Genomic DNA, 113257 nt, shown 5'->3' on the forward strand with positions numbered 1-113257 from the left:
GGGCTAAGGCAGTTAATCGCCTGCTGGCGAAGGTTCTAGCCGGAGATGCCAACTCGCTCGACGGCGTAACAGACGGAACGACCTACAAGAGAATCACCGGCGTCTCAAGTGGGCTGGTCCAGACTGGGAGCATCGCTAATGCGAGCGTCACTAAGGCGAAGACCGAGGCCCGGAACCGCTGCCGACTGACTAATGGCAGCAATTGGGCGATCCCCAACAGCACGATCGTGACACTCAGCTGGAACACTGAGACCTACGACAATGGGGGGCTGCACGACAACGCCACCAGCAACACCCGCATCACCGTCCCCACGGGCGGCGACGTCGGCGTCTGGATTCTTACAGCACAAATCTCGTGGGACAACAATACGACTGGGTACCGAAACCTCACAATCCGAAAGAACTCAACAACGAACCTTGCTGTTGCCCGTCACGCCCCATTTTCGAGCAGTAGTATCGGACTCGTACATAGCCTAACAGCATACGATGATGCCCCGGCGGTCGGGGATTTCTACGAGATCAACGTGCAGCAAGACTCAGGCGGAGAAAGAACCGTAGCTACCTCCGAGTCGTTCTACGCCGCCGTTCACCTTTGGTAAAAGGAGACACGCCCCATGTTCACCATCGAGCTAAACCTAAGAAACCCGCTGACCGGCGAGTCGAAGCGGTTGTTCTACCAGTTCGATCCCGCCACGATGACGCAGACGAAGTGGAACAATGCGTACCCCGCGGTCAAGACAGAGATCGACGCGCTTTCCGCGCTTGCTGTTCAGAACAATCCCCCAACCTGGTAAACGAAGATGCCACAACAAAACAGAATGCATTGCTCAAGCTGCGGCGAGTCGGTCTACAACGTTATGATCGACGGCGTCCGCGTACCGCTCGTCGCCTATATGGTCGTCGGCCAGCCGGAAGATACCGGCCCGGTCATCGACGCGACCGACCCGAACGTGAAGCTGCCCAGCTTTGTCCGGGCGATAATGAACACGCCAGTCGCACGCGTCGAGTGGTGCATGAAATGTCTCGCGGATGTGTTCGGTCTGGCGCTGGTCACACCAGCAGAAGACCCGCTCTACTCCGATGAGCAGGTGGGCGAGGAGCGGAAAATGATCGAGGCGCTACAGGCCGACCTGGACGTGTCGAGCGTGGATAGGGCGAAGCAGGTCTACGCTCGGACGATGACGGCGATCAAGGTGGGACGTGGCGTGCAAGTACCGAGGCCGGTCTTGACGGTAAACCCGTAGAGGAGGTAGCAGATGCCGGAAGCTAAGAGCAGGAAAAAGGTGTTCGAGCAGGACGGGTTCTTCTGCAACGTGAACCGCGTCGAGGACGAGGGCGAGGGCGGTGTCGTGTCACTCGTGATCGATCCTCCACACGCGCCCGACGACAGCTTCTTCGAGGACAAGAAGATGACGGGCGCGACGCTCACGCTGAACCATCGCAAGGACGAGCCGATGCGCGCGTGGCCGGTGACGCTGGCCGAGAAGCAGGGCAAGCGGTACCAGGTGGTCGTGTACGAGTACGACGCTCCGGCGAAATAGCCAAAATCTCCTCTGGCGCCTCCGAAGCCACCCGACATAGACTGAAAAAGCGGGGGGACTCGCCCATCCAAGGGCGGAAGAAACCCCCCTAAAACCGAGACGCTGCGCTACAACCGCGGCCGTTCGCTCCGGAGCAAGGGAGCGGCGGCCGCTTTTTGTTTTCAGGGGAGATCCGAATGTGAAGTACTCGATCCGACGACGACGGGCACGACGGATGGACCCGTGAACGATAAAGCGCCCCTCACTCCGTCCCCTGCACCGCCTGACCCGGCGCAAAGCAACGGGTTCCGGTCGTGGCACGACGTGCCCGGCCCGCTCACGAAGCTCAACTTCTTCATCGCGCAGTACCGGCCATTCGTCTATCTCGCGTTCGGCGCGCTGCTCTGGATGGGGATACAGGTCACGGGACCGGGCTCTCGGATCGGAGCGGCAGAAGTCAGGATCACCGATGTCGAGCGCATGCTGTCGCGACTGGTCAACATCACCGAGGCCAACGCGCGCCTCAACTGCTTCAACCCCCAGTACACGCAGCAGCAGCGCGAGCTCGTCGGTCTCGACTGCGCGGCCGTGTTGCGCGGTGACTACGTGAGGCAAGTAAGGTGACGGGGCTCAAGGGCTGGCTTCAGGATTTCCCCGGCAAACACCTCCTGCGGGTGGCCGCTTTCTTCGACCTTTGCGGCGCCGACGGACGCCTCTCGTTCGCCAAGCTGGTGCTCGTCACGCTCCTCGCCGGCTGGATGGCGGGCCGCCCGCTCGAGGCAGCGCTCGCCTTCGTCTTCGTAGGCGCGTCGTACGGCTGGAAGTGGGTCCGGCTGCGCACCGCCTCCGGCGACTCCGACGGGGAGCACGAATGACGGCGCCGGCAACGAAGACGGTCACCAAGCTGAGCGAGAACTTCTCGCTCGAAGAGTTCGCCGTTTCGGGCTCGCACCCGGAGCTCGTGCAGCCGGTCCCGATCCGCTACCAGGCCAACGTGCGGCGCCTCGTCGAGACCATCCTCCAGCCGTTGCGCTCGCTATGGGGCAAGCGCTTCAGGATCCTCTCGGGCTACCGAGACGCCACGCTGAACGGTGCGGTCGGCGGATCATCGACCAGCCAGCACCGCCGAGCCGAGGCATCCGACGTTACTACCGAGAACGTCCGCGGGCTCGTACGCGCGATGATCGTCCGGCCGAACAAGTTCCCGACAGGTCAGGTGATTTATTACCCGTCCCAGAACTTCGCGCACATCGCGCTGCCGAGCGCCCGGTACGAGGTGCCGACGTTCTTCGTCTGCACCGGCCCGAAGCAGTATGAGCTGGTCCGCAACGCGGCCGATTTCGACCGGGTTGTTGCCCGCGTTACGGGGGTCCGCTGATGCTTCTCCCCCGCGTAGACCGCTGGATCGAGCGCGCCCTCATCGTCGCCGGCGTCGTGCTGATCGCCGGCCTCGCGTTCCACGCGTACTCGACCGTGAGCGCAAATCTCGGCGCCGCCCGGATCGAAGCCCGCCAGGCCAAGGCCGATGCCGACAGCGCCCGGCTCGACGCCGGCGTTGCCAGGCAGGAAGCCGCCGCGGCGAAGACCGAGCTCGCGCGCGTCCGCGTAGCTGCAACCGCTTCCGATCGGCGCGCGGCCGCGGCCGCGTCGCAGTACCGGGAGCTCAGGGACACCGTCTCGATCGAGGACACCGCCGCGGTCCGTGCCGTGCTCGTCGCAGCCGACTCCGCCGTGGACGAGGCGGAGAGGTCGCGCGACCGCTTCCGCTTTGCACTCGCAGCGGCCGACTCCGTGATCACCGCGCAGGAACGTCAGATCGCCGCGCTCGAGCGTGAGAACGCTGCTCTCCGCCGTCAGGTCGCTGCCACGGAGCGTCAGATCCCGTCCCGGTTCGGCCGCACGCTTGGGGCCGCACGCTGGCTTATAACCGGGGCGGCAATCGGTGTTGTGCTCACGCGGTGACGGGCGGGCGCCGGCCTCGCGCGACCTGGTAAGCCCGGCCGGATCCGGCAGCGGCGGCCGGCACGGGCCGGTTCCGTACTACGGCCCGCCGGCGGGCCGGCCGAGCGAGAGCGGAGAGTTCGCGTTCTGCTTCGACCCGAGGTACTGGCGTTGCCGGGACTGCGGGACCTGGACGCGCGATCGCATCGAGGTGGTGACGCCGCGGTGCAGCTGCTGCGGCCGCCGGCGTCCGAAGAACTGGAGCGCGCTGGCGGCGACGTGAACGCCGTGCCCGCAACGACGACTTGGCGCGTGTCGAAGCGGTGCGGAGCGACCGACATTTCCGAGATCTGCGCCCCGCGCGCGAACGCGATGCGCCGCGGCGACTTCAGGTGGGACTGGAAGCTCGGCGCCTGGACTGATCGCGCCCGGCCGCTTCGGCAGATGACGAGCCGGACGAAGTACTTCGTCTATTCGGAGCGCCGCGACGTCGCCCACGTGGACCACTCCGGCGAACCGGTCCAGATCTGGGACTGCCCGTGGTGCGGCCGCGCGCTTCCGTCGCTCGCCGTAGAATCACCGATGTTCGGCCAGGGCGACGGCACCGAGTAAGCCTAGGCTGCCCTTGCCGGAGTAAAGCGGTGGACCATCTCCTCCCGAACCGTGAAGTCCAGCTGGCGACTCAAGTCGATGACCCCCCTCGCGGACGGCGCCGGCAGGTGCGCGTCTTTTGGCAACCGCGTCAAAACGACAAGCGACCATATCGCGATCGAACCGACAGGAGAAGTAAACCAGGCGAGAGTCGCGAAACCCGAAAAAATGCGAACGGCTCGTCGCCCAGCCGGTCCGAGGTCGCTCAGGTGGTCTTGCGGAACGCCAGCGTTCGCAATCTCCAACATCAGCGGGAAAAAATGCGTCCGACCGGTCAGTACATAGCTGACGAGGTCAGTGATGATCTGAGAGTGCAGCACCAAGCTGGGCAACGAGACGAGGATCCAGATCACGAGCAGCGCCCACGGCACCACCCCGAACCCAGCGTTCTCCAGCATCGACCACCCGATAAGGGCGGCAGTCCAAAAGGCCGCGGCGATGATTCCGTGAAGTAGAACGATGCCGCGCAGCCACAGCCTGCGGGGTTGATCGGAGATCATGCGGGACATAGGTGAAGCGGTCATTTCAGGTGCGATGGCGTATCCTCGCTAAATGCTTGGATGAAAGTACGCCCCAGGTAAATGATGCGCTTGCCGAGGTCGAAGATAGCGAACACGCCGGCGCCCGCAACAAGGAAAAGGTCCGAGAGTAAAGATAAGACGCGTATACCCCAGTCCTGCGTAACAGGTTCGGGCATGCGGGAGAGCACCGACAGTAACCCCGCCCTTACGACGATCGCCACCAGAAGGACCAATCCGTCCCAGATGATGGTGAAGATGAACTCGAGCCGAACGTAACCGAGCTCCCAGAATACGCGTCCCGCCTTCCGGAGCTTGCGCGTCCCAGTCACGGCTTGCCGGAGTGATTCCCAACGCTCGCCGAAGCGGAGCCTAGCCGGCCAGTTGGGCTAGTCGCCATTAACACCCGCTTACTCGGCTGCGCCGGTACCCGCGGGCTAACGCGTCGGACTCCTGACGGAAGTACACGCGCTCCTGCGGCACGAGCTTCGTGACCATCACGCATGGTGCGCGGTAGTAAATCTGGCCGTCGACGCTCCCCACCCAGTCGAAGAGAGCTGAATCCCGAGCTGATGCGCTCTGGCCGAGCAAGGCGTCCATCCTGCTCGGTGCCGCGGCCGGTTCACGCGGCGCCGGCGACGTTCCGACCCGACAGACTTTGTTGGCTGCAATGCAGGAGTTGCCGCAGGGTATCCCCTTCGTGCATCGGCGCTGCGCGTCCGCGCTCGAGGCAGCTAGAGCTACGGCCAGGAGCGCTACGATCGTTCCGTTCATTATCCCTCCGGGAGAGGTTGCCAATGTGCGCCCGGGTGCACGGCGTAGTCCACTACTACTGGTAGTAGTTTTTCGCTGGAATGTCATGCCTGGTCGATGAGTCGGGAGATATGCTGATACGCCGCGGCCGCGTTCGCCTGCCGAATCCGGCGCTCGTATTCGGCGAGCAACTCGATGAGCTGGATCTCCTGCTCTTCCGTGAGCCGGTCCTCGCCGGCCATGTAGCGATCGAGCGAACCCGCCTCGAGTCCTAGCGCGGACTCCACGGCGAACCGCGTGGTGAAGCCGGTAGCAAACACGGCGTAGAGCTGCGAGGCGGGGGCGATCATCGCGTCAGTGCACGATGTTGAACTGGAAAGGCATTTGGACCAACTGTCTTACCGGCCGTCCCTGTACCACTGCTGGGGTGAATCGCATCCGTGGAAGATGCGCCCGAACGGCGGCGGTAAAGAGCTCGTTCGACGACCGAAGGACCTTGAAGCTTGATGCCTCGGGCAGGCCAAGTGTGTTTACGACGAACTGAGCCACTACTTCACCGCCGACGCGAGATCTCCGGAGCGCCTCGGGATACGGCACCTGCACTGTCTCAGCAAACGGAACTACTTCCGACTCGACTTGGAATGAGAAATAGGTGACTCCTTCGTCAAGGGAGGGCGTCACGGCCTCGGCGGGAGACATCGAGACCGTCTGCGCAGCGGCGTCACGCATTGAAGTGACAAAAGCCCGGGCGCGCGCGGCGGACAACTCTACCATCACGGAATTCACTCCATACCGATCGCCCAGGTACACATACTCGACCGATGAGGCAGTGGTGACTTCCCTCGACCAATTGAGGCCCTCCAACCAAGGGCCCTCATGCTTTACACGTTCCCGCGGTCCCGCCTTCAGGCCGACGGCCATCGCTGTCTCTGTTGAGTCGGCCCAACCTCGTACCTCCGCCGGCTTGGAGACCCTGGTTACTCGATCAAACCCATCGACCCCACGCAACTGTACCCTGCCTTGGTCGGTGGCGGCAATCTCGATCTGCGCCGTTCCGTCTCGAAATGTTGCGACAACGCGCTCGCGCGTTTGCGACTGGCCGGGAGTGACGATCCCCAACAACAGCAGCGGGCAAGCGCTTATGTGCGCCCACGCTATACAAGAGGTCATGCTGAAGCCGCCGGTTGGGCTGCCGTGGAGCTTGCATCCTGCTCTTCAATCTTGGCGCGCGCCCTTTCCCGGCGTCGGGATGCCTTCCGGATCATCTTCTCCGCGCCGGCTGCCTTATCGCCCTCCAAAACGTCGCGCTTGAAAACTTCCGTGCGGATGAGCTCATCCAATTCTGCCTCGCTGACCTTCAGCCCGGGGAAGAGACGGCGTAACTGGCGCCGCACGGTCCGAACAGAGGCGTCGTCGAGGAGAAGTTGCGCGACCACATACCGGCTGGTCGCCTCCTTATGCTTCCAAAAGAGGTCGATCTCGGAGCAGTTCTCTGCTTCCTTGCTGACGAGATAAAGCTTCTCAACGGTGTCCGCTGGCTTCCCTGCCAACATATCGATTTCGAACACCAGGTCATGGTGGATCGGCTGCTCGAATCGGATCCGGTGCGCTTGCCATGTAACTCCATTCGTGAGCAGAATCCACTCGATGCCCTCCCGGGAGCCGTACTCGATCGCCTGCCGAAGGTGATTGTCCTTGAGATCGGTGCCGATCGATTTTACCTCGATCAGATACAGCAGCCGGCCTCGGCTCTTAATTGCGAGATCGCAGAACGTGCTCCGGACCGAGAGCTCGGTCGTGACATCCTCGTACTTGTCCCAGCCGAGTAGGTCGGTAAGCATGTCGCTGACGATCACGGATGTATCTGACTCGTTGACGTCCCGTTTTCGCGCAGACCCGAGGATCTTCTGGTATCTCCGCAAGGCCGGTCTGGCGCGGTCGATGAAGCGCTTCGGCACTAGTCCCATGCTATAGCCTCCAGTCTTAGGTCGAGTCGCACGCCCGCCGTAACGAGAACAGCGAAAAAAGAATAAGGCAACCAGAAGCCAGAACGCCTTCCATCGCTACCTTGCCTTCACCTTGAAGCCGCGCTCCCTGAGTACGTTGCGAATGGCGAGCGCCAATACTTTGAGGCGGTCGAGAATCTCATCCTCGGAATAATCTGTGGGCTGACCGCGCCCGACGAAGAACTTGAAGTTCTCCGGCGACGTTAGCGCCGCCTTCGCCGATTCGATCTGCTCATCGGGGACGTCCGCCTCAGCGAGCTCGAGCTGGAATGCGCGCAGCCACACACGGACCGCCCTCGGTAGGCCGAGCGCGATCGCTGGCACGCGGTCCTCTGCGGACGCAGCCGTTCGGCTACGCGTGGCATACCCGTCCCCGCTGTAGACCTCACGCAACCGCAGCTGCTGTCCCTCCGTAATCGGAAAGCCCCGTTCCCATCGGCTGACCGTCGCAGTGTCCTTTCCGAGCAGATCGGCAACCTGTTTTTGCGTCAGGCCTGCCCTTTCCCGCAGCGCCTTTAACTCCCGCCCAGCCAACGGTTTATCCGGCGCATCGTTACCGTGATTCCTAGGCATGTCCAGTTTTGCCTCTTGACGCCTAGACATTCCTAGGTAAGGTTCTGCGTTGGCTGGTGCGTCATCTGACTCAACATCGGGGCGGCAATGGAGAAAGTCAAACGGCTGGTGGAGGCAGGTTCGACGGTGAGCGGCGCAATCAAAGAGCTTCTCTCCCAGAGCGGCCTCACCGTCGCCGGCTTTTCTGACAAGTACGATCGGAACCGCAGCAACATGAACCAGGTCGTCATGGGAACCCGCGCCCCCACGGACGCCGATCTAGACGCATTCGTTTCGGAGTTCGGCGGAACGCCTGCCGACTGGCGCGAGCTGCTCCACGAGGCCGGCCGTCCGACGGCAAGGGCGAGCTGATCCATGCCTGCGACACTGGCCCGGACCGCCCCCGCTTCAAACCACCAGTTGCACCCGCTGGTGGAGATCGAGCGCGTCGAGGAGCTGCTCGCTTCGAAGATCGTGAAGATCTCGCGCGCGGCAGCGTGGGGGAGGCGCTCCGCAGAGATCCGGCAGCTCGAGAAGGACGTGCTGCACCGGCGAACGCGCGCCTTTCGCACGACGGCCAGGCTGCTGCTCTCGGCCCAGGACAACGGCGTCGAGCTATCGGAAGCGTTGGAGTTCCCACAGCTCCTGACAGCGGTCCTCCGGAACCGCCAGGAAGAGGCGCCGCACCTCGCGTTCAACGAGTTCCATTTCCTCGAGACGCAGATCGAGTGCGCGATCAACCCCGTCCAGGTCGCGATGATGCAGGGCGACACCTCGCGGCCGCGAAAGCAGCAGCTCCACGGGCTCCTCGTGCGCAACATCGAGATCCTGCAGCAGATGCAGCGGATGCTCGAGCTCGACCTGTACGATCTGCAGGAGGCTCCTCGATGAACGACGTTACGCCGGCGCTCGCGGGCCAGATCCTCGTCACGGTCATCCTCGGCGCAGTCGTGGGCCTACTGATCCTGTTCGGGCTCTACGCGATCTACTGCCAGTACCAGGAGCAGCAGGAGCGTCACGATCGCCGGATGGAGTTGCGCCGGCGCGCCGCCAGGGATGATCCCGCCAGGTGGGGCCCCACTCCAGGCGATTCCGACGACGACGACGACGAGCACGAAGATTTCGAGCACATGCGCGTGGTGCGCGAGTACCGCGAACGGGAGGCGCAGTCATGAAGCGCAACAGCAGAGAGCCGATCGGGAAGCCGATCACGATCCCGATCGAGGGGATCCGTTACCTCAACCACATGCCGGCTGACTACGTGGCCGAAATCTCGGCCGATGGGATCCGGTTCCGGCGGAAGCAGACGCCGACGTGGTTCGCGGTCGTGCCCTGGCCCGTCATCCTGGAGAAGTCGGTCGCGATCCAGAGCCACGCCAACGCGCTCGCCGCGGTATCGAAGCGCCGGCCTCGTTCCCGGACCGCGTGATGTGCAACACCCAGGGCCCGCCGAATCCGGCAGCTGCTGCCGCGGCCTTCGCGCCGGTCGCACCTGCGCCCGAGTACTCCGACATCCGGACCGCCGCGTTCTTCGTCATCCAGAAGTTCGACCGCCTGCAGAATGCGCGCGCCGCCGCGAATGAGCCATTCACCTGCCAACAAGAGTGCGACCGGGCGAAGGCCGCGGTGGACGAGGCGTACACCGACCTCGGGCTCGCAGTCGGGCTTCTCCGCGTCGAGTCCGGCCATCCAACATCGCCACTGAATTTTGAGAAGGGAGCATCCCCACAATGACTACAGCAGCAGCTCGTCCAGTGAATTCCGGCGGGGCGCAGGCCTCGACCGCAGTCCAGCGGCACCAGGCCGCGCCGGCCGGCACCGCCCTCACCGTCGTCGAGCAGAAGCGCGAGGCCATCCTCGCCGCGATCGACGTCTACGCCGGCGAGATGGCCGCGCTCGCGCCGCACGGCGTGACGCCGGCGCAGTACGTGGCCGAGCTCAAGCTCTACCTCATGCAGAACCCCAAGGTGCTGGACTGCACGCCGTTGTCGATCGCTACGGGCATGCTCCGTCTCGCGACCACCGGGCTCGTGCTGGGCGAGAGCTGCGACCTTCTGCCGTTCGGAAGCACGTGCCAGTTCAGCCCGCGCTACAACGGGCTCGTCGATCTCGCGCTCGCCGCCGGCTGCCGGGCCGTGAACGCAGACGTCGTGCGCGAGGGCGACTACTTCGAGTGGGAGAAGGGGACGAACACGTACCTCAAGCACAAGCGCCAGTCCAACGAGAAGGCGGAAATCCTGTACGCGTACGCCGTCGCCGAGATCAAGGCGGGGAGCTTCGTCATCGAGGTCATCCCGCGCGAGCACATCGAAGCAACGCGCGCGCGTTACTCGAAGCAGTGGAAGGAGGGCGCGCTCGAGACGATCCCCTGGTACGGGAAGAAGACGGCGATCCGCCGGCTCTCTCCGCTCCTTCCCAAGAACAGGCGATTCGCGGCCGCGCTCCAGTTCGCCGAGGAGGTCGAGGCCGTAGAGGTTTCAGCGGCAGCGGCGGGCGAGCTGCCGGACCCGGTGCCGGCGCCGGGCGACGTCACGCCGGCGCTCGGTGATGGCAGCGGCCGCCAGTTCGCGCCCACGCGGACGCCCGAGGAAATGGCGAGCCGCACGTCCGAGATCTACGAGGAGCCGGTGGCGGTGCGAGGCAGGATGACGCAGCGCCCTCCCGACACCACGTCCTCCAGCAACTCGCGCGCGGAGCTCGCCACGGAAGAGCAGACGGAACGCCTGCTCGACCTGGTCACGCACGTCTGCATCCCGGAGCACGTGCGGGAGAAAGTGAAGGCCCGCCTCTCCAGGGGTTTGCCGCGGCGGGTCGCGCCGACGTGGATCGAGACGCTCGAGCAGGAGATCCGGAAGCACACGCCGGCGCCGGACGTCGCGGCCGACGGCGACGACGATCTCGGCCTCGGCCGGTAGGCGAATCAGTGGAGACCACATGACCAAGGCAGCGGTGACGACCGCCGACTACGCGTCGGACGAGATCGTGTATATCCCGCTCAAGCAGATCTATCCAGATCCGGAACAACCGCGAGCGCACGCGGACGACGAGCTGCGCGCGTCGATCGAGTCGCAGGGGATCATCCAGGCGATTACTGTCAGGCCGCACCCGGTGCTTGGCGAGTCGTGGATGATCGTGGACGGCGAGAGGCGCTGGAGATCTGCTCCGGCCGGGACGGATATGCCCTGCCGGATCCGGCTCGACCTGGAGGACGCGGACGATCGCCTGATCACGCAGGTGACGGCTAACACCGGCAAGCCGCTCTCGCCGATCGAACAGGCCCGCGCGTTCAAGAAGATTCTGGACGTTAGCGAGGACCTGACGCAGGTCGATCTCGCGAAGCGCCTCGGCGTCCCGCGCTCGACCATCGGCGATCGTATCCGTCTCCTCGAGATATACCCCGCCTGGGTGCAGCTGATCGAGGAGGGTAAGCTCCAGATCTCGCACGCGCCGGCGATGCACCGGATGCGAGAGGTGCCCGAGAAGTACCAGCTGGAAGCCGTCCAGCGGTTGCTGAGCAAGGGATCAGGTTACGGCCTTGGGCTCGACATCGCGAAGGGAGAGCCGATCCGGATCGACCTCTTCGAGTCTCGGCTCCGCGACTGTTTCCGACCGTTCATGCGTGCGGTCTCTGACGTGCCGGGCTACAAAGGTCCGACCGTCGAGTTCAGGGACTGGGACTCGCGGCGGAAGTATGCCGTGGATCCGGACCAGTGGAAGCCGATCCGGAACGCGCAGATGAAGCGCGCGCGGGAGAAGCGCGCGAAGCAGAGCGGAGGCGATAGTTCGCGCGACCAGCACCGCGAGCTGAAGACGACCCAGCAGGTGGACATCGAGCGGCTCGCGAAGGCGGGCGTGCCCGTTAAGGAAACCAAGAAGTATCGGGCCGAGCCGGAGAAGGGCGAGGTCGAGATTTTCTCGCGCAGCGGATGGGCACGTGCCATCGATCCTGCAGCTTTGCTCGAAGCAATCGACCCGTCGAGTCTCGCCATCCGGAAGTCGACTGACAAGTACTCGAGCAGCGGCATCATCGTTGTGACGACCGACAACGCGGCCGTCGAAAAAGCGAGGGAAGCATACCTCGCCGCGCTCAAGGAGTCGGCTCAGGCTGCGTGCGCGAAGGTGCTGGCACGGCTGACGCCCGACGTTCTCGAGCAATACTCCGTCGCTGGTCCGGGCGTCGTACACCTGACGCGCAACCTCTTGCTTCGAGGCGAAGCCTCCAGCATGGGCACGCTGGCGCTGGCGCTGGCGCTCAGGCTCGGGCCGGCCATGGAGGTGGACGACTACGACGTGCAATTCTCCGTCGTCACGCGCGATGACGCGGAAATCCTGCTGTCGGCCACGGCGGCCGTCGCCTCGCTCAAACTCGGCCTGCCAGACACGTACTCGATTACCAACTCGGTCTCCGCCAAGCGGAATAAGATTCGGTTTCTCCTGCCCGAGAAGACGAGCAAGAATCAGCAGAAGCGCGAGGCGCGCGCGCGTGGCGAACGGGTCGGAGATCCTTCGCGCGCGCCGGCGGCGGTGGCCACAGCGTGAGCGCGGGGTCGAGGAAGAAACGTCGCCGGCTCGAGGAGCCGAAGTGCATCCGCTGCGGATGCACTGAGCGCATGGCGTGCCCGGGCGGGTGCGCGTGGGTCAGCAAGAAACCACCGATCTGCTCGTCCTGCGCGACCGCGGCCGAGCTCAACCGGGCGCTGCGCCGTGGCTGAGGCGTCCGTGGCGCCGATCGATCGCGATCAGCGCATTGCGCTGTCGAGACTGCGCCTGGCTGTCGGCGGGAAGCTGTCCCGCGCGATGCGGCTCATACCGCTCATCGATCCGAGCAAGGGAGAGCGCGACGCCGCAGGGGACGAGCTGGAGAACATCCTGCTGAGTATTACGTGCGAGGACTTGGCCTACCTGACGCCGCCCGCTTCTGACGAGCAGGTAAGGACTCTCGCCGACCAGCGCGCCGAGGCGCTCAGGGCCGCGAGGCTCGATGTCGTCGTCGAGCGCATCGCCGTGCGCGCGCAGAGGCTCGGTCACATGATCGCGATCGGTGCCTCGCGTTCGTTCATCGATATGGCTGGTTATGAGACTTCCCTCCGCGTGGTCGTTGACGAGCTGTGCGCGCGAGCCCCCTTCGATGGCACCGAGGAGGCAACGTCGTGATCGAGAAAGAGACGGGGATGTATTTGATCGCCCCGGGCACGCAGCCGTCCGAGTGCAGCTCGTGCCGGCAGCGCATCTACTTCGTCGAGCACACGCCGAAGCCCAAGCGGAAGGGCGACGTCCCGCGCAGCAAGCCGCTCCCGATCTCGGTCAAGCACGTGTTCGCGATCGAGCCGACGCGGACGACCTACGGCCGCGGGATCAGTCACTTCGCGGACTGTCCGAACGCGCCGCGCCATCTGAAAACCGCGCCGATCGCGCGGCAGCCTGCGGACAGCCCCGTGCACGCCAGGCTAGAGCTCACCCAATGACGATGACAGCGTGGAACGAAACGGTCTTGACGACCATCAATGCCGTCACGTGCTGCAGTTGCGGAGTCCTGTTCGGGCTCGAGAACGGGCACCAAGCGCGCCTACGAAAATCTCACGAAGGGTTCTACTGCCCGAACGGCCATATCCAGTACTACCTCGCTCAGACGGAGATCGAGCGGAAGGCCTGGCAGCTCGCGCGCGATCTCGAGAACACCGAGCGCTGCCTGAAGTACGCCAGGGAGGGTGCCGCTAAGGTCCGGCTGCAGCGCGATGCGGCTAATCGCTCAGTAACGGCGCGGAAAGGCGTGATCACCAAGATGAAGCGCAGGGCCAAGGCTGGGCGCTGCCCCTGTTGCTCGGAGGTATTCAAGAACCTCCGTGCCCACATGAAAACCAACCACCCGAAGTACGAGCCGGAGAAGCATGTCGCGGCCCTGGAGAGACAGCGGTAATGGATCTCGCCCAGGTGATCGCCGACGCGCGGGAAGAGGTGTCGGTGCTCCGGCGCACCGGCCACGGCCAGCAAGCCGAATACGTCGAGAAGCTGCTCGATAGCGTGTACGCCGCGGCTGAGGACTACATCACGTGGCTGCCCGAGCCAGCGGCAGTGCTCAAGTCCGGGCTTTCGGTGAAGACGCTGCACCGCCGGTGGCGAGAGCTGCTCGAGACGGATAATGCTCGCTTCAACTCGAAGGGCGAGCGCGAGTACCGGAGCTCTGCGATCCCGAACCGCCCCGACGTCGCCGCGGCGCGTGCAGCTGGCCGCGCGATCGCCGCCGGCGAGTTGAAGAGGGCGTCGTGACAGTCGCGCGTATGTGGAATTGGATTCGCTGTCACTTGTTCGAGGACCACCACTGGACGAGCAAGGCGGCACAGGGTGTGAAGCCGAGCGAGGATGAGCTGCGTGATGGTTTGGCGGGCTTCGAGCGCTACGCGCGGATTTTCTGCGCAAGGTGCGGCAGCCAATGGGGGGGGCCGCGGTGACGCCGAAGAAGCTCTTCCAGTTCGGCCAGCCGCGGCGCGCCGGCTACGTCCGTGCGGTTCGCGAGCGGGTTCGCGGCCGCGACATGATCCGCGTGCTCTGGAAGGACGCGGCCGGCCGGCACGCGCAGTCGTTCGACGACACGCGGAAGGGGTTGGCGGAGGCGAAGGCTTTCGCGCAGGGCGTGCACGAGCAGGTGACAACGCCGGCGAGGACTGAGATCTCGCCGATCTCGCTGCGCGAGCTCTTCGACAAGTACCTCGTCGCCAACATGGATGCGTGGCGGCCGCGGACGCTCGAGCTGCAGAGGCAGCGCTGGGCCAAGTTCGAGCTCTTCGCCGGGAGAGCGACGCCCGCACATCTGATCACCCGGGAGAAGATCGACGAGTTCAAGCGCGCCATGGTGGCCAACGACCACTCGGTCAACCAGGTGAAGATCTCGATCAGCTACGTCACGGCCGTGTTCCGGTGGGGCGTCGATCGCGATCTGATCCCGCCGACCAAGGTAATGTCGTACCGGGCGAAGTTTGGCCGGGACGCAGCGCGCAAGGTCGAGAAGATGGCGGAGTACTCAGCCGACGAGCGCGCCCGCCTCATCGCTCAGTTCTCGCCCCGGGACGCGAACCGGTGGCGCGCGTACGCGCTGACGACGCTGATCGGGCTCTGCGGTCCGCGGCAGCAGGCGGCGCGGAGCCTTGAGTGGCGCGACATCGAGCTCGACGAGCCGGTGTTCGTCGAGGATCCGGAGACGAAGGAGCGCCGGCTTCAGTTCGGCGGCAGGATCCACTGGCGCCCCGAGCTGGACAAGATCGGGAGCGAGCGCTGGCAGCCCATGCCCGAGCCGGTCGCCGAGGCATTCTGGGTCGCATACGGCTGGGCGGTCCGCTGGAAGTACATGGGGCGCTGGATCTTCTTCGCGGTGCAGCAGCGCGTTCGCGATCGCGACGAGCCCTGGACCTACCAGGCGGCGGTGAAGATGCTGCACGACGCCGAGGCCCGGTGCACGCCTCCGATCCCGCACATCAGGTTCCGCGCGTACCACGGCTTCAGGCGCGGGATCTCGGGCGACATCTACGATGCGACCGGGAGCGAGAAGGCCGCCGCGGATTGGATCGGCGACAAGTCGATGCGCGTGGTTCGGGACAGCTATCTGCTGCAGCGCGAAGAGGCGCAGCAAAAGACTGCAGCTATGGTGGGTGCCGGCTTTCCGAAGGCCGCTCCGGCGGCGGCCGAGGGAGGAAAAGGGGACGACGATGGCACGGAATAGTAAGCCGGCTCCGAGGGTCGAACTCGGGACCGCTCGATTACGAATCGAGTGCTCTACCACTGAGCTAAGCCGGCGGGCCATACAGCTACCGAAGACGAAAAACGAAACACCCTCAGATACAATCAATCCCGCAGACACCCTGAAAACGGTACGTCGGGAAGGAGGTTACGAGCGTGTATAGCGACACAACCAGTGAGCGGAGTCCTCGGATTGAACCGACGACCGCTCGATTACGAATCGAGTGCTCTACCACTGAGCTACTGTGGCGGGGAACTGAGCGGTTGGCTGTTGGCTGTTGGCTGTTGGCTCTTGGCTAACTGCCCCACAACCGCCGTTACCGTTCCTGTCCTTCCGCTTGGCCAATAGCCAACAGCTAACAGCCAATAGCGCCCTTCACATGCCCTGACGCGGACTCGAACCGCGACGCCTTTCGGCACCACCCCCTCAAGATGGCGTGTCTACCAATTTCACCACCAGGGCATGAACTGCGGTTACTAGTGACTAGTGACTAGTGACTAGTAACTGCTACTACGGGGCTGACGGGGATCGAACCCGCGACCTCCGGTGTGACAGACCGGCACTCTAACCAGCTGAGCTACAGCCCCCAAAAAAAACAGCTAGCAGCTAGCAGCTAGCAGCTAGCAGCTTACAGCAACGACCGTCGTACACCCATCCAGTAGCCCCAAGGGGAATCGAACCCCTCTCTGCACCGTGAAAGGGTGCCGTCCTAACCGATAGACGATGGGGCCGTACGGTTTTCCCCTCGACAGCATCCTGCAACAACATAGCGGTAACGGGATTCGAACCCGTGTTTGAGCCTTGAGAGGGCTCCGTCCTAGTCCCCTAGACGATACCGCCAGGACTGCGGCTATTGGCTATTGGCTATTGGCTTTTTGCTAACAGCCAAGAGCCAACAGCTAACAGCTGGTTTTCAGTACAGGCCCGGCAGGACTTGAACCTGCAACCCCCGGTTTTGGAGACCGGTGCTCTACCAATTGAGCTACGGACCTAACACGGCCTCCAACTTCGACCGCTTCTTTCGAGGGTGGCTGACGGGAATTGAACCCGCAACCCCCGGTGCCACAGACCGGTGCTCTAACCAATTGAGCTACAGCCACCATGGACTAGTCACTAGTCACTAGTCACCTGTCATTCTAAGCCCGCCCGACGGGCGAATCAACCGACGCTACTTCGCCCGATCGAGGTACTCTCCCGTATTCGGGTTCACGCGAATCTTCTCGCCCGTGCCCACGAACTCGGGCACGTTCACCACGACTCCGTTCTCCAGCTTCGCCGGCTTGGCCGACGCCGTCTTCGTCGCGGTCTTCATGACCGGTGAAGTGTCTACGATCTCGAACACCATCGCGTTGGGCAGCTGAATGCCGATCGGCCGGCCGTTGTAGTACTCGGCCTGGATCCGCATCCCCGGCTGCATCCACTGCGCGTTGTCGCCCAGCGCCTCCTCGTCCAGCTCGATCTGGTCGTAGTTCTCGGTGTTCATGAAGTGGTACGTGTCGCCACCCTGGTACATGAACTCGAGATCGTGCGTCTCCATGGACGCCTTCTCCACCGAATCCGACGCGCGGAAGCGGTGCTCGAAGCTCGAGCCGGAACGCAGGTTCTTGAGCTTCGTCTGAATCATCGCGCGCAGATTCCCCGGCGTGTGATGCCGGAACTCGACCACGCGGCACGGCTCGCCGTTGTGGACGAGGACCATACCCCGGCGGATCTGGGTTGCGGGCATTGCCATAGCTGATCTTCCTTCAAAAACGTTAGCTGCACCGCCCGGAGGCGCGTGCAGCGGCCATAAACCAAGACAGCCTTTGAATTTAGCGGATTTTGGGGCGTCCTGCAACCGGGCAGGAGCCCGGTTCTCGCTAGGGCTGGGCCGCCGCCGCGGGAGGCGTCGTACTGACGTGCTTCGACAGCTTCCAGGAACCGTCCGGCTGCCGCCGAAGCGTCACGACGTAGTGGCCGCGAACAGTCTGCGCCGCGCCGTTCGGCGGAGTGACTGTCTGTCTGAATTCGCCGTAATCGTAAGCGACGTCGCCCGACACGACGACTTCCCTCGAATCGACGGTGTCGATCGTGCTGATCGGGAACGACTCGGCCAGCGCCTGCTGAATCGCCGCCCGGCCGCGGGCGGCCGGCGCTTCGGTCGCCACGAAGATGGCGTCGTCGGTGTACATCGCCGCCACCGCCGCGGCATCATCCCTGGCCGCCGCGGCAAGCCATGCATCACGAACAGCCGCGATGTCGGCGCTCGTGGCCGCTGGAGATCCAGTGGTGTCTGACGTGGCGGGAGCCGGCTGCTCGGCACAAGCGAGAAGGGCGAACAGCGGGATGGCGAGTACGGCGCGCTGTGACATTGGTGTCCTCCGCGTGTTGGCGTTTATGCGATGAGCCCCGTGAGTTGTCGCCAGGGCGCTCCAATATGCATTCGCCGGTTACGGCTCGCCAGCCGGCGCGAGCACCGGGTCGCCGGGCCGTCCGCCGAGACAAATGTCACCGCCAGGAAGGACCCTAGCGATTCGTGTCCAGGACGGACCCGGGGCTGTAGCGGGTGGTGATGAAAACCGCGGCGCACGCGTCACCGACGGCTTCGATCGGGAGCTGCGAGGCGCCGCGGTACACCTCGATCGTCTCAATCTCGCTGGTCTTCAACTCCCCGAGCACATCCAACCCGAGGCGCTGCCCGTCGACAAACACGGCAAACCATGTGTAGGCTGGACCGGAGGTTCGAATTGCGGTCCCGGTGCATCTAGCCACCCTGAGGTATGGCTCCATTCCCCTGGGACTGAGGCGATATCCCAGAGTGATCCCGGCCACCGATGACACCAGCTCGGAGACCTGGCTGCGACCGGATCGCTCGATGTCTTCTCGCGTGAAATACGACCCCGGCTTCTTCGCCCGCCGTTCGTAGAAGTCGTCGAACTTGCCGGTATGTCGGTACCGCGCCGGCTTGCCGTAGGCCATCGTGGCCTGCACGGTCACCGTGTCCAGCTGCGGCACGACTTGCCGGAGCCGCAGCTGGACGGTGCGTGTCGTTCCGCTTTGCAGAAGCAGCAGCGTGTCCAGCGGCGCGTGCCCAAGCGCGCGCACCCGCAGCCGCACCTGGCCCCAGGGAGCGGCCGTGAAGCTGAACCGGCCGTCCGTGTCGGTTCGCGTGCTCAAGTCGCCCGACGCGATGGAGACCGCGACGTCACCCAGCGGATCGCCCGCTTCGCTCAGCACCACGCCGTGCAGCTCCGAGGTCGTCGCCTGGGAGCTGCCCTCGGCAGCACCGACGATCAGGGCCGCGCAGAAAACGGCCGCCGACCAGCGACTAATACCACGCGCGGGAGCGACAGGACCGGGCATATGACCTCCGCTCAGACGATGTGACCACGCCAAACGACCCGCAAGTGCTAATCCCCGCCGGCGCTCTCCGCTCTCTCCACCACCGGCCTGAGCGCCTTCCAGACGTTCGCGGCTACCAGCTCGGCGCCGCGCCGGTTGGGATGAATTCCGTCGGCCTGGTTCAGCTCGGGCAATCCCGCGACGCCGTCCAGGAGAAACGGCGCGAGCGCCACTTCCTCATCCCGCGCGACGGCGGCGTACATCGCGCGAAAGCGGCGCACGTAACCGATGCCGTAGTTGGGCGGCGCCTCCATCTGCACCAGCACGATCTCCGCGCGCGGCTGCGCCGCCCTGATCCGGGCGATGATCCGCTCGAGGTTCGCGCGCGTCGAGTCGGGATCGAGCCCGCGCAGCGCGTCGTTCGCGCCCGTCTCTATCACGATGACGTCCGCGGGAGCGCGGAGGATCCAGTCCATCCGCCGGAGCGCGCCGGCGGACGTCTCGCCGCTCAGCCCCGCGTTCGTCGCTTCGATCGGCACTCCGTCCGACTCGGCCAATCGCGCGACGACCGACGGATACGCCAGCTCCGGCGTCAGCCCGTACCCAGCGGTGAGACTGGTCCCGACGAATAACACCTTCGTCCCACCCGCGCGCGCGACGCCCGCGGCCGAAGCGGTGTCGCGGCTTTCGCGCGCGCTCACCTGCCCCGCATCCGCGCGCGCGGTATTCTTGTCATCTGGCGCGCACGCCGCGCATGCCGCGACCACCGCAACCATCACGATCCCAAGGGTTCTCATGCTCGTCGCTACCAACCTCACGAAGGAATACCAGAGCGGATCATCAAGCTTAACAGCGCTGCGGGACGTCAGCTTCAGCGTCCCGCAGGGCGACCTCGTCGCGATTTCCGGACCGTCCGGCAGCGGCAAGACCACGCTGCTCGGCCTGCTCGCCGGATTGGATACACCGACGCGGGGCACTGTGGTCCTCGACGGCGACGACATCACGGCGATGTCCGAGGACGGACGCGCCAGGCTGCGCGGCGCCAAGGTCGGGTTCGTCTTTCAGAGCTTTCAGCTTATCCCCGCACTGACGGCGCTGGAGAACGTGCAGGTCCCGCTCGAGCTGCGCGGCGAGCGCGACGCCGCCCTTCGCGCGCGGGAGCTGCTCGCCCGCGTGGGGCTGGGCAAGCGCGGCAGCCACTTCCCCGCCCAGCTTTCCGGCGGCGAGCAGCAGCGCGTAGCGATCGCGCGCGCCTTCGCCAATTCCCCGCGCATCCTCTTCGCCGACGAGCCGACGGGCAACCTCGACGGCGTTACCGGCGAGATGATCATGGACACGGTCGTCGAGCTGAATCGCGAATCCGGCACCACGGTGATCGTGGTGACCCACGAGCAGACTGTCGCGTCGCGCGCGTGCCGCCTCATCCGCCTGAGCGACGGCGCGCTGGTCGAAGACCGGTCCATCTGATGCGGCTGTGGCGCTCCATCGCGCGGCTCGCGTGGCGCGAGAGCCGGACCGCGCGCAGGCGGCTGCTGCTGTCGATGTCGTCCATCTCGCTCGGCGTCGGCGCGCTGGTCGCGATCGACTCCTTCGCGGCCAATCTCACTCGCTCGCTACGCGAGCAGTCGCGCGTGCTGCTCGGCGGCGACATCGCATTCAGCTCTCGTCAGCCCTTCCGCCCGGCCGTGGATTCGTTGTTCGATTCGCTCGCGCGAAACGGCGTCGAGATCGCGCGAATCACCAAGTTCCCCTCGATGGCCGTAGCGCGGCGGAGCGGCGATTCGCGCCTCGCGCCCATCCAGGCGGTCACTGGCAACTATCCACTGTACGGCGACATCACGACGGAACCGGCGGGCCGGTGGAGCGCGCTGCGGACCGGGCCGCACGCGCTGATCGACCCCTCGCTGCTGACTGCGCTCGATGTCCGGATCGGCGACACGATCTCGATCGGCTACGCCCGCTTTGCCATCGCCGGGACGGTGACCGACATCCCCGGCACGCCGGAGATCTCGGAGATGATCGGCCCGCGCGTATTCATACCTGCGCGATACCTTGCCGAAACGCAGCTGCTGCAATTCGGCAGCACCGCGAGCTACGAGGTGCTAGGAAAAACGCGGACCCCGGAGATCGCCGAGCGGATCTCGCGCGACGTGCGCCCGCGGCGGCGCGCGCTCGACGTCAGGGTGCAGACCGCCGAGCAGACCGAGGAGGACGTCAGCGACGCGATCGCGCAGCTCGCGCAGTTCATCGGCGTAGTCGGACTGGTGGCGCTGCTGCTGGGAGGGCTCGGCGTCGCGAGCGGAGTGCACGCGTTCGTCGCGCGCAAGATCGACACGGTGGCGATTCTTCGCTGCCTCGGCGCGACGAGCCGGCAGGTGCTGGCTGTGTACGTGCTCCAGGCGGCCGTGATGGGGCTGATCGGAGCCGCGTTCGGTGTCGTGCTCGGACTCGGCATGCAGTTTCTCGTGCCGATCGCGCTCAGCGACGTTCTGCCCGTGGACGTGAGCGTCCGGCCCGAGCCGTCGGCGATGGTCGCCGGGCTGCTCGTGGGCGCGTGGGTCGCGCTGGCGTTCGCGCTGCGTCCGCTGCTCGCGCTGCGGAAGATCTCGCCGCTGCAGACGCTGCGGCGCGACGCGGACTCGAACGTGCTGCGGATGCATTGGCGCGACGCGCCGCGGCTGCTGGTGAACGCCGCGATCGCCGCCAGCATCGTGACCATCGCCGTCATGCGCACCGGCTCGCTCACCGAAGGCGTCGCGATGAGCATCGGTGCAGGGGTCGCCTTGCTGGTGCTCGGCGTGAGTGCCGCACTCCTGTCGTGGCTCGCGCGCAAGGCCGTGCGGCCGCGCTGGCCGTACGTCCTGCGGCAGGGGATCTCCAACCTGCACCGCCCGGCCAACCAGACGCGGCCGGTGATTCTCGCGCTCGGATTCGGGGTGTTTCTCGTGACTACGCTGTACGTGGTGCAATCGAGCCTACTCGACCGCTTCTCGCTGGGAGTGGGCAGCTCCAGCGCGAACGTCGTGTTCTTCGACGTGCAGCAGGACCAGCAGCCGGGCGTGGACTCACTGGTGCGCGCGGGCGCGGAGCGGATGGTTCAGAAAGCCCCGGTCGTGGTCATGCGGGTCGGCTCCATCAACGGAGTACCCGTCACCGACGACCGGATCGAGCGCACACCCGAGGGAAGACGCGCGCGCTGGGCGCTGCGCCGCGAGTACCGCTCGACCTTCCGCGACACGCTGGTGGCGTCGGAGCGGCTCGTCGCCGGCAAATGGGACGCGGAGACGAGCGCGCAGTCCGACACGTCCGCGATCTCCGTCGAGCAGGACCTTGCCCGTGATCTCAGGCTCGAGCTCGCCGACGTGGTCGTCTGGGACGTGCAGGGAGTGCAGGTGCCGACGCGGATCACCAGCCTGCGCGCCGTGGACTGGAACAGGTTCGAGCCGAACTTCTTCATCGTGTTTCGGCCGGAGGCGCTCGCGCGCGCGCCGACGCAGTACATCGTGACGGCGAAGACCCTCGACGCGGCCCAGACCGCGCGGCTGCAGCGCTCGATCGTGTCCCGCTTCCCGAACGTGTCGAGCATCGACCTCTCGCTCATCCAGAACACGATCGGCAAGATCCTGGATCGCGTGACGGTCGCCGTGCGCTTCCTCGCGCTGTTCAGTCTCGCGATGGCCGTGCCGATCCTGATCTCGGCGGTCGCGGGCGCCCGGCGCGAGCGCGTGCGCGAAGGCGTGCTGCTCAAGACGCTCGGCGCTACGCGCGCGCAGGTCGCGCGGGTGATGCTGGCCGAATACACCGCGCTCGGCGTGCTTGGCAGCGCTACGGGGCTGCTGCTGGCCTACGCCGCCGGGTGGGCGATCACGCGCTTCGTGTTCGACACCGCTTTCACACCGGCGATAAAGGCGAGTCTCGGCATTGCGGGGTTGATGATCGGACTAACGGTCACGATCGGGTTGCTAGCGGGGCGGGAAGTGTTCCGGGAAACGCCGATGGCAGCCTTGAGGGGCGACTAGTGACTAGTGACTAGTAACTGCGAACTACCCTGCGTGCTGCGTGCTGCGACCTGCGCCCCAACAGCCGAGGTTTTCCGCCTTGCTCGCAGCTGGCAGCTTCAAGCTGGCAGCGCGCAGCGCAGTGACCCCGTTAGGTCTTATGGCGGAAGGTAATTCGGCCGCGAGTGAGATCGTACGGCGACACTTCGACAGTTACGCGATCGCCCTGAAGCACCCGAATGCGGAACCGCCGCATGTTGCCGGCCAGGGTGGACAGCACCTCGTGCCCGCTGTTCACGGATACGCGAAACGTCGCGTTGGGGAGGACATCGACGACCGTGCCCTCGAGCTGGATGGAATCTTGTTTTGCCACAGAGTGTATAATGCCCTAACGCATGAGCTTGCGTCAACAACGCGGCCGTAGTTACTAGTCACTAGTCACTAATCACTAGTCACCTATATTTCCCCGAGCCATCAGTTGAGGATGTAGAATGGCTATCCCAGTGACGGAAGTCAGTCGAGCGGGTCTCACGACCACCAAGGCGCCCTTCATCGAAGAGGCGGTGAGTCGCGGCGAGCTGTACATCCACCAGCCGTACGAGCTGTACAGCGAGCCCAACCACGAGGCGTGGCGCAAGCTGTACGCCCGGATGCACGACCGCTGGCTGAAGTACGCCAATCACCGGTTTCTGCAGGGGCTCGAGACGCTGTGCCTGACGCCCGACCGGATCCCGCGCCTCGAGGACGTCAACAAGTTCATGGCGCCGCGCACCGGCTTTCAGGCGAAAGCGGTGAGCGGCTACGTGCCGCCGTTCCTGTTCTTCGACTGTCTCCGCCGGCGCGAGTTCCCCACCACGATCACCATCCGGGACGGCACAACGCTCGATTACCTGCCCGAGCCGGACATCTTCCACGACATCGCCGGCCACGTGCCGATGCACACGGACCAGGCGTTCGCCGACACGCTGGTGCGGTTCGGCGAGGCGGCGCACACCGCCGTGCGGCTGGTGCAGGACGTCCGCGACAAGGACGAGCAGGCGCGCCGCGCCACCAGCATCATCAAGGCGATGGCCCGGTTCTTCTGGTTCACGATCGAGTTCGGGCTGATGAAGTCCGAGGACGGCAAGGGGCTCAAGGCGTACGGCAGCGGCTTGCTCTCGTCCTACGGGGAGCTGGCGCACAGCGTCGACTCACCGACCGTGCAGCGGTACCCGATCCAGCTCGAGTGGGTGGTGAACCAGTACTTCGAGATCGACCACTATCAGCCGCTGCTCTTCATCGTCGACGACTTCGAGCACCTGTTCGATCTGGTCGGGACGCTCGAGACCTGGATGAAGGAAGGCAAGCTCGACAACGTCTCGCCCGGTGAGCCGGCGCTGAGCGATGCCGACATTCGCAGCTTCATCGAGGCCACGGTCTAGCGGCTACTCCGGCTCGAGCTTCAGCACCGCCGAGTTGATGCAGTAGCGGATGCCTTCGGGCCCCGGCCCGTCGGGGAAGACGTGGCCCAGGTGCGCGTCGCACGCGGCGCACGTCACCTCGATGCGCCGCATTCCGTGGCTCGTGTCTTCCGCGGTCTTCACGTTCTCGTTCGCGACCGGCTGCGTGAAGCTCGGCCAGCCGCTGCCGGAATCGAACTTCGCGTCCGAGCGGAACAGCTCCGTGCCGCACGCCACGCAGCGGTACACGCCCGGCTGCTTCGTGTCGTGGTACGCGCCGGTGAACGCGCGCTCCGTCCCCTTTTCGCGCGCGATCCGGTATTGCTCGGGCGTGAGCTGCTGCCGCCATTCGTCGTCGGTCTTCCGTCTGGATTCAGGCATTCGCCTCGCTCCTCCACCTGACGTTCCGCTCGCATGGTGCGAGGGATCGACTTTTACGCTGCGACTGCCGAAGGACGGTCCGGCCACCGGTCAGCCCGCCGGCTGAAGGCTCCCCACCCTGAGGGTGCTCGTCGGCACCGGCTCGACCTCGAGCGGCGCTCCGTTCCTCCGCACTACGTAGGCCTCCATCGCGAAATACTCCGGCAGCCCGAGCTGATCCACGAGGTGCGCGGTGTTGCGGTTGCGGCCTTCCACGCGCTGCCAGAACTCGCGCTCGTCCGGTCCGGGGAACGGCGCGCGGTCCTTCTGCGACTGGTGCTGGAAGATCGCCGTGATCTTGGCGCGCAGCTCGTCCTCGGACAGCGGCACCAGCACGTCGGCGTCGCTGACGCTCCACTCCTGCCACGCGCCGCGGTAGTACCACATCTCCGGCGTCTCGCCGTCGTAGGACTCCAGCGCGAGCTCGACCGCCTCGAGGCACATCCGGTGCGTCCCGTGCGGGTCGGAGAGATCGCCCGCCACGAACATCAGCTCGGGGCGGTGCTCCTCCAGGAGAGCCAGCACGATGCGCACGTCCTCGTCGCCGATCGGATCCTTGCGCACCTTCCCGGTCTGATAAAACGGCATGTTGAGGAAGCGCGCCTGCTCGCGGCCCATGCCGAACGTGCGGATGCCCGCCACCGCCTCCGCTTCGCGGATGGTCCGCTTGAGGATGAGGACCTCCTCGCTGTCGACTTCACCCGGAGACTTGCCGTCGAGGAACTTCTCGATCGCCGCGAGCCGCGTGGGCGACGCGGGATCGGTGACGCCCAGCTCCAGCCCCGCGCGGCGGATGAAGTCCACGTAGCGGCGAACCTCGTGATCGAACACCGCGATGTTCCCCGAAGTCATATAGGCGACCAGAATGTTGTTCCCGTTCTGGTGGAGCTTGTGCAGGATGCCGCCCATCGAGATGACGTCGTCGTCCGGGTGCGGCGAGAACACGATGATGCGCTTCCCCGTCGGGAGTTTGCTGCGGCCGCGGATCTTCGCGACCAGCGCGTTGAACACCTCGCCGTTGAGCGGGCCCGCCGAGCCGTGGCGCGCGAGTAGCGCACTGAGATGGTGCTCGCGGTAATCGAGCGAGTCGAGCTTGAGGACGGACTTGCCCGTCACCTCGCTGAGCCAGATGACCGCCTCGATTTCGCGCGCGCGCGTCCACAGCACCTCGCCCACGACCCACGGCGTCTTCACCCGCGTCAGCTCGGCCGCGGCGGCGGGGTCGAGGTAGAACACGGCGTTCGAGTGCTCCTGCAGATAGGTCGCGGCCACGTCGGGATCGGGCTCGCCCTCGACGGCGCGCCGCACGATCTCCGACTTGTGCTCGCCGGTGGCGACGAGCGCGATCTCGCGCGCCTCCATGATGCTGGCGACGCCCATCGTGATCGCTTCGGTCGGGACGTTGTCCTCGCCGAAGAAATCGGCGGCCGCGTCGCGGCGCGTGACGGTGTCGAGCGCGATGCGCCGCGTGCGCGACTCGATCCCCGAGCCCGGCTCGTTGAAGCCGATGTGTCCCGTCTTGCCGATGCCGAGCAGCTGGAGATCGATGCCGCCCGCCTGGCGGATGGCCTCCTCGTACGCGACGCACTCATCGTCCACCTGCTCGCGCGATACGTCGCCCCGCGGGATGTGCACGTTCTCCGGCCGGATGTTGATGTGCGAGAAGAGATTCTCCCACATGTACCGGTGATAGCTGTGGATGCTGTCCGGCTTCATCGGGTAGTACTCGTCCAGATTGAACGTTACCACGTCGGAGAAGTCGAGCCCCTCCTCGCGGTGCATGCGGATCAACTCGCGGTAGATCCCGATCGGCGTGCTGCCGGTGGCGAGCCCGAGCACGGCGTGGGAGCCCTCCGCGCGGCGCTGCTGGATGATTTCGCCGATGCGCCGCGCGAGCCTTTCGGCGATGGCGTCGTATTCGACGATGACGAGTGGGACACGTTCTCTGTTAGACATACTGGTGACTATTTAGCCTGTGACTAGTGACTAGTGACTAGTGACTAGTAACAAACTACTAATGCGGGAAAATGATTGCGCGTTAGCGGAAACGCGGTGGGACCCCGGACGAATTGCCGCATCTTGCCCTTCCTCTCTCGCCGGAGTGCTACCGTGCAGGACTTCAAAAAGCTGAAAGTTTGGATGAAAGCGCACTCTTTCGTACTGGATGTTTATTCCACGACCAAATCATTCCCTACCGACGAGCGTTATGGACTGACCGCACAACTTCGCAAATCCGTCGTGTCGGTTCCTACCAACCTAGCCGAAGGTTGCGGCCGGGACTCCACGGGAGCGTTCGCCTCCTTCGTCCAGATCGCGACGGGCTCGGCGTGCGAGGCGGAGTATCAACTGCTTCTAGCCCGAGACCTCGGCTATCTCAAGAACGACGAACACGCGCGGCTGTCCCAGCAAGTCTCCCATCTGGAACGAATGCTGACCTCACTTGATCGAACTCTGGTGATGAAGACGGCGGTAAGGGGGGAGAGGTTAGGTAGTTACTAGCTGCCCCCACCGGGCTCCGGCATCACGCGCGTGACCTCCCACTCCACCAGCGGCGCATCCATCACCGCCCACTGCGCCGCATCCGCCACGTCCCGCCGCAGCCGAAAAACCCGAGTGCTCTGCCGCGTCGGGTTCACGCGGTTGGTGAGCAGCACCACGTACATGTCCTTCACCGGGTCGATCCAGATCGACGTTCCGGTGAAGCCGGTGTGCCCGAAACCGCGCGGCGAGAAATAGCGGCCGGCGCTCGACCTGCCCGACGGCGTGTCCCACCCCAGCGCGCGGCTGGTGTCGGCCTCCTGCCTCGAGGTCCAGCGCGCGATCGTCGTGGGACGGAGGATGCGCACGGTCCCGTAATGCCCGCCGTTCAGCATCATCTGCGCGAAGATCGCGAGATCGCGCGCCGAGGAGAAGAAGCCGGCGTGTCCCGCGACTCCGCCGAACGCGCGCGCGTTCTCGTCGTGCACGACTCCGTGAATGAGCCGGCCAGTGGACGCCAGCAGCTCGGTCGGCGCTATGCGCACGAGAAGCGACGAGTCCGGATTGAAGAAGCTGTCGGTCATTCCGAGCGGCTCGGTTATCCGCCAGCGCGCGAACACGTCGAGCGGCTCGCCGGTGATGCGCTCGATCACGAGCTGCAGGAGGATCATGTCCCAGTCGCTGTACACGCTGCGCTCTCCCGGGGGATACCGCAGCGGCCGCGCGTTGATCGCTTCCAGGTATGCCTCGCGGCCGCGCAGCGTGGTGAACAGCTGCGCGTACGCCTCCAGCCCGCCGCGGTGCGTGAGCAGCATCTCGATGGTTATCGCGGCCTTGCTCGAGTCGTTGAACTCCTGTAGGTACGACGCGACCGTGCGGTCGAGATCGAGACGGCCTTCCTCCTCGAGAATCATCGCCGCAGTCGTGGTCACGACGACCTTCGTGAGCGAGGCAAGGTCGTAGATCGTGCGGTCGTCCACCGCGGGCGCGCCCGCCGCCCAGTCGGTGCGCCCGTAGCCGCGCGCGAGCACGTGCTGGCCGTACCGTCCGATGGCGATCGACCCGCCGGGGGCCGCCCGCTCGGTTATGCCCACCGCCATGATGGAATCGAGCATCGCGGGCAGGCGGTCGTCGATGCCGGCGGCCATGGCGCGCCGGACGTGAACGGCTGGCGTCGGCGGCTCGGGCGGCCGCGCCGGCGCGCACGCGGACATCAACGCCGCGCCGCCCGCGAAGAGCAGGCGGGCGCGGAGTGACGTGGTGCGGCTCACGTTACGCGGCGACTTGCGTCCCCGCCGCAATGGCCTCGAGCTGCTGGACGCGCTCCGCCGTCGGCGGATGCGTGGAGAACCACTTCAACATCGCGCCGCCGTGCGCGGCCGACAGCGGATTCACGATCGCCAGCGGCGCCGCCGCGGGCGACACGTTCATCGGAATCCGGTGCGCTCCCGCTTCCAGCTTGCGGAGCGCTCTCGCGAGATCCAGCGGCCGGCCGCAGATCTCCGCGCCGGCGGCGTCCGCCTTGAACTCGCGCTGCCGGCTGATCGCGGCCTGGATGATCATCGCCGCCAGCGGGCCGAGAATCATCAGCGCGATCGCGATCGCCGGATGCACGTTGCGGTCGCGGCTCCCGCCGCCCCACAGCGCCAGCCGCGGCAGAAACGAGATCGCGCCCGCCATGGTCGCGGTCACGGTCTGCAGCAGCATGTCGCGGTTGCGGATGTGTCCCAGCTCGTGGGCTATCACGCCCTCGAGCTCTTCCTTGCTGATCAGACGCACGATCCCTTCGGTGACGCACACCACGGCGTGATGCGGGTCGCGCCCGGTGGCGAAAGCGTTGGGCTGCTCGTGCGGCGCGATCGCGACGACCGGCATTGGCAGGTTCGCGCGCTGCCGCAGGCGGTCCACCATCTCGTACAGCTCGGGCGCTTCCGCGGCCGTGACGATGCGCGCGCGGTACATCTTCAGCACGATCTTGTGCGACCAGAAGTACATCGCGACGTTCATCACTCCGGCGAACAGCAGCGCGGTCGTCAGCCCGCCGTCGCCGCCCAGATACAATCCGATGGCGCCGAGCAGCGCCGTCATGCCGGCCATCAGCGCGAAAACCTTCATGTTGTTGTACATCAAGAATCTCCGATTGACTCTGCTACCGTAAAGATGGCTGATCCGGCGCGGCCGGGGTCGCCGGTGTCGTATTTGTCGTGGGTCGTGGCGGCGGCTGGGTAGGCTGGGGCGTTGGTGTCGGCGCCGGCGTCGGAGTCGGTACCCGAGTAGGAACAGGCACCCGCGGCGGGACAGTGTCCACGATTACTTCCACGGATTCCGGCGCCGCGGCCATTGCAGCGCGCGCGGCCGCTATGCTATCGGCGATCTCCTGGAACTCCCGCGCCTCTTCGGCCGATTCGATCTCCGCCCGGTTCTGCCGCGCGAACTCCACGTTGCGGGCCGGCACGCCGCGGAAGGTCTCTCCGGTGATCGGGTCGATACCTCTCGTGGCCTGGAACAGCGCGACCGTCGCCACCACGTAGTGGCGCGGGCTCATCCCCGCCTGCTCGATGGCGCGCCTCGCGCGGGCGTTCTCCTCGACGCGGGCGACCGACCGCTCGATCGCTTCCCGCGTCGGCCGCGCTCCGATGATCGAAGCCTTGAGCGAGCGCGACCGGCTCCGCCCTAGCTCGCGATCGAGCGCCAGCTGCGCGCGCTTCCATTTCTTGAAGACCTCGGAGGTGATCTCGTAATTGAGCGAGAGGAGTCCCTGGGCCCCTCCCTCCTCGCTGTCCGCCGTCAAAAGCGCCTCTTCGGCGCGGTGCTCGTCCGAATCCGCGCAAGCGAGCGCGGCGGCGAGCCACGCGAGCGCGGCGAAGTTGCGAAGAAGCTTGCTGTGATTCATTGCGATCCCTGTGAATTATCGCGCGCGCTGTCCCCGCGCAACGGGATCGCAAGAATCGGTGCTACGGCTTCTTCGTCGCCTCGGCGCGAGCTTCCAGCGCGGCCTGCGCGGACGCCATCTGCCGCGACGCTTCGGCGAGCATCCGCTCCAGCGTGTCGGCGTTCTGGATCAGCGTCTGCTGCGCGACGGCCAGCGCTCCCGCGGCGAGCTTGAGCGCCGTGATTCGGAGCTGCGGATCGTTGGCGGTCTGGCGAACGGTCTGCTCCACGGCTTTGGCGAGCTCGGTAGCGGCGCGCTCGATCTCGCGCAGCGCCGAGTCGGCGGCCGCGGACAGCTTGACGCAGTCCGCCGGAACGGAGTCGCACGCGACCCGCTCGGCCGGAGTGGATTGGGCGTCCGCGGAGCGGGCGCCGGCGGCCGACAGGATGACGGCAGTAGAGAGCAGCAGGATCGTTTTCATGGCTGGGCCTGTGTGAGAAGAGCCCGGCCCGGGACATCCGGACCGGACTCTTTGTAAGTACCCTCGGCACCGCCAAAGGGTTGCGCTTTACGCGGCGCGGCGAACCCTGGCCTGAAGCTCGGCGCTTGGAGCCGCCGCCGGCTGCCGGCCGGCGATCAGCGCGTCGAGCGAATACTTGCCGGCGCCGGTGACCACGAGCGTCGCGGCTGCCGCGAGCAGCGCCAGCGGGAACTCGACTCCGTTGGGCGCGAAGAATCCCGCGGGAAGGTGCACGAGCAGGATCGCGCCGATCATGGTGGATCCGATGCCGAGCGCCGCCAGCCTGGTGAGCAGGCCGAGCGCCAGCGCGATACCGCCGAAGAACTCGATCAGCGCGATCGCGGGACCGACGAGCCCGGGCGCGGGCACTCCCATCTGGCCGAACGCGCCGGCGATGCCGTCGAAGCCGAAGACGAACAGCTTCTGGCCGCCGTGGGCGATGAAGATCACGCCGAGGACGACGCGGAGGATCGTCAGGCCGACGTCGACCTGGCGCTGCGAGGGAGAGTGGAAGAGAGAGAACATCGTTGCTCCTTGAATGAGGGTGAACGGGTTACTACGTGTGATACCGTTTGATGTGATAACACCTTTATGTCCAAAAGAAATCATGGGCGGCTCCGCGCCAGGGTCAGCAGCGTCTTGAGCGTGGCGAGCTGCTTGTCGGAGAGGTGGCCCAACCTGGCCTTGTGCTGCCGGGCGACGACGGGGTCGAGCTCGTCCACCAGCTCCCTTCCTTTCTTCGTGAGCCTGGTCGCAACGAGGCGCCGGTCCTCCTGCTCGCGCGAGCGGGAGATGAGCCCGGCCTTCTCCATGCGGTCGAGCAGGCGGGTCGCGTCCGGCATCTTGGTCAGGAGCCGGTCGCGGACGTCGTTGCGGCAAAGTCCCTTCTCGTCCGCTCCGCGGAGGATCCGCAGGACGTTGTACTGGGTCGCGGTGAGGCCGTAGGGCTTGAACACCTGCCCGAAGTCGGCGCTGAGCAGGGCGCTGGTGCGCACGATGTTGAGCGCGGCTTCTTCGTAGATGCTCTTGAAGGGCTTCCGCTGCTTGATCTCGTCCCGCAGGGCTGGTGTCATGCCCTGATTATAGGTGTTATGACACTGAGTGTCAAGGCGTGGAGGGTCGGCGCCTCCGCTGAGTCGCGCTGCGAGGCGGGGGCAGGAGCGGCGGCTTCGGTCATTGGCAAGGTGGGTGCGTTGGCACGCCCTCCCTACGGGCCGGCACGCGGCCGGGAGCGGCGGAAGTCACGGGACCTCCTAGGTTCGGGTACTGGTCACATATTACCGGAAAATCTGGCGGAAGCCAGGAACTGATTTGATCAACCCGAACATGGTACGTCTTTGGGGTTAATGCCGCCTCACGCCGATCGGGAAATTCGACCTCATCAGGTAACCGCCGTGGCCCGCGCGACTTAGCGTAAATCGTTGTGAAATCTACATTTAGGACACAGGATGTGTTATATTTCAGTGTACGATTCGAGCTTAGATTGAGCGCCAGAGTTGATGCTCTCGGCGTAGGGCTCCTGCGGTGAATCCTCGCACGCAGGGGTCGGCAAATTCTGACGGGGTACTGGAGATATTCTAAAATGCAGAAGATCAACGACAACAAGGGCCAGATCGCGCGTAGCGTTCGATTCGACATCGCGACTGACAAGAATGAGGAGTTTCATACCCTCTTTAGAAACGAAGTACTTCCAATGCTGAAGAAGCAGGACGGCTTCAAGAACGAGCTGTTGCTGGTGCAGGATCAACACGTCCTCGCCATCAGTGTCTGGAACGACATGGATTCAGCGCGTAAGTACGAATCCGCGACTTATCCGAAACTGGACAAGGCGCTTCGTCCGGTGATAACCGGCAGGCCGACGATCGAGACGTTCAAGTTCGACTCTCTGTCTACGATTGCCTGACCATCGCTCTAGGTCATGAATAGGAGGGGTCCCTGACGGGACCCCTCCTATTTTTTTGCGTGACGATCGACCCGCCGCGCGAACTTCTTGTCAAATAAACACTTGCGCGAATTTCGCAATCGTATTCAATGGCGGATGTAGGCCCTAACCGGGCGGTTTGCGCGCGGAGAGGAGAGCGTAAATGTTTACGAATCTGGGCGGAGCTAACTCTCAGCCTCCGAGGTGGAGACTTCCGCCCTCACCGCCCCTGCCATGAAAAAGACGGAGCTCGACGCCCGCTTCGCGAAATAGATCTGCCAGCGATTCCTGCGCGCGGTAGAGGGCCCATGACGCGGCGATCATTCCCGCATCCTTTCCCGAATCGGAGTAGCCGATCATCACTTCCTGCCGCCCGCCGCGCCAAGAAGTGACGGCGCTTTGTCACTGTCCTAGGCACTGCACTCACGCCAACAGTGACAGAAGAAAGCCCCGCCGACCGTGTAACTGGTGGCGGAGCTTTCGCTTATCTCAGTGGGCCTGCGAGGAGTTGAACCTCGGACCTCACGCTTATCAGGCGTGCGCTCTAACCACCTGAGCTACAGGCCCTTACCCGACTGACGGACAATCGGGAAGAGCCTTTAAGTTTATCGCAGAATGGCGGGGGAGTCTACCCTGCCCGCGACCATTTTGCACGCGTAGCTTGGCCTGATCCCACTCCGCAACCATCTCCATGCGCCGCACAACTTCGATCCTCGCCCTTGTGGCGATCGCCTCCCTGCCTTCCATCGGGACAACCCAGACTCCGGCATCGCGCGACTCCGCCTTCCACACCGTCGGCGGCGAGCGCCACGGCATCAGCTTCTTCCCCCGCGCCCGCCACCCGCAGGTCGAGTACGTCGCGGGCGGCCGCCTGACCTTCGACCGCTACCACACGGTCGACGTCATGTACACGTGGCTCCGGCGCTGGGCCGAGCGGTACCCGGCGATCGTGGAGCTGTACGAAGTGGGCAAGAGCTTCGAGGGGCGGCCCGTGCTCCAGGTCACCCTCACCAACAAGAGCACGGGCAAGGCGACCGACAAGCCGGCCGCGTTCTTCGAGGGCGCGCGCCACAGCGGCGAGATCACCGCGAGCGAGTCGGTGCTCTGGCTAATCCAGCATCTCGTCGAGGGCTACGGCAAGGATCAGCGGATCACGCGCCTGCTCGACACGAAGGCGATCACGCTGCGGCCGCAGAACAACCCGGACGGATCGAACCTGTACCTGTACACGGCGCAGGCGAACCGCAGCACGGTGCGGCCGCACGACAGCGATCGCGACGGATTGCTCGACGAGGATCCGCCGGAAGATCTCGACGGAGACGGGATCATCTACTCGCTCCGCTGGCGAGTCACCCCGGCGGCGAGAGACAGCGGGCGCGGCACGTCGATGCTCGACCCGCGCGATCCGACGGGCCGGCTGATGCAGCCGGCGCTCGACGGGGAGGGCGAGTGGCGCGTGATCTCCGAGGGGATCGACAACGACGGTGACGGGCAGTTCAACGAGGACGGCATCGGCGGGCTCGACCTGCACCGCAACTACCCGGAGAACTGGCGCCCCGAGCCGGGCGGCGACCGGACCGGCCGCGGTTACACGCAGTTCGGCGCGGGCGCCTATCCGCTGAGCGAGATCGAGACGCGAAGCGTCGTGCTATGGCTGCTCGCGAACCCCAACGTGTCGGTGGTGAACTCGATGGACACCGCGGTGCCGATGCACCTGCGCCCGCCGTCCACCTCGTACAGCACGGACCGCATGTATCCCGAGGACCTGCGCTACTACGAGTACTTCGATTCCGTGGGGACGCGCATCACCGGCTATCCCTGGGCGGGCGACGTGTACAACGTGTACAACACGCGCAACCCGATCAATCGGATCACCGGCGATTCGGCGCGCCCGTCGCCGCTGTTCGGCCACGGCCCCGACTTCGGCTACTTCTACTACGGCACGATCTGGTACGGCGACGAGCTGTGGAACGGCGGCCGGATGCAGGACTTCAACGCGGACGGCTACCTCGACGACTTCGACGCGCTGACCTGGGACGACCGCTTCAACGGCGGCAACGGCTTCCGCGAATGGACTCCGTTCAACCACCCCCAGCTCGGCGCGGTGGAGATCGGCGGCTTTCACCCGAAGTTCTTCTCGCAGAACGGACCGCCATCGGAGCTCGAGCGGTTCGCGCGCAACCAGGCGCTGTTCAACCTGGAGATGGCGATGCACCTGCCGCAGCTGGAGATGGGCGCCGTCACCGTCACGCGCGCGGGCACTGCCGGCGACACGACGAGCTACGACGTGACCGTGACGTTCCGGAACACGGGCCGCCTGCCGACGGCGCTCAAGCAGGCGCAGCTCGTCAAGATCGTGCAGGAGGACCGCGTGGTGCTCGACTTCGACTCGACGCTCACGAAGCGGCCGAATCCAAAGGTGACGATCGTGAACCCGGCCAGGCGCGACAAGACGATCCGCGCGGGGTGGACCGAGCCGGGCGAGACCAAGACGGTGACTTTCCGGGTGAACACGATCGGCCTGCGCGGCGCAAAGGGCACGGTGCGCGTGCTATCCACGCGCGGCGGCCTGCTGAAGTCGGACTTCGTCCTGGGATCACCCTAGATGCAGGCTGGCCACGGATGCGGGTCCATGCAGGGCGCGTCTTAGGCCGACGCTGTTTGTCGGCCGTAGCGCCCGAAATGGACTCGCATTCGCGGCCAGCCGGGCGCACGGGACGCCAGAGCTACTCGTCGAACTTGCCGGGCGTCTGCTTGTGCGGCTTCTCGTCCTCATCCACGTCGAACTCGTCGTCTAGATCAATGAGGTCGTCGTCGTCCTCCTCGTCGTCGTCGTCGTCGTCGTCGTCGTCATCATCATCGTCGTCGTCGTCGTCGTCGTCCTCGTCGTCCAGATCATCGTCTAGATCGTCGTCGTCATCGTCGTCATCGTCGTCATCGTCGTCATCGTCGTCATCGTCGTCATCGTCGTCGTCGTCGTCGTCGAGGAGATCGTCGTCATCATCCTCGTCGTCGTCATCGAGATCGTCGATGTCGTCCTCGCCGTCCGGATCGGCCGCCGCGCGAGCCGCGGGCGGAAAGGAAGGGTCGTGAAGGCCGAGCGAGCGCTCGAGCTCCCATGAGGTGACCAGCACGCTGCCGTCCTCGGACGGACCTGCTCTCCCCGACATACCCGCGCTCTCCCCGTTGTGCAAAAGTGTGATTGCAGCCGATTCGATTGACCCGCAGCGCCTCAGACCGCCGCGCTCTCCCGCTCCCGCTTGGCCTCGCGCGCCGCGCGCTTCCGCTCGTGCACGTCCAGTGACCGCTTGCGCAGCCGGATCGCTTTCGGCGTAACCTCGATCAGCTCATCGCCTTCGATATACTCCAACGCCGCTTCCAGCGTCAACTCCCGCGGCGGCTCCAGCTGGATGTTCTCGTCGGTGGACTTGGTCCGCATGTTGGTCAGCTTCTTTTCCCGGGTTGGATTCACGTCCATGTCCCCCGGACGCGAGTTCTCCCCGATGAGCATCCCCGAGTAAACGGGGTCCCCCGGCGAGACGAACAGTGTGGCCCGCTCCGCCAGGTTGGCCAGAGCGAATGCAACGATCACGCCGGGCTCCATCGACACCAGTGATCCACGCATTCTCCCGGCCAGCGGCCCGGCCCAGGGCCCGTACTCCAGGAACCGGTGGTGCATGATCCCGTTGCCGCGTGTGTCGGTCATGAACTCGGACCTGTAGCCGAACAGCCCGCGCGCGGGGATGCGGTACAGCATCCGCACCGTTCCCTGCCCCGGGTTCTTCATCTCGATCAGCTCCGCCCGCCGCGGTCCCAGCTTCTCGATGACCGCGCCGAGGAATTCCTCGGGCACGTCGATCGACAGCTCCTCGTACGGCTCCAGCCGCTCGCCGTTCCCGCCGATCTTCATGATGAACCGTGGGCGCGACACCTGGAACTCGTAGCCCTCGCGCCGCATCGTCTCCATCAGGATCGTCAGGTGCAGCTCGCCCCGGCCGGAAACGGTCCACGCGTCCATCGCCTCGGTGTCCTCCACCCGCAGCGCGACGTTGCGCTCCAGCTCCCTGGTGAGCCGCTCGCGGATCTGCCGCGAGGTCACGAACTTCCCGTCGCGCCCGGCGAACGGTGAATCGTTCACCGAGAAATCCACCGAGATGGTCGGCTCCTCCACGGCAATCCCCGCGAGCCGCTCGGGATTCTCCGCGTCCGCGATCGTGAGGCCGATCTCGACGCCGTCGATGCCGGCCAGCGCGACGATCTCCCCCGCGCCCGCACTCTCGATCTCCCCGCGCTCGAGCCCCTCGAAGGCGAACAGCCTGGTCACCCGCGCGTATTCGGGCGACTGCGATCCGTCCACGTGCAGCAGCGCGACCCGCTCGCCCACCTTCACCTTGCCGCGCTCGATCCGCCCGATCCCCAGCCTGCCCAGGTACGGCGAGTAGTCGATCGTGGAGACGAGCATCTGGAACGGTCCGTCCTCCTCGCCGGGTGGCGGTGGCACATGCTCGACGATGGTCTCGAACAATGGCACGAGGTCCGGGTTGGGAGACTCCAGATCCATGGTCGCCGTCCCGTCGCGCGCCGACGCGTACACCACGGGCGCGTCGAGCTGCGACTCGTCCGCCTCCAGCTCGATCAGCAGGTCGAGCACCTCGTCGTGCACCCGCATCGGATCGGCGCCGGGCCGGTCGATCTTGTTGATGACGATCACGGGCGTGCGGCCCAGCTCGAGCGCCTTGCGTAGCACGAACCGGGTCTGCGGCATGGGACCGTCGAACGCGTCCACCACCAGCAGCACGCCGTTCACCATCCGCAGGATGCGCTCGACCTCGCCGCCGAAATCCGAGTGCCCGGGTGTGTCTATGATGTTGATCTTGGTCCCGCGCCACCGGACGGAGGTGTTCTTGGCGAGAATCGTTATCCCCCGCTCGCGCTCGAGCGGGTTGGAGTCCATAACGCGATCCATCACGACCTGGTTCTCGCGGAAAGCGCCGGCCTGCCGGAGCATCTTGTCCACGAGCGTGGTCTTGCCGTGATCGACGTGCGCGATGATTGCGATGTTGCGGATGCGCTGGTTTGGCATAGCTAGAGAAATCTAGTTCGCTCCTGGGTGGAATCGGTGGTCCCGATTACATCAGGCGCGGGCATTGCATTCCGGGAAAAGCGCTGCGTGCTGCGTGCTGCGTCCTAGCTGCGACCGGAGAGTGGCGTATGGATCGTCTTTCACCTCGAAATCGACCGGAAGGCTCTTCGATCATGCATCAGAACTGGGGGAAGCTGCTCTTTCTCCATTTTTCGGTGCCCGTGTCGGTGCTGCGGCCGATGATTCCGAGGGCGTTGGAGATTGACACGTACGACGGCGGCGGGTGGGTCAGCATCACGCCGTTCACCATGTGGGGGATCCGGCCGGTCATGCTGCCGACGGTGCCGGGACTCAGCGACACCCACGAGCTGAACGTGCGCACCTACGTGCACGCGGAAGGCGTCCCGGGCGTCTGGTTCTTCTCGCTCGACGCCTCGAACGCGATCGCCGTTCTAGCCGCGCGGCTCGGCTTCCATCTGCCGTACTACCGGGCCGAGATGCACCTGGAGGAGGCCGCCGAGACGTTCAGCTTCGTGTCGCGCCGCTCCGATGGCGAGGGAGCGCGCGCGGACTTCCACGCGCGGTGGACTCGCGGCCGGGCGTTGCCGGCACCCGATCCCGACTCGCTCGAGTTCTTCCTGGTCGAGCGGTACTGTCTATACGCGGCGCGCGCGGAGAAGCTGTACCGCGCGCGGATCCACCACGCGCCGTGGTCATTGCGCGCCGCGACGCTCGAGGAGCTGACGTCCACGATGGGCGAGGCGAACGGGATCAAGCTGCCGGACAAGCCCGCGCTGGTGCACGCGCAGGGCGATCCGCTCGCTGTCGAGGTGTGGCCGCCGCGCAGAATCTGACTGCTACGTCTCTAGTTTGCAGGCCGGTGATACGCGCAGGGGCAGGACCGGCGTCCTGCCCCTCGTTTCGTCTCGCCGGGATTCGTTACGGAGCGGCCGTTGCCGACTTTACCTCGACCGCTATGACCCGGTGCAGACCGGCAAGGACCTCCCAGGAATGCGCTCCGGGATCGAGCCACATGGCCTGGCCGGGATGAAGATCCACGATCATGCTGTTCCCGTCCGCGAGAGTTATTCGAAGTCGCGGCCTGCCGAGACTGACGATCGCGATGCCATACGGGTGCGTGTGCATGGGGCTGCGATATCCTGCGCCGGCGAGCGCCTCAAGGACGCGAACATACTCGTTCTCGAGGATCACTTGATGCACATCGGGGTCCACCTTCACGGCATCTGTAGCCGGGAGCGTGATGGCGGCTCGGGGGATTCCGCGCGCCGCCGCCTTGATCTCCACGGCGACGACGTGGAGCTGGCCGGATTGCATCTCCCATGAGTGTTCCGCGTTCTCCATCCACAGCACCTGCTCCGGAAGAACGTCGAAGACCACGTTCGACGCGTCGGGCGTCGCCAGGCGCAGACGCCCTGTGTCGAGGCCGATGAACACGAACGGCGGGTGAGTGTGCGTTGGGCTGCGCTCACCGGGCGACGCGAGCGCGCGGAACACCCTGACGTGGTCGTTCTCGAAGAGCACGTTGTGATGGGACGGGTCGAGCGCGACTGCGTCGCGCGATCCCTGTGCGGCCGCGCCCGACGACAGCAGGAGCAGGAGCAACGGAACGGCGACGCCCAGACGGTTCTTCATCGACTGCCTCCGGTAGTGGTCTTTTGCGTGAAAAGCCGTGCTAATCGGTCTTCACTAGCAGTCCAATTCTGGCGGTAGGAGGGGGGGTGCTGCAAGGCCCGGCGCCGCAGCTAGAGCTCACGCGGGCTCGGTATTGAGGCGACCTTCCCTTCGCTCATCAGTCTGGTCACGAATCGCTGTCCTTCGGACACGCGCTCGACTTCGATCGCGATGGCCTCGACGGCCTGCTCTATTCGCTCCAAGCGCCCCGCCTCCGCCGGGTTGATCCGCGCTGCCGGTGCGCGCTTCCATATGCGCCGCGCGTGCGCGAACACGAGGGGGAAGGGCACGAACATTATAAGCAGGGCCGGGATCATGACCCAGGTGTCGTTGTCCCCGCCGCGGACATACGTTGGCGGCTCGGCTGAGGCGAGGAAGCCGCTGGGCGCGCTCGTCAGGATTTGCTCCGTCTGCGCGAGGTCAGACTCCAGCTGCAGTATTCGCTGGTCCAACTGGGCAAGCTGCTGCGCGAGACCGCCCTGAATTGCGCTGCTCGTTTCGCCCCATTCGTCGGTAATGGCCTCGCGGCGATCCTTCGCATCGCTCAACTGTTCTGCCAGCTCCGACCTCCGCGCCCGGAGCCAGCGCACGTCGCCGAGGCTGAGCGGGATCGAGATCGTCTGCGCCGGTACACCCGGCACCCCTTGGATGACGATCGCCCCTCCCACCGGAAGCCCCGGAGCCGTGGGCGCCGTTGCCTGCGCCGGCGGAGCTTCGACCTGGGTCTGCATGCCGATCTTCTACTGCGGCTCGGAGAGCATGCGCGCCTGGTCTCGAACCGGGACGGTCTTGCCCTCGCTCATCAGTCTGGTCACGAATCGCTGTCCTTCGGACACGCGCTCAACTTCGATCGCAATCGCCTCGACGGCCTGCTCGATCCGCTCCAGCCGTCCCGCCGTCTCCGGAGGAATCACGCTCCGCACTGGACCCGCGGCCGCGCGCTTCCACATCATGCGCGACGCGCCGACCGCCAGCGGCGCGAGCACGAAGATCGTGAAGACGATTCCGCCCGCGAGGACTTCGCCGGACGAAAAGCCACCGAACGCCCCCTCGGCCCGCGTCGAGGTGAGAAATCCCGCAGGGGCTCCGGTCAGCTGCCGGCCCGTTTCGGCAATGTCGGACTCGAGCTGGACGATACGCTCGTCGAGAACCGCGATCCGCTGCTCCAGACCAGCTTTGGTCGCACCATCCGCGCTTCGCACCTGCTCCGCCAGGTCCCTGCGCCTGCGACTCGCGGAGTTGAGCTGGGTGGACAGCTCCGACCGCCGCGCGCGGATCGCCGCGACTTCAGCGCGGGTCATCGGCATCGCGAGCGTCTGAGCAGCATTGCCCGGCCCGGCCTCGACACGGACGACAGCTTGAGGCGCCGGAGCGGGCTGCTCCACCGTTGGGTCTTGCATGAGCACCATTACGTAGGGATGGCGGGTTGGGTTACAGCGAAGTTAGCCCTGCTCCGTTTGAAGACTGTCAGATCCGTGCGTTCGCCCATTCGTTGTACGCGTACAGCGACGCCACGTCCGGAACGCGCATCGCTCAGCGCCGCCGTGCTCCGGCCACCATGAGCCCGCCACCTCCAACGATCAGCAGGACCCCGACCCACGGCGGGATCTCCGCCTTCCGCTTCGTCACTACCTCCACGGGCCCGACTGTCACTGTCTCGCTGTCCTTCGTGTAGCTGATCCGCATCGCGAGCAGCACGACGCCGACGACGATCAACAGCACGCCCAGCCACGAGATGGGTTTCACGTTGCCTCCGATGAATGGATTTCCTTCAGTCTCAGCCCCCGACGAGCTGCCGAAAGCGCGGATTCGTTCTGAGCTGAGCGAACACGGGGTGCAGTCGCGCCAGATTCCGACTCAGCGTGGACGGGACCGAAAGGAGCTGCTCGAGAATGGCGAGAGCCTCATCGTGCCGGCTCAACTCGGCCAGCGTTAACGCCCGGTAAAACAGGATGTCTCCCCCGAGCAGCGCATCCTTGCTCAAGGGCTTCAGGGCGACGGCCCGGTCGGAATCGGCCATGGCATTCCGCGCGTTTCCAAGTAGCAGGCTTGCGAGCCCGCGCTGGGAATAGAACTCGGCCTCGTCCGGGCGCTCCCGAATGCGAGCCGTAAGGAGCCGCTCGGCCGTGTCCGCGTAGGCGCGCGCCCGGCTCGCGTCGCCTCGTTCCCGAAAGAACCACGCTTTGTCCAGCATCACCTTCCCCCGCTCGCCAAAATCAGGCACCCATTCCAGCGCTGGGACCGCTTCCGCCATCACCGGATGGGATGTGAAGGGCCAACCCCACGCCAGCGCTGCGGCCGTGCGGTACGCCTTGTCCGGCGAGCGCTCCCAGGCCTCGAAGTAGATCCCGGTTGCAGCCGCGATGTCTCCGGTCCGGGCGAAATGCACATTCGCCTTTACGAGCAAAGCGTCCTGGATATCCGGGTTGACAATGAGGGCTCTGTCGGCCAGGCGGTCGGCCGCATCGTAGTCGCGTAGATACAGGTAAGTAGTGCCTGCATCCGCGATGTACGCGGCGGCACGCGGGTCCAACTCGACGGCGCGCGCCATCGTGGCAACCGATTCGCGCCATTTGCCGCTGCGCCGCTGAATGAAGGCCTTGAAGAAAAGGACGTCGGCGCTGTTCGGACGGCCTTTCTCCGCCGCGGCCAGCTCGCGCAGCGCGCTCTCGTAATCGAGGAAGCCGTGATAGTAATAGACTCCGAGAGCCTCATGGCCTTCCGACAGGTCCGGCTTCAAGGCGAGCGCTCTGTCCGCCGCCGCCTTCGCCAATCGCAGACGCTGAGCGCTGCGGTCTCCGTAAAACCAGTACAGCTCGGTGTGCGCAATCGAAAGCCGGGCGTAGGCGTGGGCAAACTCCGGGTCCAGAGCCACCGCGCGGTCGAGGAGCGATGACGCTTCACGAAGGGGCGGGACCTGAACCGTTCGCAAGAGCTCCGACGCGCGCAGGTACAACGCATACGCGTCCACGTTTTGCGTGAGCTTCGCAGCCAGCGCCTCGCGCTCCGGCTCGAGCAATGCCACGTTGAGCGCGTTCGCGACCTCGGTGGCTACCCTGGTCTGAACCTCGAACATTCCGGACAGCACCGTCTGATACGCCTCTCCCCAGACCTGCGTGGCATCGGACGCGCGGATGAGCGCGGGACTGACGCGCACGACCTCCTTCCCCGCAGCGTCCTTGTCCCAGCGCACCGTTCCGGTCAGCAGATATTGCACGCCCAGCTCCTGCGCGATCTGCTGCAGCGGCTTGTCACTTGCCGCATAGCTGCGCGCGCTCTGACGGCCGACGACGCGCAGGCCGCGCACCGACGAAAGGCGGTTCGTGATCTCCTCCGTCATGCCGTCCGTGAATTCCTGGCCGCTCTCACTGCCGCGGTTCTCGAACGGGAGCACCGCGAGCGCCGGCGTCGGGATCGCCTCGGCTGAGACCGACGAGGGACGAGTCACTTTCCAGGCGGCGAAAGCGAGTAGCGCCAGCGCGAGCGCGCCGGCCGCGATCGCGTACGAGCGGCGGGGAAATCGAACGTCCGCTTTCACGGAGCGGCGCGCGGTGGTCGGCGCCATGCCTCCGCTCGGAGTGGACAACGCGTCCAGCTCGTGCATGACTTCCGCGGCCGACTGCGGCCGGTCGGCTGGCCGCTTCTCGAGACACCACATCACAAGATTCGCCAGCATCGGCGGAATGGACGGCCGGCGCCGCGTGACGTGATCCGGAGTCTCGGTCACCTGCGCCGCCAGCATCGCCTGTGGCGACCGGCCCGGGAACGGCGTGCTGCCGCTCAACATCTCGTACGCCAGCACGCCGAGCGCGTAGATGTCCGCGCGATGATCCGTGTTCGGGTCCGCGGTCGCCTGCTCCGGCGCCATGTACGCGGGCGTGCCAAGCGCGACTCCGAGCGAGGTCAGGCTCACACCCCCGCTCGACGCGCTCACGGCCTTAGCCACACCGAAGTCGGTGACCATGGCCGATCCGCCGGAGATCAGCACATTCTCCGGTTTGATGTCGCGATGCACCACGCCGTTCTCGTGCGCGTACGACAGCGCGGACGCCACCTCGCGCAGCACGCGCACCGATTCCGACACGGGGAGCTCGCCGCCGCGCGCGAGCTTCGCGCGCAGTGATTCGCCTTTCACGAACGGCATGGTGAAGTACGGCAGTCCTTGCGTCTCGCCGGCGGACAGCAGCGGCACGATGTGCGGGTGCTGCAGCTGCGCCGCCAGCTGGATCTCGCGGCGGAACCGGTCGATGTTGACGGCCGCGGCCATGTCGGGCGGGAGAACCTTGACCACGACCTTGCGGCCCAGCGCCGCCTCGTGCGCCACGAACACGCGCGACATGCCGCCACCGCCGAGCTCCTGCTCGAGGGTGAGGCCGTCGCCCAGCGTCTTCTGGAGCTGCTCGCGGAGCTCGGTCATTCGGGCCCTGACTTCGGGATGAGCGGGTTCAGCACGGCCCCACTATACAGTCCGGGACTGTCTCGCGGAATGTGGCTAATGCAGATGCTTCTCCCGCGCGCCCATGTCCTCCCGCTCGAGCTGCACGGTCACGTGCTCGATCCCGAACAGCCGCATCGCGGCATGGATGTGCTCCAGCACGTGCTGCTGCCGCTCGGGCTCGCGGACCACCGCGTGCGCGCTCATCGCGACCATTCCCGAACTCACCGACCAGATGTGCAGGTCGTGCACTGACTCGATTCCGGGGATCGCTTCCAGCTGCGCGCGCACCGCGCCCGGCGGGGTGTGCGCCGGCGCGGATTCCAGCAGCACGTCCACCGACTCGCGCACCAGATTCCACGCGCCGCGGATGATCAGCGCCGTCGTGAGCAACGACGCGAGCGGATCGGCCGGAAGCCAGCCCGTCGCCCAGATGATGACCGCCGCGGCCACCGTGCCGACCGACGCGAGCATGTCGCTGAGCACGTGCAGGTACGCGCCGCGGACGTTGAGGCTGGACTCCGACGCGGGGTGCAGCACCCGCGCCGCCGCGATGTTGGCGAGCAAACCGAGCACCGCGATGGTCAGCATCACGCCGCCGGCGATCGGTTCCGGCGTGGCGAAGCGGGCGAACGACTCCCAGATGATCCACGCCGAGAGCAGGAACAGCGTGACGCCGTTGATCAGCGCCGCCAGGATCTCCCACCGCAGGTAGCCGTACGTCCTGTGGGACGTGCGCGGCAAATGGGCGAACCACGCGACGAACAGCGAGAGGCTCAGCGCGGCGACGTCGGTGAGCATGTGCCCGGCGTCGGCGAGCAGCGCGATCGAGTTGCTCAGAATGCCGCCGATCACTTCGGCGATCAGCAGCGTGGCCGTGATCGCCAGCGCCACCTTCAGCCGCGAGGAGTCCTCGTGAGCGTGCGAATGCCCGGCGTGGCCCATGCGTCAGATGCCTCCTACGCCGCCTTCATTAGGGGCGCGACAGACAGTAAGTTCCATCCGTGCTCGGAAGGCTATCCGCCATTGTGGTTCTCGTGCTCCTGAACGGTTTCTTCGTCGGCGCCGAGTTCGCTCTCGTACGCTCGCGACGCAACCGGCTGGAGGCGATGGTTCGCACCGGTGACCGCCTCGCCCGAGTGGCGTTGCGGGCATCCTCAAATATCTCCGGGCTGCTGCCCGCGAGCCAGCTTGGAGTGACGCTGTCGAGCCTGGCGCTCGGCTGGGTCGCGCAATCGATGATGACCGACGTGCTGGCGTCGCTCCCCGCCGGCGCGGAGATCCCAGCCCGCGTGACGATCGCCGCGCTGATCGCGTTCGCCGCCGCGAGCTACGTGCACGTCGTGTTCGGCGAGCTGGTGCCGAAAGCCGCGGCGCTCAATCACCCGGAGCGGCTCGCGAAATGGCTCGTGCCGCCGCTGGTGCTGTTCGCGTCGCTCGCGCGCCCCTTCCTGTGGATCATCAACCGCACGTCCAACTACACGCTGCGGCTGTTCGGGCTGCACACGCTCCCCGGCGAGGACAGCGTCCACTCGCCCGACGAGCTGCGCATCCTCGTCGAGCAGGCGCAGGAAGGGGGCGCGATCGAGGCGCAGGACGCCGACATGATCGACGCCGTGCTCGAGTTCTCCGAGAAGAACGCCAGCGACGTCATGACGCCGCGCACCGAGGTCGCCGCGTTCGCGCTGGACGCATCGCTCGACGACGTGCTCGCGACCGTCGAGGACAAGGGATACTCCAGGTACCCTGTGTACGAGGACAGCATCGACAACATCGTCGGGCTCATCCTCACCAAGGACATCCTCATCGAGGCCGTGCGGCGGCGGAACAGCTTCTCGCTCCAGGCGGTCATGCGGCCGGTGCACATGGTCCCCGGATCGCGCGAGGTGGAGGACGTGCTGGCCGACTTCAAGCGGCTCAAGGAGCACATGGCGGTCGTGCTCGACGAGTTCGGCGGGACCGCCGGCGTCGTCACGATGGAAGACCTGCTGGAGGAGATCGTCGGCGAGATCCTCGACGAGTACGACGATCCCGCGGAGAAGCCGGTCGAGACGCGCGGGGGAGAGACGCTGGTGCCCGGCAGCACGCACATCACCGACTTGAACGAGCGCTTCGCCCTGGAAGTCCCCGACGAGGACTACACCACCATCGGTGGCTACGTCTTCGGCACGCTCGGCAGGCTTCCCGCGAACGGCGACCGCGTCACCGCCGGCGGTGCGATCTTCACCGTGCGGGAGATGGACGGCCGCCGGATCGAGACGCTGGCCGTGGATCTCCATACGGTGGGCGATCGGCGCGCGGCCGAGCGCGAGCAGTCAGCTCCGCGCACAACAGCAGCGCCTGGATGAAGCTGGCCGGGTCCGCGATCCCGCGGCCCGCGATGTCCAGCGCCGTGCCGTGGTCGGGTGAAGTTCGCGGGAACGGCAGCCCGAGCGTCACGTTCACCGCCGAGCCGAACGACGCGACCTTGATGGCCGTCATGCCGACGTCGTGGTACGGCGCGACGACGGCGTCGAATTCTCCTCGCATCGCGCGCACGAACACGGTGTCCGCCGGGTAGGGCCCGGCTATTCCGGACGCGCGCGCGGCCGGCGCGAGCACGTCCTCGTCCTCTTCCCCGAACCGCCGCCCGTCGCCGCCGTGCGGGTTCAGCGCGCACAGGGCGATCCGCGGCTCCGCGATCGAGAACCATTCGATCAGACCCTCGCGCGTGATTCTCGCGGCCCGGCTGATTGCATCCGCGGTGACCGCCGCGGGGACGTCGCGCAGCGCGAGGTGCGTCGTCGCGAGCACCACCCGCAACGGATGGGTGCCGGCGCCCGCGGCGCCGGTCGAGGTCAGCATCATCGCGACCTCGCTCCCCGTGAGGGCGCCCAGCATCTCGGTGTGGCCCGGGTAGTCGAACCCGCCGGCGAGCAGCGCCGCCTTGTCGATCGGCGCGGTGACGATCCCCTGCACTTCGCCCGCGAGCGCGAGCGCCACGGCGCGCTCGATGGCCGCGCCGCTCAGCGCGCCCGCCAGATCTGACCCATCACCGGTGTGCCATTCACCGGCGACCTCACCCAACTCGAGACCGATACCCGTCGGCCCAATCACCATAACGTCACAGCGCTCGACGACACGCGGGTCGTCGAGCGCTCTGCGTATTATCTCGGGGCCGATCCCGCGCGGATCACCCGCGGTGACAGCCAGCCGCGGTCGCACCTACAATCGCAGCGACACGAAGGTCTCCCGCCGCAGGGAGTCCAGCAGCGCGCGGGTCGCGCGCTCGGCGATGAGCTGCTGCCGGATCTGGTCGCGCACGTCCTGCACGCTGTACTCGCCGCCTTCCGTCATGCTCACGAGCTCGAGCACGGCGAACTTCACCGCCAGGCCCGCGCCGAGCTGGAAGGGATCGGTTATCGCGCCCGCCGTCTTGCCGGCGACGGCCGCCTGGTACGACGCCGGGAGCGAGTCGCGCGGGTACGGCTGGAGGATGCCGCGCTCCTCCGTCGCGTCGTGGTGCCGCTGCACGAGCTGCTCGAAGTCCGCGCCCCGCCGCCACTGCGCGGCGACGCTGTCCGCTTCCACGCGCGCCCGTTCCACGTCCCCCGAGTCAATCTCGGGACGGATGAGGATGTGCCGCGCCTTGACCTCCGCGGGCTGGATCCGATCCACGCGAATGATGTGGTAGCCGAAGGCGGTCTCGACAATCGGACTCACCCGTCCCGGAGGCAGCGCGAAAATCGCGCGCTCGAATTCCGCGACGAGCCCGGAACCGCGCCTGTTCCAGCCGATGTCGCCGCCCAGCTCCTTGCTCGCGGGATCCATGGACTCGCGGCGGGCGATCTGCTCGAAGTCGCCGCCCGCGCGGATCTCGGCGAGCAGCGAATCGGCCTTCGCGCGCGCCCTGGCCTTGGCGGCGTCGGACGGCTTCGGCGCGACGACGATCTGCCGGAACGTCACCGACGCCGGCCGCCGGCTCAGCCGCTCGCGGCTGGCCTGGAATGCCGCGTCCACCTCGGCCTCCGTCACCGTCGCCGGACGCAGCCGCTTGCGCAGCTCCTCGAACGTCCGCTGCTGCAGCATCTGGCGCCGGACCTGATCCACCAGGGTTCTGCGATACTCCTCCGGCGTTCCGAACCCGGCCTCGCGCAGCTCGCGCCTGAACTCCACGTCGCTGGGAAACTGCTCCTTGATGCGGCGGATCTGATCGTCCACCATCGGCGCGGTCTCTTCGTCCGTGACTTCGATCTTGAGCAGAGCCGCCTTCTGCACGAGGATCTCGGCGTCGACCAGCTCGTCGAGCGTCTCGCGCGCGATGGCCATCTGTCCGGCCGAGTCGCCGGGAAAGACCAGTCCCTGCGCGCGCTTCTGATTCACGGCGACCAGAACGTCGCTCCAGAGGACGGGCTGGTTGCCGACTACCGCCACGATCCGGTCGACCGGCAGCGACGTGCCCGGACGCTGGAGCGCCGGCACCGTGTCCTGCGCCGAAGCAGCCGCCGGGATCGCCAGCGTCACAGCTACCGCCAACGCCGCGGCGGAGGGGATATTGAATGTCATCTTGCGCAATACCCCTTCGGGCGATGCCGGTTCGATCACTGGCCGGGCGGGGGCGCCGGCGCGGGGCGGGCCTCGAGCTGCGCGCCATCCGGTGCGCCGGGCATCGGAACGGCCGAGGGCGGCTGCTGAGCCGTGCGAGTCGAATCCACCGACGCGCGAATGCGCACTGCCTGCTGGAGCGTGCGGTCCAGCCCCGCGCTATTGACCGCGTGCGAGTACCTGGCCCGGAGCACCGCTTCCACCGGCGGAGGCACGTTCACGAACGGGGCTTCGTCCGCGAGCACGCGCGCGAAGTACCGGTCCGCGCGCGCCGTCGCGAGACGAACGCGCTCCTCCTTGGTCGACGCGCTGTCGGCGAGCATCTCCGGAGAGACGCCGAGCTGGGTCCACTCGTTCACGACTTCGGCGACGAACGCCTGGCGCGTGTTGACGAGCTCCGTGGAATCGACGGTGATGCCCGCGCTGTCCGCGGAGCGCAGCACCAGCTCGTTGCGGACGAAGTTCTTGATGAACTGTGTGACGACCGAATCCGGCGCCGCGATCAGCCGCGACTGCACCTGCTGCTGCGGCGGGAACGTCGCCATCCAGCGCACCAGCTTGGCCGCCGTGAACGACCCCAGCACCGAAGTGGCGAGCACCGCCCGGTCTTTCACGTGCCCGTCGGGGTCGGCCGCCACGGCGCGCGCCGTGGCGGGCGCGCTCTTCTTCACACTGATCTTCGAAGCCGAATCCATCCGCGCCATGTACGTGCTCTCCGCCGCCTGCATGCTCTGCGCGCGGCTGGCCTGCAGGAACTCCTCCCGCACCTCCTCGAACGTCGGGCGGCGGATGATGTGGTAGCCGATCGCCGTCTCGACGATGGGCGAGATCTCGCCCGGCTGCAGCGCGATCAGCGCGTTCTGGAACTCTGGGACCATCGCTGCGCGGGGAAAGACGCCGAGGCTGCCGCCCTGCGCGCCCGACTGCGTGTCCTCGCTGTTGTTCGCCGCCAAAGAGGCGAAGTTCGACGCGGTGAGCCGCGAGCGTACCTGCCGCGCCCGGGCGAGCGCGTTCCGCTTGGCGCTGTCCGGCTTGTTCTGCGTGAGGAACAGGATGTGGCTGGCGGCGAGCAGGTCCCCGGCCGCGTACCTGCGCGGCGCGGCGGCGGTGTCCACGCGGCCCCAGTCTCGGGAGATCTGCGTGAACCACTTCTGCGCGCGCTGATTCGCGAACAGCGACCACATCGCGCTGTCGATAGTAGCGGGCTGGTTGAGCGAGTCCCCGTCCGCGGCGGCGAGCGCCAGCAGCTGATAGTTGACCCACACGTCGGCCACCGTGCGGATCACGTCCTTGCGGACCGGAGCCTGCGAGGAGCCGATGAGCTGCGCCAGGCGCGCGGCGCTGAGCTGGTTGGACTCCGCCCGGGCGGCGGTGTCGGTGTGGGCGGTGAGTGCGTCGCGCATCCCCTCACAACCGGAGAGCAGCGTCAGCGCGAGGACGGCGAGTGCGATAGGGCGAATCATGTTGTCGAGCGGCTCCAGAAAGTTTGGCTACGGGCGAAGCTTCGTGAGGGCGCGAACGAGTCCATCGAGGAGCGTGGAGCCGCCAAGCCGGGTCAGCTTCAGAGACAGCGGGTGCGTCCGTCGCACTTCCGCCGAGAACTGCACGTCCTGAAACGCCGCCGCGAGACCCTTCACGCGCGGAACGGCATAATCTCTAAAGGTAATACGGGCCTCCGCGCCCCGCACGAAGATGGACTCGATCTCGAGCGCGCCCCCTAGGACGCGCAGCAGGCTGGTGGCAAAGAACCCCTCCGCCGCCGGCGGCAGCGGACCGAACCGGTCGCGCACTTCCTGCCGCACCTGTTCGACATCCGCGGCTTCGGTAAGGTTCGTCAGCCTGCGATATATGTCGAGCTTGGCGTCCTGCGAGGGTATGTAGTCGTCGGGCAGGAAGGCCGGCGCGTCGAGCGACACCTCCGCGGGCTGGAGCTTGGGGCCGGTGTCGCCGCGCAGCATGCGGCGCACCGTCTCGTCGAGCAGCCGCAGATACATGTCGAACCCGACGGCCTGCACGAACCCCGACTGCTCCGGCCCAAGCAGGTTGCCCGCGCCGCGCAGCTCCATGTCCTTGAGCGCGATGCGGTAGCCGGAGCCGAGCTCGGTGTGGTGCTCCAGGATCTTCAGCCGCCGGTTCGCCTCTTCGTCCACGGTCTCCGGCACGAGGAGGTAGCAGTACGCCCGGCGGTGCGAGCGGCCGACGCGGCCGCGGAGCTGGTACAGCTGCGCGAGGCCCAGCGTGTCGGCCCGGTTCACGAACATCGTGTTGGCGTTGGGCACGTCCAGCCCCGACTCGACGATCATCGTCGAGACCAGGATGTCCAGCTCCTCGTTGACGAACCTGCGCATGACGGATTCGAGGTCGCGCTCGCGCATCTGCCCGTGCGCCACGCCGATGCGCGCGCGCGGGGCGAGCCGCTGCACGTGGTCGGCGACCGCTTGAATGGTCTCGATCCGGTTGTGCACGAAGAACACCTGGCCGCCGCGGTCCAGCTCGCGCGCGATCCCCTCTTCCAGCAGGCCGTCGTCCCACGGCTCGACGAACGTGAGCACCGGCGAGCGGTCGCGCGGCGCGGTCTGCATCAGCGTCATGTCACGCAGCCCGGCGAGCGAGAGATGCAGCGTCCGCGGGATCGGTGTCGCCGTGAGGGTGAGCGCGTCCGTCTGCAGCCGCAGCTGCTTCAGCCGCTCCTTGTGCTTCACCCCGAAGCGGTGCTCCTCGTCCACCACGATCAGCCCCAGCTCGCCGAAGTTGACGTCGGCGCTCAGCAGCCGGTGAGTTCCTATGACGATGTCCGCCTTCTTTTCCGCGATCTCCGCGAGCACTTCCGCCTGCTCCTTCGCGGTCTGGAACCGGCTCAGCGTGCGCACTGTCACGGGAAAATCGGCCAGCCGGTCGCCAAAGGTTCGCGCGTGCTGCTCGGCCAGGATCGTGGTGGGGACGAGCACCGCGACCTGGCGCCCCGACTGCACCGCCTTGAACGCGGCGCGCACGGCGACCTCCGTCTTGCCGTAGCCGACGTCGCCGACGAGCAGACGATCCATCGGCCGCGTCCCCTCCATGTCCGCCTTGACGTCCTCGGTCGCGCGCCGCTGGTCGGGCGTGTCCTCGAACAGGAACGACGATTCCAGCTGCCGCTGCCAGGCCGTATCCGGGACGTGCTGCGCGCGGGTGGCGATCTTGCGCCGCGCGTACAGGTCGAGCAGCTCCGCGGTCATCTCCTGAATCGCGGCCCGCGTTCGGTCGCGCTGCCGCGTCCACCGCTTTCCGCCCAGCTTGTGCAGGTGCGGCGGCGCCGCGTCGCCGTCGATGTCGTCCGAGGCGCGGAACCGCTCGAGCTGGTCAATCTTGTACAGCGGCACGTTGAGCCGGTCGCCGCCGGCGTACTCGATCACCGCGACCTCGACGGTGCTTTCCCGCACGAACAGCTTCTCCATGCCGCGGTAGATCCCGACGCCGTGCTCGAGATGCACCACGTAATCGCCCGGCTTGAGCGCGGCCCCCGAGTCGAACGCGCTGCCGCCGGAATACTTTCGCGCGCGCCGGATCCGCCGCTCGCGGCTGAATATCTCGTGGTCGGTGAGCACGCGAAGACCCGGATCGCTTCCGCGGGGCGGGACCACGAATCCCCGGTGCAGCACGCCGATCGCGAGCGCGGCGGGCGACGGCGGCCCCGGCCCGTCGTCGAGCAGCTCCTCCAGCCGCTCGGCCTGCCCCGCGTTGTCGCACAGGATTACCGTGGGCGTGCCGTCGCGGACCGTGCGGCGGAGCTGCTTGATGTCGCGCGCGATCGCCTCGGGAGCGCGGATCGGGAAGACGATGTCCTCGCCGTCGCTCGCCGCGGAGTGCAGCGCGACGGATCCGAACGACGCGAGCCGCCGCGTCACGTCCTCCGGCCGGTCGTACAGCTCTTCCCTGTCGGGCGCGTCCTCGCCGCGGCGGCGGGCGAGATCGATGTGGTGCTGCGCCTCGTCCCACGTGCGCGCCAGCTCGGCGTCGAGCTTCGTGCCTTCGGGGTACACGACGACCGTGTCCGGCGGCCACAGGTCCGCGATGGAGATCCGCTCGAATTCCTCGGTCGTGGTGGTGACTTGCCCGTCCACCGGCAGCACGAGCGCCAGCTCCGCCTCGCGCGTCGAGCGCTGCGAGCCCACGTCGAAATGCCGCAGCTCGGCGATCTCGTCGCCGAAGAATTCCAGCCGCACCGGCTCGGCCATGCCGAAGCCGTAGATGTCGAGGATCCCGCCGCGCACGCTGAACTGCGCGACGTCGTCCACCATGTCCACGCGCTCGAAGCCGATAGACTCCAGGTGCTCGATCAGCTGCGTCGGACGATGAACGTCGCCTTTCCGGAGCTCGAGCCTGGCGGCGGACAGCGCGCGCGCGAGCCGGGTGCGCTCCATGACCGCGCGCGCCGTGGTGAGCAGCACGCGAATCCCGCCGCGCGCCATGCGCTCCAGCGTCTCGACCCGCTCACCCGCGACTTCGGCGTGCGGCTCCGCTTCGCCGAACGCCTCGCGCGGGGGATAGAACGCGACCGATTCACCGTCGGCGACCGCGCCCATGTCGGCGAGCCACCGCTCCGCCTCCGGCACGGCTTCGCAGACAACGACAAATAATCGCCGCTCCAGCCGGCGCGACAGCGCGCTGACCAGGACGGCGTCGCTCGAGCCATGCAGGCCGGCGACACGGGCGGAAAGGCCCGGGGGTGGGACGCGGTCGAGGAGTTCCGTGAAGGACGGAAGCCCTTCGACCGCCGACAACAACAGCGGCAATGGCATTGGGGCACCGCAAGGTAACTATGCTCCTGGGTGTTCGACTGCCGGAATCCAAGTTGGGAGTGGGGCAGTTTGGAGGGGAAAGTCAGGCAGTCGTAGCGGACTTCCGCAGAACCGTCGCTCGCAGCCCGCAGAGCATCCGGCGAATCTCAACCGTTTCCCGGGCCAGGCGCTCCCACTCCCGCAGCTTCATTACTCCGTAGTCCTTGGCGAGATCGAGCTGACCTTCGAGCTCTTTGGACGACTTGATACTGCTGTCCAGGAACTTGGCGAAGTCCTTTGGCGTACGCGTCCCGCAACCTTCGATGATGTTGAAGAGGATCGACTCTGCCGCGCGCGTCGTTTGCGAGTGCAGAGGTGCATAACCTCTTCGCGGAAAAGCCCCGGTCGCGCGCCGAACCGCGATGCAGTGCGCATGTGCCCTCGCCCACACGTCCAGCTTCCGGTGATCCTGCATCTCGCAAGTAGCCGCGAATCAGCAGAACAAACACCATCCAGCTACGACTCGTCCAATCGAATCTCTGCAGTGTTTCTCCTCACTGCCCCACTCCAAACTGCCACACTCCAAACTTGGATTCCGGTGAGCCCCCGCTCGGACTCTATATTTCAACCCTTCCCCGTCAAAGTCCCGCAAATCAGCCCCGTGGCCGACTCCGTCCAGCTCGACCATATAAGAAACTTCTGCATTGTCGCCCACATCGATCACGGGAAATCCACCCTCGCCGACCGGCTGATCGAAGCCACCGGCACGCTCGGCAAGCGTGACATGAAGGCGCAGGTGCTCGACACGCTCGACCTCGAGCGCGAGCGCGGCATCACCATCAAGCTCAACGCCGTGCGCATGCAGTACAAAGCGCGGAACGGCGAGGCTTTCGAGCTCAACCTCATAGACACGCCGGGCCACGTGGACTTCACCTATGAAGTCTCCCGCTCGCTCGCCGCGTGCGAGGGCGCGATCCTCGTCGTGGACGCGTCGCAGGGCGTGCAGGCGCAGACGATCTCCAACCTGTTCCTCGCGCTCGACGCGGGGCTCACGATCGTCCCCGTGCTCAACAAGATCGATCTTCCGAGCGCCGAGCCCGACCGGCGCCGCGCCGAGCTCGTCGAGCTGCTGGGCGTGGATCCGGACGACGTGCTGCAGGTGAGCGCCAAGGAAGGGATCGGCGTGCCGGAGCTGCTCGAGGAAGTCATCCGGCGAGTTCCCGCGCCGAAGGGCAGGCCGGCGGGACCGCTGCGCGCGCTGATCTTCGACTCGTACTACGACAAGTATCGCGGCGCGATCCCCAGCATCCGCGTGGTGGACGGCGAGGTGAAGCCGAAGATGCACATCGCGTTCGGCGCCGGCACCGAGACGTACGAGGTCGCGGAAGTCGGGTATTACCAGCTCCGCCAGGTGAAGGCGGACAGGCTCGGGCCCGGCGAGGTCGGCTACGTCGTGGCCAACGTGCGGCACGTGAAGGAGACGCGCGTCGGCGACACCGTGTTCGACGCCGAGCACCCTTCGACGCCGCTCCCCGGCTACAAGGAAGTCCGCTCGATGGTGTTCTCGGGGATGTACCCGACGGACACGCAGGCCTACGAGCAGCTTCGCGACGCGCTCGACAAGCTGCACCTCAACGACGGCTCGCTCTTCTTCGAGCCCGAGACGTCCACCGCGCTCGGCTTCGGCTTCCGCTGCGGCTTCCTCGGCCTGCTGCACATGGAGATCGTGAAGGAGCGGCTCGAGCGCGAGTTCGATCTCGACCTCATCTCCACCGTGCCGAACGTGGAGTACCACGTGTATCGCGGCGACGGGTCCATGTTGCTGCTGGAGAACCCCGCGCTGATGCCGCCGCTCTCGACCGTCGAGCGAATCGAGGAGCCGTACGTCAAGGCGCGCATCGTCGCGCCGGCGGAGTACATCGGGCCGATCATGACGCTCGGCACCGAGCGGCGCGGCATCTATGGGACGATGAGCTACATAGACCACGCCCGGGTCGAGTTCGACTGGGAATTCCCCCTGGCGGAGATCATCCTCGACTTCTACGACCGGCTGAAGACGATCAGCCGCGGCTACGCCAGCCTGGACTACGACGTGCTGGACTACCGCGCGAGCGATCTGGTGAAGCTCGACATGCTCATCAACGGCGACCCGGTGGACGCGTTCTCGGTGATCATCCACCGCGACAAGGCGTACGAGTGGGGGAAGAAGATCGCGGACAAGCTGAAGGAGCTGATCCCGCAGCAGCTGTTCTTGGTGGTGATCCAGGCGGCGATCGGCACCAAGGTGATCGCCCGCACGCAGGTGAAGGCGCTGCGGAAGAACGTGCTCGCCAAATGCTACGGCGGGGACATCACCCGCAAGCGCAAGCTCCTCGAGAAGCAGAAGGAAGGAAAGAAGCGGATGAAGCAGGTGGGCTCGGTCGAGATCCCGCAGGAAGCCTTTTTGGCGGTGCTCCAAGTCGATTAGATGACGTCACTGGTCGTGCAGACGAGCTTCATTGGCGACATGGTGCTGACCACGCCATTGATCGCGGAGCTGGCTCGCCGGGGACCGGTGGACGTACTCACCACGCCGATCACGGGAACGTTGCTCGCGAACAATCCCGCCGTCCGCCGCGTGATCCTGTACGACAAGCGCGGCGCGGACCGCGGGCCCGTCGGCCTCTGGCGCGCGGCGCGCTCGACGCGCGAGCTGTTCGACGAGGGCAGAATGCACCCCGTGAGCTACGACGCGGCGTATCTCGCCCAGGGATCGATCCGGAGCGCGATGGCCGCGCGCCTCGTGGGAGCCGGGGAGTACGTCGGCTTCAGTACCTCGGCCGGTCGCGCGCTGTACACCAGGGTCATCCCCTACCGCGAGGACCAGCATCACGCCGAGCGGCTCTGGTCGCTCGCCGCCTGGAACGAACCGGGCGCAGCCCCGGCGCCGAATATCCGCCCCGCGCTCTACCCCGGAGAAAAGGAACGCGAGGCCGTCGACGTTCTGCTGGGTCGAGCGCCGTCCAAGCCGGCGCCTCGGGGCAGTCACCAGTCACTAGTCACTAGTCACCAGTCACTCGTAGTCCTGGCTCCCGGCAGCACCTGGGCCACCAAGCGCTGGCCGTACTTCGCCGAGCTCGCGCGCATTCTCGCGGCGCGCTTCCGTGTAGCCATTGTCGGGAGCGACGCGGAGCAGGACGCCGCGCGCACGATCCGCAACGAAGCGGCAGTCGAGATCTGCGACGCGACCGGCCGGCTGTCGCTGCTCGGCTCGGCCGAGCTGATCGGACGCGCCGCGGCGCTCGTCACCAACGATTCCGCGCCGCTCCATCTGGCCTCGGCCATGAACACGCCCACGGTGGCCGTGTTCGGCCCCACGGTCCCCGCCTTCGGCTTCGGTCCGCTCGCCTCGCGCAATGCGGTCGCCGGCCTCGATTCCCTGGCGTGCCGCCCCTGCCACCGCCACGGCCCCCGCCGCTGTCCGCTTGGCCATTGGCGGTGCATGCGCGACCTTTCCCCGGAGCACGTCGCGCAGCTCGTCGAGACCGTAGCCGACGAGCGGTTAGCCAACAGCCAACAGCCAACAGCCAACAGCTAGCATGTCCGTCCGCGAGCGCTACATCGTCGGCGTCGACCTCGGCGGCACCAACATCGTCGTCGGCGCCATGCCGGAAGACGGGAGCTCGGAGCTGGCCATGCGGTCGCTCCCCACGCGCGGCGAAGAGGGACCGGCCGCGGTGGTGGACAGAATCGTCGGCATGGTCGAGGACGTCATCGCCGAGGTCATGGCGGATACGGGCGCGACGCGGGAAGACTTTCTCGGAGTGGGCATCGGCTCGCCCGGACCGCTCGACCGCGAGCGCGGCCTGGTGATAGTCTCGCCCAACCTCGGCTGGAAGGATTTCCCGCTGCGCGACGAGATCGGCTCCCGCGTGAAAATGCTCGCCACGCTCGACAACGACGCCAACTGCGCCACGCTCGGCGAGTGGTGGTGCGGCGCGGCTAAAGGTCACCGCAACGTCGTCGGAATGACGATCGGCACGGGCATCGGCGGCGGCCTCATCATCGAGGGCCAGCTGTACCATGGATCGTCGGACGCGGCTGGGGAGATCGGCCACACCACCATCGACTCCAACGGCCGCCTGTGCAAGTGCGGCAACTACGGCTGCGTCGAGGCGTACGCGAGCGGCACCGCGATCGCCATCCGCGCGCGCGAAGCGCTGGCGAACGGAGAGGGCTCGACCCTGCTCGCGCTCGCCGGCGGCGACCCCGCCAACATCACCGCCCAGACCGTGTACGAGGCGGCCAAGCAGAACGACCCGATCGCGCTCGAGGTCGTGCGCGAGACCGCTCGCATCCTCGGTACGGCCATATCCACGCTGATCAACATCCTCAATCCGGACATCGTGGTCATCGCCGGCGGCGTCACGCAGGCGGGCGACGCGCTGTTCGAGCCGCTGCGGAGCGAAGTCCGCCGCCGCGCCTTCAAGACGGCGGTGGACGCGTGCGAGATCGTGCCGGGAATGCTCCCCCTTTCCGCGGGCGTCGTCGGCGCGGTCGCGACCTTCAAAGCGCAGACGTTCGGGAAGGTGTAATGGCCCCGCGGCGGGTCGGGGTCATCGGCAGCTTCGTGTGGGACGAGATTCACGGCCGCGACCCGCGCGACACTCCCGTGCAGGAGTGGGGCGGGATCACCTACGCGCTGAGCGCGCTCGACGCCGCGCTGCCGCCCGACTGGGAAGTGGTTCCGCTGGTGAAGGTCGGCTACGACATGGCCGCGCACGCCCGCGAGTTCCTCTCGCGCCTCCGGCGAATCGCGCCGGACGCGGCGCCGATCGAGGTGCCGCACCCGAACAACCGCGTCGTACTCCGCTACACGAGCGCTGAGCAGAGATGCGAGCAGCTCATGGGCGGAGTCCCGACGTGGCACTGGCTCGGGCTCAAGCCGCTGCTCAAGGACCTGGACGCGCTGTACGTCAATCTCATCAGCGGCTTCGAGCTGGACCTGGAGACGGCGCAGCTCATCCGGCAGAACTTTTCCGGCCCGATCTACTGCGATCTGCACTCGCTGCTGCTGGCGACGAGCCCGGACGGAATGCGCATTCCCCAGCCGCTGCCGAATGCCACGGCGTGGTACGGCTGCTTCGACATCCTGCAAGTGAACGAGCAGGAGGCCGCGCTGCTCGCGCCGGATCCGATGACGCTGGCCGCGTCGGCGTTTGCAGCCGGCGTGCAGTTCCTGGCGCTCACCGCGGGGAGCCGCGGCGTCATTTACTTCGCCGCGCCAGGCTTCGAGCGCATCTCCGATCTCACAAAGCTTCGCGCCAATATGGTTCCCCACACCGGCGCGATTCGCACCGCGAAAATTTCCGCAACGGCGAGCAGAGAAAAAAATGGCGATCCTACGGGGTGCGGCGATGTGTGGGGAGCGACATATTTCTCCCGTCTTCTTGCCGGCGACACATTCATCGAAGCAATCGGGAGAGCGATGGTGGCGGCGGCGAGAAATGTCGATCACAAGGGCGCGACCGGCCTTGCGAATCACTTGAGGGGGGAACTCAGCGTCCGGTGACAACTCTGATCAATGTCCCACCTACACTGGATGACAAGACTTTTGAGCAGGTTCTCGATCAACTGGCCCCTCTCCCCGCCGACGACAAGATCATCGTCGACGCCCGCCACACGCGCTGGGCGTCCCCGTACGGGCTCACGGCGTTGCTGACGCTGGCCCAGTCGCGGCCGGACCGGCCCGGGTTCTACCCGCCCGAATCGGAGACGACCGGCTCGTACTGGGCCCGCACGGACTTCTACAAGCACGCGGAAGAGCTGTACGAGTTCCACGGCAAGGCGCAACGCTCCCCGCCGCACCGCGAGTCCGACGTTTTGCTCGAGATCACTCCGATCGTCCAGAGTGCGGACGTGCACAACGTCGTCGAGAGGATCCAGAAGAAGGCGCAGGAGATTCTCATGGGCAAGCTGAACCTCGATTCCAGCTCGACCATGCGCTTCACCATGGCGCTCTCCGAGGCGTGCCAGAACATCATCGAGCACGCCGGCTGCGGCGGCTGGGTGGCGGTGCAGACCTACACCTGGCAGCAGCGCCTGAACGGGCGCCGCGTCGTCGTGATCGCCGTGTGCGACGCCGGAGTCGGCTTCCGCCAATCGCTGGAGAGCTCGCCGGCCCGGCGGCTGCGCGACCGCTGGAACGACGCGATCGCGCTCGAGGACGCGGTGCTCAACGGAGTGAGCCGCTTCACCGACAAGGGACGCGGCCAGGGCTTCGCCGGGATGCGGAAGTTCGTCAGCCACTGGGATGGCAAGCTCTCGGTGCGGAGCGGCACCGCGCGGATCGTCGCGAGCGTTCCCGACTGGGACCCGGACGAGATGGCGCGCGAGGAAGGGCTGTCCCCCTTTCCCGGCGCGCAGCTGCAGATCACGATCCCGCAGAGGGTCGCGTAGCATGGTCAACCACATCGACCTCAGCTCGGTTCTGAAGCGCAGCGTCTGCGCGCTGTACTCGAATCTCGTGACCCGCCCGACAGGCGCCGCCGTCCGCACCGAGATCGAGCTCCAGCTCGGCCAGCTCGGCCCGCAGGCCCTCACCATCATCGACTTCTCCCACGTCGGCGCGCTCGACTTCTCCTGCGCCGACGAGATAGTCGCGAAGCTGCTCCTCTCGAGCATCGCGAACCCTGAGCGGCAGGACGTGTATTTCGTATTCAGGGGAATGACCGACTCTCACCTGGACGCCATCGAGACCGTGCTGGAGCGGCACGGGCTGGCGCTGGTCTACGACCGGGGCGCGGACGACGTGCGCCTGTTCGGCGACATCGATCCCGCCGGCCGCGAGGCGTGGGAAGCCGTGTTCAACTGCGGCGGCGGGCCGGCCGACGAGATCGCCGCCACCGTCGGCATCTCCTGCGAGGAAGCGAGCGCGCTGCTCGAGGACCTGCGCCGCCGCCGGCTGCTGATGCGCACCGAGGCGGGCTACGTGGCGGTGCGCCCGGTATCTTGATGCTGGGGATGCGGCCGGCGACGATTCGCAACCTGCGCACGAGGGAGGGCGATCTCCGGGTGACGCGCTACGTCGCCACGCGCCGCGGGGACCCGGAGCGCGGGCCCAAGATCTGGATGCGCGCGTCCGACGCGCTGATCCGCCTGGTGGAGAACGGCGAGCTCGTCTGGGTGTTCGGCCCCAGACGGCACGAGCTGGCCGAGCTGGAGATCGACGACTCCATTCCGGAAGGCGACGTCTTCGCGCGCGACATCGCCGGACTTTCAATCTCGGAGTACATCCGCGTGTCCAAACCCGATCTCGACACACCTCGCAACCGGAGCAGGGCCTGACCGGACCGGAGCTGGACCGGCCCCGCGGCCTCGCGACGCTGGCCATCCACGGCGACACCAAGCGGCGTGAGGCGGACTCGCCCGTGGGCGAGCCGCTCGTGCAGTCCGTCAACTACGTGCAGGACTTCGGCACGGAGTCGCTCAAGTACGCGCGTTACGGCAACACGCCGAACATCCAGTCGCTGGAGCGCACGCTGGCGCTGCTCGACGGCGCGGAAGCGGCGGTGGTCACGTCCAGCGGGATGGGCGCCACGGCCTGCGCGATGCTGGCGCTGCTCCGCCCCGGCGATCACCTCCTCGCAAGCGCCTGGATCTACGGCGGGACCCACCATCTCTTCACCACCGAGCTGCGCGGGCTCGGCATCGAGGTCACGCTGGTGGATCCGTCCGACCCGCGCGTGTGGCGGAAGGAAGCGCGGCCGGAGACGCGCGCCATCTTCCTCGAGACGCCCGTCAATCCGACGTGCCGCGTCATCGACCTCGCGCCGATCCGCGGCTACACCAACGCGCAGGGGATTGCGCTGGTGATCGACTCGACGTTCGCGAGCCCGATCAACTTCCGGCCGCTCGAGCACGGCGCCGACGTGGTCATCCATTCGACCACCAAGTACCTCAACGGCCACCACGACGTGCTCGGCGGGGTCGTGCTCGGCTCCGCGTCGTTCGTCGACGAGGTTCGCGACAAGGTGAAGTACTGGGGCCAGGCGCCGGACCCGTTCGCGTGCTGGCTGCTCTCGCGCGGCCTCAAGACGCTGGGCGTGCGCGTGCGGCAGCAGAACGAGAGCGCGCTGCAAGTCGCGCGCTGGGCCGAAAAGCAGCGCGCGATCTCGGCGGTGCACTATCCCGGGCTCGAGTCGCACCCCGATCACGAGATCGCGCGCGCGATTCTGTCGGGGTTCGGCGGGATGCTCGCGATCGAGCTGGCCGGCGGCGCGCCCGCGGCGGACGCGTTCCTCCGCAAGCTCAAGCTGTTCACCCACGCGGCCAGCCTCGGCGGCGTCGATTCGCTGGTCATCGAGCCGCGCTTCTCGTCGCACGCGCGCATGACGCCCGAGGAGCGCGCCGAGATGGGTATCCCGGACGGATTCGTCCGGCTGAGCATCGGCGTCGAGGACGTCGAGGACCTGATCACGGATCTCGCTCAGGCGCTTTCCTGAATGATCAGGTTTCAGGGCGTCGGCAAGGAATACCCACGCACCGGCATCGCGCTCAGCCACATCACTTTCCACGTGCGGAAGGGGGAGTTCGCGTTTCTCACGGGGCCGAGCGGCTCGGGCAAGTCCACGATCCTCAAGCTGGCGTACATGGAGGAGAAGCTCAGCCACGGTGACGTGCGCGTGAGCGGCCTGAGCGCGCGGGGAGCGTCGCGCCGCGAGATCGCCAAGCTGCGCCGCAAGCTCGGGATAGTGTTCCAGGACTTCCGCCTGCTGGAGGATCGCAACGCCGAAGCGAACGTCGCGTTCGCGCTGGAGGTCACCGACACGCCGAAAGCCGCGATCCAGCCGCGCGTGCACCGCGTGCTGGCGCAGGTGGGACTGGCATCGAAGGCCACTTCGTTTCCGCGCGAGCTGTCCGGCGGCGAGCAGCAGCGCGTCGCGATCGCGCGCGCGCTGGTCAACGATCCGTTCGTGCTGATCGCCGACGAGCCGACGGGAAATCTGGACGACCGCGCGACGCGCGGAATCTTTCAGTTGCTGCGCGACATCAACTCGACCGGCACCGCCGTCCTCATGGCGACGCACGACCTCGAACTGGTGCGGCGGACCGATTATCGCGTGATCGAGCTGAACCACGGACGCATCGTGTACGACTCGGCCGAGCCCCCGCCGACTGAAGCGGCCGGAGGCGCGCCGTGAGGCTCGCGACGCGCGAGGCGTTCACCGGCTTCCGGAAATCGCCGCTGCTGAGCGTGCTCGGCATCGTCACGATCGCGTTCTCGCTGTTCGCCTTCGGGCTGTTCGCGCTGGTGGCGCTGAATATCCGCAACGCGCTGCAGGCGGTCGAGGAGCGGGTCGAGATCCGTGCGTTTGTCGCCGACGGGACGTCGCCGGAAGCCATCGCGACCGCGATGGGCGACATCGGCTCGTTTCCGGAGGTGCAGCAGGTCACCTACGTGTCGCCGGATGACGCGCTGGTGCGCGCCAAGGAGGAGCTGCGCGAGTTCAGCGACGTGTTCGAGAGCGGCTTCCTCCCCGGATCGATGGACATCCGCCTGCGCCCCGGGTTCCGGGACCCGGCGACGGTGAAGTCGGTGGCCGACCGGGCCGGCACGTACGAGTTCGTCGACGACGTCCGCTACGGCCAGGAGTGGGTCGAGAAGCTGTACCGGCTGCGCACGCTGGCGACGTTCGCGGGGCTCGCGCTCGGCGCGGCGTTCGCGCTCGTGGCCGTGATCATCATCGGCGCGACGATACGCACGGCCGTGCTCGCGCGCAGCCGCGAGATCGCGATCATGCGGCTCGTCGGCGCGACCGACGGATTCGTGCGCATGCCCTTCCTCATCGACGGGTTCGTGAAGGGAGTGCTCGGCGGCCTGCTGGCGCTGGGCATGACGTGGTTCGCCGCCCAGACGATCACCCGCCACATGATTCAGACGGAGTTCTTCGACGCGCGCGTGGCGGCCGTCGGCGTGATCGCCGGCGCGCTCATCGGATTGCTGGGGAGCCTCTTCTCGGTAGGCCGGCACCTGAACGAGGTATGAAGCGCTGTTGGCTGTTGGCTGTTGGCTGTTGGCTTTCCGTCGGCGCGGCAACGGCGGTCCACGCCCAACAACAGCCGCAGACCACCGAGGCGCGGCTCAGGGCGCAGCGGGACGAGCTGGAGCGGGTACGCCGCGAGCGCGAGGAGCTGCAGCGGCGGATTGCCGGGCTCCAGCGCACCGCGCACAACCTCACGGACGAAGTCCAGCTCCTCACGCGGCAGCGCGAGGCCACCAGGCGCGTCGTGCAGTCGCTCGACCGGCAGCTCATCGCGATCACCGAGGAGGTCCGGACCACCACCACCAACCTCGTGCGGGCCGAGGACGAGGCGGCGATCAAGCACGCCATCCTTCGCAAGCGTGTGGCGGACATTTACAAGCGCGGCCCGCTGTTCACGGCGGAAGTCCTGCTCTCCGCGCAGTCGTTCGGGGACTTGATCGCGCGCTACAAGTACCTGCACCTCCTCGCGCAGCGCGATCGCGCGCTGGTGCGCCGCGTGGACGACCTGCAGCGGCGCATCAGGGACAACCGCGCGCAGCTGGTGCGGCTCCAGGGCGACGTGCGCCAGAACATGCTGGACAAGGCCGACGAGGAGCAGCGGATCGCCGGGCTGCAGGAGCGCGAGCGGCAGGCGCTGCGGAACGTGCAGGCGGACACGCGCCGCACGAGGCAGCGCCTCGCCGAGCTCGAGCGGACTGCGCGCCGCCTGACGAGCGTCATCGAGAACTTCGAGGCGGAGCGCCGGCGGGCGGCGGCGCGGACGGGCGCGACACGCGCGCCCAGCACCATTCGCACCGCCGATCTCGGCCAGCTGGACTGGCCGGTGGAAGGCAACATCCTGTACAACTTCGGCCGCGTGGTTAATCCCAACAACACGACCACGCGCTGGAACGGAATCGGCATAGCCGCCGACGACGGCACGGCGGTTAAGTCGGTGTCCTCAGGCACCATCGCGCTAGCGGAAGTCATGGGTACGTACGGCAACACCGTGATCGTCGAGCACGGCGGCGGCGACTATTCCGTGTACGGCTCGCTTCGCAGCATCAGCGTGCGAAAGGGCGCGCGCGTGACGAAGGGCCAGGTCCTCGGTACGGTCGGTGCCACCGACCCGACATTTCCTCCCCATCTCCACTTCGAGATCCGCCGCGGCGGCCCGGCGGTAAATCCGCTGACTTGGCTGCGTGGCCGGCAGTAAGCCGGCGCCCCTCGGCGCGCACGGAAGCGCTCGGACTGAATTGAGGAGTTTTATAGAGTTACAGAACGTGCCGCACGTCCTCGGCGATCTCTTCCGGTCTCAAGCCCGGGGGAAACACGAACCGGATCCGCCCGCGGCGATCCACCAGATAAACGCGGCTCGGGTGCGCCATGGCCGTGTGGCCTGACGGCAGCGTTCCTTCGGCGAAGGCCGTCACGCCGAAACCCTGCGCGACCGTGGCGATCTGGTCGGGGGAGCCGGTCAGGCCCACGAAGGCGGTGTCGAATTTCGCCAGATATTGCTCGACCACCTCGGGAGTGTCCGTCTCCGGGTCGATCGTGACGAACACGAAGTTCACGTTCAGCGCCGCGCTGCCCAGCGCCTCCTTCACCCGCGTCCAGTCGGCCAGCGTCGTGGGACAGATGTCCGGGCAGTTGGTGTAGCCGAAGAAGACCAGCGAGGCCCTTCCCCGCTCGGCACCGATCGAGAAGCGCGAGCTGTCGTCGCGTACGAGCGGCTCGATGGGCGCGGTCACCATGGGGTTGAGCGGAATGCCGTAGAACTTGTACTCGTCGCGGCAGCCACTCAGGAGGAGCAGACACGAGGCGGCTCCAACGGCTCGGGCGAACTGGCGCAGCAGGCGTCGACTCATATTGTGTCCTCCGAGATCGCTGCTGGTGGATCGTGAAATCTAGGCCGTGGCGCCCTAGGGAACGCGGCTCTGGATCGGGAGTCGAACAAATTCCTCGCTGCCGGGGTTTAATTGGTGTGGGAGTTGCAGCGCCCCGGTTGTTTCCCGGGCTTTGAATCCTGAACGACCGCATCCACCGCAGCGGTCGGTATCTTTCCGCGGACATGAGCCTTATCGCACTCCGTCGCCGAACGCTCACCATCCTTTTCGCCGCCGTCCAGCTTGCGCTGCCGGTGGCGTTGAGCGTTGCGCACGCGACGGCGAGCACCGGGCTCGGGGCACCGGCCCATGTCGAGGAGACATCCGGGAGCAAGTGCAGCGCCGCCCACGTCGACGAGTGCATCGTCTGCCGTCACCTGTCTACCAACGCCGCGAAGAGCCCGGCCCCGCCGTCGATCGCCGCCCGCTCGGCTGTCGCGCAGCCCGGAGCGGCCAGCGCGCTCGCCGCCCGCTCGCTCTCCCCCCACGCATTCCAATCGCGCGCACCCCCTGACCTGAGCGCTTGACGGACGCCGGAGCACTTCGCTCCCGGCGAAAGCTCAGTTCAGGAGAACCACAAATGCGATTGTTGGCAACGACTACGAATCTCTCAGTCGCCGCGATGCTGTGCGCCGCTCAGCTCACTGCCCAGCAGACTCCCGACACCACTGCCACCACGCCGGGTACGGTGCAGCAGCCGTCAGCGACCGCTCGCGCTGCGATGTACATGAACATCGGCTTCACTGCCTTGGTGGACGCCGGCTGGTCCACGGAGCCGGATGTCCCGTCGCTACAGCTCGGTGACCACGATCCGCGCGTCCGCGGGTTCACGATCCCCAACACCGAGCTGACGCTGGACGGTGCGGTCGACCCGTACTTCAAAGGCTTCAGCAATATCGTCTTCAAGCTCGACGAAGGTGGTGAAACCGGCGTCGAGCTGGAGGAGGCCTACCTCCTCACAACGTCACTGCCCGCGAATTTGCAGCTGAAGCTCGGCCAGTTTTTCACGGAGTTCGGCCGGCAGAATCCGCAGCATCCGCATTCCTGGGCCTTCGTCGATCAGCCCCTCGTGCTCAACCGGATGTTCGGACCGGAGGGACTTCGCAGCCAGGGCATGAGACTCTCGTGGCTCGCGCCGACGCCGTTCTATACCGAGGCGATGCTCGGCGTCATGAACAGCGTCGGTGGAACGACTTTCAGCTTCCAGTCCGAGGAGTCCCCGGAGATTCACGGGGGCGTCGTACCGGGGCCGGCGGTAGAGTCGCCGGGGGACATGCTGATCGTGCCGCGCATCGTCAGCTCGTTCGAGCTGACCGGGACCCAGACATTGCTGTTCGGCGTGTCCGCTGCGCTGGGGCCGAATAATTCCGGACCGTCAGCCAGGACCCGGATCTTCGGCGTCGACGCCTACTACAAATGGAAGCCGGCCGCGGCGCAGCAGGGTTTTCCTTTCGTGTCGCTCCAGGTGGAAGGGCTCGCCCGCCGGTACGAAGCGGCCGAGCGGGAGGCGGCGGAAGACGCGTCGATCCTCTTGCCGAACGAGACACTGCGCGACCGCGGCTGGTACGGCCAGCTGTTGTACGGCATTCGGCCAAGGATCGTCGCCGGCCTTCGCGCCGATGTCGTGTCCGGCGACGAGGCCTCGTTCGCCTCCGAGCTGCGCACCGATCGATTCCGGCTTTCGCCCAACGTGACCTGGTATCCGACAGAGTTCTCGAAGATCCGCCTGCAGTACAACTACGATGACAGAAAGAGCGTGGGAACCGATCACTCGGTCTGGATGCAGTTCGAGTTCCTGCTCGGCGCCCATGCTTCTCACAAATTCTAGAGGTACATCATGAACAAGCTCACTGCAATCAAGCTCGCGACAGTCGCGCTGATCGCGCTTGCCGGAACGGCGGCCTCGTCCGCCGCTAGGCTCCGCGTCGTCGCCACGACGCCCGATCTCGCGGCGCTCGCGCGGGAGATCGGCGGCAGCGCGGTCGAGGTGACCGCGCTGGCGAAGCCGACGGAGGATCCGCATTACGTCGACGCCAAGCCCAGCCACATCGTGACCCTCAATCGCGCTGATGTGCTGATCGAAGGCGGTGCAGAGCTCGAGCTCGGCTGGCTGCCGCCGTTGCTCGAGAGCGCGCGCAACTCCAAGATCGGGTCCACGGCTCCCGGCAGAGTCGTGGCGTCGCAGGGAATCAGGATGGCCGAGATTCCCACGACATTCGATCGGTCGCGGGGAGACGTCCATTCCCTGGGGAATCCGCATTTCCTGATCGATCCGCTGAGCGCCAAGGTCGTCGCCGCCAACATTGCCACTCATTTCGCGCAGGCCGATCCCGCGTCGGCGGCGCTGTACCGGGCGAACCTCGCGAGCTTCATGGCCCGGATCGACGCGAAGCTCCGCCAGTGGGAAGGGCAGCTCGCACCTTTCAGAGGCGCGAAAATCGTGACCTATCACAAGGACTTCGTGTACTTCGCGAGTCGGTTCGGCCTGGAGGTCCTCGAGACGCTGGAGCCAAAGCCCGGCATCGCGCCGTCCCCCGCGCATCTCGCGCAAGTCATCGGCGCAATGAAGGCCGCCAACGCTCGCGTGATACTCGTGCAACCGTACCAGAATCGGAGAACCGCCGAGACGGTCGCGCGCCAGACCGGGGCGCGCGTACTGGACATCGCGCAGCAGCCGGGCGCGCGCAGGAACACCACGACGTACTTCGACATGATGGACTACATGGTCACCACGCTCGCGACGGCCCTTCGGGGAGGCTGACAGTGAACGCGCAAATCGCGTGGGAAGTCATGAAGTGGCCGCTGGCAGCATGCCTCCTGCTGCCGCCGTTGCTCGCATATCTCGGACTGCACGTGGTCAAGCGGGAGGTCATTTTCGTCGATCTCGCGCTCGCGCAGGTTGCCACGCTCGGCACCTGCGTGGCGCTGCTCATGGGCTATCACTTCGACGACCGCGTCACCTTCTGGATCTCGCTCGCCGTAACGTTCGTGGGCGCGGCCTTCTTCAGCTGGTCGCGCAGTACCCGCAAGAGTGAAGTTCCGCAGGAGGCGATCATAGGCATCACTTTCGTCGTCGCCGCCGCGGGCGTGATTCTCCTCCTCAGTCGTGTGGCCGGAGGAAAGGAGGAGCTCGAGCATCTGCTGACCGGCGACATCCTGAACGTCACGAAGGGCGAAGTGGGGCAGCGGGTGGTCCTCTTCGGCGCGCTGGGCGCTTTCTACGGCGCGTTCCATCGCAAGTTCGCGCTCATCTCATCCGATCCGGCGCGGGCCTTCGCGCAGGGCATGCGGGTCAGGCTGTGGGATTTCCTGTTTTATGCCGCGTTCGCGATAGTCGTCGTGAGCTTCGTGCGGATCGCCGGCGTGCTGCTGACGTTTGCGTACCTGATCGTGCCCGCGGTGTGCGGCGTGATGCTCGCCCGGCGATGGATCCATCAGCTCGTGGTCGGATGGGCCACAGCCGCTGTCGCGAGCCTGCTCGGACTCTGGGCGTCGTACCAGATGGATCTGCCGACGGGGGCGGCGATCGTGGGCACCTGCGGCCTAATGCTGGCCGTCGTCGCGGTCGCCGCGACGCTGCGGCCGCGAGCGCCTGCGTGAGCTGACGACGGCATCCATTCTGCCCCGCTCGACACGCCCGGGTTGGGACGGGCTGCCGGCTCCGTTCCACGCGGGGCGCGCGGCCGATAGATTCGCAGGATGAAGCGCAAAGACGCCCTCGACTACCACTCCTCCGGACGGCCCGGCAAGATCGCCGTCGTCCCCACCAAGGCCCTCAACAACCAGCGCGATCTCTCGCTCGCCTACTCCCCGGGCGTGGCAGAGCCGTGCCTGGAGATCGAAAAGACGCCGGAGGACGCGTACAAGTACACGGCCAAGGGAAACCTCGTCGCGGTCGTGACGAACGGGACGGCCGTGCTCGGCCTCGGCAACATCGGAGCGCTCGCCGGCAAGCCGGTGATGGAAGGAAAGGGGAACCTGTTCAAGCAGTTCGCGGATCTGGACGTGTTCGACCTCGAGATCGGATCGGAGGATCCCGACGACGTTATCAGGTTCTGCCAGCTGCTCGAGCCCACGGTCGGCGGGATCAATCTCGAAGACATCCGTGCGCCGGACTGCTTCTACATCGAAGAGACGCTCCGCAAGACGCTCAAGATCCCCGTCTTCCACGACGATCAGCACGGCACCGCGATCATCACCGGCGCGGCCCTGCTCAACGCGCTGGAGATCGCCGACAAGCGGATCGAATCAGTGCGGGTGGTGTTCTCCGGCGCCGGCTCAGCGGCGATCGCGACAGCGGAGCACTACGTGCGGCTCGGAGTCCGGCGCGAGAACATCGTACTGTGCGACAGCCACGGGGTGGTGCACGACGGGCGCACGGACCTCGATCCGTACAAGTCGCGATTCGCGGTCAAGACCAAGTTGCGGAACATCACGGAGGCGCTGAAAGGCGCGGACGTATTCGTCGGGCTCTCGATCGCCGGCGCCGTGACGGGCGACATGATCGCGGGCATGGCGGAGCAGCCCATCATCTTCGCGCTGGCCAACCCGGTGCCGGAGATCCTGCCGGACGAAGTCGCCGCTGTCCGGTCCGACGCCATCGTGGCCACCGGGCGCAGCGACTACCCGAACCAGGTCAACAATGTCCTCGGATTCCCGTCCATCTTCCGCGGGGCGCTCGACTCGCGCGCGACGGAAGTGAACGAAGCGATGAAGATGGCCGCGACGCGCGCGCTCGCCGCGCTCGCCAGGGAGAATGTGCCGGAGAGCGTGTCTCGGCTGTATGGGCTCCGCTCGGTCAAGTTCGGCCGCGAATACCTGATCCCCTTCCCCTTCGATCCCCGCGTGCTGCTGTGGGTCGCGCCGGCGGTCGCGTGGGCCGCGGTCGCGAGCGGAGTCGCGAAGGAATTCATCGACCTCGACGACTACCGCCACCAGCTCGAGGCGAGGCTCGGCCGCGCGCACGGGCTGATGCGCGGCATCATGATGCGCGCGATCCAGGACCCGAAACGGATCGTATTCCCCGAGGGAGAGGAGCCGAAGATCATTCGCGCAGCCCGGCTCCTCGCGGACGAAGGGATCGCCTATCCGATCCTGCTCGGCAACCGCGAGGCGATCGAGGCGTCCGCGGCGGCGAGCGCCACTTCGCTCACCGAGATCGTCATCGAGGATCCGGCCACGTCGCCGAGGCGCGAGCAGTACGCGCATTACCTGTGGCAGCGGCGGCAGCGCAAGGGTTTGAGTCACGCCGAGTCGTTGCAGCGGCTGTTCAACGGAAACTACTTCGGCTCGGTGATGGTCGCGCTGGGCGACGCCGACGCGCTGGTCTCGGGCGTCAACATGCACTACCCCGAGACGATCCGTCCCGCGCTCGAGGTGATCGGTGCGCACCCCAAGGCCGGCGTCGTCAGCGGGCTGTACATGCTTGTCTTCGACAAACACGTTATTTTCTGCGGGGACACCACGGTCAACATAGATCCCTCGGCCGAGCAGCTCGCGGAGATCGCGTTTTCGGCGGGCAGGATCGTGCAGACGTTCGGAATCACGCCGCGCATAGCGCTGCTGTCGTTCTCGAACTTCGGATCCGTTCGCCACCCGGAAGCGGAGAAGATGGCCAGGGCGGTGGCGCTGCTGCGCGAACGCGATCCCTCGCTGATGGTGGACGGCGAGATGCAGGCCGACACCGCGCTGGACGAGGCGACTCTAGCGAGCTCGTATCCGTTCAGCACTTTGAAGGAGCGCGCGAACGTTCTGATCTTCCCGAACCTCAGCGCGGGCAACATCGCGTACAAGCTGCTCAATCATCTTGGCGGCGCCACGGCGATCGGCCCGATCCTGGTCGGGATGAATCGTCCGGTGCACGTGCTCGAGCAGGGCGCGGACGTGCAGGAGATCATCAACATGTCGGCCGTGGCCGTGATCGACGCGCAGGAGCGCACCGGCCCGGACAGACTGGGTCGAACCGATACCGAAGAGGCGGCGGGCGCGCTGGCCTGACGCTGGAGAGCTAGAGAGAATGCCGACCGATACAAAGCCAAAAGCGGCCGGGACGATTCGCGAGCGGGGGCAGAGTCTGTCCGGGCAGGGGCTGCACCCGTCCGGGGAGGTCCACCGGAATCTGGTGGGGCCGGAGCTGATGGCCGCGGCCGCGCGGCGCGGCGAGGGCGAGTTCGCGGAAATGGGGCCGTTCGTGGCCAACACGGCCCCGCACACCGGGCGCTCGCCGAACGACAAGTTCGTGGTGCGCGATCCGGTTTCCGAGCAGGACGTGGACTGGGGCAAGGTCAATCAGCCGATCTCGCCGCGGCACTTCACCGCCCTGCTCGCCGACGTGCGCAAGCATCTCGACGCCTCGCCCGAGCTGTTCGTCGAGGACCTGCACTGCGGCGCCGACCCCGCGTACCAGCTCTCCGTGCGGTACGTGTCGCCGCACGCGTGGCACATGGCGTTCGTCCGCAACATGTTCATCCGGCCCGAGCCGAGCGCGCTGGCGATGTTCGATCCGAACTTCACGGTGCTGCACGCGCCGGAGTTCGAGGCCACGCCCGCGAAGCACGGCACGCGCACCGGCACGTTCATCGTGCTCAACCTCACGGAGCGCATGATCCTGATCGGCGGGACGCGGTACGCGGGCGAGCTGAAGAAGTCCATGTTCACGGTCATGAACTACATGCTCCCGAAGCAGGGCGTGCTGTCGATGCACTGCTCCGCGAACTCGGGCGACGGCGGTGACACCGCGCTGTTCTTTGGCCTGTCGGGCACGGGGAAGACGACGCTATCCGCGGATCCCGAGCGGCATCTCATCGGCGACGACGAGCACGGCTGGTCGGGCGACGGCGTGTTCAACTTCGAGGGCGGCTGCTACGCGAAGGTGATCAACCTGTCGCCCGAGGGTGAGCCCGACATTTACCGGACGACGCAGATGTTCGGCACCATCCTCGAGAACGTGGTGCTCGACCCCATCACTAAGCGCGTGCAGTTCGAGGACATGTCCATCACCGAGAACACGCGCGCGTCGTATCCGCTGCACTACATCCCGAAGTCGGTGCCGAACGGCCGTGGCGGGCATCCGAAGAACGTGATCTTCCTCACGGCCGACGCGTTCGGCGTGCTCCCGCCGATCTCGCTGCTGACGCCCGAGCAGGCGATGTACTACTTCCTGTCCGGCTACACCGCGAAGGTCGCCGGCACCGAGCGGGGCGTGACCGAGCCGCAGGCCACGTTCAGCGCGTGCTTCGGCGCGGTGTTCCTCGTGTGGCATCCCACCAAGTACGCGGAGATGCTGGGCGGGCTGCTGCGGAAGCACGGGTCGAAGGTGTGGCTGGTGAACACGGGCTGGAGCGGCGGCGCGTTCGGCGTGGGTCACAGGATGAAGTTGCAGCACACGCGCGACACCATCCACGCGGCACTCAAGGGCAAGCTCGACAACGTGGCGTTCGACGCCGACCCGATCTTCGGTCTGCGGATCCCCGCGGAAGTGCCCGGTGTGCCGCGCGAGGTGCTGCACCCGCGCGAGACCTGGTCCGACGGCGCCGCGTACGACGCGCAGGCGAAGAAGCTGGCGGGGATGTTCCGGGAGAACTTCGAGAAGTTCAACGGCGTGAGCGATGAGATTCGGAGGGCCGGTCCGCGTCAGGCCAGCGGGGCTCATGCGCCGGAAACGCCGGGGCCGCCCGAGGGGTGATTTCGCGCGCCCGCGCGGGTTTGCGGTTCCGCGCGCTGATTGGATTAGGCAGGGATGAAGCGGCGCCGCGACCATTCGGTCGTGGCGCCTTCTTCAATCCCGCGAATTCCTGCCAATCAACTAAGCCGTCAACCGGAGCCCCAGCGAAAGTTCCGGCTGCTGGAGAGCGTGCGTCACCGGCTGCGGACGCGGCGGTGCGCGCGAAGCGCGGCCGGCGGTTGCCGGTGGTCCTTTCTCCCGCCGAGGTGCGTGCGATACTCACGCGAATGCCCGGCCCGCCCAAGCTTTGCGCGACGCTGATGTACGGAAGTGGTCTCCGGGTCCTGGAGTGTGTCACCCTGAGAGTCAAGGACATCGACTTTGACCGCGCGGAAATAACCGTCCGGGCTGGCAAAGGCGACAAAGACCGCAGGGTCCCCCTTCCGCAGGTAGCTGCACGTCCGGTCCAGAAGCACTTGTCGCGGGTGCACGCGGAGTTCCTGCGCGATCTCACCGCAGGAATTCGTGGGTCGGCCTTACCCGGAGCACTCGGCGTGAAACTCCCTGGCGCGGATAACAAGTGGGCGTGGCAGTACGTGTTTCGCGCTACGCGCTCGTACCGCGAGGCTGCCACGGGGATCAGACGGCGCCATCACCTGCACGAGAGCGTTGTGCAGCGGGCGTTCGCGAACGCTTTACGGGAAAGCAAGTTGGCGAAACGCGCAACGTGCCATTCGCTGCGGCATTCATTCGCCACCCATCTGCTCGAAGTGGGCGCGGACATCCGGACGATCCAGGAGCTCCTGGGCCACACCGATCTGAAAACAACCATGATCTACACGCACGTCCTGCATCGCGGCGGGCTTGGCGTGCGGAGCCCGGCCGACCGGCTCTGATGAACGCAGCGTGTACCGGCTCACGATGCTCGGCTCGACGGCCATTTCAGGCACCGTTAGACAGCAGGCCCCTAGCAGCCTAATCTCCATCAGCCTTTTAAGCGCTGCGGCTACGTGCCTGCGTTTCGGGCACTTGCGCTGTCCGCCGTTGTCAGCGCCGGAAAATTAGACTGCAACCTCTTGCAGCCTTTGCCATTCCGCTGCAGTCTATTCCACCATGTTTCGCAACTTCCGCGATCTAATTGGTAGTTAGACAGCTGACAACTACCTATCTCGAAGCAACAGCCCGAGGAGCCTCCGTGGACAAGAAGGAACTCATCAAACGCCTGAATGAAGATCTCGCCGGTGAGTTTGGCGCGATCATTCAGTACCTTACCTACGCGGCCAAAGCCACTGGCCCCTATCGACCCCAACTAACCCAGTTCTTCCTCGCGGAGGTCGCCGATGAGCAGGCCCATGCTCAATTCCTGGCCAACAAGATCGTAGCGCTGGCCGGGGAACCGACTGCCCACGCACGACCGGTCCCCGGCGCCAAATCGAATCGGGAGATGCTCCAAGCTGTCCTCGAGGCGGAGCGGAAGGCGGTCGCCGATTACACGCAGCGCGCCAAGGATGCCGACGAGTTCGGCGACAAGGGGTTGGTGGTACAACTCGAAGACATGGTCCGGGACGAGAGCACCCACGCGGAGGAGACGGAGCGCATTCTGCGCGACTGGCCGCTGTGAGCTCGTAATCCGTTAGGCCACGACCGGAGTCCACTTGGGACCACCTACAAAGCAGCAGCAGATGGTTGGCCTTGCAGGCTGGCTCATTGTCAGCTTCATCGCTGCGGCCATTGGCGGCGCCGCATCCATTCAGGCTGGTCCGTTCTACACCCAGCTCGTCCGCCCCGATTGGGCACCGCCACCCTCGATCTTCGGGCCGATTTGGACGGCGCTATATGCCCTGATGGGTATTGCTGCGTGGCTGGTTTGGCGTGTAGGCGGCTTTCGCGCAGCCAGATTCGCGCTCACTCTATTTCTTGTACAGCTCGCGCTCAATGCACTGTGGAGCTGGTTGTTCTTCGGCTGGCATCGTGGCGCGTTGGCCTTCGCCGACGTCATGTTACTGTGGGCGCTGATCCTCGCAACCCTGATCGCCTTCTGGCGAATCAGACCGTTAGCGGGCGCGCTGCTCGTCCCGTATCTGCTATGGGTCAGCTTCGCGTCCGCGCTCAACTACGCTGTGTGGCAGCTCAATCCGCAGGTCTTGGGGTGATGCGGTCATTGCCAGAGTCCAGGCCGGAAAACCCGTCGTGATCAATCGCTCCGCGCCAACCGCTCCGGTCGGTGGCGCTGCGTAACCGCTGGGCGCTGGCGTGGGCCGCCCTCACGGCAGCCTTCGCAATTCATGTGTTCGACGAAGCCACGCACGATTTCCTGACATGGTACAACCCTTCGGCGCTCGCGGCGCGCGAGTGGCTGGGCGGAGTTCCCTTCCCACCTGTCTTTTCCTATCCGGTCTGGCTAGCCGGTCTCTGCGCCGCCGTCGTCATCCTCGCAGCAATGACGCCGTTGATCCAACCGCATCGTCGCTGGGCCGTCTTCGCCGCCTACGCCTACGGCGCCGTGCATGCGGCGAACGCTATTGCCCACCTCACCGTCTCCGCTCTCGGGCAGTGGCTGGCACCGGGCGTGCTTTCGTCGCCGCTGCTGCTGCTCGCGGCGGGCTGGCTCCTCCTCGAAACACGCCGCGTGCAGTCCGTCCGGGCGGCAAGCGGCACGGCCGGTTGACAGGACCGTTCATCTGCCCGTACCAATCGAAAGATACCCCGACCGGAGGCACCCTCATGCAACGCGGCCTGACCCTGTTCGCCGCTACCCCTGCTCCCGCTCTCGATAGTCGACTGCACTGGCGAGCAGCCGCCTGGCGCCCGAGCTGGCTGGTGCCATTCACCGTGGAGTGGGTGCATCCTGACCATCAAGCCGGTGCTGCACGTTCCTGCCTTGCCTAGGTGGCCGGCCTGGTTGTCTGGTCGCCGAGTCGGCGTTGCTGCCCTCTTCCTCTATGGCGTAGTGTGTATCCGGCGGCCGGACGAACACCGCCTGCTCGATTCCGTTGACCTGGCGATCCATGAGACAGGTCACCTGGTATTTGCTCCGTTCGGCGAGTTCCTCGAGATGCTTGGTGGCACACTATTCCAACTGATCGTACCAGTCGCCTTCGTATGGTATTTCTGGAGGCGGCAGGAACGGTTCTCGTCCGCTGTGGTCCTGTTTTGGGTTGCGCAGAATTGCTGGAACATCGCGCGCTACATCGCCGATGCGCGGGCTCAGGAACTCCCGCTGGTAGGTGGCGGAGAACACGATTGGACTTACCTGCTAGGAACGCTGGGGTGGTTGCGGCACGATCAAACCCTGAGCACGTCAGTGACTGTTGTCGGATTCCTGGTATTTGCCACGTCGATTTGGTTCGGCTGGCGGTACGGTGGTGCTGCGGGGAAGGACCACGGAACCGACATGGAGAGGAAGGCGCGCGGTAGGGCGACAACGGCCGCGTAACCTCAGTGACGCTGACGAGGGAACCGTGAAAGGAAGATACCGTGGCGTGCATCCGGTCCGCGGAGGAGCATTAACTTCTCGCGTGTGACATTCGAGATCATTCGCGACCCGCTCTGGAACAACATCCGGGTGGACGCGTTCACCATGCGGCTGGTGGACACGCCGGCATTCCAGCGCCTGCGGTACGTGCGGCAACTCGGGCTCGCGTACCTCGTCTACCCCGGCGCCACGCACTCGCGCTTCGAGCACGCGCTCGGCACCTACCACCTCTCCCGGCGGACGATCGCGCTGCTGGAGGAGCGCGGCGAGCTGGCTTCCCTGCCGGCCGACGAGCCCGCGATCATCTACGCCGCCGCGCTGCTGCACGACATCGGGCACTACCCGTTCTCGCACGCGCTCGAGGAGATCGGCGCGCTGCACCACGAGAACGTCGCGGGACCGTTGATCACCGGCGGGGAAATCGGCAAACTGCTGAACGAGGAGCTCGGCAAGGGTGCCCCGGCGCGCGTGCACGCCCTCGTCACGGGCAAGAGCGACAGCCCGCTCCAGGGACTCATCTCCGGATCGCTCGACCTCGACAAGATCGAGTACCTCAAGCGCGACGCGTTGATGTGCGGCGTTCCCTACGGCGAAGTGGACGTGGACCGCCTCACCAACTCGATGGTCGTCGTCGCGGATCCGGTGTCGGGTCGCAAGCGCATCGGCGTCGTGGAGAAGGCGCTCGCGGCCATCGAGTCGCTGCTGTTCGCCAAGTACCAGATGTACCGCAACGTGTACTGGCACCACACGGTGCGCAGCGCGACCGCCATGTACAAGCGCATCGTGGACGACGCGCTGCGCTCGGGCGCGATCCGCTCCGAGGAGCTCGGTACGTTCACCGACGAAGGCCTGCTGCACCGCCTCGAGCCCGCGCGCTCCCCGATCCTCTCGGCGCTGCGCGAGCGGCGGCTGTACAAGCGCGCCGCGGAATGGCCGGCGGCTACGCTGGAGGAAGGGTTCGGCGACTGGATCGCGGAGGACCGCGCGCGCGTCGTCGCCATCGAGGATTCGCTCGCGCGCGAAGCCGGGCTCGCGCCGGGCGAGCTGCTGCTCGATTTCCCGCTCAAGACGCAGATGCTCGGCCTCGACCTGCCCGTCGTCCGGCGCGACGGCAGCGTGGAGCGGCTCACCGAGAGTGGCTGGAAAGGCACGATCGACCTGCCGTCGCTGTCGGAGCAGCTGTATCGCTCGACGCGCTGGCTCAGGGTCTTCAGCGCGCGCGCGATCACGCTGGACCGTGACGCGGTCATGCGCACCATCACCGCCGAGGGCTCATAGTGCTGCCGCGATTGCGCGTACAGCTCGACGGCCTGCTGGCGAGACGCACGACATTCGAGGCCGAGACGCGGGCGCTGTCCGATGCGCAGCTCCGGTTCAGGCCCGCGGAAGGCGCGTGGTCGATCGCGGAAGTCGCCCAGCACGTGCTGCACGTCGAGCGCGAAGTGACAAAGGCGGCGATGAAGCCCGGCGTGGAGCGACGCGGGCGCAGGCGCACTCCGCGCGAATGGGCGGGGATGATCGCGTTCCTCGCGGTCGTGAAGCTGAACTTCCGCATTCGCGTGCCGCAGAAGGTGGCGGGCCGCGTCACGCCCGCGGCGGATCCCGACATGGACGCGCTCTGGTCGGAGTGGCGTGAGCTGCACGAGAACCTCGCGCGCCATCTCGAGACCGTGCCAGAGGAGAACCTCGGCGACATGGCGTTCAAGCACCCGATCGTCGGGCCCACGAGCGTTCGCGGAATGCTGCCGTTTCTCACGCAGCACTTCGACCACCACATGCGGCAGGTGCGGCGGATCCGCGCGGCGCCGGCCTTCCCGCGGACCTAAACGCGAGAACGGAACAACGCGTTAACGGGCAACTCACAACGCTCCCGTCGCCGCCGACTGACCTGGCGGCTATTGCTTTAGTTGCGCAAGGTCGCGGTACTGTCCCAGCGCCGCTGGGTTTGCCAACGCCTCGGTGTTCTTCACCGGCCGGCCGTGAATCGTGTCGCGCACGGCGAGCTCGCTGATCTTTCCGCTGATCGTGCGCGGAATGTCGGCGACCTGCACGATGACTTTCGGCACGTGCAGCGGACTGGTGTTGCTCCGGATCTGCTGGCGGATGCGGTCCTCCAGCGCCACGTCGAGCCGATCTCCCTCACGCAGCCGCACGAACAGCACGATCCGCTCGTCCATCTCGCCGCCCACGCCGGCGACGCGCTGTCCGATGACGACGCTCTCGACGATCTCCGGGAGCTGCTCGACCTGCCGGTATATCTCGGCCGTGCCGATGCGCACGCCGCCGGGGTTGAGCGTGGCGTCGCTGCGGCCATGGATGATCATCCCTCCGCGCTCCGTCAGCTCCGCCCAGTCGCCATGCCGCCACACTCCCGGAAAGTGCTCGAAGTACGCGGCGCGATACTTCGACCCGTCCGGATCGTTCCAGAACGCGACGGGCATGCTCGGAAACGGTTTCGTGCAGACGAGCTCGCCCGGAGCGCCGCGCAGCGGCCGGCCGTCTTCGTCGAGCACGTCCACCGCCATGCCGAGCCCGCGCGTCTGGATCTCGCCGCGATACACCGGCGCGATCGGGTTACCGAGCGCGAAGCAGGAGATGATGTCGGTGCCGCCGGTGATGCTGGCGAGGTGGACGTCGCGCTTGACGTCGCGGTACACGTAATCGAAGCTGTGCGCGGCCAGGGGGCTGCCGGTCGAGAGAATGGCGCGCAGCGCGGAGAGATCGTGCGTGCGCGCGGGCGCGAGCCCTTCCTTCTCGCACAGCGCGATGTACTTGGCGCTCGTGCCGAACACGGTGATCTTCTCGCGCTCGGCCATGTCCCACAGCGACGCGGGCGACGGAGCGAGCGGGGCGCCGTCGTACAGGATCACGGTCGCGCCGACCGCGAGCGAGCCGACCAGCCAGTTCCACATCATCCAGCCGCAGGTGGTGAAGTAGAAGACTTTGTCGTCGCGCGTGATGTCGGTGTGCAGGACGTGTTCCTTGAGATGCTGGAGCAGGGTTCCGCCGGCGCCGTGTACCATGCATTTCGGCAGCCCGGTCGTGCCCGAGGAATACATCACGTACACGGGGTGATCGAATGGCATCCGCGCGGGGTCTGGCTTGGACGTGCCTCCGGCGGGGCCGGCGGGGTCTGGGGGCCGGCCTCGGCGGCTAGGCGAGACTCCCGGCGGAGCCCCCGCAAACTGCGCGGGGTCTCCTTGGTCGTTCGCCACGCCACCGGTGCCGGCCCCCCGGACCCCGCCGGCCTTCACTGCGAACTGCGACCAGCTCGTTGCCGCGCGGATTCCATCCAGAGTCACTGAGCGCGAGCGGTAGGGCACGACAACGACATGTTGGATCGAGGGGATGCGGTCGGCAATCGTGCGCACGCGCTCGAGGCAGTCGATCTCCTTCCCGGCGTAGCGGTAGCCGTCCGCGCAGAACAGCACCTTGGGCTCGATCTGGCCGAAGCGGTCGAGCACGCCCTGCGCGCCGAAGTCGGGAGAGCATGAGGACCAGATCGCGCCGATCCAGGTGGCGCCGAGCATGGCGATCACGGTCTCGGGCATGTTGGGCATGAAGCCGGCGACGCGGTCGCCCGCGCGCACGCCGGCGGCTTGCAGCGCCGCGGCGATCGTCAGGGCCTCGCGCTTCAGCTCGCGGTATGTCAGCTCGCGCTGGCGGCCTCCCTCGTTCCAGAAGACGAGCGCGGTCCGGTCATCGTCGTAGCGAAGCAGGTTCTCGGCGAAGTTGAGACGCAGCGACGGATACCAGCGCGGCCCCATCGGCGGCTCCGGCGGAGCCATGCGGTCGAGACCGATGCTATCGGAACCGTCTTCCTGGTGCGACGCGCACGTGCGCTCGCCGCAGACGAGCCCGCAGTGGTCGCGCACGAGGTTCCAGAACGCGAGCCGGTCGCGCACCGACCACTCCCACAGCTCTTGAAACGACTGGGCGGGCGATGCACCCAACGGCGCGATGTATCCGCGCTCGGCTACCGCCAACATGAACGCGGTCATGTTGGAGCGCTCGATCCGACTCGCGGAAGGAGACCAAACGGGGTTTGGAGTCACGGCCATTCTGCTCAGCACCGCGGCGAGAGAGGCGGCTATTTCAGTCCGATGCGCCTTACCAGATCGTCGTACCGGGGATCAGCCCGCAACGTCTTGTAGCCGGGTTCCAGATGCAGATAGATCAGTCCGCCTGACCGGGTCTGATACGCGCGCTCGAGCGACGCGAACGCTTCATTGTTCTTGCCGAGAGCGGCGTACCCCATCGCCACAATCTCCCACCGCACATAGTGCTGTCTGCCTTCTTCCTCGAGCCGCGCGAGGATCTCCTCGGCCTCGTCGCGGCGATCCAGCTCCGCAAGCGCGCGCACGATGAATGCGTCGTAGGATCGAACGCTCGACTCCAGCCGCTGACCCTTCTGGTACCACTCCAGGGCCTTCTCCGGCTCCCCTTGCGCGAGGCGCGCTGAGCCGAGATCGATGTAGGCGAGAAAGAAGTTCTCGTCCAGCTCCACGATTTTCTCACCCTGCGCGATGGCGCCCGAGTAGTCTCCGGCGTACAACAGATACCGCGCGAGCCACCGGCTGTACCACGGGTCCAGGGGATTCAGCGTCAGCGCCTTCCGAATCTCCGCCATCCCTTCGCCGAGCTGCCCAACAGTCGGCAGAACGGATCCGAACGCCCAGTGAGCATCCGCGTCGTTCGGAGCGAGCGAGACCGCTCTGCGCAGATGCTGTTCCGCGCCGGCGAAATCCCATTCGTACCACGCCAGTACTTTTCCGACTGACGTCATCGCCTCGGCGAGGTCAGGCTCGCTCTGCAATGCCCGCATCGCGATCATTTTCGCCTGCGGATACGCTTCGTCCGGCGCAACCCAGTCGTCGGCGAGCCGGCACCAGCAGTCCGCCATGCCGGCATAGGCGCGCGCGTAGCCGGGCTCGAGCAGGAGCACGCGCTGGAAGAAATCGATGCTCTTGCGGAGGTTGGGCTCGCTGGACCGGTTATAGAAAAAGCGCGCCTTCAGGTACAGTGTGTAGGCCTCGATGTTCTTCGTCGGGATTACGAGCTGTTCCCTGCTCGACGTCAGGCGGAGCTTCAACGATTCGACGATCGCGCGGGAAATCTCCTCCTGGATCTCGAAAACGTCCTCGAGCTGGCGGTCGTATGTCTCCGACCAGAGATGGTGGCCGCTCTGCGCATTGACGAGCTGGGCGGTGACTCGAATCCTGTTTCCTATCTTGCGAACGCTCCCTTCCAGAACCGAGCCGACGCCGAGCTTTTCGCCGACTTCGCGCGTGTCCACCGCCTTTCCCTTGAACGCAAAGCACGAGCTGCGCGACGCCACCTGAAGCCCGGGAATCTTTGCTATGGCGCTGATGATCTCTTCGGTCATCCCGTCGCTGAAATATTCATTCTCCGGATCCGCGCTCATGTTGGCGAACGGCAGCACGGCGATAGCCTTGTTGGCGTCGGCGCTCGCTTGCGGCTCGTGGCCGCGCACCGGCGCTCTTCCTGCATCAGTCGAGATCTGTCGCAACGCTTCGGCGAAGTCGGCTGTTGTGGGAAAGCGGTCAACGGGAGTCCGCGACAGCGCTCGACTGAGAGCGTCATCCACCTCGACCGGAACGTCTCGGGCGGTGCGGACGCTCGGGATCGGCGATACGAAGCGCTTGGCGATGATCGCCTGCGCCGTCGCGCCGGTGAACGGTGGCTCGCCGGTCAGCATCTCGTAGAGGACGCACCCCAAACTGTACAAATCGCTGCGGCCGTCCACGTCGATGTCACCACTCGCCTGTTCGGGGCTCATGTACGCGGGAGTTCCTACGGCTATTCCAGTCTGGGTGATCCCAGCGCGGCTGCTCAGCGCCTTGCCGATGCCGAAGTCGGCCACCATCGCGTTCCCTTCGTGCAGCAGAATATTCTCCGGCTTGATGTCGCGGTGGACGACGCGACGCCGGTGAGCGTAATCCAGGGCGGACGCGACTTCCCTCGCGATACGAAGGCTCTCGTCGAGCGGTAGCTGTCGCTCGCGATCGAGTCGCTCGCGCAACGAGCGGCCCTCCATGCTCGGCATTACGTAGAAGAGGAGGCCGTCCGCCTCGCCCGAGTCGTACACAGGAAGGATGTGAGGATGAGTCAGACCTGCGGCAAGCTTGATCTCTCGAAGGAAGCGCTCGGCGCCGATCTCGGCGGAGATTTCGGGCCGGAGGACCTTGACCGCAACCTCCCTTTCATGCCGGGCGTCGTGCGCAAGAAACACCACGGCCATCCCCCCCTGTCCGAGCTCTCGCTCGACGCGATACCTGCTTCCGAGTGCCTGCTCAAGCCGTTCGTGGAGAGTCATCATGATCTACAAGATGGCGGAAGGCCGCACGCGGCGCTGAACAAAAGCGCGACGGCACCGGAGCCAGCGCCCCGGGGAATTCCCGGAACGACTCCATAAATGTAGAAATGCCGCGCCAATCGGCGCGGCATTCCCATCAGATACCTCTGACGGCTGTTCTCGCCAGTGACCGCGAAACTAGTTACCCACTACATCCCGCGGAAGGAAAAGCGCCCGCCGATCTGGATCACGCGGTTCTTCGCGTCTTCCGTGCTGTCGTCGGAGAGGTTCGTGAGACCGAACTGGTACCGGGCGAAGATGTTGAAGTTTCCGAAGTCCATAGATGGCTTCCACGTCGGCTCGCTCGCGATGTCACTCGGCATCCGTCAAAAATGCACAAAGCCGCGCGTTTGCGCGGCTCCCTCCGGGCCTTCGGCGCCTAATCACGCGGTCGCATTTCTTCAGAGAAGTCGGTCCCCGTTTCGCGTTTTGTCGCGTGCCGAGATCACCCCGTACCGGGGACACCAAGGGCCGCGCTTGCGCGGCCCTTGGATTGCAATTCGGATATCAGCGGGTGAAGAAGGACAGCCCAATCGCCGCGCCATAAGCGTTCACATCATCCGGATTGCTGAATTGTCGCGCGTACCCAACTTCAAACCGCCATCGGAAACGATTGCCCAACATAAGCGGCGTTTTCAAGCCGATCCCTATACCGGCGGTCGGATCGGTTTCGTCCTCGCCCTCGCCGTCAGCGTCGGCGCTTATACCGGTTATCCCCACAAACGGACGTGCGTACACAACAGTCCCCGCCGAGGCTGGGTTGAAGTGCCATAGAAGGCCGGCCTCCGCACTCCATGCCGTGAGACTAGCGTCATCGCTAGCGATGCGCTCAAGGCCGAAAGACGGCTCGAAGGACAGCGCATCGGAAAAGAAAAAGCCGACGCGCAACTGACCCGCCGGAATCGAAATGGCGGTGACGCTTGGATCGGTATCGAAGTAGGTAAACGTCGCGTCCATCCCTAACTCAATCGGACGTTGCGCCTGGGAAGTGCTCGATGCGACGAATACGGCAAAAACAGCCGCCAACACTGCTCTCAGCGTGCTACGCATTTGTCCTCGCTCGTTAGCGTGATAGCCGCGGTCGCCGCCAAGACGGAAGCGAGCGCGAGTCTGCCTCGCCGACCTGGGCCGGCGACGCGCAACGTTATGTGTGAGTGGATTGTCGCGCAAGCGGAAACGCCACGTGCAGGGATTACCCGACGCCGCCGTAGGCGAAACCCGGAAGGCTGCGTCAGATGTGAGAGAGGCGCCGCCGACTGCTGCACGGCGACGCCTCCCGGCGCAGATATGTCAGATCTTGCTGCCAATCAGTTACGCGATCGCTAGAACGACCACGACCAGGAGCAGTATGACCGCGCCGATCACGATCCAGCGCACCATCTGCCCTTCCGACTGCATCGCCGCGGCCTTGGCCTCGGCTTTCGACTCGGCGCGGCTGATGCCGAGCCGCGCGGCTCCTTCCGTCGCAAGGACCTGCGTGGCGCGCGCGCCGTCCTGCTTCACCGCGGCCGGGGGAGTCGCGTCCTGCAACGCGGACTGCGCTGCGGCGGGCGATCCGGCGAGCGAGAGAGCAGCTACGGCGATCAGTGATGCGCGCATGTGTCTCTTCATGAACACCTCCGAATGAGTACGTGAACCTGCGGGACCAGCGTGTGATGACGGGGGCGAAGCGAGCCCGGCTGCGCCGAGCTCGCTCGCCTTGAGCTGCCTACTTCGCGACCGCTATGATCAGAATCGCGGCGAGAACCGCGACGCCGAGGATGATGATCCACTTCATCGTCTCGCTCTGCTGCTGCATGGCGGGCGCCTTCGCGTCCGCGGCAGCTTCGGCCCGGCTGATTCCCAGCCGCGCCGCGGCTTCGGTCGCCAGAACCTGCGTGGCTTTCGCGCCGTCATTCCGCACTTCAGCCGGTGGTGATCCCTCACGCACCGACTGCGCGGCGAGCGGTGACGCCACGAGAGTGAAAGCAGCTACTGCGATCAGCGATGCGCGCATCTGTCTGTTCATTGACCACCTCCGAACGGTATGTGGACCTGCGTGACCTGCAGCTATGACGTCGGCGGGTTGAACTCCATGTGCTGGCCTTCAACCCACGACTTGTGATAAGCGGGATCCTCGATCTCCAGCGCGGGCAGCGCGACGTGCAGCGGACGGAACGAGTCCATCATGACCGCCAGCTCGTCGGTGTACTTGGCCCCGATGCTCGCCTCCGCGCGCCCCGGGTGCGGGCCGTGCGGGATTCCGTCGGGATGGTGCGTGATGCTCCCGAACTCGATTCCCTTGCGACTCATGAACTCGCTGGACGCGTAGTACAGCACCTCGTCCGAATCCACGTTGCTGTGGTTGTACGGCGCCGGCACGGCTTCGGGATGAAAATCATATGGCCGCGGACAGAAGGAGCAAATAACGAACCCGTCGCCCTGGAAGGTCTGGTGGACGGGGGGCGGCTGGTGCACGCGGCCCACTATCGGCTCGAAGTCGTTGATGTTGAACGCCCACGGATAGAAGTAGCCGTCCCAGCCCACGACGTCGAAGGGATGATGGTCGAGCACGATCTCGTTGATGCCGTTGGTCTGCTTCACGAGGATCGGGAAGTCGCCCATCTCGTCGTGCGTGTTGAGCTGCAGCGGCCGGCGAATGTCGCGCTCGGAGTACGGCGCTCCCTCGAGCAGCTGCCCGAACTCGTTCCGGTAGCGCGTGGGCCAGCGTACGTGTCCGCGGCTCTCGAACACCAGCAGCTTGGGCGCCTCGGCGCCGAGGTCGAGCTTGTACCGGTGCATGATCCCGCGGTGGATCACGAGATAGTCGCCTTCGTGAAACGGCAGGTCGCCGAAGATCGTTTCCAGCATCCCCTGCCCCTTCGCGACGTACACCACCTCGTCGCCCTGCGCGTTGCGGTAGAAGTGCGCGTCGTTCTCGTCGGGCTCGACGTACAGCATCGCGATGTCGGGGTTGAACAGGAGCGGCGTCCGGTCGAGCGTGGGACTGCCTCCCTTCTTCGCGCGGGAAGTGAGAAAGTGCCGGTGCTTCAGCGTCTGGTCGGGGTCGGGCTGGTACACCACTTCCTTGATCCGCCGCGCGGACTTCACGGTCGTAGGCGGATACGTGTGATACAGCAGCGACGACGTGCCCGTGAATCCCTCGTGCCCCATCAGCTCCTCCGCGTACAGCCCGCCGTCGGGCTTGCGGAACGCGATGTGTCGCTTGCGGGGGATCTGGCCGAGGGTGTGGTAGATGGGCATGGGAAAAAGCTATTGGCTGTTGGCTGTTGGCTGTTGGTAGTTAGCCAAGAGCCAATAGCTAACAGCCAACAGCTCTCTCACAGGTTCCCTCTCAAGGCCTGCTCGCGCTCGATGGCTTCGAACAGGGCTTTGAAATTTCCTTTCCCGAAGCTGCGGGCGCCTTTGCGCTGGATGATCTCGTAAAAGACCGTGGGCCGGTCCTGCACGGGCTTGGTGAATATCTGCAGCAGGTAGCCGTCCGGATCGCGGTCCACGAGAATGCCCAAATCCTTGAGCGGCTCCACGTCCTCGTCGATCTTGCCGACGCGCTCGATGAGGTCGTCGTAGTAGGTCGTGGGCACCCGGAGAAACTCGATCCCGCGGCGCCGTAGCTCGCTCACCGTGTGGATGATGTCGTCCGTGGAGAGCGCCATGTGTTGCACGCCCGGGCCGTGATAGAACTCGAGGTACTCGTCGATCTGCGACTTCTTCTTGCCGGCCGCGGGCTCGTTGATCGGGAACTTGATGCGCTCGTTGCCGTTGCTCACGACTTTCGACATCAGCGACGAGTACTCGGTGGAGATGTCCTTGTCGTCGAACGAGATGAGATTCTTGAACCCCATCACGTCCTCGTAGAACTTCACCCACGCGTTCATCTTGCCGAGCTCGACGTTGCCGACGCAGTGGTCGACGTACTTCAGGCCGACGGGCTCGGGACTGTACTCGCTCGCCGCCGGCTGGAACCCGGGCATGAACAGCCCGCGGTAGTTCCGCCGCTCGACCAGCGTGTGGATGGTGTCGCCGTACGTGTGGATGGCGGCGGTGATGAATTCGCCGTCCTTGTCCTTGCTGACCTCCGGCTCCTTCGCGGGCCTGGCGCCCCGCTCGACCGCGAGCTGGAAAGCCTCGCGCGCGTCGTCCACCCACAAGGCCAGGTCGCGCACGCCGTCGCCGTGCCGGTGCACGTGCCCGGCGATCGGCCCGTCAGGTCCGAGCGCCGACGTCAGCACCAGCCTGATCTTGCCCTGCTCGAGGAGATAGCTGACCCGGTCGCGCACGCCGGTCTCGGGGCCGCGGTAGGCGGTAACCTTGTAGCCCCACGCCGTCCTGTAGTACAGGCTGGCCTGCTTGGCGTTGCCGACCCAGAACTCTATGTAATCGGTCCCGTTGATCGGGAAGACGTCCGTCGTGGTCTCGGGACCAGCCAGAGTTGCCGTACCCATCGATTGCTCCGCGTAAAGACGATCAGGGAGTCCGCGCGCCTCGCCGGACAACCCCTTCCGCATCATAGAAAGCTACCTGCTTTCTGTCCAGCGAGCAGGAAACGGACCGCGATAAATGGGCGTCAGTTTGGCCGGCGTCGTTTGCGACTACGGACTGAGGACCCTTGCGGCCTCAGGACTAACGGCCATCGCGGATCGGCGATTAATCGAGGACCGAGGATCGCGGAATTCCTACCTCCTTAGTCCTCAATTAGTCGTCGATCGTCGATTGTAGTTAGTCCTGAGGCCGCAAAGGTCCGCAATCCGCAATCCGCAATCCGCAATCCGCAATCGCAGGCCTATCAGCCGGCGCCTCGCTCTTTGCCGCGCGCGGCGGCGAGCCGCCGGGCGATCCCGCGATAAAAGGCCGCGTCGTCCGGGCGCTGCTGCTCCTCCAGCCACAGCGCCGTCGCTTCCAGCGCGTACAGGATGTTGCCGAGATAGAGCTCGGCAAGCTGCGCGACGGATTCAGGACGATCGGGCTCGTCCAAGCTCGCTCAGACGGCGGTGGGGACCGTGTGGACGCCGGTGGTCGGAATCCGCGGCGAGCCCGGTCCCGTGAGGTGGACGACGACGGCCGTGATGTTGTCCACTCCGCCGCGCGCGTTGGCTTCGCTGATGAGCGAGTTCACGACGCGCGAGGGCGAAGCCTTCTGCTGGAGCAACTGCGCGATGCGCGAGTCCTCGACCATTCCCGTGAGCCCATCGGTGGCGAGCAGGAACACGTCGCCCTCGCGCGCGTCGTCCTCGTAGATGTCCGGCTCCACCGTGGCGCTCGCGCCGAGGCAGCGCGTGATGACGTTGCTGTACGGGTGCACGCGCGCCTGCTCGGGGGTGAGGAGCCCGGCGTCCACCTGCTCCTGAACGTAGGAGTGGTCGGTTGTGAGCTGCAGCAGCTTGCCGTCGCGCAGCAGATAGACGCGGGAGTCCCCGATCTGGCCGATGATGTACTGCTCGCCGGCGAGGAAGAGAACGGAGACCGTGGTCCCCATTCCCTGCTTGTCCACCTCGGTCAGCGTCCGCGTGTAGATCGCGTCGTTGGCGCGCCGCAGGGTGTCCGCGATCCGCTCGGCGGGCGCGTCGCGCTCGAGGGGATCGTCGATGCTGATCTCCTGCGAGACGATGTCGATCGCCATCGCGCTCGCGACTTCCCCGGCGGCGTGGCCGCCCATGCCGTCGGCGACGATGAACAGTCCGCGCTCGCGATTGGCGTTGGCGTAGAGACTGTCTTCGTTGTCGGATCGCATCCGCCCGACGTCGGTGCCCATCCCGACTGCGAGATCCACTAGTCCTCTCTCACGCCGGGATTCTTCTCCTGTCCGGTTGTCGGTCGCATCGGGTGGGGTTGCAAAGTTCCCCAAACTACCGGACCGCCCCCACGGGCGGCAAGCGATTGCCCGCAGATGGAGTGAGAGCCTCGCCTGCTCCGAACTGCAGCCGCCACAGCCTTTCGTAGATTCCGCCCTTGCGGACGAGCGCGCGGTGAGTACCGCGCTCGACGACTTCGCCGTGGTGCAGGACCAGGATCTCGTCCGCCGATACGATGGTGCTCAAGCGGTGCGCCACCGCGATGGTCGTGCGCCCCGCCTGCAATACCCGCAGCGCGCGCTGGATGTCGCCTTCGATCTCGCTGTCAACTGCGCTCGTGGCTTCATCGAGAAGTAGCAACGGGGGATCTGCCGCGATCGCGCGCGCGAACGACAGAAGCTGTCTCTCACCGACACTTATGGAAGCACCACGCTCGCCGAGCACGTGGGAGTATCCCCCCGGCAGGCGGCGAACGATCGGGTCCGCGCCCACCTGGCGCGCTGCTGACACTACGGCCGCCTCGTCCAAAGGATTCGCCAGGCGGATGTTCGTGGCTATGTCCCCCGCGAAGAGAAAGATCTCCTGCTGAACGTAGCCCATGACGCTACGGAGCGCCGCCAGGGGAAGTTCCCGTATGTCCATGCCGTTCAGGAGGATGCGCCCGCGCTGCGGGTCGTAGAACCGCAGCAGCAGGTTCACTATCGTGGTCTTTCCCGCCCCGGTGTGGCCGACGAGGGCGGTCGTCTTCCCCGGGCTGGCCGTGAAGGTCACGCCCTTGAGGACCCATTCCGGCTCGTCGCCGCCGCGGTCCTCCGCGCGCCCGCTGGCCGTGTGGGCGACGTCGTACGCGAACCAGACGTCCTCGAACCGCACCTCCACGGACCGTCCGACCAGGGGCGTCGGACCCGGCGCGAGGTCCGGCACGGTCGGGGGCGTGTCGAGCAGCTTGAACACGCGCTCCGACGATGCCATGGCGCTCTGGATGATGTTGTACTTCTCGGACAGGTCCTGGACCGGCTCGAAGAACCGGCGCACGAGCTGGAGGAAGGCGGCCACCGTCCCGATGGTCAGCGTCCCCACCTCGACGCGCGAGGCGCCGGCGACGATCAGGCTGGCTAGCGCGACGGACGTCAGCAGCTCGATCGTCGGAAAGTACAGAGCGTAAGCGGTGATCGAGCGAAGGTTCGCCGCGAGGTGATCACGATTGAGCTGCTCGAAGCGCCGCTGCTCGTCCGCCTCGCGCCCGAACAGCTGCACCACCCGCATTCCGCTGATCCGCTCCTGGAGGAACGAATTGATGCGCGCGAGCCGCACCCGCACGTCGCCGTACGACTCGCGCACCGTCTTCCGGAAGAGCCGCGAGACGAGCAGCACGAACGGGATGACGACGAACGCGGCCGTGGCCAGCCGCCAATCCACGATCCACATCGCGATAGCGATCGCGACCAGCGTAAAGAGATCGCCTATCCCGGCGACGACGCCCGCGGTGAACAGCTCGTTCAGCGTCTCCACGTCGCTCGTGACGCGCGTGATGAGCCGTCCCGCCGGATTCCGGTCGAAGAACGACACCGACAGCCGCTGCAGGTGCGAGAAGATCTGCATCCGGAGATCGCGCATCACCCGCTGGCCGAGCATGCTCGTGAGCCACGTCTGGCCGTACGAGCAGGCGAACTGGGCGAGCAGAGCCAGCACGAACGCCGCGGTGGCCTGCGCGAGGAACGTCGTGTCGCCCGCCGGGATGGCGACGTCGATCACCTGGCGGGTTAGGAACGGCCCTACCAGCTGCAGCACTCCCTCGATGCCCAGCAGGATTAGCGCGCCTACGACCAGCCCCATGTACGGCCGGACGTACCGGAGCAGCCGCCGCATCAGCTGGGCGTCGTAGCTCTTGTCGAGTGCTTCTTCCTCGTGGATGGTGTCCGTTGGCGTAGTCATGCGGGGCGAATCCTAGCGGCGGCCCCCGGCCGGGGCCACATTGCCGGTGAAGCGAACCTCATTGCTGGTACGCAGGTTGCACGCTCGCGCGGTCGTACGACTCAACCGCACGGGGCCACTCACTTACCGGAGGTTTCATGTCCATCCTTGCCTGGATCGTGCTGGGGCTCATCGCCGGCGCGATAGCGAAAGCTCTCATGCCGGGGGATGATCCCGGCGGCTTCATCGTGACCGCGATAATCGGAATCGTAGGAGCGGTGATCGGTGGATTCCTCGGCAACACCCTCATGGGGGCGCCGCTCTCGGGGTTCTCGCTCTGGAGCCTCCTTCTGGCGGTGATCGGCGCGCTGATCCTGCTGTGGGTCTACCGCCTGACTACGAAAGGAAAACGAGTTCCCTGACTGCCCGTTGACTACCACATAGAACGGATAAGCTGCGAGCTACCAGCTAGAAGCTTATCCGTTCTAAGTGGCAGTTTTCCGCCCGCCTCTCGGTTTTTGTTCGGGTGGTCGCTAAGTTGCTTGCGTGAAGGACAGCATCATCGTGCGCGGCGCGCGCCAGCATAACCTCAAGAACCTCGACGTCGAGATCCCGCGCCGCACCTTCACGGTGATCACCGGCCCCTCGGGCTCGGGCAAGTCGTCGCTCGCGTTCGACACCATCTACGCCGAGGGCCAGCGGCGATACGTCGAGTCCCTCTCGGCGTACGCGCGGCAGTTCCTCGAGCGGATGGAGAAGCCGTCCGTCGATTCGATCGAAGGGCTGTCCCCCGCGGTCGCGATCGAGCAGAAGAACCCCACCAAGACGTCCCGCTCCACCGTCGGCACGGCGACCGAGGTATACGACTATCTCCGGCTGCTGTGGGCGAGGATAGGACGGGCCTTCTGCCCCCAGTGCGGTCGCGAGATGCGGCCGGACACGCCGCAGTCGGTCGCGGATGCGCTGCTCGAGCTGCCCGAAGGCACGCGTCTGCACGTCGCCTTCCCGCTCCAGATCTCCGACAAGCTGACCGATGCGGTGATCCTGGAGAACCTTCGCGCCGCCGGATTCCTCCGAGTGCGCGCGGCGGGCGCCGTCATGCATCTCGACGACATCGAGGCGCAGGGTCTGTCGCTCCGCAATGCCGGCGACCTCCTGGTGGTGGTGGACCGTCTCGTGATCGGCGGCGATTCCGCGACGCGGCTCGCCGAAGCGGTGTCCGCCGCGTTCGCGGAGGGAGACGGCGAGTGCTTCGCCCTGTTCGCCGAGCCGGTGCGGTCGCGGCTCGCCCCGGGATTCGTCACGGAGCTCCGCTTCACCGACAGCTTCCAGTGCGCCAACGACGGCACCCGCATGCAGCCGCCGACGCCGCAGCTGTTCTCGTTCAACAGTCCGCGCGGCGCGTGTCCCCGCTGCAACGGCTTCGGCGCGATCCTCGAGTACGACGAATCGCTGATAGTCCCCTACCCGGATCGCACGCTCAAGGGCGGCGCGATCGACCCGTGGTCCAAGCCGCGGTACGACAACAAGCGCCGCGCGCTCGGCGAGTTCGCCAGGCGCGAGCGGATCCCCATGGACGTGCCGTGGAGCGAGCTGTCGGCGGCTCAGCAGAACCTGCTGCTGACCGCGCGCACGCGCGGCTACAAGGGCGTGATCCCGTTTCTCCGCGATCTCGAAGGGAAGCGCTACAAGCAGTACATCCGCGTCTTCCTGCGGCAGTACCAGACGGCGCAGGAATGTCCCGAGTGCGGCGGCTCCAAGCTGCAGCCGGAGGCCCTCAACGTGCGCGTCGGCGGCAAGACCATCGCCGAGGTGTCCGAGATGCCCGTGGACGAGCTGCGGCCGTGGCTCGACGAGCTGTCGCTGTCCGATTTCGAGCACGCCGTCGCCGCGACGGTGCTCGACGAAGCGCGCGGGCGGGTGAACTTCCTGTGCGACGTCGGTCTCAACTATCTCTCGCTCCACCGCGCGACGCGAACGCTCTCCGGCGGCGAGGCGCAGCGCATCTCGCTCGCGAACTCGCTCGGCTCCAAGCTGGTGGACACGCTGTACGTGCTGGACGAGCCGTCCATCGGGCTGCACGCGCGCGACATGGCGCGGCTGCTACGGCTGCTGCACCGGCTGCGCGACGGCGGCAACTCGGTGCTGGTCGTGGAGCACGATCCCGCCGCCATCGAGGCGGCCGACTACATGGTCGAGCTCGGGCCGGGGAGCGGCGAGCAAGGCGGCGAGATCGTGTTCGCCGGGCCGATCTCGCGCGTGAGCGAGAGCCCGCTGACCGGGCAGTACATGTCGGGCGAGCGGTCGATCCCGCTGCCCGCGGAGCGCCGCCGCGCGGGCCCGCGCTGGATAACGATCACCGGCGCGCGCGAGCACAATCTGCGGGACGTCGAGGTCAGGATCCCGCTCGGCACGCTTACGGTCGTCACCGGAGTGTCCGGCTCCGGCAAGAGCACGCTGATCCACGACGTGCTGTACCGGGCGCTGGAGAACAAGCTGCACGGTGAGCACACCGCCAAGCAGCATCTGGGAGAGCGCGTCGGGGAATTCGACACGATCACGGGCTGGGACGCGATCGACGACGTCGTGCTGATCGACCAGAGCCCAATCGGCCGGACGCCGCGATCGAATCCGGTCACGTACGTGAAGGCGTTCGACGAGATCCGGCGGATCTTCGCCGCGACGCCGCTCGCGCGCGAGCGGCGGTACACGCCCGGCACGTTCAGCTTCAACGTGGCGGGCGGGCGCTGCGAGGTGTGCGAGGGCGCGGGCGCGCTCGAGGTCGAGATGGTGTTCATGGCCGACGTGTTCGTGCCGTGCGAGGAGTGCGGCGGCAAGCGGTTCAAGCCGGACGTGCTCGAGGTGCGCGTCCACGGCCGCAACATCTACGAGGTGCTCGACCTCACCGTGGATCAGGCGATCCGGTTCTTTCCGCGCGAGGAGAAGCTCGGGCAGACCCTCTGGCACGTGCAGCAGGTGGGGCTCGGCTATCTCCGGCTAGGGCAGCCGGCCACGACGTTGTCCGGCGGCGAGGCGCAGCGGATCAAGATCGCGCGCGAGCTGTCGCAGTCGGCGAAGCGCAGCGGCCGCAAGCTGTACGTGATGGACGAGCCCACCACCGGATTGCATCTGGAAGACATCCGCAAGCTCGCGCTGGTGCTCGAGCGGCTGGTGGATCACGGGCACACGCTGGTGCTGATCGAGCACAATCTCGACGTGATCAAGCTGGCGGACTGGGTGATCGATCTCGGACCGGAGGGCGGAGACCGCGGCGGTACGATCGTCGCGACCGGCACGCCGGAGGAGGTCGCGCGAGTTGAAGAGTCGTACACGGGGCAATGGCTCGCGCCGCTGCTGGCCAGGCAGGAGAAGCGCGAGCGCGCGGCGCGCAAGCGGAACCGCGCCGGCTGAGATCCGCTACAAACGCCGCCGCTGCATCCGCCGCATCGCTAGGGCGACCAGCCGGCGTGGCACGAAGCGCTGCGCCTGGACCACGAGCTTGTTCCGCGCCCCGGGAACCGCCACGCGCCACCCGGCCAGCATCGCGCGGTAGCCGAACTCCGCGACGTCGCCCGCGTCGGCCACGTCCAGGTTCGGGAGCCTGACGCTCTTCATCCCGGCGACCCGCGCGAACTCCGTCTCGGTGGGGCCCGGGCAGAGGCACGTCACGCTGATTCCGGAATGCGCGAGCTCCTCCGCCACCGCCTGTGAGAAGCTGAGCACGAAGGCCTTGCTGGCGTAATACACGCTCTGCAGCGGGCCCGGGAAAAACGCCGCGGTGGATGCCACGTTCAGCACGTACCCCGCGCGCCGCTTGAGCATGGGCGCGATGAACAGCTTGGTGAGGTGCATGAGCGCGGTGATGTTCACCTGCACCATCGTGATCTCGCGCTCGATCGGCGTTTCGCTGAACTCGCCGGCGAGCCCGAAGCCCGCGTTGTTCACGAGCACGTCCACTTCGATGCGGGCGTCCCGCACGGCGGCGAAGATCCGCTCCGGCGCTTCGGGGTCGCCGAGGTCGTCGACGATCACGGTGGCGGTGATGCCGTGCTTCCCTTCCAGCGCGCCGGCGAGGGCTTCGAGCGCGTCGCGCCGGCGGGCTACGAGCACTACGTCGTGGTCGTGCGCGGCGAAGACTTTGGCGAGCTCGGCGCCGATTCCGGCGGATGCGCCGGTGATCAGCGCTGTCTTTCGCCGGCGCGGGTCGAATTCAGGAAGGATTTGGCTCATGGTTCGTGGTTTGTTCCGCAAACCACGAACCACGAGCCGCAAACCGACATTTATGGCGAGCCGAGGTTTATCGCGAAGGGACCCATCCCGTGCAACTGCACCACGGTGACGCCGCGCGCGCCGCCGAAGTGCGGCAACCTCGCCGGAGCGTACAGGAAATCGCCCGCCTGATACTCCTTGATGGCGGCCGCGTTGAACGTGCCGCCCATTCCGAGGCGAAATACCCCCGACAGCACTGTGATGTGCTCGCTCATCGGATGCCAGTGCGGCGGGAACTCGTAGCCGTCGGGGAACCGGAGCCGCAGGGTGTAATCGCCGGTGCCCCCCGGGTCCCCGTGGATCACGGCCATCGTCGCGCCCGCGGCGAAGCCCGGGACCACGAGATCGGTCCAGGTGATTGCGGACGCCGCGCGAGTCTCCATGTCGGACATGTCGGCGACGACAGCGGGTCCGGCGGGAGCCGGTTCGGGCATGGGCTGTGAGCTGGTCACGATGTCGCTGGCGATCACCCAGTTACCGTCGACCTTGTGCCAGACAGTCGTGTAGCTGCCGGCGTCATTGACTCGACCGTGCGGAGCGTCGAAGCGCATCGTGTAGCTGCCTACTTCGGTGGCGATGTCGCCGCTGCGCGCGACGGTGACGGTCGTGGGCTGCCAGTTGAGCGAGAGATTCGGCAGCGCCACCGTGCCGCGCCATCCTTCTCTGATCGCGTTGACGCCGGTCATGACCGGTGTGTTCGGCATCATCGCGGTCGCCGAAGGCGCGTGGAATGCCGCGATCGCGTCTACGTCTTTCGCGGTGACCGCGCGGTTCATCGCCGCGCTTCGGGCGCGGATCGCCTCCTCTTCCGTCGCGGGATTGACGGAAACCGTCGCGCAGGCCGAGATGGCCATTATGAGACCGGAAGCCAGCGCGACGTGCCGCAGTCCTGGAGTCATGAGTCCTCCTTTTTGTCGTGAAGCGCGGAAACTTTCAGCTTTCGGGAAAGCCTGTCAAGCGAGCCCGGCCGACCGGCGTTGGGTCAAACCCAACGCCGGCCGACCTCGCGGGTTGAAGCGGCGGCCGCGAACCGGTTAGATTTCAAGGTTATTCCCGAGTAGCTCAGTTGGTAGAGCAGGTGACTGTTAATCACCGGGTCGGGGGTTCGAGTCCCTCCTCGGGAGCTGACTTACCCAAATAACAAACGGGCCGATCTCTCGGCCCGTTTTTTTTCGTCCGGCGCGGTGAGACGCCGTTCAGCTTGCTTCGGTCGTGCAACACCCGGCACTGCAGCTGACCCATGCCGGCCCGTCCATAGCCGGGACGAGAAGGTCGTCGCCGCTGGCGTTCGGCCCCGAGCCAGCGTCGCTCGAACGGCTGCGACGGTGCATCTCGGCCTTCTCATCGCATGTATAAAACGACGCCTCCGAAACGGGCGGCGGGCCGCCATGCTGGCAATACCGGAACAGTCCGTTCTCCTTCACCACCCTGACCTTGTCGCCTGGAACCGAGTTCGCAGAGACTTCAAGAATGGCATACTCCCCCTCCGACGCCGCCTTCGGAAATGAGATGATGTACGAGGTGTCACCCGAAGTCAGATTCCACCTCGCGTCTCTGCTCGTGCCGAAGTTGACCAGGCGCGCGGTCAGCACCCCCGTGTTGGCCGTGTTTCCTTGACCGAGAATGCGGGAATAGCTCGCCGCGCAAATCTGGATGACGGTGGGGGTGGGCGTGGTAGAGGTGCGTGCTGCCCACGTGCAGCCTTCCCACGTAACCTGCTCTCCTAGACCTCTGAGCACGGCTCGAGGTAGCTGATTGAGAGGTCCTGCTGGCAAACTAACCCCGGTGAAGAATCCCGCGCCCGGCGCGGGCGCGGGCGCCGGCTCCGGAACCGGAACGGGAGCGCACGCACCCAGTGCGACGGCCATCGCCGAGATCGTGCAGGTCCACCTCGAGTATCGGGACTTCATTCGGATCTCCCGCGCAAAATGTGAATCGGGCAACCGATCGCGATGTTCCTACCGGATCGGCCTTCGGACGCTGTCCACGCTGGCTCTGAGCGCCGGGTCGGCGTTCATCCATAATATTGCAACCGCCTGCGACCACTTGCGAGCCTTGGCTCCATCGCGTGCCGCTAGCCGCCAGCGCGTCGCCATCATCCGGGTGAGTATGGCATACTCCAACGGATACCTCAGCGTCGACGCGCTGATGCTCGACAAGCCGTCGAGAGTTCCATCGAGCCTCCTGATCGCTGCCGACGTGTCTCCCAATGCCAGGAGCAGCGCCACTTCCCGCGTGATGAGCATCGGACTGACGTCAGCTGCTCGCAAGTCCGACCGGCTGAGCTCCACTGAATCGAGCACCGCCCGGGCACGACGCGAATCTCCCGCCGAGAAGGCCTGCTGCGCCGCCACGACGCTTTCCTGTCCGCGAATGGCACCGAGCCCCCGACCCTCCGCACATGGCACGGAAAACGAGAGGACTGTTCCAACGACGCGGTCGCTGAGACCGTTTCGTCGATCAGGCGGCGCATGAATTCGAATCAGGTCACCGAGGCTTCGCTCGACGGCGGGAGGACGGACGTGGCAGATGCCCAGGGCCGCGTTTGCCAGAGCCTCGCCGGCAGCCCGGCTCACCGCTTGATGCAAGTCTTCAGCGCCGGCATAACTCGGCCAAAAAAACTGCAACGCGGCCGCGAGTCGGTCGCTCCTGCCTGTAAGTCCGCTCAGCCGCGCAACAGATTGCCAGTTCTCCTCCGTTGTTTCATCGAAAGTCGTCAACGCGGAATCCCCTATCAGCCGAGCGCCAGCGAAGTCCCCGGCCTTGAGGCTCACTCGCGCCTGCGCCTCAGCCAAGAGCAACCGTTCCAATGTCGTCTTGGCGTAGCCTTTGGCTGTCCGCAGGCTCGCGGTCGCGGCGTCAAAATCTCCGCGCACTTCGAATATCGAGGCGCGGGCCGTATGTGCCTCCGAGCTTCGCGGGTAAATGCGCGTCCATGTCTCCGTGAGCTCGAGCATGATCCGTCGATTTCGCTCCAGCGCCCGAAGTCGCAGTGCGCGCGAAGCGGGATCGCGCTCCTTCTCGAAGTAAGGACGCGGATACGGCGTGTGAGAAAGCGTATCGGGGGACAGGAGAGGCCACGCTCCAAACTCGACGGCACTGGGCCCGCCAGTGACCCCTGTACGAATCTGGTTGTGCGCAGTTGGAAAGACCTGATTAAGACGCCGGAAGTGAGGTATTGCATGCAGCTTTGGATCGATCTCCAGTGCGCGAAGTAGCGCCTGCCCGGCCTCATGCCAACTTGTCCGGAAACGGAACCCGGAACGAGTCCGCCCGCTAGCCAGAACTGCGTCGTCTTCGTGCAGACACTCGCCCAGCCCATGCCAGGCGAAAGCGTCGAGCGTATCTCGCCGGATTAGCTCCTGGTACTGCTTACAGGCTTCCGGATAGTCCTCCTCGGCTTGCGCCAGGAGCGCGGACGCCCGAAGAGCGTCGCGCGGGCCGAGCTCTTCTCGCAGCGCCACAGCCCGCCTCGCGCTGGCAAGCCATGTTGGCTTCGCGTCCGGCTGCAGCCAGCTCTGTACGCGCGCGAGCTCGAGATGCGCGGCGGCGAAATCAGGATCCAGCTCGACAGCCCGCGCCAGCTCGGCGCGCGCGGAGTCCAGCTCGAACCGGCCGAGCGCCATGATCCCGCGGCGGTATGCCTGCAGCGCTTGGTACACGCGCGTACCGTGGTATCCATTATCGAAGCGGGCGGGAAGCGATCCGAACGCCAGTAAACCGCTCGCAAGACCGTGCGCCGTGCTGTCGGCGATCGTGTCCCCCAGCAGGACCAACATTTGCTCTGTCAGCTCCACTGACCGATTCACGTCATACAGGCGTGCTACCACTCGACGGCGCTCACCCGCGGTAGCGACCGTGCCCCAGATGAGTCGACCCGCGCCTAAATCGCGAGCGACCGCGATGGCGTCGGAGAGCGAACGGATTTCACCCCCGGCCTCTGCGACGGCTTCCCGCACTACGACGTCAGCCTCGACGCCAAGCCCCTCCCATTCGCTCAACACGGCCTGCAATCCGCCACCCACCCGTTTCCCGAGTGCTGGATCATCGTCGGAGAAGAACGGCAGGACAACGAATCTGGCAGTGTCCGCCTTAGGGCCGAACACGTTACGCGCCCATTCCGAGCCCGGGCCCGCGGCCATCACCGCCAGCGTCACGACCGCCGCCACGGCGCCGACCACAAACCACCGCCGGCGGATCGAATGAGCGGAAACCCGCTCCGCCATCGCGCCCGGATCGTGCAGCGCGGCGATGAAATCCGTCACGCTCGGAAATCGATCCGCGGGCACCGCCGCCATCGCCCGCTTGACCGCGCGCTCCACGTGCTCCGGCACGTTCGGCCGGTGCGCGCGCATCGACGGCGGCGGCTGCGTGAACCGCTGCGAGATCACGGACTGCTGCGTCGCGCCGATGAACGGCGGAAGACCCGTGACCATCTCGTACAGCAGACACGCCAGGCTGTACTGGTCGCTCCGCGCGTCCACGGTCTTCTCGCCGCTCGCCTGCTCGGGACTCATGTACGCGGGGGTCCCGACAACGAGCCCGGTGGACGTGAGCGTATCAACCGCTACCGAATCCACCGCACGCGCGATGCCGAAGTCGGCGAGACAGGCGCGATTTCCCGAGAACAGGACGTTGTCGGGCTTGATGTCCCGGTGCACGATCCCGTGGGAGTGCGCGTACGCCAGCGCCTCGCCCACGTCGCGGGTGATCGCTATCGCTTCCTCTACCGGGAGTTGCTTCTCCTTCGCGATGCGGGTCCGGAGCGAACCGTCCGCCATGTACGGCATGACGTAATACAGGGTCCCGCGGGATTCGCCCGAGTCGAGGATCGTGAGCAAATGGGGATGCTGCAGCGAGGAGCTGTGCTTGATCTCGCGGAGGAAACGCTTCGCGCCGATCGCCTGGGCGAGCTCCTTGTGCAGCATCTTGAGCGCGACGTGCCGTTCCTGGCGATTGTCGTACGCGAGATACACGATCGCGGCGCCGCCGCGGCCGAGCTCGCGCTCGATGGTGTATCTGCCGGTGAATTCGCCGGTAACCGTGGGGTCTTCTTCCATTGGCGCCGCCGTTCAACTGGGCAGGGCAAACATATGCCCGTCCCTGTAAACCGCCAACTAAATGACGTTAGCTCTCCCATTCCATCGGTAGCCCGGCGCCCGCCATGCATTCCGCGGCCGCCCCGACCGGCGGACGGCTCGAGCCGCGTGGTTGCGACGCGCAAAAAAAACCGGGACCCTCTCGGGTCCCGGCTGTCATCCTTGCTTCGGTCGGTCAGTTCCCGGCGTTCGGCCGCGCGGGACGAGCCGGCCGGGCGGGGCGATTGCCGCGCATCGGGCTGCGGCCGTCCGCGCCTCGCGCGCGTCTGGTCGAATCACGCTGCGCCATGCGCTCACGCATCTGCGCCTGGCGGGCGTCGAGTCTCGAGCGCTGCTCGGCGTTCAGGACAGCGCGAACCTCCGCGTGCTCCTGCTGCCGCAGCGCCGCCACCTGCGTGCCGTTCGCGCGGGCGCGCGTCATCGCGGCGCGCGCGGCGGCCGTGTCCCCGGCCTGGCGCGCAGCGCGGGCGGCCTCGACGTCCGGACGCGACTGCTCTCGGAGCTGCTCGAAACGCACGCGATACTTGGCGTGAATCGCCTTGATCTGTTCCTTCTGCGTGTCGGTGAGGTTCAGGTCCGCCATCATGCCATGCGGGCCCTGGTGCCCCTTCGCACCGCGCTGGCCCTGGCGACCTTCCTGGGGTGTCGGAGCCTGCGCGCTGGCAACGGTCGCGGCACCCACGAGCATCGCGACCACGGCGGCCGCTGTACGAATGCGATTCATCATGCCTCCAATCCTTGTTGAGTGGACCCGGCACAGAGTGTGGGGTCGCATACTTAGACTGGGTGGGCAGACGCTTGTTAAGGCTCTGTGGCTCCAGGGATCTGGACGGGGAATCCAAGTTTGGAGTGTGGCAGTTCGGAGATCGAAGTTAGGAGTCACTCCTCACTGTCCCACTCCCTACTGCCACACTCCCTACTTGGATTCCGGCTGGAAAGCCCTCGGAGTCCGCGCTACGGTCAGCCTGCCGCCGCGGCTGCCGGCACTCCACCATACCGCCGCTCCCTCGCGTGGAACTCCGCCACCGCCGCGTGCAGATCCTTCGCGGAAAAGTCGGGCCAGAGAATCTCGGAGAAGTACAGCTCCGCGTACGCACACTCCCAGAGCAGAAAGTCGCTCAGGCGCTGCTCCCCGCCGGTGCGGATCAGGAGGTCCACCTCGCGCGACGGGCCGCGGTCGTGCTCGACCTCGCCCAGCAGCCGCATGAACTGCTCGCGCGAGAGATGGTCGCTGCTCGCGCGGCGCGCCGCCCGCAGAATCGAGTCGCGCGCGGAGTAGTCCACCGCGATCCGGAGATCGAGCACGGTGCCGTCGGCGGTCGCGGCTTCGGCCGACTCGATGGCCTTGCGCACCTCGCTCGGAATTCTGTCGCGCCTGCCGATCACGGTCAGCCGCACGCCGTTGGCGATGCAGCGATCCACCTCCGACAACAGATACCGCCGGAACAGGCGCATCAGCATCATCACTTCGCGCTGGGGCCGGTTCCAGTTGTCGGCGGAAAACGCGTACAGAGTCAGCACGCGAATGCCGCACTGCGGCGCCGCTTCGACGATGCGGCGGGCCGTGCGCGCGCCTTCCATGTGTCCGGTGGGACGGCTGCTCCCGCGAGTGATCGCCCAGCGGCCGTTGCCGTCCATGATGATCGCGACGTGGAGGCCCGGAGCGCTCTCGTCCCGCTGCTCGGGGGTGTGCACGGGCGCGCCGTGCCGGCGGCGCGCGCCCTGCCGCGCGAGATCCATCCGCCTACTTGCGGTCACGCGTGGCATGAATGAGAGCTTCCATGTGATCGAGGTAGCGCTCGAGCGCGCGCCGCCCCTCGGCCGTCAGGCGGTACTCCGTGCGCGGCATGCGTCCTTCGAAGGTCTTCGTGCAGCTCACGTACTTCGCGTCCTCGAGCTTGCGCGCGTGCACGCTCAGATTCCCGTCGGTGATCTTGAGCAGCTTCTTCAGATCGTTGAAGGTCAGCTTCTCGTTCACCGCCAGCGCGCTCACGATTCCGAGCCGCACGCGCTCGTGGATCAGCCGGTCGAATTCGCCGGTGTCCGGGCCGATGGCGCGGCCGCGCACCGACTGCAGCTTCGCCGGGTCGGGACTGCCGCGATCCTGCCGGACGGCTCCCTGTTTAGCCACCGTGCCTCCTGGCGATCGGGATTCCGAAGACGATGTGCAGTCCGCCGAACGCGGCGGCCATGAGGATGTCGTTCGCCGCCGCCGGAGTGAACAGCGCGATCGCGCCGGCGAGCATGAAGCAGAACCCCATCACCGGCACCACGCGCACGGAGAACGCGCCGCCGGCGACCACCGCCGTTCCGTAGATGAGGAGCCAGAGGCCCGGGAGCACGTCGTACATCCCGAGGTTGTACAGCTGGATCGTGAGCAGCGCTCCTACGAGCATCGGCGGCGAGAAGCTCAAAAGGAATTTCCTGCCGGCGCCGGACATCAGCGGCAGCCGCGCGGCCCGCGCCTTCCGGATGATGGCCGCGATCATGATCACCGGCGCGAGGATGGCGGCGGCGAGCCACGTGTTGAGCCAGGCCACTTCCGTCGGCTGGCGCGCGGCAATGGAGGCGGCGGTGAGCGCGGCAACTCCCACGATCACCATTCCCCAGCCCGACACGGCCGTGAACGCGCCGGCGCGCTCCATCGTGTCGCGGATGAACGCAAGGTTGTCCATCGCGCGCATGTGCAGCGCCGGCTCCTCCGCGGGCGGCGCCTCTTTTCGGATCGGCCTAACTGACGACATATCAGTTAGTTTAGAAGGTGGGCTCCCTCTGGGTCAAGTACTTTACCGAATAAAGCGAGTTCTCCGCCCTTGTCGTGGACCCTGATGCTGGCCGCGCTCATCGTCGCCGTGCTGGCCGTGGTTACCGCCGTCGGTTGGAAGCTCCCGGCGGAGCACCGGATAACGCGCGAAGCCGAGCTGCCCCACGGTCCGGACGCTGTCTGGACGGCGATTAGCGACTTCTCCGCGCTACCGGCCTGGATGCCGGGGATCCGGCGCGTCCAGAGACTCGACGACGCCATCGAAGGCAGGGAGCGCTGGCTGTACGAAACCGCCGAGGGCGACATGACGATCGAGGTCGTCACGCGGTCCGCGCCGACCGAGCTGACCATCCGGAGCGTGAGCTCCGACCTCGCGTTCGGCGGCACCTGGACCCACAGGATCTCGCCCGCCGCCGCCGGCTCTCTGGTCAGCGTCACCGAGCATGGCTGGATCTCGAACCCGTTCTTCCGCTTCATGTACCGGTACGTGTTCGCGGGCGCGACGACACCGGACGAAGCGCTCGCGGCGCTCCGGCGGCATCTGGGCGGACGGGTCCGGACATCGGCGAGCCGGCCTACTATGGAATAGAGATCGGGCCGGGCAGCGGATCGCTGGCCGGAAAGCTCTGCTCACCCATCCGGTCGAGCCGCCGCTCGTCGATCGCGGTCACCAACAGACTCACAAGCTTCTGGTTGAACGCTGGCAGATCATCCGGCTTTCTGCTGGTGAGGAGCTTCTGATCGACTTCCACCTGCTTGTCCACCCATTCGCCGCCCGCGTTGACGATGTCGGTCTTCAGGCTCGGCCACGACGTCAGCGTCCTTCCCTTCACGGCCCCCGCTTCCACCAGCAGCCACGGGCCGTGACAGATCGCCGCCACCGGCTTGTCGGCTTCCATGAAGCCGCGCACGAATTCCACCGCCTTCGGGTTGGTGCGCAGCTTGTCCGGACTGCGCACGCCGCCGGGCAGCACCAGCGCGTCGAAGTCGCTCGCCGTCACCTGGTCGACGAGCTTGTCGACACGGAACTTGTCGCCTTTCTCGCCGTGATTGACTCCCTGAATCTCGCCTTCCTTGTCGGCGACCAGGTACAGATCGGCCTCGGCGGCGCGCAAAGCGTTCCACGGCTCGGTCAGCTCGATCTGCTCCACGCCGTCCGTCGCGAGAAACGCGACTTTTCTGCCTTTGAGTGACTCAGCCATCGCACTCTCCTGTTATCCCGGCGCTTTCAGCGCGCCGGCGTTTGCGGCTCAATCCTCGGAGCGATCTTCCGCGGCTTCCTCACGCCTGCGGCGCAGATCCTCGAGCGCGGGGTTCTGGTGAGTTCTTGGGATCAGCGATTCCTTGTCGTCCGTCTCGGTCTGCGCCACGCGGGTCTTGTCCTCCGCGTACACCCGCTCATCGGCGGGATTGCTCTTCTGATCGGTAACGGAAGACCCGCGCGGACTGTGTCCGCGCCCGGTCGGATCGAACTTCCCGGGACCGTGCACTCCTTTTTTCCCTGGCATGCTGTCTCCTGATGATGGTTCGCGGATTCATAGGGGTCACGAACCGTGCCATATTCCGGCATGCCTCTGATTCCGCTGTACGGACACGCCTCGCTGCGCAAACGGCTGGCGCGGAGCGCGGCGGCGGGACGGCTGCCGTCCAGCCTGCTGCTCCACGGCCCCGCGGGGATCGGCAAGCAGCGTCTCGCGCTCTGGCTGGCGCAGCTGCTGCTGTGCTCGGGAGAAGATCGCCCGTGCGGCAAGTGCCAGCACTGCCGCTACATGCGCGAGCTGCAGCACCCCGATCTGCACTGGTTCTTTCCGCGGCCGCGGCTCAAGGATTCCGATCCCGATCCAGACGACGTGCGGGACGATTACCGCGAGGCGGTCGTCGAGCGCGTCGAGGAGGGCGGGCTGTACGCGGCACCGTCGGGGAGCGAGGGGATCTTCATCGCCGCAGTGCGCTCGCTGACACGCGACGCGCTGCTCTCGCCCGCGCTGGCGGCGCGCAAAGTCTTCGTGATCGGCGATGCCGAACGCATGGTGTCGCAGGAGGGAGCCGACCAGGCGGCGAACGCGCTGCTCAAGCTGCTGGAGGAGCCGCCGGCGGACACCTTCTTCATCCTCACGTCGAGCGAGCCCGCGGCCCTGCTGCCCACCATCCGCTCGCGAGTGGCGGCCGTGCGCGTGCCGCGGCTGACGGAAAAAGAGGTAGCGGAGTTTCTCCAGGACGAGGCCGTGCGGGTCTTTCTGAAGACGACGAAGCGCTCGGAGCCGCGGGCGGATCTGCTCGGCGGAGCGCCCGGACGCATCCTGAACGAATCCGAGGACGCGCAGGCGATCACGGTCGCGCGCCGGATGCTGGACGCCGCCGCGGGCCGGACGCCGGAGCGATTCTCCCTCGCCCTCACGCGCGGCGTGAGCAATGCGCGCGGCGCGTTCACCGATTCGCTCGACGCCTTGACCGTGCTGCTGTCCGAGCGGACCCGCGAGGCGGTGTCGCGCGACGACCGGCCGAGAGCCGCGCGGCTCGCGGCGGCCGCGGACCTCGTGGAGATCGCCAAGGAGCGAGCGGCGGGCAACGTGAATCCGCAGCTCGTCACCGCCAAGCTCGTGCTCGACCTGAGCGAGCATCTGTCGTGAGCGAGCCGGGCGACGCGGGCGCGAAGCTCAGCCACGTGGACGCGAGCGGGCGGGCCCGCATGGTGGACGTGACCGCGAAACCGGCGACGGAGCGGATGGCGCGCGCGCGCGGAGAGATCCGCATGCAGGCGGCGACTCTGACGGCGATCCGTGAGAACCAGGCGCCGAAGGGCGACGTGCTGGGAGTGGCGCGAGTCGCCGGCGTCCTCGCCGCGAAGCGAACGGCGGAGCTGATTCCGCTGTGCCACTCGCTTCCGCTCACCGACGTGGACGTCGCTTTCGAGCTGGACGACGCGCTCCCGGGTGTGCGCGTCGAAGCGATCGCGCGGACGGTGGGCCGCACGGGCGTGGAGATGGAGGCGATCGTCGCGGTGTCGGTGGCGCTGATCACCGTGTACGACATGGCCAAGGCGATCGACAAGACGATGGTCCTTGGAGGGATCGAGCTGGTAGAGAAGCGCGGGGGTAAGTCAGGCCAATAGGAGTGTGCACGTGACGCAATGCGTGTGGTCAGGCTCGAGCCCGGGTGCCGGGGCCGATCCTGACCGGCTCCCCAAACCATCACGCGGCTTCCCCCTCCCCCTTCCGCGCGTCACGGCGGGAACGTCTATTTACGCCCGCTAACGCTGGCTTGAGTTCGGCACACCACCGACTGAGGCACACTTGAGCACGTCATCTTCTCACGAGGCATGGGGCACCCGCATCGGGTTGATCCTTGCCATGGCGGGCAACGCCGTCGGGCTGGGTAATTTCCTGAGGTTTCCACGACAGGCCGCGGTGAACGGCGGCGGGTCGTTCATGATCACCTACTTCATCGCGCTGCTCCTGCTCGGCATCCCGCTGATGTGGATCGAGTGGGGCGTGGGGCGGAACGGCGGCCGGTTCAGGAAGGGCCACATCCCCGGGATGTTCGCGGCGATCTGGAAGCATCCCGCGGCCAAATACCTCGGCATCATCGGCATGATCGTGCCGTTGACCGTGATGATCTACTACACGTACATCGAGAGCTGGACGCTCGCGTTCTCCTTCTTCTCGATCACGAAGGACTACTGGGGCAACACCTCGCAGGAAGCGATGGTGGGGTACCTCCAGTCGTATCAGGGGATCACCGCGGGCAGCAGCCACATGACCGCGCTCGGCTTCTTCCTGGTTACGCTCGCGATCAACATCTGGGTGCTGTCGCGCGGGATATCCGGGGGAATCGAGAAGCTGGCGCGGATAGGAATGCCGATCCTGTTCCTGTTCGCCGTGGTTCTCATGGTCGTCGTGATCTTCCTTCCGGCGGGCCCTGGCGGCGAGACCGCGTGGCAGGGACTGCAATTCATCTACAACCCGGATTTCTCCCGCCTCGACGAGCCGAGCGTCTGGCTGGCGTCGGCCGGACAGATCTTCTTCACTCTGTCCGTGGGCATGGGCTCTTTGCAGGCATACGCATCCTACCTGTCGAAGAAAGACGACATCGCGCTGAACGGCATCGCCACCGCGGCGACCAATGAGACCGCCGAAGTCATCCTCGGCGGCACGATCGCGATCCCGGCGGCGGTAGTGTTCTTCGGCGTCACCGGCGCGATGGCGGTGGCGCAGTCCGGCTCGTTCAACCTCGGCTTCGCGACGATGCCGGTGGTGTTTCAGCAGATGCCGATGGGCAACGTGCTCGGCTTCATGTGGTTCATGCTGCTCTTCTTCGCCGGCATCACTTCGTCGGTCGCGATGCTCACGCCGATCGTGGCGTTCTTCCGGGAGGAATTCGGCTGGAAGCGCGAGATCATCGCCTGGTCGTTCGGACTGGTCACGCTGCTGTTCGGCCTGATGAACATCTTCTGGCTGCAGTACGGCTTCCTCGACGAGTGGGACTACTGGGCGGGGACGTTCGGCCTGGTGGTGCTCGCCGTGATCGAGACGGTGCTCTTCATGTGGGTGTTCAAGCCGGAGAACGCGTGGGCGTCGATCCACCAGGGCGCGGACATCCAGATCCCGCGCATCTTCAAGTTCGTGATGACGTACGTCACGCCGGTGTACCTGCTCTTCATTCTCGGATGGTGGGGCTTCCAGGACGCCATTCCGATTCTCACCAACGCCAAGGCGGCCGGCGGCGGAACGCTCACGGCGGAGATGCATCCTTACGTCACGACGGCTCGACTGGTGATCGTCGGCTTCGCCGTCGTGTTCGCGTTCCTCATCCGGATCGCGTGGAAGCGCAACAACTATGACGACCGCGCCGGCTTCGTGGAAGTCGACCAGTCAGGGAGGACGGCGGTATGACACCGGGAGCGATCATCTTCATGGCCCTGAGCTGGGGGTTCGTGCTCGGGCTGGTCTCGTGGGCGTTTTATCGGCTGCTGACTCACAAGAAGCATCACGATCCGGATGGAATCGGGCCGGCAGTGCCGCCGGAGGGGTCGGTGACGGGCAGATAGTTCCACTGCCACTTCGACTGCCACTTAGAACTGCCAAGCTGCGAGCTGCCAGCTGGAAGCGGCCAGCTGCGAGCTGCCTACGATTCTGACCGTCAACATCGTTCGCAGCTCGTAGCTGGCGGCGTTTTTCGCTGGCCGCTCGCAGCTTGGCTGTTCTATGTGGCAGTTTCCCGTCTGAGCCGCGCTAGCCGTTTAATCGCGACGATCCCCGCCGCCGGGCCGAGTGCCAGAAAAAAGAGCGCCCACCGCCATCCCACGCGCGCGGCGAACTCCGGAACGAGCTGCATCGGCAGCATCGTCAGCAGAAACCCGAGCGACGTCTGCATCGTGAGCGCGGTACCCACCGCGTGCCGCGGCACCGACTCCGTCACGAGCGTGCTGAATTGCGCGCTGTCTGCGATCACGAAGAAGCCCCACGCCATGGCGAAGGGCGCGAGCAGCCAGAGCGAGGTTCCGAACAACAGCGCGCTCAGGAGGCAGCATGCGCCGCTGGCCACGAGCGAGATGGTGACGAGCTTCTCTCTCCCTTCCTTGTCGGCGAACAGTCCGCCCCAGACGCATCCCGCTCCACCGATGGCGATGGCGAGGAACGAGAGCAGCGTGACGGGTGCGGTGGAATCCGGATTGCGCGCGAGCACGCTCGCCGCGAGGAAGGCGGGGATCCACGTCCACACCGCGTACAGCTCGAACATGTGGCCAAGGTAGCTCGCCGTCGCGAGCCGCCACTCGCGGACGCGCGCGACCGAGCCGACCAGCCCCCAGGAGAACGGCCGCGATGCGAACGCGTACGGCCCGTCCCGGAATCCGATCCACACCAGCAACGCGGCGATGGCCGCGCCCGCCGACGCGGCGAGCACGACGGGCGCGGGGCCCGTCTCGGGAATCGCGTTCACCAGATACGGCGTGGCTTTCCCGATCGTGAGCGCTCCGACGATCGTGCCGATCGCGAGTCCCCGCTGGGTCAGGAACCACGTCGCGATCATCTTCATCGCCGGCGGATACACTCCCGCGAGGAAGAATCCGGTGAGGAACCGTAGCGCCAGCGCGCCCTGGTAGCCGTCCACCGAGAGAATCGCCGCGTTCGCGGCGGCGCCCGCCAGCGCGGACAGCGCGAACAGCGTGCGCGAGCGGACGATGTCGGCGAGGTTGAGCGTCGCGGCGACGGCCGTCCCGGCGACGAAGCCGAGCTGCACCACCGTGGTGAGCCAGCCTGCCTCCGACGCGGACAGCCCCCACAGCGCGGCGAGCTGCGGCGACACCGCGCTCGCGGAGAACCAGAGCGACATTCCGAGCAGCTCGGCACTACCGAGCAGGGCCAGCGCCCGCCACTTTCCGGAGTCGGCCACCTCTTGCATGGCCGAAAAGGTAGCAAGGGGAAATAGATGCAGGACGAGCGCCGCGCGCTGGTGCTGCCCTCCGTCGCCACGGTGCGGCCCGACCTGGGATCCGGCGGACGAGCGCGAGGAGTCGTTGCCCCGCGCGAAGGAAGTTGGGGCGGGCCGCGCGCCCAACCCGGCGCTGCGGATGATGTCGCGACCCCACAATGCTCCAGACGAAAAAAAGGGCTGACGAAAGTCAGCCTTTTTTTTGTCGGAGGGGCGCTTCCGATCAGTCCTGCTAGACTGCCGCCCCGGAGCGAGGACGGAGGGTCCGGACAACGCCCCTCCGCCTCGTTCTTCGCGACGGCATCGCTACTTACTTGTTGCCACCCTTGCGGCCCGGGTTGCCGGGGGTCCCGTCGAGCTCGTCATTCGACCGGCTCGGATCGCCCTGGTTCGAGTTGCCCGGATCGCAGATCTCGGGTCCGTTCCCCACGCCCTGGTTGCAGCGCTGCCCCGCGTTGCCGCTGCCTTTGCGACCCTCGCAGCCGGTAACGTCGGTGCCTGTGATCGTCACGTCGCCGACGCCGGAGGCTCCCGCCCAAGCATTGCCGTCGAACGTTCCACGGGTCAAGGTGATGCCCGCCCAAGCGAGAATCGTTCCGATGAAGTGCGAATCGGTCATGGTCGCGGCCGCGGTGGTCAACCATGTGACGTCGCACGCCTGAGCGCCGTTGGCCAAGATCACATTGAAGCTGCTGCCCGTGAGTGCGCCAGAAACCAGGAAGGTATACGACCCGCCGCCGTTGAGCGTCAACGTGCCGGTCTTCGTCACCGCGGTGACACAGTAGGTACCGGGCGAGAGCGTCACGCCAGCGAGGGTACCCGTCAAGGTATTGGCCGCGGTGCAGTCCCCCAGTTCTGGCGCGAGCAACTCATACTCATTGACGAAGGCGTTGAAAGCCGCCTGGGCGGCTGCATCCCCCACGTGAACCGACCCCGTGATGGGGCACCTGGTCCTGGTGACCGAGCCGGTGGGGGGGCCTTGGAAGGTGCCCACGTCTCCGGTGATCTTCCCGTCGGTGCAGGTCACCTCCGCGTTGGCGAGCACCACGAAATTCGACCCCTGGGCCGAATGGCCGTTGCTCGAGCTGGAGAGGAGCGGGGGCGCGATGATCGGGGACGCGGGGTCGCTGTCGCTGCACGCCGCGGTGAGCAGCGCCAATGTGAGGAGGATTCCTGCGGCAAATCCGGGCGGAGCGAACGCCCGTGCCAGTTGCAGTGGATGGTTGTGCGTGCGCATGTGGGTCTCCTTGGGGTAATCGTGGTTCTCAGTCATCAAATTTCTGAAAGGAGCTGGGCGCGGTCTCCCGCACCCGGCGAATCCTCTCTGAGTTCCATCTATTATTTCTTTCGGCGCCGTGAGTAGTGCTCCCACCACTCCGCGGCGATGACGTTTCCAATCCGAACCCCAGTGATACCCGGTAAGACGATGAGCAAGGAGAGTGTCCCAACGATTCGTTGTTCTGCATTTTCGCGGCCACAGCTGAGTTGGACCGTGCCCGCGAAGGTTAACCATCGTTAACACTTTGGTCCCACGTCTCGCGGCTACTCCTATGAAAACACGAACGCCGGGCCTTTTTGGGGCGCCGGCGAACGGTTCTTGCTCCCAGAAACCCGCAGCGGGCTGGCTTTGGATAAATCATTGGATACGGCTGGTTTTCCTATCCCGAAAAACGCGTAACTCCTTATGACCCGGCTGGGTCTCGAACCCAGGACCTACGGATTAAAAGTCCGTTGCTCTACCAACTGAGCTACCGGGTCTGATGCTCTGCCAATATAACCCGGAGAAAAATCGGACCGATCAGGTCGGGTCGCCATCGTCGTCGTGGGCGGATATTCGACCGACATCCCAATGCCGCGCCGCGGTCGGCAGCGTACGGTAAACACGCTCGCCAAACACCGCCTTCCGGCCTATCTTTGGGAAAGTGAAAATCACCTTCTCCCTCCTGCACAAGCTCGACCGCCGCGATCGCGCCCTCTTCACGCGCTGGGCGATCGGCTCCGCGGCTACCCACGCGGTCCAGCGCTTCTGGCGCATCATCACGCACCTCGGCGGGGTTCAGGTAACGGTGACGGCGGGGCTGGTGCCGCTGGCGTTCGGCCAGGACCTGCTGCAGCTCGCCGCCTGGAACGCGCTCGTCACGCTCGGCATCTCGCACTTCGTCGTGCAGATCATGAAGCGCAAGCTGAGCCGGCCGCGTCCGTCCACCGGCATCGGCTGCTCGACGTTCATCGAGGAGCCGGACCGGTTTTCCTGTCCTTCGGGGCACGCCGCCGCCGCAATGTCCGTCGCCTTCGTGTACGCGATGGCGTTCCCGGCATGGGCCGCGCCGTTGCTCGCTCTTGCCCTGGCGGTTGGCGCGTCACGCGTCTTCCTCGGTGTGCATTACCCGGGTGATGTCGTTATCGGTCAGGCGATCGCGATTCTCACCGGAGCGTTAGTAATCGCGAGCTGATGGCCGGCACGCGATCGCCGGCCGCGCAGGACTCCCGCTCGGAAGTGACGCTCGAGCAGACTCTTTTTCCGGCCGGTATCCCCGCGGCAATGGATCTCCGCACGGCCGCGCTGCCGGCGAAGCTCAGACCTGACGCGCGCATCGGCGTCCTCGACATCACCGAATTCTTCGGCGAAACCACGGGCGGGATCCGCACGTACCTCCTGGAGAAGGCGAAGTACGTCGAGGCGTCGCCGTCGCTGCGGCACGTGCTGGTGGTCCCCGGGCCCGGCGACTCCGTCACCGAGAGCGAAGGCGTGCGCTGCTACCGCCTGCGCGGCCAGCCGGTGCCGACGCAGCACCCGTACAGGTTCATGGCCGGACTCCGCGCCAACACGCGCATTGTCGCGCACGAGCGCCCGGACATCATCGAGGTCGGAAGCACGGGCATCGTGCCGTGGATAGTGAGCCGCGCGTCGCGCGGCACGGACATCCCGATCGTGTGCTTCTTTCACAGCGACTTCCCCAACATCATCGCGCCGCACCACAAGACCGGCGTCGCCTGGACCGCGGCGAGGGAGATGGCGTACGGCTATCTGCGCGCGCTCGACAAGCTGTTCGTCACCACCCTGGTCGCGTCCGACTTCTCCGCGTCCGAGCTGCGGCGGGTCGGCGTGGAGAACACGGTGCGCGTGCCGATGGGAGTGGATCTCGACGGCTTCCATCCGCGCAGGAAAGAGCACGCGGCCGAGACACGGCGGAAGCACTCGCTGCCCGAGGGTCCGCTGACCGCGTACGTCGGCCGGTTCGCGCGCGAGAAGGACCTGCACGTCCTCATCGACGCGTGGAGCATCGTCGAGCGCCGCACCGACGCAACTCTGTTGCTGATCGGAGACGGACCGCTCAAGGCGGAACTGCGCGCCCGCGCGAAATCAAAGCGCATCCTCTGGCTCCCCTTTGAGAAGAGCCGCGACGCGCTGGCCGACCTGGTAGCGGCGCTGGATTTCTACATCGCGCCCGGACCGGTGGAGACGTTCGGGCTCGCGGCGGTGGAAGCGCTCGCGTCGGGGATCCCGGTGCTGTCGTGCGATCGTGGCGCGGTAGCCGAGCACGTCCAACGATCGGGCGCGGGCCGCCTGTTCGTCACCGGCAGTGCGCCCAATCTGGCCGAGGAAGTCTCCGCGATGCTGCGGGAAGATTTGCCCGCGCTCGGCGCGAAGGGCCGGGAGCACGCGGAGCGCGAGCACAGCTGGTCGGGAACCTTCGACCGCCTCTTCCAGGTGTACGCCGGGATCGCGAAGTGACCGCGCCGGCGGTGTCGGCCGAAGGGATGCGGCTCGCGATCTTCAGCGACACCTATCCGCCGCACATGAACGGCGTGGCTGCCGCGCTCGGCCGCCTCACTCACGCCGTGCGCGAGCGGGGCGGCGAGGTGCGGGTCGTGACGACGACCGACCCGCGCGCTCCCGGAGCCGAATCGGCCGTTCGGCGCTGGCCGAGCATTCCGTTCTGGGCGTATCCGCAGCTCCGCGTCTCGCTGCCGCCGGCGCGGCTGGTCGCGCGCGAGCTGTTCGCCTGGCGGCCCACGCTGGTGCACGTCGCGACCCCGTTCGGCGTGGGGCTCGCGGCGCGGCGCGCGGCGCGCTCGCTGGGCATTCCCGTGGTGACGTCGTACCACACGAGCTTCAGCCAGTACGCCGCGTTCTACAAGCTCGGGAAGCTCAGCGCCCCCGGCTGGTCGTTTCTCCGCTGGTTTCACAACGGCGGGCTGCGCACCTATTGCCCGTCGAAGGCGATCCGCGCCGAGCTGGACGAGAGAGGATTCCGCAACACCAGGATCTGGGGTCGCGGAGTCGACATGTCGCGCTTCAATCCGGCCAAGCGGAGCGCGGCGATGCGGGCGCGCTTCGGAGCGAGACCGGACACGGTCGTCGTCGCGTACATCGGCAGGATCG

118 protein-coding genes, 10 tRNA genes and 2 pseudogenes (1 of these 130 cut by a window edge) are annotated in these 113257 nt (G+C 66.2%); 64 read left to right on the forward strand and 66 right to left on the reverse strand.

The window, feature by feature from the left end:
- The 9 genes from WEA80_01895 to WEA80_01935 all read left to right on the forward strand — a co-directional run.
- Nucleotides 1-599: hypothetical protein (locus WEA80_01895; protein MEX1185326.1), on the forward strand; the 599-nt coding region annotated here is incomplete at its 5' end.
- A 15-nt stretch (nt 600-614) separates the two neighbouring features.
- Nucleotides 615-794 (forward strand): hypothetical protein, encoded by a 180-nt coding sequence (locus WEA80_01900; GenBank protein ID MEX1185327.1) that lies wholly within the window; start codon nt 615-617, stop codon nt 792-794.
- A 63-nt stretch (nt 795-857) separates the two neighbouring features.
- Nucleotides 858-1244: a hypothetical protein gene (locus WEA80_01905; GenBank protein MEX1185328.1), complete on the forward strand. Its 387-nt coding sequence runs from the start codon at nt 858-860 to the stop codon at nt 1242-1244.
- A gap of 12 nt (nt 1245-1256) precedes the next feature.
- Nucleotides 1257-1541: a hypothetical protein gene (locus WEA80_01910; protein ID MEX1185329.1), complete on the forward strand. Its 285-nt coding sequence runs from the start codon at nt 1257-1259 to the stop codon at nt 1539-1541.
- A gap of 222 nt (nt 1542-1763) precedes the next feature.
- Nucleotides 1764-2144, forward strand: a complete 381-nt coding sequence (locus WEA80_01915; protein ID MEX1185330.1) for a hypothetical protein — start codon at nt 1764-1766, stop codon at nt 2142-2144.
- Entirely contained in the window at nt 2141-2395 is a 255-nt protein-coding gene (locus WEA80_01920; protein MEX1185331.1) for a hypothetical protein, read from the forward strand. Before WEA80_01915 ends, WEA80_01920 begins: the two co-directional genes overlap by 4 nt.
- Nucleotides 2392-2898, forward strand: coding sequence for a D-Ala-D-Ala carboxypeptidase family metallohydrolase (locus WEA80_01925; protein ID MEX1185332.1), 507 nt, complete (start codon nt 2392-2394; stop codon nt 2896-2898). Before WEA80_01920 ends, WEA80_01925 begins: the two co-directional genes overlap by 4 nt.
- Nucleotides 2898-3482, forward strand: coding sequence for a hypothetical protein (locus tag WEA80_01930; protein ID MEX1185333.1), 585 nt, complete (start codon nt 2898-2900; stop codon nt 3480-3482). Before WEA80_01925 ends, WEA80_01930 begins: the two co-directional genes overlap by 1 nt.
- Nucleotides 3483-3632: 150 nt before the next feature.
- A complete protein-coding gene (locus tag WEA80_01935; GenBank protein ID MEX1185334.1) occupies nt 3633-4073 on the forward strand; it encodes a hypothetical protein in 441 nt (146 codons plus the stop codon).
- A gap of 2 nt (nt 4074-4075) precedes the next feature.
- On the opposite strand, the gene WEA80_01940 is transcribed toward WEA80_01935, so the two are convergent.
- The 6 genes from WEA80_01940 to WEA80_01965 form a co-directional block, all read right to left on the reverse strand.
- Nucleotides 4076-4621, reverse strand: a complete 546-nt coding sequence (locus WEA80_01940; GenBank protein MEX1185335.1) for a hypothetical protein — start codon at nt 4619-4621, stop codon at nt 4076-4078.
- Between the two features lie 11 nt (nt 4622-4632).
- The gene (locus WEA80_01945; GenBank protein ID MEX1185336.1) at nt 4633-4962 is read right to left on the reverse strand and encodes a hypothetical protein; all 330 of its coding nucleotides are present in this window, start codon (nt 4960-4962) and stop codon (nt 4633-4635) included.
- A gap of 525 nt (nt 4963-5487) precedes the next feature.
- Complete coding sequence (locus WEA80_01950; protein ID MEX1185337.1) at nt 5488-5733, reverse strand: hypothetical protein; 246 nt, start codon at nt 5731-5733, stop codon at nt 5488-5490.
- 4 nt (nt 5734-5737) lie between these two features.
- Entirely contained in the window at nt 5738-6304 is a 567-nt protein-coding gene (locus WEA80_01955; GenBank protein MEX1185338.1) for a TonB family protein, read from the reverse strand.
- A 245-nt stretch (nt 6305-6549) separates the two neighbouring features.
- Entirely contained in the window at nt 6550-7341 is a 792-nt protein-coding gene (locus WEA80_01960; protein ID MEX1185339.1) for a hypothetical protein, read from the reverse strand.
- Nucleotides 7342-7446: 105 nt separating this feature from the next.
- Nucleotides 7447-7962 carry a helix-turn-helix transcriptional regulator gene (locus tag WEA80_01965; GenBank protein ID MEX1185340.1) on the reverse strand — a complete coding sequence of 172 codons (516 nt, stop codon included), beginning with the start codon at nt 7960-7962 and terminating at the stop codon, nt 7447-7449.
- Nucleotides 7963-8049: 87 nt separating this feature from the next.
- On the opposite strand from WEA80_01965, the gene WEA80_01970 reads away from it, so the two are divergent.
- The 12 genes from WEA80_01970 (at nt 8050) to WEA80_02025 (ending at nt 15655) form a co-directional block, all read left to right on the forward strand.
- Complete coding sequence (locus WEA80_01970; GenBank protein MEX1185341.1) at nt 8050-8313, forward strand: hypothetical protein; 264 nt, start codon at nt 8050-8052, stop codon at nt 8311-8313.
- 3 nt (nt 8314-8316) lie between these two features.
- Nucleotides 8317-8832: a hypothetical protein gene (locus WEA80_01975; GenBank protein MEX1185342.1), complete on the forward strand. Its 516-nt coding sequence runs from the start codon at nt 8317-8319 to the stop codon at nt 8830-8832.
- A complete protein-coding gene (locus tag WEA80_01980) occupies nt 8829-9116 on the forward strand; it encodes a hypothetical protein (GenBank protein ID MEX1185343.1) in 288 nt (95 codons plus the stop codon). Before WEA80_01975 ends, WEA80_01980 begins: the two co-directional genes overlap by 4 nt.
- The gene (locus WEA80_01985) at nt 9113-9370 is read left to right on the forward strand and encodes a hypothetical protein (GenBank protein MEX1185344.1); all 258 of its coding nucleotides are present in this window, start codon (nt 9113-9115) and stop codon (nt 9368-9370) included. Before WEA80_01980 ends, WEA80_01985 begins: the two co-directional genes overlap by 4 nt.
- Nucleotides 9370-9675: a hypothetical protein gene (locus tag WEA80_01990; GenBank protein MEX1185345.1), complete on the forward strand. Its 306-nt coding sequence runs from the start codon at nt 9370-9372 to the stop codon at nt 9673-9675. The genes WEA80_01985 and WEA80_01990 overlap by 1 nt, the downstream gene beginning before the upstream one ends.
- Nucleotides 9672-10856 (forward strand): recombinase RecT, encoded by a 1185-nt coding sequence (locus WEA80_01995; protein ID MEX1185346.1) that lies wholly within the window; start codon nt 9672-9674, stop codon nt 10854-10856. The genes WEA80_01990 and WEA80_01995 overlap by 4 nt, the downstream gene beginning before the upstream one ends.
- Before the next feature lie 19 nt (nt 10857-10875).
- Nucleotides 10876-12480: a ParB/RepB/Spo0J family partition protein gene (locus tag WEA80_02000; protein ID MEX1185347.1), complete on the forward strand. Its 1605-nt coding sequence runs from the start codon at nt 10876-10878 to the stop codon at nt 12478-12480.
- Between the two features lie 165 nt (nt 12481-12645).
- On the forward strand, nt 12646-13095 hold the full coding sequence (locus WEA80_02005; protein MEX1185348.1) for a hypothetical protein: 450 nt from the start codon (nt 12646-12648) through the stop codon (nt 13093-13095).
- Nucleotides 13092-13406, forward strand: coding sequence for a hypothetical protein (locus tag WEA80_02010; protein ID MEX1185349.1), 315 nt, complete (start codon nt 13092-13094; stop codon nt 13404-13406). Before WEA80_02005 ends, WEA80_02010 begins: the two co-directional genes overlap by 4 nt.
- Complete coding sequence (locus tag WEA80_02015) at nt 13403-13858, forward strand: hypothetical protein (protein MEX1185350.1); 456 nt, start codon at nt 13403-13405, stop codon at nt 13856-13858. The genes WEA80_02010 and WEA80_02015 overlap by 4 nt, the downstream gene beginning before the upstream one ends.
- Nucleotides 13858-14208 carry a hypothetical protein gene (locus tag WEA80_02020; protein ID MEX1185351.1) on the forward strand — a complete coding sequence of 117 codons (351 nt, stop codon included), beginning with the start codon at nt 13858-13860 and terminating at the stop codon, nt 14206-14208. Before WEA80_02015 ends, WEA80_02020 begins: the two co-directional genes overlap by 1 nt.
- A 163-nt stretch (nt 14209-14371) precedes the next feature.
- Nucleotides 14372-15655, forward strand: a complete 1284-nt coding sequence (locus tag WEA80_02025) for a hypothetical protein (GenBank protein ID MEX1185352.1) — start codon at nt 14372-14374, stop codon at nt 15653-15655.
- A gap of 2 nt (nt 15656-15657) precedes the next feature.
- On the opposite strand, the gene WEA80_02030 is transcribed toward WEA80_02025, so the two are convergent.
- From WEA80_02030 to WEA80_02080, 11 genes are all read right to left on the reverse strand, one after another.
- Nucleotides 15658-15729: transfer RNA gene (locus tag WEA80_02030), tRNA-Thr, on the reverse strand.
- Nucleotides 15730-16053: 324 nt separating this feature from the next.
- Nucleotides 16054-16135 (reverse strand) — tRNA-Leu (locus WEA80_02035).
- Nucleotides 16136-16186: 51 nt separating this feature from the next.
- Nucleotides 16187-16260, reverse strand: a tRNA-Asp gene (locus tag WEA80_02040).
- Nucleotides 16261-16332: 72 nt separating this feature from the next.
- Nucleotides 16333-16404 (reverse strand) — tRNA-Glu (locus WEA80_02045).
- Between the two features lie 36 nt (nt 16405-16440).
- A tRNA-Glu gene (locus WEA80_02050) sits at nt 16441-16513 on the reverse strand.
- Between the two features lie 79 nt (nt 16514-16592).
- Nucleotides 16593-16665, reverse strand: a tRNA-Trp gene (locus WEA80_02055).
- A 34-nt stretch (nt 16666-16699) separates the two neighbouring features.
- A tRNA-His gene (locus WEA80_02060) sits at nt 16700-16773 on the reverse strand.
- 68 nt (nt 16774-16841) lie between these two features.
- Nucleotides 16842-17405, reverse strand: coding sequence for an elongation factor P (gene efp / locus WEA80_02065; GenBank protein ID MEX1185353.1), 564 nt, complete (start codon nt 17403-17405; stop codon nt 16842-16844).
- A gap of 127 nt (nt 17406-17532) precedes the next feature.
- Nucleotides 17533-18024, reverse strand: coding sequence for an SgcJ/EcaC family oxidoreductase (locus WEA80_02070; GenBank protein MEX1185354.1), 492 nt, complete (start codon nt 18022-18024; stop codon nt 17533-17535).
- A 154-nt stretch (nt 18025-18178) separates the two neighbouring features.
- Nucleotides 18179-19015 carry a carboxypeptidase regulatory-like domain-containing protein gene (locus tag WEA80_02075; GenBank protein ID MEX1185355.1) on the reverse strand — a complete coding sequence of 279 codons (837 nt, stop codon included), beginning with the start codon at nt 19013-19015 and terminating at the stop codon, nt 18179-18181.
- A gap of 47 nt (nt 19016-19062) precedes the next feature.
- Nucleotides 19063-19791: an arylesterase gene (locus tag WEA80_02080; protein MEX1185356.1), complete on the reverse strand. Its 729-nt coding sequence runs from the start codon at nt 19789-19791 to the stop codon at nt 19063-19065.
- Between WEA80_02080 and WEA80_02085 the strand changes: the two genes are divergently transcribed.
- Complete coding sequence (locus tag WEA80_02085; GenBank protein MEX1185357.1) at nt 19790-20461, forward strand: ABC transporter ATP-binding protein; 672 nt, start codon at nt 19790-19792, stop codon at nt 20459-20461. The two genes, WEA80_02080 and WEA80_02085, sit on opposite strands and share 2 nt — an antisense overlap.
- On the forward strand, nt 20461-23013 hold the full coding sequence (locus WEA80_02090) for an FtsX-like permease family protein (GenBank protein ID MEX1185358.1): 2553 nt from the start codon (nt 20461-20463) through the stop codon (nt 23011-23013). Before WEA80_02085 ends, WEA80_02090 begins: the two co-directional genes overlap by 1 nt.
- A 130-nt stretch (nt 23014-23143) precedes the next feature.
- Here the strand turns inward: WEA80_02090 and infA are convergent, their stop codons facing one another.
- On the reverse strand, nt 23144-23365 hold the full coding sequence (gene infA, locus WEA80_02095) for a translation initiation factor IF-1 (GenBank protein MEX1185359.1): 222 nt from the start codon (nt 23363-23365) through the stop codon (nt 23144-23146).
- A gap of 118 nt (nt 23366-23483) precedes the next feature.
- Between infA and WEA80_02100 the strand changes: the two genes are divergently transcribed.
- A complete protein-coding gene (locus WEA80_02100) occupies nt 23484-24413 on the forward strand; it encodes a phenylalanine 4-monooxygenase (protein ID MEX1185360.1) in 930 nt (309 codons plus the stop codon).
- A 3-nt stretch (nt 24414-24416) separates the two neighbouring features.
- Here WEA80_02100 and msrB read toward each other — a convergent pair whose 3' ends face one another.
- Together msrB and nagB are read right to left on the reverse strand one after the other, a co-directional pair.
- On the reverse strand, nt 24417-24812 hold the full coding sequence (msrB, locus tag WEA80_02105; protein MEX1185361.1) for a peptide-methionine (R)-S-oxide reductase MsrB: 396 nt from the start codon (nt 24810-24812) through the stop codon (nt 24417-24419).
- Nucleotides 24813-24902: 90 nt separating this feature from the next.
- Entirely contained in the window at nt 24903-26807 is a 1905-nt protein-coding gene (nagB, locus tag WEA80_02110; GenBank protein ID MEX1185362.1) for a glucosamine-6-phosphate deaminase, read from the reverse strand.
- 153 nt (nt 26808-26960) lie between these two features.
- Here nagB and WEA80_02115 point away from each other — a divergent pair, with 153 nt between their 5' ends.
- Complete coding sequence (locus WEA80_02115) at nt 26961-27350, forward strand: four helix bundle protein (GenBank protein ID MEX1185363.1); 390 nt, start codon at nt 26961-26963, stop codon at nt 27348-27350.
- Here the strand turns inward: WEA80_02115 and WEA80_02120 are convergent.
- The 6 genes from WEA80_02120 to WEA80_02145 all read right to left on the reverse strand — a co-directional run bounded on the left by WEA80_02120 (nt 27347) and on the right by WEA80_02145 (nt 31794).
- Entirely contained in the window at nt 27347-28600 is a 1254-nt protein-coding gene (locus WEA80_02120) for a serine hydrolase (protein ID MEX1185364.1), read from the reverse strand. The genes WEA80_02115 and WEA80_02120 overlap by 4 nt on opposite strands.
- Nucleotide 28601: 1 nt before the next feature.
- On the reverse strand, nt 28602-29456 hold the full coding sequence (locus WEA80_02125; GenBank protein ID MEX1185365.1) for a zinc metalloprotease HtpX: 855 nt from the start codon (nt 29454-29456) through the stop codon (nt 28602-28604).
- Nucleotides 29457-29478: 22 nt separating this feature from the next.
- Nucleotides 29479-30222 (reverse strand): hypothetical protein, encoded by a 744-nt coding sequence (locus WEA80_02130; protein ID MEX1185366.1) that lies wholly within the window; start codon nt 30220-30222, stop codon nt 29479-29481.
- Between the two features lie 61 nt (nt 30223-30283).
- Entirely contained in the window at nt 30284-30682 is a 399-nt protein-coding gene (locus WEA80_02135; GenBank protein ID MEX1185367.1) for a hypothetical protein, read from the reverse strand.
- Nucleotides 30683-30769: 87 nt separating this feature from the next.
- Nucleotides 30770-31246, reverse strand: coding sequence for a DoxX family protein (locus WEA80_02140; protein MEX1185368.1), 477 nt, complete (start codon nt 31244-31246; stop codon nt 30770-30772).
- 80 nt (nt 31247-31326) lie between these two features.
- Entirely contained in the window at nt 31327-31794 is a 468-nt protein-coding gene (locus tag WEA80_02145) for a MarR family transcriptional regulator (GenBank protein MEX1185369.1), read from the reverse strand.
- 509 nt (nt 31795-32303) lie between these two features.
- Here WEA80_02145 and WEA80_02150 point away from each other — a divergent pair.
- Nucleotides 32304-32624, forward strand: coding sequence for a hypothetical protein (locus tag WEA80_02150; GenBank protein MEX1185370.1), 321 nt, complete (start codon nt 32304-32306; stop codon nt 32622-32624).
- Nucleotides 32625-32834: 210 nt separating this feature from the next.
- Here WEA80_02150 and WEA80_02155 read toward each other — a convergent pair.
- Nucleotides 32835-33011 (reverse strand): annotated as a pseudogene (locus WEA80_02155) (phosphoenolpyruvate carboxylase).
- Between the two features lie 124 nt (nt 33012-33135).
- Nucleotides 33136-33209, reverse strand: a tRNA-Ile gene (locus tag WEA80_02160).
- A 124-nt stretch (nt 33210-33333) separates the two neighbouring features.
- Here WEA80_02160 and WEA80_02165 point away from each other — a divergent pair.
- Nucleotides 33334-35247, forward strand: coding sequence for a M14 family metallopeptidase (locus tag WEA80_02165; GenBank protein MEX1185371.1), 1914 nt, complete (start codon nt 33334-33336; stop codon nt 35245-35247).
- Nucleotides 35248-35368: 121 nt separating this feature from the next.
- On the opposite strand, the gene WEA80_02170 is transcribed toward WEA80_02165, so the two are convergent.
- Together WEA80_02170 and typA are read right to left on the reverse strand one after the other, a co-directional pair.
- Nucleotides 35369-35812, reverse strand: coding sequence for a hypothetical protein (locus tag WEA80_02170; GenBank protein ID MEX1185372.1), 444 nt, complete (start codon nt 35810-35812; stop codon nt 35369-35371).
- Between the two features lie 62 nt (nt 35813-35874).
- On the reverse strand, nt 35875-37725 hold the full coding sequence (typA, locus tag WEA80_02175) for a translational GTPase TypA (protein ID MEX1185373.1): 1851 nt from the start codon (nt 37723-37725) through the stop codon (nt 35875-35877).
- Between the two features lie 173 nt (nt 37726-37898).
- On the opposite strand from typA, the gene WEA80_02180 reads away from it, so the two are divergent.
- Nucleotides 37899-38579 carry a DUF2071 domain-containing protein gene (locus WEA80_02180; GenBank protein MEX1185374.1) on the forward strand — a complete coding sequence of 227 codons (681 nt, stop codon included), beginning with the start codon at nt 37899-37901 and terminating at the stop codon, nt 38577-38579.
- Nucleotides 38580-38664: 85 nt separating this feature from the next.
- On the opposite strand, the gene WEA80_02185 is transcribed toward WEA80_02180, so the two are convergent.
- The 6 genes from WEA80_02185 to WEA80_02210 form a co-directional block, all read right to left on the reverse strand.
- Nucleotides 38665-39378, reverse strand: a complete 714-nt coding sequence (locus WEA80_02185; GenBank protein MEX1185375.1) for a hypothetical protein — start codon at nt 39376-39378, stop codon at nt 38665-38667.
- Between the two features lie 110 nt (nt 39379-39488).
- Nucleotides 39489-40148, reverse strand: a complete 660-nt coding sequence (locus WEA80_02190; protein ID MEX1185376.1) for a hypothetical protein — start codon at nt 40146-40148, stop codon at nt 39489-39491.
- Between the two features lie 9 nt (nt 40149-40157).
- Complete coding sequence (locus tag WEA80_02195; GenBank protein MEX1185377.1) at nt 40158-40817, reverse strand: hypothetical protein; 660 nt, start codon at nt 40815-40817, stop codon at nt 40158-40160.
- Between the two features lie 133 nt (nt 40818-40950).
- The gene (locus tag WEA80_02200) at nt 40951-41163 is read right to left on the reverse strand and encodes a hypothetical protein (protein MEX1185378.1); all 213 of its coding nucleotides are present in this window, start codon (nt 41161-41163) and stop codon (nt 40951-40953) included.
- 31 nt (nt 41164-41194) lie between these two features.
- A complete protein-coding gene (locus tag WEA80_02205) occupies nt 41195-43834 on the reverse strand; it encodes a protein kinase (protein ID MEX1185379.1) in 2640 nt (879 codons plus the stop codon).
- Between the two features lie 75 nt (nt 43835-43909).
- On the reverse strand, nt 43910-44797 hold the full coding sequence (locus WEA80_02210) for a cation diffusion facilitator family transporter (protein ID MEX1185380.1): 888 nt from the start codon (nt 44795-44797) through the stop codon (nt 43910-43912).
- 83 nt (nt 44798-44880) lie between these two features.
- Between WEA80_02210 and WEA80_02215 the strand changes: the two genes are divergently transcribed.
- Nucleotides 44881-46200: a hemolysin family protein gene (locus WEA80_02215; GenBank protein MEX1185381.1), complete on the forward strand. Its 1320-nt coding sequence runs from the start codon at nt 44881-44883 to the stop codon at nt 46198-46200.
- Nucleotides 46201-46240: 40 nt separating this feature from the next.
- Here the strand turns inward: WEA80_02215 and WEA80_02220 are convergent.
- From WEA80_02220 to WEA80_02240, 5 genes and pseudogenes are all read right to left on the reverse strand, one after another.
- A pseudogene (locus WEA80_02220) lies at nt 46241-46951 on the reverse strand (4-hydroxythreonine-4-phosphate dehydrogenase PdxA).
- 105 nt (nt 46952-47056) lie between these two features.
- Nucleotides 47057-48397 (reverse strand): peptidylprolyl isomerase, encoded by a 1341-nt coding sequence (locus WEA80_02225; GenBank protein MEX1185382.1) that lies wholly within the window; start codon nt 48395-48397, stop codon nt 47057-47059.
- Between the two features lie 35 nt (nt 48398-48432).
- Nucleotides 48433-49899, reverse strand: coding sequence for a peptidylprolyl isomerase (locus WEA80_02230; GenBank protein ID MEX1185383.1), 1467 nt, complete (start codon nt 49897-49899; stop codon nt 48433-48435).
- 27 nt (nt 49900-49926) lie between these two features.
- Nucleotides 49927-53217 carry a transcription-repair coupling factor gene (gene mfd, locus WEA80_02235; protein MEX1185384.1) on the reverse strand — a complete coding sequence of 1097 codons (3291 nt, stop codon included), beginning with the start codon at nt 53215-53217 and terminating at the stop codon, nt 49927-49929.
- 82 nt (nt 53218-53299) lie between these two features.
- The gene (locus WEA80_02240) at nt 53300-53671 is read right to left on the reverse strand and encodes a four helix bundle protein (GenBank protein MEX1185385.1); all 372 of its coding nucleotides are present in this window, start codon (nt 53669-53671) and stop codon (nt 53300-53302) included.
- 186 nt (nt 53672-53857) lie between these two features.
- On the opposite strand from WEA80_02240, the gene lepA reads away from it, so the two are divergent.
- From lepA to WEA80_02295, 11 genes are read left to right on the forward strand one after another with little or no spacing between them, the layout of a single operon-like run.
- A complete protein-coding gene (gene lepA / locus WEA80_02245; protein MEX1185386.1) occupies nt 53858-55663 on the forward strand; it encodes a translation elongation factor 4 in 1806 nt (601 codons plus the stop codon).
- The gene (locus WEA80_02250; GenBank protein MEX1185387.1) at nt 55664-56773 is read left to right on the forward strand and encodes a glycosyltransferase family 9 protein; all 1110 of its coding nucleotides are present in this window, start codon (nt 55664-55666) and stop codon (nt 56771-56773) included.
- A gap of 1 nt (nt 56774) precedes the next feature.
- Entirely contained in the window at nt 56775-57770 is a 996-nt protein-coding gene (locus tag WEA80_02255) for an ROK family protein (protein MEX1185388.1), read from the forward strand.
- Nucleotides 57770-58747 (forward strand): carbohydrate kinase family protein, encoded by a 978-nt coding sequence (locus tag WEA80_02260; protein MEX1185389.1) that lies wholly within the window; start codon nt 57770-57772, stop codon nt 58745-58747. Before WEA80_02255 ends, WEA80_02260 begins: the two co-directional genes overlap by 1 nt.
- Complete coding sequence (locus WEA80_02265; protein MEX1185390.1) at nt 58744-59634, forward strand: ATP-binding protein; 891 nt, start codon at nt 58744-58746, stop codon at nt 59632-59634. The genes WEA80_02260 and WEA80_02265 overlap by 4 nt, the downstream gene beginning before the upstream one ends.
- 1 nt (nt 59635) lies before the next feature.
- Nucleotides 59636-60190 carry a hypothetical protein gene (locus WEA80_02270; protein ID MEX1185391.1) on the forward strand — a complete coding sequence of 185 codons (555 nt, stop codon included), beginning with the start codon at nt 59636-59638 and terminating at the stop codon, nt 60188-60190.
- Nucleotides 60190-60522, forward strand: a complete 333-nt coding sequence (locus WEA80_02275; GenBank protein ID MEX1185392.1) for a molybdopterin dinucleotide binding domain-containing protein — start codon at nt 60190-60192, stop codon at nt 60520-60522. The genes WEA80_02270 and WEA80_02275 overlap by 1 nt, the downstream gene beginning before the upstream one ends.
- Nucleotides 60523-60566: 44 nt before the next feature.
- Nucleotides 60567-61679, forward strand: coding sequence for an aminotransferase class I/II-fold pyridoxal phosphate-dependent enzyme (locus WEA80_02280; GenBank protein ID MEX1185393.1), 1113 nt, complete (start codon nt 60567-60569; stop codon nt 61677-61679).
- Nucleotides 61680-62378 (forward strand): cell division ATP-binding protein FtsE, encoded by a 699-nt coding sequence (ftsE, locus tag WEA80_02285; protein ID MEX1185394.1) that lies wholly within the window; start codon nt 61680-61682, stop codon nt 62376-62378. It abuts the gene before it with no gap.
- Nucleotides 62375-63223, forward strand: a complete 849-nt coding sequence (locus WEA80_02290; GenBank protein MEX1185395.1) for a permease-like cell division protein FtsX — start codon at nt 62375-62377, stop codon at nt 63221-63223. Before ftsE ends, WEA80_02290 begins: the two co-directional genes overlap by 4 nt.
- On the forward strand, nt 63220-64416 hold the full coding sequence (locus WEA80_02295; protein MEX1185396.1) for a peptidoglycan DD-metalloendopeptidase family protein: 1197 nt from the start codon (nt 63220-63222) through the stop codon (nt 64414-64416). The genes WEA80_02290 and WEA80_02295 overlap by 4 nt, the downstream gene beginning before the upstream one ends.
- A gap of 58 nt (nt 64417-64474) precedes the next feature.
- On the opposite strand, the gene WEA80_02300 is transcribed toward WEA80_02295, so the two are convergent.
- Nucleotides 64475-65068 carry an SCO family protein gene (locus tag WEA80_02300; GenBank protein MEX1185397.1) on the reverse strand — a complete coding sequence of 198 codons (594 nt, stop codon included), beginning with the start codon at nt 65066-65068 and terminating at the stop codon, nt 64475-64477.
- 203 nt (nt 65069-65271) lie between these two features.
- Here WEA80_02300 and WEA80_02305 point away from each other — a divergent pair, with 203 nt between their 5' ends.
- The 13 genes from WEA80_02305 to WEA80_02365 all read left to right on the forward strand — a co-directional run bounded on the left by WEA80_02305 (nt 65272) and on the right by WEA80_02365 (nt 78050).
- Entirely contained in the window at nt 65272-65613 is a 342-nt protein-coding gene (locus tag WEA80_02305) for a hypothetical protein (GenBank protein MEX1185398.1), read from the forward strand.
- A 53-nt stretch (nt 65614-65666) separates the two neighbouring features.
- Nucleotides 65667-66914 carry a hypothetical protein gene (locus WEA80_02310; GenBank protein MEX1185399.1) on the forward strand — a complete coding sequence of 416 codons (1248 nt, stop codon included), beginning with the start codon at nt 65667-65669 and terminating at the stop codon, nt 66912-66914.
- A 9-nt stretch (nt 66915-66923) separates the two neighbouring features.
- Nucleotides 66924-67847 carry a metal ABC transporter substrate-binding protein gene (locus tag WEA80_02315; GenBank protein ID MEX1185400.1) on the forward strand — a complete coding sequence of 308 codons (924 nt, stop codon included), beginning with the start codon at nt 66924-66926 and terminating at the stop codon, nt 67845-67847.
- Nucleotides 67848-67849: 2 nt separating this feature from the next.
- The gene (locus tag WEA80_02320; GenBank protein ID MEX1185401.1) at nt 67850-68686 is read left to right on the forward strand and encodes a metal ABC transporter permease; all 837 of its coding nucleotides are present in this window, start codon (nt 67850-67852) and stop codon (nt 68684-68686) included.
- 99 nt (nt 68687-68785) lie between these two features.
- A complete protein-coding gene (locus WEA80_02325) occupies nt 68786-71083 on the forward strand; it encodes an NADP-dependent malic enzyme (GenBank protein MEX1185402.1) in 2298 nt (765 codons plus the stop codon).
- A gap of 19 nt (nt 71084-71102) precedes the next feature.
- Nucleotides 71103-72770, forward strand: a complete 1668-nt coding sequence (gene pckA / locus WEA80_02330; protein MEX1185403.1) for a phosphoenolpyruvate carboxykinase (ATP) — start codon at nt 71103-71105, stop codon at nt 72768-72770.
- 194 nt (nt 72771-72964) lie between these two features.
- Nucleotides 72965-73645 (forward strand): integron integrase, encoded by a 681-nt coding sequence (locus tag WEA80_02335; protein MEX1185404.1) that lies wholly within the window; start codon nt 72965-72967, stop codon nt 73643-73645.
- Between the two features lie 299 nt (nt 73646-73944).
- A complete protein-coding gene (locus WEA80_02340) occupies nt 73945-74370 on the forward strand; it encodes a ferritin-like domain-containing protein (GenBank protein MEX1185405.1) in 426 nt (141 codons plus the stop codon).
- 61 nt (nt 74371-74431) lie between these two features.
- Nucleotides 74432-74902, forward strand: a complete 471-nt coding sequence (locus WEA80_02345) for a TspO/MBR family protein (GenBank protein MEX1185406.1) — start codon at nt 74432-74434, stop codon at nt 74900-74902.
- Nucleotides 74903-74973: 71 nt separating this feature from the next.
- Entirely contained in the window at nt 74974-75417 is a 444-nt protein-coding gene (locus tag WEA80_02350) for an HXXEE domain-containing protein (GenBank protein MEX1185407.1), read from the forward strand.
- A gap of 195 nt (nt 75418-75612) precedes the next feature.
- Nucleotides 75613-76185 carry a hypothetical protein gene (locus WEA80_02355; protein ID MEX1185408.1) on the forward strand — a complete coding sequence of 191 codons (573 nt, stop codon included), beginning with the start codon at nt 75613-75615 and terminating at the stop codon, nt 76183-76185.
- Between the two features lie 84 nt (nt 76186-76269).
- Nucleotides 76270-77502, forward strand: coding sequence for an HD domain-containing protein (locus tag WEA80_02360; protein ID MEX1185409.1), 1233 nt, complete (start codon nt 76270-76272; stop codon nt 77500-77502).
- A complete protein-coding gene (locus WEA80_02365) occupies nt 77502-78050 on the forward strand; it encodes a DinB family protein (GenBank protein ID MEX1185410.1) in 549 nt (182 codons plus the stop codon). Before WEA80_02360 ends, WEA80_02365 begins: the two co-directional genes overlap by 1 nt.
- Before the next feature lie 69 nt (nt 78051-78119).
- Here the strand turns inward: WEA80_02365 and WEA80_02370 are convergent, their stop codons facing one another.
- The 11 genes from WEA80_02370 to WEA80_02420 form a co-directional block, all read right to left on the reverse strand.
- Complete coding sequence (locus WEA80_02370; GenBank protein MEX1185411.1) at nt 78120-80225, reverse strand: acetoacetate--CoA ligase; 2106 nt, start codon at nt 80223-80225, stop codon at nt 78120-78122.
- Between the two features lie 89 nt (nt 80226-80314).
- The gene (locus WEA80_02375) at nt 80315-82564 is read right to left on the reverse strand and encodes a protein kinase (GenBank protein MEX1185412.1); all 2250 of its coding nucleotides are present in this window, start codon (nt 82562-82564) and stop codon (nt 80315-80317) included.
- Between the two features lie 185 nt (nt 82565-82749).
- On the reverse strand, nt 82750-82923 hold the full coding sequence (locus WEA80_02380) for a hypothetical protein (GenBank protein MEX1185413.1): 174 nt from the start codon (nt 82921-82923) through the stop codon (nt 82750-82752).
- A gap of 184 nt (nt 82924-83107) precedes the next feature.
- The gene (locus WEA80_02385) at nt 83108-83650 is read right to left on the reverse strand and encodes an outer membrane beta-barrel protein (GenBank protein MEX1185414.1); all 543 of its coding nucleotides are present in this window, start codon (nt 83648-83650) and stop codon (nt 83108-83110) included.
- Nucleotides 83651-83911: 261 nt separating this feature from the next.
- The gene (locus WEA80_02390; protein MEX1185415.1) at nt 83912-84211 is read right to left on the reverse strand and encodes a hypothetical protein; all 300 of its coding nucleotides are present in this window, start codon (nt 84209-84211) and stop codon (nt 83912-83914) included.
- Nucleotides 84212-84308: 97 nt separating this feature from the next.
- Nucleotides 84309-84608, reverse strand: a complete 300-nt coding sequence (locus tag WEA80_02395) for a hypothetical protein (protein MEX1185416.1) — start codon at nt 84606-84608, stop codon at nt 84309-84311.
- Between the two features lie 41 nt (nt 84609-84649).
- Nucleotides 84650-85843 carry a homogentisate 1,2-dioxygenase gene (locus WEA80_02400; protein ID MEX1185417.1) on the reverse strand — a complete coding sequence of 398 codons (1194 nt, stop codon included), beginning with the start codon at nt 85841-85843 and terminating at the stop codon, nt 84650-84652.
- 77 nt (nt 85844-85920) lie between these two features.
- A complete protein-coding gene (hppD, locus tag WEA80_02405) occupies nt 85921-87045 on the reverse strand; it encodes a 4-hydroxyphenylpyruvate dioxygenase (protein ID MEX1185418.1) in 1125 nt (374 codons plus the stop codon).
- Between the two features lie 341 nt (nt 87046-87386).
- Entirely contained in the window at nt 87387-87575 is a 189-nt protein-coding gene (locus WEA80_02410; GenBank protein MEX1185419.1) for a hypothetical protein, read from the reverse strand.
- 6 nt (nt 87576-87581) lie between these two features.
- The gene (locus WEA80_02415; protein MEX1185420.1) at nt 87582-88370 is read right to left on the reverse strand and encodes a Stp1/IreP family PP2C-type Ser/Thr phosphatase; all 789 of its coding nucleotides are present in this window, start codon (nt 88368-88370) and stop codon (nt 87582-87584) included.
- 76 nt (nt 88371-88446) lie between these two features.
- Nucleotides 88447-90327 (reverse strand): ABC transporter ATP-binding protein, encoded by a 1881-nt coding sequence (locus WEA80_02420; GenBank protein ID MEX1185421.1) that lies wholly within the window; start codon nt 90325-90327, stop codon nt 88447-88449.
- A 137-nt stretch (nt 90328-90464) separates the two neighbouring features.
- Here WEA80_02420 and WEA80_02425 point away from each other — a divergent pair, with 137 nt between their 5' ends.
- Both WEA80_02425 and uvrA read left to right on the forward strand, forming a co-directional pair.
- Nucleotides 90465-90728 (forward strand): GlsB/YeaQ/YmgE family stress response membrane protein, encoded by a 264-nt coding sequence (locus tag WEA80_02425; GenBank protein ID MEX1185422.1) that lies wholly within the window; start codon nt 90465-90467, stop codon nt 90726-90728.
- Between the two features lie 124 nt (nt 90729-90852).
- Entirely contained in the window at nt 90853-93717 is a 2865-nt protein-coding gene (uvrA, locus tag WEA80_02430) for an excinuclease ABC subunit UvrA (GenBank protein ID MEX1185423.1), read from the forward strand.
- Between the two features lie 6 nt (nt 93718-93723).
- Here uvrA and WEA80_02435 read toward each other — a convergent pair whose 3' ends face one another.
- Nucleotides 93724-94536, reverse strand: coding sequence for an SDR family oxidoreductase (locus WEA80_02435; protein ID MEX1185424.1), 813 nt, complete (start codon nt 94534-94536; stop codon nt 93724-93726).
- 50 nt (nt 94537-94586) lie between these two features.
- Complete coding sequence (locus WEA80_02440; GenBank protein MEX1185425.1) at nt 94587-95474, reverse strand: DUF4440 domain-containing protein; 888 nt, start codon at nt 95472-95474, stop codon at nt 94587-94589.
- Between the two features lie 152 nt (nt 95475-95626).
- Here WEA80_02440 and WEA80_02445 point away from each other — a divergent pair.
- Nucleotides 95627-95699 (forward strand) — tRNA-Asn (locus tag WEA80_02445).
- Between the two features lie 72 nt (nt 95700-95771).
- Here the strand turns inward: WEA80_02445 and WEA80_02450 are convergent.
- From WEA80_02450 to WEA80_02475, 6 genes are all read right to left on the reverse strand, one after another.
- Nucleotides 95772-96167, reverse strand: a complete 396-nt coding sequence (locus WEA80_02450; GenBank protein ID MEX1185426.1) for a hypothetical protein — start codon at nt 96165-96167, stop codon at nt 95772-95774.
- A gap of 366 nt (nt 96168-96533) precedes the next feature.
- On the reverse strand, nt 96534-99635 hold the full coding sequence (locus WEA80_02455; GenBank protein ID MEX1185427.1) for a protein kinase: 3102 nt from the start codon (nt 99633-99635) through the stop codon (nt 96534-96536).
- A 214-nt stretch (nt 99636-99849) separates the two neighbouring features.
- Nucleotides 99850-100398 carry a Spy/CpxP family protein refolding chaperone gene (locus WEA80_02460; protein MEX1185428.1) on the reverse strand — a complete coding sequence of 183 codons (549 nt, stop codon included), beginning with the start codon at nt 100396-100398 and terminating at the stop codon, nt 99850-99852.
- 236 nt (nt 100399-100634) lie between these two features.
- Nucleotides 100635-101441 (reverse strand): di-trans,poly-cis-decaprenylcistransferase, encoded by an 807-nt coding sequence (locus WEA80_02465; protein ID MEX1185429.1) that lies wholly within the window; start codon nt 101439-101441, stop codon nt 100635-100637.
- Nucleotides 101419-101805 (reverse strand): transcriptional regulator, encoded by a 387-nt coding sequence (locus tag WEA80_02470; protein MEX1185430.1) that lies wholly within the window; start codon nt 101803-101805, stop codon nt 101419-101421. The genes WEA80_02465 and WEA80_02470 overlap by 23 nt, the downstream gene beginning before the upstream one ends.
- Nucleotides 101798-102418 (reverse strand): hypothetical protein, encoded by a 621-nt coding sequence (locus tag WEA80_02475; GenBank protein MEX1185431.1) that lies wholly within the window; start codon nt 102416-102418, stop codon nt 101798-101800. Before WEA80_02475 ends, WEA80_02470 begins: the two co-directional genes overlap by 8 nt.
- A 69-nt stretch (nt 102419-102487) precedes the next feature.
- Between WEA80_02475 and WEA80_02480 the strand changes: the two genes are divergently transcribed.
- Nucleotides 102488-103027 (forward strand): SRPBCC family protein, encoded by a 540-nt coding sequence (locus tag WEA80_02480; GenBank protein MEX1185432.1) that lies wholly within the window; start codon nt 102488-102490, stop codon nt 103025-103027.
- Here WEA80_02480 and WEA80_02485 read toward each other — a convergent pair.
- Nucleotides 103017-103640 (reverse strand): type 1 glutamine amidotransferase domain-containing protein, encoded by a 624-nt coding sequence (locus tag WEA80_02485; protein MEX1185433.1) that lies wholly within the window; start codon nt 103638-103640, stop codon nt 103017-103019. The genes WEA80_02480 and WEA80_02485 overlap by 11 nt on opposite strands.
- Before the next feature lie 48 nt (nt 103641-103688).
- Nucleotides 103689-103946 carry a hypothetical protein gene (locus tag WEA80_02490; protein MEX1185434.1) on the reverse strand — a complete coding sequence of 86 codons (258 nt, stop codon included), beginning with the start codon at nt 103944-103946 and terminating at the stop codon, nt 103689-103691.
- Nucleotides 103947-104006: 60 nt separating this feature from the next.
- On the opposite strand from WEA80_02490, the gene WEA80_02495 reads away from it, so the two are divergent.
- From WEA80_02495 to WEA80_02510, 4 genes are all read left to right on the forward strand, one after another.
- Nucleotides 104007-105068: a hypothetical protein gene (locus tag WEA80_02495; protein ID MEX1185435.1), complete on the forward strand. Its 1062-nt coding sequence runs from the start codon at nt 104007-104009 to the stop codon at nt 105066-105068.
- Complete coding sequence (gene moaC / locus WEA80_02500) at nt 105065-105550, forward strand: cyclic pyranopterin monophosphate synthase MoaC (protein MEX1185436.1); 486 nt, start codon at nt 105065-105067, stop codon at nt 105548-105550. The genes WEA80_02495 and moaC overlap by 4 nt, the downstream gene beginning before the upstream one ends.
- 181 nt (nt 105551-105731) lie before the next feature.
- Complete coding sequence (locus WEA80_02505) at nt 105732-107330, forward strand: sodium-dependent transporter (protein ID MEX1185437.1); 1599 nt, start codon at nt 105732-105734, stop codon at nt 107328-107330.
- Complete coding sequence (locus tag WEA80_02510) at nt 107327-107485, forward strand: hypothetical protein (protein MEX1185438.1); 159 nt, start codon at nt 107327-107329, stop codon at nt 107483-107485. Before WEA80_02505 ends, WEA80_02510 begins: the two co-directional genes overlap by 4 nt.
- A 155-nt stretch (nt 107486-107640) precedes the next feature.
- Here WEA80_02510 and WEA80_02515 read toward each other — a convergent pair whose 3' ends face one another.
- The 3 genes from WEA80_02515 to WEA80_02525 all read right to left on the reverse strand — a co-directional run bounded on the left by WEA80_02515 (nt 107641) and on the right by WEA80_02525 (nt 110628).
- A complete protein-coding gene (locus WEA80_02515; GenBank protein ID MEX1185439.1) occupies nt 107641-108840 on the reverse strand; it encodes an MFS transporter in 1200 nt (399 codons plus the stop codon).
- 340 nt (nt 108841-109180) lie between these two features.
- Nucleotides 109181-110143, reverse strand: coding sequence for an ice-binding family protein (locus tag WEA80_02520; GenBank protein ID MEX1185440.1), 963 nt, complete (start codon nt 110141-110143; stop codon nt 109181-109183).
- 412 nt (nt 110144-110555) lie between these two features.
- Nucleotides 110556-110628, reverse strand: a tRNA-Lys gene (locus WEA80_02525).
- Nucleotides 110629-110792: 164 nt separating this feature from the next.
- Between WEA80_02525 and WEA80_02530 the strand changes: the two genes are divergently transcribed.
- The 3 genes in view from WEA80_02530 to WEA80_02540 are tightly spaced (each overlapping or abutting the next) and all read left to right on the forward strand, a layout consistent with a single transcriptional unit that may run on beyond the window.
- Nucleotides 110793-111323 (forward strand): phosphatase PAP2 family protein, encoded by a 531-nt coding sequence (locus WEA80_02530; GenBank protein ID MEX1185441.1) that lies wholly within the window; start codon nt 110793-110795, stop codon nt 111321-111323.
- Complete coding sequence (locus WEA80_02535; protein MEX1185442.1) at nt 111323-112606, forward strand: glycosyltransferase; 1284 nt, start codon at nt 111323-111325, stop codon at nt 112604-112606. Before WEA80_02530 ends, WEA80_02535 begins: the two co-directional genes overlap by 1 nt.
- On the forward strand, nt 112603-113257 hold the 5' portion of the coding sequence (locus WEA80_02540; GenBank protein MEX1185443.1) for a glycosyltransferase family 1 protein. 503 nt of this gene lie beyond the right edge of the window; 655 of the gene's 1158 nt are visible here — the first part of the coding sequence; its start codon is at nt 112603-112605; the stop codon falls past the right edge of the window. Before WEA80_02535 ends, WEA80_02540 begins: the two co-directional genes overlap by 4 nt.

The organism is Gemmatimonadaceae bacterium, assembly GCA_040882285.1.
In the GTDB taxonomy this organism is placed as follows: Bacteria; Gemmatimonadota; Gemmatimonadetes; order Gemmatimonadales; family Gemmatimonadaceae; genus JACDCY01.

Coding starts and splice junctions, on each gene's coding strand:
- WEA80_01900 (MEX1185327.1), top strand. CDS start 615: ATGTTCACCATCGAGCTAAACCTAAGAAACCCGCTGACCGGCGAGTCG.
- WEA80_01905 (MEX1185328.1), top strand. CDS start 858: ATGATCGACGGCGTCCGCGTACCGCTCGTCGCCTATATGGTCGTCGGC.
- WEA80_01910 (MEX1185329.1), top strand. CDS start 1,257: ATGCCGGAAGCTAAGAGCAGGAAAAAGGTGTTCGAGCAGGACGGGTTC.
- WEA80_01925 (MEX1185332.1), top strand. CDS start 2,392: ATGACGGCGCCGGCAACGAAGACGGTCACCAAGCTGAGCGAGAACTTC.
- WEA80_01930 (MEX1185333.1), top strand. CDS start 2,898: ATGCTTCTCCCCCGCGTAGACCGCTGGATCGAGCGCGCCCTCATCGTC.
- WEA80_01940 (MEX1185335.1), bottom strand. CDS start 4,621: ATGTCCCGCATGATCTCCGATCAACCCCGCAGGCTGTGGCTGCGCGGC.
- WEA80_01950 (MEX1185337.1), bottom strand. CDS start 5,733: ATGATCGCCCCCGCCTCGCAGCTCTACGCCGTGTTTGCTACCGGCTTC.
- WEA80_01955 (MEX1185338.1), bottom strand. CDS start 6,304: ATGGCCGTCGGCCTGAAGGCGGGACCGCGGGAACGTGTAAAGCATGAG.
- WEA80_01965 (MEX1185340.1), bottom strand. CDS start 7,962: ATGCCTAGGAATCACGGTAACGATGCGCCGGATAAACCGTTGGCTGGG.
- WEA80_01970 (MEX1185341.1), top strand. CDS start 8,050: ATGGAGAAAGTCAAACGGCTGGTGGAGGCAGGTTCGACGGTGAGCGGC.
- WEA80_01975 (MEX1185342.1), top strand. CDS start 8,317: ATGCCTGCGACACTGGCCCGGACCGCCCCCGCTTCAAACCACCAGTTG.
- WEA80_01980 (MEX1185343.1), top strand. CDS start 8,829: ATGAACGACGTTACGCCGGCGCTCGCGGGCCAGATCCTCGTCACGGTC.
- WEA80_01985 (MEX1185344.1), top strand. CDS start 9,113: ATGAAGCGCAACAGCAGAGAGCCGATCGGGAAGCCGATCACGATCCCG.
- WEA80_01990 (MEX1185345.1), top strand. CDS start 9,370: ATGTGCAACACCCAGGGCCCGCCGAATCCGGCAGCTGCTGCCGCGGCC.
- WEA80_01995 (MEX1185346.1), top strand. CDS start 9,672: ATGACTACAGCAGCAGCTCGTCCAGTGAATTCCGGCGGGGCGCAGGCC.
- WEA80_02000 (MEX1185347.1), top strand. CDS start 10,876: ATGACCAAGGCAGCGGTGACGACCGCCGACTACGCGTCGGACGAGATC.
- WEA80_02015 (MEX1185350.1), top strand. CDS start 13,403: ATGACGATGACAGCGTGGAACGAAACGGTCTTGACGACCATCAATGCC.
- WEA80_02020 (MEX1185351.1), top strand. CDS start 13,858: ATGGATCTCGCCCAGGTGATCGCCGACGCGCGGGAAGAGGTGTCGGTG.
- WEA80_02025 (MEX1185352.1), top strand. CDS start 14,372: ATGGGGGGGGCCGCGGTGACGCCGAAGAAGCTCTTCCAGTTCGGCCAG.
- efp (MEX1185353.1), bottom strand. CDS start 17,405: ATGGCAATGCCCGCAACCCAGATCCGCCGGGGTATGGTCCTCGTCCAC.
- WEA80_02070 (MEX1185354.1), bottom strand. CDS start 18,024: ATGTCACAGCGCGCCGTACTCGCCATCCCGCTGTTCGCCCTTCTCGCT.
- WEA80_02075 (MEX1185355.1), bottom strand. CDS start 19,015: ATGCCCGGTCCTGTCGCTCCCGCGCGTGGTATTAGTCGCTGGTCGGCG.
- WEA80_02085 (MEX1185357.1), top strand. CDS start 19,790: ATGCTCGTCGCTACCAACCTCACGAAGGAATACCAGAGCGGATCATCA.
- WEA80_02080 (MEX1185356.1), bottom strand. CDS start 19,791: ATGAGAACCCTTGGGATCGTGATGGTTGCGGTGGTCGCGGCATGCGCG.
- WEA80_02090 (MEX1185358.1), top strand. CDS start 20,461: ATGCGGCTGTGGCGCTCCATCGCGCGGCTCGCGTGGCGCGAGAGCCGG.
- WEA80_02100 (MEX1185360.1), top strand. CDS start 23,484: ATGGCTATCCCAGTGACGGAAGTCAGTCGAGCGGGTCTCACGACCACC.
- msrB (MEX1185361.1), bottom strand. CDS start 24,812: ATGCCTGAATCCAGACGGAAGACCGACGACGAATGGCGGCAGCAGCTC.
- nagB (MEX1185362.1), bottom strand. CDS start 26,807: ATGTCTAACAGAGAACGTGTCCCACTCGTCATCGTCGAATACGACGCC.
- WEA80_02125 (MEX1185365.1), bottom strand. CDS start 29,456: ATGTACAACAACATGAAGGTTTTCGCGCTGATGGCCGGCATGACGGCG.
- WEA80_02130 (MEX1185366.1), bottom strand. CDS start 30,222: ATGAATCACAGCAAGCTTCTTCGCAACTTCGCCGCGCTCGCGTGGCTC.
- WEA80_02135 (MEX1185367.1), bottom strand. CDS start 30,682: ATGAAAACGATCCTGCTGCTCTCTACTGCCGTCATCCTGTCGGCCGCC.
- WEA80_02140 (MEX1185368.1), bottom strand. CDS start 31,246: ATGTTCTCTCTCTTCCACTCTCCCTCGCAGCGCCAGGTCGACGTCGGC.
- WEA80_02145 (MEX1185369.1), bottom strand. CDS start 31,794: ATGACACCAGCCCTGCGGGACGAGATCAAGCAGCGGAAGCCCTTCAAG.
- WEA80_02150 (MEX1185370.1), top strand. CDS start 32,304: ATGCAGAAGATCAACGACAACAAGGGCCAGATCGCGCGTAGCGTTCGA.
- WEA80_02165 (MEX1185371.1), top strand. CDS start 33,334: ATGCGCCGCACAACTTCGATCCTCGCCCTTGTGGCGATCGCCTCCCTG.
- WEA80_02170 (MEX1185372.1), bottom strand. CDS start 35,812: ATGTCGGGGAGAGCAGGTCCGTCCGAGGACGGCAGCGTGCTGGTCACC.
- typA (MEX1185373.1), bottom strand. CDS start 37,725: ATGCCAAACCAGCGCATCCGCAACATCGCAATCATCGCGCACGTCGAT.
- WEA80_02180 (MEX1185374.1), top strand. CDS start 37,899: ATGCATCAGAACTGGGGGAAGCTGCTCTTTCTCCATTTTTCGGTGCCC.
- WEA80_02185 (MEX1185375.1), bottom strand. CDS start 39,378: ATGAAGAACCGTCTGGGCGTCGCCGTTCCGTTGCTCCTGCTCCTGCTG.
- WEA80_02190 (MEX1185376.1), bottom strand. CDS start 40,148: ATGCAGACCCAGGTCGAAGCTCCGCCGGCGCAGGCAACGGCGCCCACG.
- WEA80_02195 (MEX1185377.1), bottom strand. CDS start 40,817: ATGCAAGACCCAACGGTGGAGCAGCCCGCTCCGGCGCCTCAAGCTGTC.
- WEA80_02205 (MEX1185379.1), bottom strand. CDS start 43,834: ATGACCGAGCTCCGCGAGCAGCTCCAGAAGACGCTGGGCGACGGCCTC.
- WEA80_02210 (MEX1185380.1), bottom strand. CDS start 44,797: ATGGGCCACGCCGGGCATTCGCACGCTCACGAGGACTCCTCGCGGCTG.
- WEA80_02225 (MEX1185382.1), bottom strand. CDS start 48,397: ATGACATTCAATATCCCCTCCGCCGCGGCGTTGGCGGTAGCTGTGACG.
- WEA80_02230 (MEX1185383.1), bottom strand. CDS start 49,899: ATGATTCGCCCTATCGCACTCGCCGTCCTCGCGCTGACGCTGCTCTCC.
- mfd (MEX1185384.1), bottom strand. CDS start 53,217: ATGCCATTGCCGCTGTTGTTGTCGGCGGTCGAAGGGCTTCCGTCCTTC.
- WEA80_02240 (MEX1185385.1), bottom strand. CDS start 53,671: ATGCAGGATCACCGGAAGCTGGACGTGTGGGCGAGGGCACATGCGCAC.
- WEA80_02250 (MEX1185387.1), top strand. CDS start 55,664: ATGACGTCACTGGTCGTGCAGACGAGCTTCATTGGCGACATGGTGCTG.
- WEA80_02255 (MEX1185388.1), top strand. CDS start 56,775: ATGTCCGTCCGCGAGCGCTACATCGTCGGCGTCGACCTCGGCGGCACC.
- WEA80_02260 (MEX1185389.1), top strand. CDS start 57,770: ATGGCCCCGCGGCGGGTCGGGGTCATCGGCAGCTTCGTGTGGGACGAG.
- WEA80_02270 (MEX1185391.1), top strand. CDS start 59,636: ATGGTCAACCACATCGACCTCAGCTCGGTTCTGAAGCGCAGCGTCTGC.
- WEA80_02275 (MEX1185392.1), top strand. CDS start 60,190: ATGCTGGGGATGCGGCCGGCGACGATTCGCAACCTGCGCACGAGGGAG.
- ftsE (MEX1185394.1), top strand. CDS start 61,680: ATGATCAGGTTTCAGGGCGTCGGCAAGGAATACCCACGCACCGGCATC.
- WEA80_02295 (MEX1185396.1), top strand. CDS start 63,220: ATGAAGCGCTGTTGGCTGTTGGCTGTTGGCTGTTGGCTTTCCGTCGGC.
- WEA80_02300 (MEX1185397.1), bottom strand. CDS start 65,068: ATGAGTCGACGCCTGCTGCGCCAGTTCGCCCGAGCCGTTGGAGCCGCC.
- WEA80_02305 (MEX1185398.1), top strand. CDS start 65,272: ATGAGCCTTATCGCACTCCGTCGCCGAACGCTCACCATCCTTTTCGCC.
- WEA80_02310 (MEX1185399.1), top strand. CDS start 65,667: ATGCGATTGTTGGCAACGACTACGAATCTCTCAGTCGCCGCGATGCTG.
- WEA80_02315 (MEX1185400.1), top strand. CDS start 66,924: ATGAACAAGCTCACTGCAATCAAGCTCGCGACAGTCGCGCTGATCGCG.
- WEA80_02325 (MEX1185402.1), top strand. CDS start 68,786: ATGAAGCGCAAAGACGCCCTCGACTACCACTCCTCCGGACGGCCCGGC.
- pckA (MEX1185403.1), top strand. CDS start 71,103: ATGCCGACCGATACAAAGCCAAAAGCGGCCGGGACGATTCGCGAGCGG.
- WEA80_02345 (MEX1185406.1), top strand. CDS start 74,432: ATGGTTGGCCTTGCAGGCTGGCTCATTGTCAGCTTCATCGCTGCGGCC.
- WEA80_02370 (MEX1185411.1), bottom strand. CDS start 80,225: ATGACCGCGTTCATGTTGGCGGTAGCCGAGCGCGGATACATCGCGCCG.
- WEA80_02375 (MEX1185412.1), bottom strand. CDS start 82,564: ATGATGACTCTCCACGAACGGCTTGAGCAGGCACTCGGAAGCAGGTAT.
- WEA80_02380 (MEX1185413.1), bottom strand. CDS start 82,923: ATGCCGAGTGACATCGCGAGCGAGCCGACGTGGAAGCCATCTATGGAC.
- WEA80_02385 (MEX1185414.1), bottom strand. CDS start 83,650: ATGCGTAGCACGCTGAGAGCAGTGTTGGCGGCTGTTTTTGCCGTATTC.
- WEA80_02390 (MEX1185415.1), bottom strand. CDS start 84,211: ATGAAGAGACACATGCGCGCATCACTGATCGCCGTAGCTGCTCTCTCG.
- WEA80_02395 (MEX1185416.1), bottom strand. CDS start 84,608: ATGAACAGACAGATGCGCGCATCGCTGATCGCAGTAGCTGCTTTCACT.
- WEA80_02400 (MEX1185417.1), bottom strand. CDS start 85,843: ATGCCCATCTACCACACCCTCGGCCAGATCCCCCGCAAGCGACACATC.
- hppD (MEX1185418.1), bottom strand. CDS start 87,045: ATGGGTACGGCAACTCTGGCTGGTCCCGAGACCACGACGGACGTCTTC.
- WEA80_02420 (MEX1185421.1), bottom strand. CDS start 90,327: ATGACTACGCCAACGGACACCATCCACGAGGAAGAAGCACTCGACAAG.
- WEA80_02425 (MEX1185422.1), top strand. CDS start 90,465: ATGTCCATCCTTGCCTGGATCGTGCTGGGGCTCATCGCCGGCGCGATA.
- WEA80_02435 (MEX1185424.1), bottom strand. CDS start 94,536: ATGAGCCAAATCCTTCCTGAATTCGACCCGCGCCGGCGAAAGACAGCG.
- WEA80_02440 (MEX1185425.1), bottom strand. CDS start 95,474: ATGACTCCAGGACTGCGGCACGTCGCGCTGGCTTCCGGTCTCATAATG.
- WEA80_02455 (MEX1185427.1), bottom strand. CDS start 99,635: ATGGAAGAAGACCCCACGGTTACCGGCGAATTCACCGGCAGATACACC.
- WEA80_02460 (MEX1185428.1), bottom strand. CDS start 100,398: ATGAATCGCATTCGTACAGCGGCCGCCGTGGTCGCGATGCTCGTGGGT.
- WEA80_02465 (MEX1185429.1), bottom strand. CDS start 101,441: ATGCCACGCGTGACCGCAAGTAGGCGGATGGATCTCGCGCGGCAGGGC.
- WEA80_02475 (MEX1185431.1), bottom strand. CDS start 102,418: ATGTCGTCAGTTAGGCCGATCCGAAAAGAGGCGCCGCCCGCGGAGGAG.
- WEA80_02485 (MEX1185433.1), bottom strand. CDS start 103,640: ATGGCTGAGTCACTCAAAGGCAGAAAAGTCGCGTTTCTCGCGACGGAC.
- WEA80_02490 (MEX1185434.1), bottom strand. CDS start 103,946: ATGCCAGGGAAAAAAGGAGTGCACGGTCCCGGGAAGTTCGATCCGACC.
- WEA80_02495 (MEX1185435.1), top strand. CDS start 104,007: ATGCCTCTGATTCCGCTGTACGGACACGCCTCGCTGCGCAAACGGCTG.
- WEA80_02510 (MEX1185438.1), top strand. CDS start 107,327: ATGACACCGGGAGCGATCATCTTCATGGCCCTGAGCTGGGGGTTCGTG.
- WEA80_02515 (MEX1185439.1), bottom strand. CDS start 108,840: ATGCAAGAGGTGGCCGACTCCGGAAAGTGGCGGGCGCTGGCCCTGCTC.
- WEA80_02520 (MEX1185440.1), bottom strand. CDS start 110,143: ATGACTGAGAACCACGATTACCCCAAGGAGACCCACATGCGCACGCAC.
- WEA80_02535 (MEX1185442.1), top strand. CDS start 111,323: ATGGCCGGCACGCGATCGCCGGCCGCGCAGGACTCCCGCTCGGAAGTG.